This is a genomic window from Spirosoma arboris, assembly GCF_009754945.1.
Taxonomy (GTDB): domain Bacteria; phylum Bacteroidota; class Bacteroidia; order Cytophagales; family Spirosomataceae; genus Spirosoma; species Spirosoma arboris.
This window is the reverse complement of record NZ_WPIN01000001.1, coordinates 919393-1009911: the sequence shown is the minus strand read 5'-3', so window position 1 is coordinate 1009911 and position 90519 is coordinate 919393. Positions and strand designations below refer to the sequence as shown.

Here is a 90519-nt window from a genome sequence, read left to right as displayed (position 1 = left end):
TTCATTTCCCTGATTTGGGACTGCAAAGGTAGGGGTATTTCTCAGTCTTGTCAAGGCCCCCTCGCAAAATAAATGGGGGTCTCACCAAACAATCTTTGGTAAGACCCCCAGCCTCAGTCATTTACACACAAGAAAATTTCTATATTTTTTTCAATAAATGGTTTTTCTTGCCTTTCGAAACCAACACATAACGCCCTTGAAGCCATTCTAAGTCCGCAGAAGCGGCTGGATCGGCCACTTTTGTTTTGTTGATACTTACGGCATTTTGTGTGATTGCACGTCGGGCTTCGCCTTTCGAAGCATAGACTTCTCCCCTACTGGCAATAGATAATAAATCTGTAATATCTTTACTATCGGCTAATTCATCAGCCGATACCTCTGTTTGAGGTACGCCATCAAAAATAATATCGAACTCATCGACCTGAATTGACCGTAGTGTTTCGAGGGTGGCTTTTCCGAATAACACTTCAGATGCTTTAACGGCCAGATCATACCCAGCCTGCGAATGGATACGGCTTGTTACATCTTTAGCAATTGCCTTTTGTAAAATCCGTAAATGAGGAGCCTCATTATGTTCCCGCTCCAACGCTTCGATTTCTTCGCGTGACAACAGGGTGAAGACGCGAATCAGTCGTGGGCAATCGGCATCGGTGGTGTTTAACCAGAATTGATAGAACTGGTACGGCGACGTCAGACTCGGATCGAGCCAGACGTTACCGCTTTCTGATTTTCCGAATTTGGTGCCGTCCGCTTTTGTTACCAAAGGAGTAGTCAACGCAAAAGCCTGGTATTCTTCGCGCCCTTCCTTACGCCTGATCAGTTCGGTACCGGTTGTGATATTACCCCACTGATCGGAGCCGCCCATTTGTAATCGGACATTCTTATTCTTGTAGAGCCAATAGAAATCATAGCCCTGCAATAACTGATACGAAAACTCGGTAAAGGAAATTCCGGTTTCAAGACGCTTCTTGACCGAATCTTTCGCCATCATATAATTGACTGTAATATGCTTGCCTGCTTCACGCAGGAAACCCAGGAAGGAAATTTCCTTAAACCAGTCATAATTATTGACCATTTCGGCAGAATTAGCCCCGCTATCGAAGTCGAGGAATTTGGCCAACTGTTGCCGGATGCCATCCTGATTGCGTCTTAATGTCTCTTCAGAGAGAAATTCACGTTCGGCGGCTTTACCCGATGGATCGCCAATCATACCCGTAGCGCCCCCGACCAGTGCGAACGGCTTGTGGCCCGCCCGTTGCAAATGCACCAGCAACATAACAGTGGCAAGGTTACCAATATGGAGCGATGCGGCTGTAGGATCGAATCCAATATAACCCGCAGTTATTTCTTTCTGGAGTTGTTCTTCAGTGCCAGGGGTCATGTCGTTCAACATACCCCGCCAGCGGAGTTCTTCAATGAAGTTCATAAAGAGCGAAAGAGTGCAAGAGCGAAAGAGCGGTTTGAGAGGGCGCTTATTATTCGCTCTTTAAATTCTAATATTCGTTTGCAAAATTAATAGTTTACGGCAAAAGCAACGATGAGTCGCCATAACTCAGGAAGCGATAATCGTTTTCGAGGGCTTCCGTATATACTCGCTTCCAGTCATCACCAATCAGGGCGGAAATAAGTAGGATCAGGGTCGAGCCGGGTTGGTGGAAATTGGTAACGATGCCTTTACACAATTTGAATTGGTAACCCGGTGTAATATAAATACCGGTATGCGCTACAATCGATTCCTTATTCGTAGCAATCAACTCACTTAAGACAGCTCTTAATGACTCCTCTGCTGTTGGTTGCTCATGAATAGGTAACTGATAGGCATAATGCTGGTCGAGCCGGAACGGTTGGGCATCTTTGCGTATCAATTTCACCCCCATCCAATACAAACTTTCCAATGCCCGCATTGAGGTTGTGCCAACCGCTACTATATTATTTATATGGCCGAGTAAATTACGTAGGTTTTCCTGTGTATACACGACTTCCTCTGTATGCATATGATGCTGTCGAACATTCTCCGTTTTAATTGGCTGAAATGTTCCGGCCCCTACATGTAGCGTTAAATAGTCATGCTCAATTCCCTGTTTGGCCAATGCATCGAATACTGCGGGAGTAAAATGTAGTCCGGCGGTGGGCGCGGCTACAGCTCCCTCTTGCTTCGAATAAACGGTCTGGTACGTCTCTCGGTCGGCATCAGTGGCCTCACGTTTGAGATAAGGTGGCAATGGAATTTCGCCCGCGTACTGGATGAGCTGGGCAAAGGTTAATTCGGCAGGTTGCCAACTTAATTGAACGGCAGATTGCTCATAGTCATGCCAGCGAACCGACAAGTCAACATGTCCATCGGGAGTCGATAGGGTCGTGTATAATATTTCGTCGGGTTTCCAGCGTTTGCGGTTGCCAATCATTCCCTGCCAAATAGCTGCCCCTGTCGCTTCCATCGCCTGACTAATGGGCTGCGAATTCGGGAATGGGCTCAACAGAAACAGTTCAATAATGGCACCCGTTGGCTTGGTAAAATGTAGCCGTGCGGGAATGACCTTCGTATTATTAAAAACCAGAAAACTGCCTGAAGGAAGAAACTCGGGCAAACTAGTGAATCGTTCATGACGAATTTGCCCATGCTGGTAAACAAGCAATTTCGACGCATCGCGCTGAGGTAGCGGGAATCGGGCAATGCGCTCGTCAGGCAGATCGTATTGGAACTGACTCAATAACAGGTCATTTGTTTCAGTCATCGTCACCGGGTTTCATGAACAAACGAATCGGTAACCAGGCTAGTACCGCAATCAGAATAGCGGTAGTCAGTGGTAATAACCAGGCATACTCAATGTACCGAATCGGGCGATCGGACCGATTGAGAAACGAAAGTACTAATAAACCCAAGCCCAGTATCGTATTAATAGACGCGATAATCATGGTAAACCATTCCTTAAAAATCAGGTTCAGTTTAGGGCGATGATCCGCCCAGATAGTATGATTAGGAACTGGAAGCTGAGCCGTTGGAACCCGAAGAAAGAGTCGGGAAACGGCATTAACCAGTGTATTGTTAACTAGAAAAATGGCGATAGCGATGTAAAAAATCACTTCGCGATTGATCGTTTGAAGTGGATGATTCAGGTCGTCGAAACGAACGTTGACTTCATCGGGATACGAAATATAACTGCTAAAGAGCGCGAATAAGAATCCGGCAATGGACAAAATACGCCATACACGGACGAAAAAAGTACCTGCTTTCATTTAAATGAGTGAAAGAGTGAATGAAAGAGCGAAAACCCCTTCACAAGTCACCTTATGAACTTTACGGCTAATTTTTAAAATCAGGGCGCAAAGGTACGGCTGGAACAGGTGAAATCCGTTAGTTTCGCTTATTCGAATCGTATAACTATCTTATTAATGTTGGGGCCAATCAGTATCCCTTTCACCTATATGGGCCATTTCGCTCTATCACTCATTCATTCTTTCGCTCTTTAAATCACGATGAAGATTTACACAAAAACAGGCGATAAAGGCCAAACTGCGTTGATTGGTGGGCGTCGGGTCAGTAAAGCCGACTTACGAATTGATACGTACGGTACGGTCGATGAACTCAATTCGTGGATTGGTCTGGTACGTGACCAACCAGGCAATGAGGGACGCAAGGATGAATTAAAAGAAATCCAGGATCGGCTATTTACCATTGGGGCTGAACTCGCGACAGATCCAGAGAAAGCTCCGAAACGGGCGATACCCGTTATTATTCAGACAGATGTAGCGCTGCTTGAGCAGGCAATGGACACTATGGATACTGAATTACCTGAGTTACGTGCGTTTGTTCTACCGGGAGGAAATCAGTCGGTATCGTTTTGTCACCTCGCCCGAACAGTTTGCCGCCGGGCTGAGCGATTGGTGATTGCCTTAACCGAGGAATCTCCGGTTGATGAGTTAGTGATTCAGTACCTAAATCGCCTATCCGATTATCTATTTGTGCTCGGCCGAAAGATGGCACAGGAATTGAACGCAGAGGAAGTGGCATGGAAGCCTAGAACATAATCTAATTTTGTCATGCTGACGAAGGAAGCATCTTGAATTCTCCTGACAATTTAATAAGGAAACGTTAAGATGCTTCCTTCGTCAGCATGACAAAGAAAAAAAAGTTGTCTTGACAACTAAACTTAGTCAATCTATTTTTTTAGCTTTGCCGCAGCCTGACCATCAGCAGGCTAACTCATTAACCACAGCTGTTATGACGACGGACGTATTGCAAATTGAATTGCGGAAAGCGGAACGCTCCCGCCTTCAGGAGGTAGATTTTAATCATCTGCCTTTCGGAAAACATTTCTCGGATCACATGTTCGTGGCCGATTTCGTAGATGGTGAATGGCAGAATCAAATGATCGTGCCATTCGACAATTTTACCCTAAGCCCCGCTCTGTCGTCGCTGCATTATGGCCAGTCAATTTTTGAAGGCATGAAAGCGTTCAAGAACCAGGCTAATGAGGTGTTTATGTTCCGTCCGCTCGCCAACTTCGAGCGAATGAACGAGTCAGCCAAGCGAATGTGTATGGCTACGCTGCCCGAAGAAGTGTTCATGGGCGGACTGGAAGCGCTGCTACGCGTTGATGCGGATTGGGTACCCAATACCCCCGACAGTTCGTTGTACATCCGTCCGTATATGTTTGCTACCGATACATTTCTGGGCGTAGCTCCTTCAAAGACGTACCGTTTCTGTATTTTCACTTGCCCAGTTGGCGCGTATTATTCCAATCCGCCGAAACTAAAAGTCGAAACCGAGTTCATTCGTTCGGCCCCAGGAGGTGTGGGTTATGCCAAATGTGCTGGTAACTACGGTGGTTCCCTGTACCCAACGTTGATGGCTCAACAACAAGGTTATGATCAGTTGATCTGGACCGATGCCCGTGAGCATAAATACATCGAGGAATCGGGTACGATGAATATCATTTTTGTTATTGATGGAAAAATCGTGACTCCTGCTACGTCGGATTCAATCCTGAAAGGCGTAACCCGCGATTCGATTCTGAAAATTGCCCGTAGCTGGGGGATGGAAGTTGAAGAGCGCCTGGTTTCTATCGAAGAAGTAATCAGTGGTATCGAAACGGGCCGATTGACTGAAGCCTTTGGGGCCGGAACGGCAGTGGGTTCATCGCCTTATTCATTGATCGGCTATAATGGCAAAGACTATATGCTGCCCGAATTTTCACCAGAAGATTCTGTTGCAGTTCGGGTGAGAAACTACCTCAGCGATTTACGCACGGGTAAAATTGCCGACAGCTTTGGCTGGATGCATAGCGTGTAAATTCCTGACAAATAAATTTCCAATAATAAAAAGCCTCAACCAACCGGTTGGGGCTTTTTTCGTTTAGGCTTGCCTATAGATTCGTGAACTATCCGCTTAGTAAAGTCATATATTACAAATAGTCATTTTTAGATATATTTTATGATTTTATTGCCCTAATTAGCTTTTATTTGAGTGCTCAGATTTTATAACTCAATTGTGATCGACTAACTTATGATGATTCGGCTAATCCTGTTTGTATTTGTATCCTGTGCCTCTGTGGCAAAAATTCATGGCCAAATCACTGTTTATCAGGACGAAAAAGGGCAGATTTTAACAACCTCCGATTCGTATGCGACAGGCAGGCAAACGACGTCTACGGCCTCTTATATAAAAGTAACTTTTCTGGGAAATCCTTTTTTCACTTTTCCTGTATGGCAGGAAGGTAAAGTTCAACTGGATCGAGCAGGAAAGGAACTGGATTGCCAACTGGCTTACAACTTAGTCACGAGTGAAGTGTTGTGCCGTTTTGCCGGGGACTCGGCAGTGAAAGTCATTACGCCCGAGCTATTTACAATTAACAATACAACATTCGTTCGGCTGCAAAATAGCATCGCCGGATTAGAGTATCGAACGTATTTTTCACTTTTACACAATGGCCCCACGAAACTTTGGATGAGCTTAAGCAACCAGATAGAGCCAAGGAATAGCGCCGAAGAAATAAAGACTCGCTATTATAAGGATTTAAATATTCAGGGTATCTATCGTACCAAAACAAAGTATTATATCCAGAAAGGTGAGGCCGAACCCAAGCTGATTAACCTATCCAAAAAACTGCTTCTGGAAGCCTTGTCTGACCAGACAGAAGCGCTTGATTCGAAAATTCCTGCTCGCCAACTCACCACGAACGATTTAATCGACGCAGTTAATGTCTATGATTCGCTCACAGTTGAAGAACGGAAAAACCTCGCTCATTTAAGTAAGGAAGAACTATTCAAACGAACGCTTCAACCTAAAATTACGTATCCAGGCTGGGTTGGAAAACAGGGAATTTATGGGCGTGTATATGCAGGATTTGAGGTTGATTCGCAGGGGACAATCAAGAATGTTGTGATACTTAGTCCAGATAACGTTGGCTTTGGATTTACGGCGGAGGTCAAAAAAGCGTTGGAGACACTCGCTACTGTTGATCCATCTTTAAGCGGTAAATACGCATTACCAGTTGCTTTTACGTATACCAATAAAAAGGAGACTTCGGGGCCACATGTCCCCATCAATCGTTTACCCGACGATCGTCTCGATGGACGCCGTATGCTGGACGAGGTTGTTATCCCCTACATCGTTACAACTCCGATAACGACTAGTAGAGAGGTTTGGGGGTACTATAAATAGCTAGTGATTAATGGAAAACCTTAAGATTTCGACAGCCCAATTTGAAAATAGAAGTGGCGATAAAGTATATAACCTCTCCGTAATCGAGAACATTTCGCGGAAAGCCGCCCAGCAGGGAGCAAACGTGGTTGCCTTTCATGAATGCTCCATTACAGGTTATACATTCGCCCGGCATTTATCGAAAGAACAAATGCTTGATCTGGCAGAATTCATTCCAGATGGACCAAGCATTGCCAGACTAACCGAAATAGCCCAGACGTATAATATTGCCGTTCTAGCGGGGCTTTTTGAAAAAGACGAAGACGATAATTTATTTAAAGCGTATGTCTGCATCGATAAGAATGGGTTGGTTGCCAAATACCGAAAATTGCATCCCTTTATAAATCCTTACCTGACTCCAGGTGATCAATATTGCGTTTTTGACCTTTATGGCTGGACATTTGGCATTTTAATTTGCTACGATAACAACGTTATCGAAAATGTACGGGCAACCACACTACTAGGAGCCAACGTAATTTTTATGCCTCACGTAACGATGTGTACACCCTCCACTCGTCCAGGAGCAGGCTTTGTCGATTCGAATCTCTGGGAAAATCGGGAAACGGACCCGACTTCTCTTCGGCTCGAATTTGAGGGCATGAAAGGACGTGACTGGCTCATGAAGTGGCTTCCGGCAAGAGCCTATGACAATGGCATTTATGCTGTTTTCTCTAATCCAATCGGTATGGATGACGATCAGTTGAAAAACGGCTGTTCGATGATTATTGACCCCTTTGGCGATATCCTGGCCGAATGCCGAACATTGGGCGATGATTTTGTAACAGCCACGCTCAGTCCGGAAAAGCTTACACAGGCAGGCGGTTACCGATACATCAACGCAAGGCGTCCCGAACTCTATCGCGATATTATTGGTCAAGCCCACCAGTCTGAGCAAAAAGTTGTCTGGTTGACTGAAGAATGAATAGCGTGGGAGATCCAGAATAGCAATCCTTCGATTTTGGTACAAGATTTGCCCGTCATCGTAAATATGACAATTTTCAGTCTCGACCCAGTAAGCCAATGACTCTAGTCCGTTATCTATGGCTGTGCTGCTTTCCTCTATTTTGCTTAGGCCAGCAATCAGGCGTTGTCAAAACGCAGAAAACAGTATTTACCATTTCGGCGGTAGACGATAAGACATCAGCCGAAGTAGCTGCAAAGTTCACCATTCAGGCCAGACAGGCGAAGAAGGAATTTGCTGGCAAAAGTCAACTCAACGGCAAACCCTTTGTATTCATACTGACTCGTACCGACACACTGAGTGTACTAGCCAGCGCCCCAGGCTATTATGAGACAGAGGAATTGATGGTCGTTTCGTGCGACACCTGCACCGACTACGGCTATGTGGTTCGACTCGAAAAAGAAGAACCGAAGGCAGACAGTATCTTCCGAAACCTACAGGTCAATCAGGCATTCCGGCTCGATAATGTTTACTTCGACCAAAGTAGCTATGTACTTCGACCAGAGTCATATCCGCAGTTGAATAAGCTCGTAAAAACGTTAGTAGCAACCCCGAAACTGGTCATCGAAATAGCGGGGCATACCGATAATGTTGGCGATAGACGATTGAATCAGGCCCTTTCGGAGAACCGCGCCAAAGTAATTACTAGTTACCTGGTCCGCAACGGTATCGCCGAAAAGCGACTTCGCCACAATGGCTATGGCGACACTAAGCCAGCCGCTCCCAACGATTCAGAAGAAAATAAACGAAAGAACCGACGCGTTGAATTCGTTGTCTTAGCAATGTAAGATTTGTCAAGCAATAGTCAGGTTTTATCTGACTACTTATGACCACTTTCTGACCATCAATGACAACCTATTTCGTAAAACCCGGCTCCGTCGTTCGCCAGATTTGGGGAGATGCCGATGTGATTCTACTTGTTTTTGCTGGATCGGCGGCTGAATTTGCGTTGAATCGCGCTGTCGACTGGCTTTTTTATACAGGTAAACTACCCGCCGATCCTATTGGTCGCCTGTTTTCGACGGTTCGTTACGCACAGGAGATTGTATTTTTCCCCGACGATAAAGCCCGACAAGCTATTGGTCGAATGAGTGCTATTCACAAGGGAGTCGAGAATAAACGAGGTTACCAAATTCCAGATTGGGCTTATCGTGACGTGTTATACATGCTCATCGATTACTCTGAGCGAGCCTATCAAACGCTGAAACGGCCACTTACCAACTCTGAACGCGAAGAACTCTTTACTGTATTTAGGCAGGTTGGGGCAGGTATGGGCGTACCCGATTTGCCCACTACATATGCCGATTGGCAAATTGATCGGGAAGCCCATCTCAACCGTGATTTGGTTCGTAGTGAGTTTACCGATAAATTGTTCCGGCGATACCAGGAAGAGCTAGGCAATTGGCGTTATAATTTACTTCGACAGGTACAAGGTATACTCGTACCCAATCAGGTAAGTCAATTGCTGGGTCTTCCCAAGAAATCGTTACTCAATTATTCACTTGGTTTGTATAGCCTGTTGAATGCTATCGGCCTTCGATCGGTGGTACAGCGAGTGCTGCTGCCAACTGAATATCTGGAACAGATTCGAAGTTTGGACCGATAGTACAAGACCAGAGACTTGCGCTATCAGCCTGCAAAATCTTCTTCATCAACATGTCTACTATACCCATCACAACCTCTGTCTTTGATCTGTTTAAGGTCGGGCCGGGGCCATCGAGTTCGCATACCATCGGCCCTATGAAAGCTGCTTTCGATTTTCGGGAGCGACTGGCTCAACTGCCAACCGATATTCAGCAACAGGCCGATGCCATTCATGTTCATCTATATGGCTCTCTGAGCGCAACTGGCAAAGGGCACGGCACTGACCGGGCCATAGTGGCTGGTTTATTGGGTTGGCAACCCGAAACCACAGACCCTGACGCTTTACTAAAATTACTGCGGGATGCTTCTGTCACCTATTCGGTTCCCGTTGGGGATCGACTCATTGAGGTTGGCCCCCAGCAGATTCATTTTGAGCGCGTTCGCTACGATTCACCTTATCATAATACGATGGTGTTACGACTAGCGAGTGGAGATCAGACATTATATTCGGAAGAATATTATTCCATTGGTGGTGGATTCATTATTCGCAAAGGAGAACCAGAAATAGACCCCACAAGCCTGTCGGTCCCCTATCCATATGGGACAATGGGCGAGTTGAAAAATCACCTTAAAGCCAGTAAGATTTCTCTGGATGATTTATTAATGGCCAATGAAATGGCCCTGACAGGTCGGACTAAAGCTGAAGTAAGCCAGCGACTCGACCAGATTCTGGACTTTATGCATAAGGCCGTCCGACGTGGGCTTCGGCACAAGGGCATACTCCCCGGCTCTATTAAACTGAGCCGAAAAGCGCCCATTCTGTTCCAACAGGCCAAGGGTATGAGTCAGTCATCGGATAGTTTTTTGATCTTTCTGAATGCCTATTGCTTAGCCGCTTCAGAAGAGAATGCAGCCGGTGGTATTGTCGTAACAGCCCCAACATCAGGTGCTTCGGGCGTAATTCCGGGACTTACGTATTTAGCCAAACACCACTTTCATTACGACCGTCCAACCCTGCGCTCCGGAATGCTGGCGGCCGCAGCCATCGGCTTTTTAGTAAAACACAACGCCAGTATTTCAGGTGCCGAAATGGGCTGTATGGGCGAAATTGGTACAGCATCAGCCATGGGCGCTGCCTTTCTGACGCGCTGTGCTCAACCTGTTGGCGACATCGGCCCAATCGAAGCAGCAGCCGAAATCGGTATCGAACATCACCTGGGCATGACCTGCGACCCTATTGGCGGTTATGTCCAGATTCCGTGCATCGAACGCAACGCGATGGGTGCGGTAAAGGCCTATAATGCTTTTCTACTGGCCACCTCTGGGGCTGCCTCATTCCAGAAAATTTCGCTCGATGCAGTCATTAAGGTGATGAAAGCCACTGGTCGCGACATGTCTACGAAATACAAGGAAACGTCGGAGGCTGGGTTGGCATTGAGCGCCACGGAATGTTGAGTTAGTGGAATTAGTGGAGTGGGTGGAGTAAGTGTAGGAGGTGAAAACACATCTTGTAACTACACTTACTCCACCCATTCCACTAACTACTCCTCCTCTTTTATTCAAACAATTCAGGCTGTTTAATGCGTTTTTAATAAATGCGTATATTCAGCGCAGCACTTAGTTGATTTATGGCCAATATTTACACACCCCAGCAACAACGGTTTTTATTAATTGCGAGCCTGATTGTCATTGCAGGCTTCATCCTGTATGGACTCAGTGGCTATATATCGGCTTTTTTGGGAGCGGGCATTCTCTATGTCGTCTTTCGACCCTGGTTTACAGTGTTGGCCATCAAACGAAACTGGAATCGATCACTGGTGACGTCAATCTTGATTCTTTTCTCAGTGGTCGTTATTATCATGCCCTTTCTGACACTGAGTTTACTACTCATTGACCGAATTCAATACTATTCACAGCATACCCAGGACATTCTAAATTTAGTCAAGAAAGCCGAAGAACTGACAGGTTACAAGATTACCAGCCAACAGAATATTCAGGCTCTTCTTCGACAGGGTGGCACCTATGCCAGCCGATTACTTCCCTCACTGGCCGGTGGCGCACTGGATTTTATTGTTATACTTGGCCTTATGCTGTTTACCATGTATTTCATGTTTGTCCAGCAGGAAAGTTTTCAAAAAGGGCTTCAGAAATACCTGCCTTTCAAACGCGATACCCAAAAAGAGCTTGGGGAATCTCTCAAAAACAATGTCAATGCCAATGTTCTTGGGCAGGCGCTAGTCAGTTTGGTGCAGGGTGTACTAACGGGATTAACGCTGTGGATTTTTGGGGTACCAGATTCACTGTTCTGGGGTACGGTAGCCTTTTTTATGGCGTTTATTCCTGTCCTTGGTACGCCTATCGTTTGGGGGCCAGCCGGATTAATTCAACTCTCACAGGGTAATACAGGGCAGGGAGCCGGTATTTTGATTGTTGGTGCTGTGGTGATCATCAATATTGACAATCTACTCCGCATCATGTTGGCCAGACGAATGGGCGACATTCACCCCCTTATTACGCTGGCGGGTATTGTGTTAGGTGTGCCAATTTTCGGGATTCTAGGTCTGGTAGTTGGCCCGCTGCTCCTCTCCTACTTCATTGTATTGATCCAGGTTTTTGAACGCGAAAACAAAAAGCAGGAAAAAGAAGTGGCGGTGGCTGAGGAGAGAGTGGAAGAAGCGGCTGAACGGAAAAAGTAAGTGAAGTGGGTGGAGTAAGTGCAGTAGGTGAAAACGCACCTTGTAACTACACATACTCCACCCACTTCACTTATTATACTTACTTCACTTAATACAACCTACTGTCGCGTTACCTTGCTGGCACCTGAGGTTTGGGTTTCGATAGAGCCTACGTGGCCAAAATTAGCATGGCTGGCACCGCTGGCATCAACAGAAGCCTTGTCTACGTCCATGCTGTTGGCTTCAATTTTACTGGCGCCACTTAGGTCAGCTTCCAGATTATTAGCATGGCCGCGCAGAACTGCATTTGAGGCTCCCGACAATTCGAGATTTAGTTTCTCTACCGACCCGTCAAAAACCGTCCGGCAGGCACCACTCATATCGATGGTCAGGTCCTTGAAATTCCCGAATTCGACCAGACTCGCTTTTGATGCACCCGATAGTTTCAATTCGTCAATAGAAGGGACGGTGATGGTCAGACCAATACGTTTCCGATTACTCCAGTCGAACAGGCCGTTCCGGTCAACAGAAACTTCTAACCGATTACCTGTCACCTTAACGTTCACATCATCCAAATCTTTCTCGCGGCCATCGGCTACTACTTTATAGGCTATTCCTTTACGAAATCGCACTACAAATGCACCTCCAATGTTCACTTTCGAGAAATCACTAACATTAAATTGACGGGTATGATCGCCAATATGGTCGAAATCATCCCCTAATTCGCTGGCAACGGCGCTTTGTACATCATCAGTAAGATCGGTTACGTCGTTGTCCTCACTGTTATCGTCCTGATCTTTCTCACGTGGGTAGTTAATACAAACCAGTCCGTCATTTTTCGTGAACTTCCAGATACTCGACGCCATCCGGTCAAACTCTTTCTCACCAAATTCATTGCGAATAAAGCGAGCAAAATCACGGGTCATACGGAACGGCTTTTCATAGGGAATCATCAGATCCATGTCTAAATCCTGTCCCCGGAAGCGGGCATTCGGTGCCAATTCTATCGTTTCATTGAAACGTACCGTCGAATCTTTGATGGTATACGCATACTTGATTTGACGAGCATTCGTCTGAGCATCTGCCCGACTTCGCCCCTGCGACCGAAAGTACTGTACTAAGTTCAATGTCGCGCCGTCGTAGCCTTTCATGTCAATAGATGGCCGCCAGTTATCATCATTTTCCACCTCGTTCATAGCAAAGGTTGGGATAGCCGCTGGCACATTCAGGACTTTCGTTTCTTCAACGGTTCCACGGCGTTGGAAGCTAGAAATCACAGGAGTAGCTGTACCGGCAAAAATCACCAGACTAACGAGCCAGACGCCAGCCAGCGTGAGGGCTGTACGGCCACTGAATACACTCTTCATCGTGATGAGCATGATACCCAGAATCGCTAACCCAAAAGCAGGAATCAGGCCGACCAGAACACCAGCCAGTATCATCGGAGCAGAAATATCGTGACGGAACATTTCTATCGGGAAATCACTGCCTGTGAAGGCATTACCCGTGCTAACCCCGATAGCTGCACCCAGAAACGCCAGGCAAACAATCATACCGGCGAAGGCCAAAATCAGCATCATCACGCCAGCAAACACCCGAATCAGTGCTACAACACCATTTAACAGAGGCCCAAGTGCACTACCCAGTCCACCAATTATCGTAGCAATGGCCCGAAAAGGGAACAACAGTAAGCGTGTCAGTGTACTTTCGTTATGAACGGTTTCGTTGATGTTCAGATTCTGTTTGATGCTGTGCTCAATGTTGGAAAGCGTGATGGGTTGCCCCTGCATTTCCATTTTTTCGGTGAGTGTATTGGCTTGGGGCGCAATCATCCAAAGCACAATGTAGAGTAGGAAACCAACCCCGAAGAATACAATACCCAATACAAACAGTAACCGGATAATCCCTGTGTCGACGCCGAAGTAGGCGGCAATACCAGAGGCCACCCCCCCGAGTACTTTATCTTCTGGATTACGGAAAAACTTTTTAACCGTTTTATCATCTTCAATCGTGCCAACGCCAGGAAGCGAAATCCACATAGCGATGTAGATAATAAACGTAAAGCCCGATACGCCAGCGCCAAATTCATGGCCTAATGGTGGCAGGGCCAAAAACAGCGTAAGGAAAATTAACCGTACCCATACCACATCAATGTTGAAGTAGTGGGCTAAGCCAGCACATACACCACCAAGCGTTTTTCGACGCAGGTCACGTACCAGCCGCCGAGGTTCAAAGGAAGGGTTCGTAGCATGGGGTGAGGAGCCAGAATTAGGATTTTGCGCACCCGTACTCCGAGCGCCCTGTCCCGTGCTCTGTGCCGAATTGCGGCCACCGCTGGTTACCAGAACTTCTTCCTCCTCAACGGCTTCAAAGTCGGCAACGGATCCCATTGCTGCAATCAGTTCATTAACATCTTCCAGAGAAACGGCCTGTTTATCAGCCGACTTCAGTTTAGCCAGCAGCTTTTCGGCGATCCGATTCTCAATGTCCGTTACAATTTCCTGACTGTCTTCGTAGGTCGAAAAGTACTGTTGTACTGTGGTCAGGTAATTCTTCAGCTTGTCGTAGCCATCCTCTTCGATATGGAAGATGACGCCACTTATATTAATACTTATTGTCTTTTTCATGACGGTCCGACGATTCGGTTATATAGAAGAGAATAGGTTAAGCGTTGGCTGGGGGAATGGTTGGATCAGGCGAGGGAGATACAGAAACTGCGCCATTTGTGAGTTTTTTATGTTGCTCAACTTTCCCGACAATCGCATTAACGGACTCAGCAAGTTCCTGCCAGGTTTCGTTTAGGGCATCTAAGGAATTGCGACCAAGGTCGGTCAAAATGTAGTATTTGCGTGGTGGCCCGGAGGTGGACTCTACCCATTTATAATCGAGCAGACCGGCATTTTTCAAACGGGTTAACAGAGGGTACAATGTACCTTCCACAACCATGATTCGGGCGGAGGTCAGCTCGTCGAGCATATCGGAGGCATATATTTCGCCCCGAGATATGATGTGCAGAATGCAGAATTCCAGGATGCCCTTCCGCATTTGCACTTGAGCGTTTTCAATATTCATTCGTATCTACTGGTTTCGTGAATTTCATGAATCAAAGGTACAATAAGGTACTATGCGATGCAAGGTACCTGTTATTTTTAATTCACATTCTGGTATCAGTGGTAAAAAATGGCGGATGAATGGTTTGTGTGGCTTTTAGTATTAAATACAATTCTAACCTAGTAGATCCGATACTTTAGAGATTCGTATTCAAACTTGCGGAAGACCACTGACTCGTAAGCAAATTGACAAACAAGATAGTACTGAGATTGCTGACATGGAATGGTTAAACGACATATAAAATATCAAAACCAACCTCACATATGAAGAAATGAACTGTGTATGATAACGAAAACGAGCTTACTTAGTACTTAGGAATCTGAGTAAGTTGATTATGAAGCAGTTATTCTCTGATTTCTATATTGGCAAGCAGTATTGAATTTATCCTTCCAGTTAAAGCATTTCAGGATAAAAAATAGAAATACTAAAGCCCTAAGGTCTGAAGCACTAGAAAGATAAAGAGGATGAAATCCAAAGGCTGAATGTGTACCCGTAAATGCGTCAATGCTTTGTAAAGCGTATTGCGCACGGATTTCTCGGTGATGCCCATGATTGTAGCAATTTCCGATGTCTGGAAATTCTCATAGTAACGCAACAGGATAACATCCATCTGGCGCTGAGGTAAACTTTTTAGAACAGTGCTTAATTTCTCAACAAGCCACTGCTCATATTCCGCATCCTCATAGTTATCCTTCCCTTCTGTATACGCTAAATCTGGAGTCGTATCAATGTCGGATATGAATTCATCTTTTTTCGATTTCTGATGAATACCTCTCCGAAGTATGGTAAATAAATAGGCCTTACTATTCTTGACAATGGCCAGCTTCTGCCGGTTATTCCAGATGGTAATAAAGACATCCTGGATCGTATCTTCTACCAGGTCCGTATCGGAAATTAACCGGGTGCCATACCGGTATAAGAGCCGATAATAGCGTTCATACAATTCGCCTAATGACGCTTTGTCACCCTCTCGGATTGCATCCCAAAGTACATGATCTAACGGTAGGCTCTGTTCCAAAGTTATAGGTTTCAGCAATAACCAAAGTTACTAAATCGGGATTATAAAATCACAATTTAAAAGCAATATAATACAACGAAAAATAGTAAAACTTTAGTTAAACAATTGATTGTTAAGTAAAGAACGGAATAAGACAGAATCTTATCCCGTATCTGAAATCAACCTATGAAAAAACAATAAAAACTATTTTTTAGCCCCTGAAGTGTACTCAGTTGGCTTTAATCCGGTATATCGATAATCATCAAACCCGTTCAAAAGAGAACTCGATTGGAAAGTCGACTGGACATACCTTGTTCTAAGATCGCTTCCAGAAGCTGTTCATTGTGGGTAGTATGCTTCATGGCGACAACCGAATCAACCGAAAAGGCAGTTAGTGCGTCGACCACAGAAAGCGTACCTTCCGCCGAATCCTTGCGACCTGAAAACGGGAATGAGTCCGGACTTCGTTGACACTGGGCATTGATATTAATCCGGCCAACCTGTCCCGTCAGTCTGTCGATGATCAGGCTTAGCGTCGTTGGATCACTGCTGAATAGACTGACCTGCTGACCGTAAGGTGATTGGGTGATATAGTCAATCGCAACCTGTGGATTGTCAAACGGAACAATGGGAATGATTGGGCCAAACTGCTCTTCCCGATACACAATCATCTGCTCATTCACCGGAAAAAGCACAGTCGGCTTCACGAGTGAGCCAGTTGTCGTTTGTGAATCGTGACCATTATTCAGGATTGTTGCGCCATGCACCAGCGCATCCTGAATGCAGTTGACCAAATAAGCAGGCTTGTCTGGTTCCGCTAATGGCGTAATTGTCACCCCACTTTCCCAGGGCATACCCACAACTAGTTTATCAACTTCCTCCACCAGCCGCTCATTAAAGTTCTGGACAAGGCTCGAATGAACGAATAGTAGTTTAAGTGCGGTGCAACGTTGACCATTATACGTTAAGGCACCCGCTACGCATTCCTTCACAGCTAACGCTATATCCGCATCTGCACAGATAATAGCGGCATTTTTAGCATCCAGCCCTAAAATGGATTTGAGCCGATTCGACTTTGGATGCATTTTCTTCAAGCTGTTCGCCACCTTACTGGAGCCGATCAGCGCCAGCACATCAACGTCCCCCGATTGCATCAGGGTTGGCACAATATCCCGCCCCCGCCCGTACACGGTATTGACTACTCCTTTGGGAAAAGCCTCCGCGAAGCCTTCCAGAATTGGTTCAAATAATAGAGTTCCCTGTTTAGGCGGCTTAAATAAAACCGTGTTTCCCATGAGAAGCGCCGGGATCAAGGTCGTAAACGTTTCATTGAGCGGATAGTTAAAGGGCCCCATACACAGGACCACGCCATGAGGTACCTTTTTCACCTGCCCAATAAAGTTCTGCTGGACTATAAATTGCGATGACTCATTAGTTAGCTTTTTCAGCGCTTTAATGCTTTCGAGTATGTAGCCGATGGTACGCTCAAATTCAGTATCCGCATCCTGCACCGTTTTACCAATTTCCCAAACGATCAGCTTGACAATATCCTCCTTCCGGCGGATCATGTGCTGGATGAGCACCCAAATTCGTTTTATCCGTTCCTGAACGGACATGGATGGCCATTCGCCCTTCCCCGCATCAAATGCAGTTACGGCGGCTTGCAAGGCCAACTTAGCTTCATCTTCTCCACCTAACGGATAACTTCCGATCACGGCTGGCTTTAGCTCACCCGACGAATCCCGAATGTAAATGGGTGAATAGACTGCCTGGACGGAACCGCCCCAGGGTAGCAATTCCCCATTAATCAGGATGTGACGTTGATGAACCGGGGACGATAAACGAACCGTTGCAGGAATATCCTGAACGTCAGGAAAAAGATCAAGTAAGGATGTTTTGGGCTCCATAAGAGAAAGGTTTGTCAGTTGAAACAACTTGTTAAATGGCCCGAAAATCAGGGATGGGGAGTAATTGGCCACCTTTCAGGGCTGACTCGTGTGCTACTATGCCTACGCTCGTCCAATTGGCTGATTGAACCGCATTAGGAAATGGGTCGCGATCGTCAACAATTGCTGAGATAAACTCGTGGACCATGTGCGGATGGGAGCCACCATGACCTCCGCCCTGGGTAAACGACAAATGCTGTTGGTCATCCGCATCATAAACCCCCTTAGTCGTAAATCCGGCAATTTCTTTAGGTAGATAGTGGGCATAATCGGGTACCACCACCTCTTCTGGAATTTCGGGTTCAGTTTTTTTCGCCGTATGAATCACCGGCTTTTCATCTTCGATCAATGGCCATTCAAACGATTTTTTGCTGCCGTATACCTCAAAGCTTTCCCGATACTGACGAGCCACATCGAACAAGGAACGGTACACATACGCAGCTAAATCGCTGTCTTTAAATTTGATATGCGCCGATTCGACCGCAAAGGGTGAGTTATGAATCTTGGCCAGTTCCTCCCGAATGGTTCCTGAGCCAAAACAGGAGACGTATTCGGCTTCCAGTTTCAATAGACCAGCAACCGGGCCAACGCAGTGTGTGGCATAATGCATGGGGGGCAAACCCGGCCAGTAATCGGGCCAGCCGTCCATATCCTGTTGATGACTGGCCTTTAAAAACTGCACTTTACCCAGCTCTCCTTTCTCGTACAACTCTTTGACAAACAGAAACTCGCGGCTGTAAACAACCGTTTCCATCATCATGTATTTTTTCCCTGTCTCCATGGTAACCCGAACGATTTCGATACAATCTTCGACGGTTGTGGCCATGGGTACTGTACACGCCACATGCTTACCTGCCCGTAAGGCTTTCAAACTTTGTTCGGCATGATTGGGGATGGGGGAGTTAATATGCACGGCATCAACGTTGGGGTCAGCCAGTAGCTCGTCATAGTTATTATAGCGCTTGTCAATGCCGTAAGCCTCTCCAATTTCATTAAGTTTCTGAACATTTCGCTGACAGATCGCATACATGTTCGCGTTTGGATGACGCTGATAAATGGGAATGAATTCGGCCCCAAAACCTAATCCAACGATGGCAATATTCAATTTCCTGGACATAATGAGTGCATGCCTGCTTAACTCAGGCGCTTAAAACGTGAAGACGAATTGATTTTTTATAAAGGGTTAATAGTCAGTTGCAGCAACGACGTTCGTCGTTACCCGTACTTTTCGGTTCCGCATGACAAACCAGAGAATCGTAAAGGCAATAATCAGGATAATGGGGAATGTAGTCATTTTAGCAAGGGTGGCTTGTCCGGCGGCTAAGTCAAGACGTTCTCCCTGAATGTCCACCGAGGCTAATTCGGCCCGTGCCCCATCGATCCATCGGCCGATGATGGGCTGGAAAATAGCCGTTGAAAACATACCTATACCCCCTACGATGGACATGCCCAATGCCCCGCTTAAAGGAATATGATCAGCCACAAAGCCAATCATGGTGGGCCAGAAATAACAGACGCCAATAGCAAAAAAGATAGCCGCCACATAGGCTGCCGTTCCCGTTTGGGTACTGAACAGGTAAATACCCACTAACGCAAATACTGACGATCCAAGCAGGATGCTGGTCTGATCGAGTTTGTGAACCACAGGACCAGCAAAAAAGCGACCGATGGCCATCAGGCCCGTTACCAACGCTAAAATGAGCATGGGACTGGCTCCACTTTTACTCATGATGAGCCCCACCCATTGCTGCGGACCAAATTCAGTAATGGCCGTAACCGCCATACAGCAGAAAATAAATACGTACAAAGGGGTTAACAAAGCCCTGGCATTCTGAGCCAATGAAGTTGCCCCTTCTACTTTAGGTTGCGGAAAAGCTTGTCCAAAGAACAGGATCACATACAACACCGTCGGTATCATGATTACCCAAATCTGGGTCTGCCAGGACAAACCTGCATCGGTCATGAATTTGGAGATCAGGCTGCCGATCACAATGCCCCCCGGAAACCACATGTGAAATCGGTTCAGCATTTTATTCATCAGCGAACCTGAGTACATATCAGCAATCATTGGGTTACAGGCCGCTTCCGTGCAGCCATTGCCGAAACCGATGAAAAATGTCGAGATCAATAACCCCGTATACCCCTGTGCATAAATAGTCAACAGAATCCCGATCGTATGAGCCACAAACGCAACGCGCATAATGCGCTCTGGTCCGATGCTGTGATAAATTAACCCGCCAATAATCATCGAGATGGGAAATCCGAAAAAGAACATGGAGTTAATAAAGCCCAGTTGCTCAGCGGATAAGCCAAATTCTTTACCTAACTGGGGCAAGATGCCCGCGCGGATGCTGAAGGAAAAGGCCGTTGTAATCAGGGCAAAACAGCTGGCTTGAAAAAGCCGGGACCGGTTCACGGTTATATGTTCCATAGTAAAACCTAAATGTCGTTGTGTTAAAAACAGCTCTGTTTAATCGCTCTGAGGGTAATCGTGCAGTTATAATTAGTAGCGCTCATCTGCTCTTTGCTAAGGCTGAATAAATTAATGTGCGTACTGCTGTTGATAGGCTTTTGCTATTTCATGGATTTGCGGTTGATTGATCGGGCCCGTATAAATTAGAAGTCGGTACCGGATGGTTTCGGTTTCTCCGTTGGGTATACGCCAATCTTCCAGAATCTGGCGAGATGGCCCTACCCCGAATTCGCCGTCAACCCGCCAGGGCGTTGGGAACGCTTTATTTTTCGGGTTGTCAAACAGGGTGAAATGCGCCCAGTCCGACCGGCCTTTTCGTTGAATACCGACATCCAGCCATTCGCTCTTTTGGGCTTCAGCCTGCTTGTTGATCTGCCCAGAAGCATTGATGACTTCACCAGCTAACTCCTTGTTCCAGGGCATCCGGACAAATAAACCGCCCACGTAAAACTTGCCCATCGTAACGTCCGTCTGAGCCTTCCCTTTCCAGTCAAAGTCCAGCAGATAGTTCCCATCCACTTCCTGAAGGGTCCAGTTTTGCGTTTCCACTAACACCACATGGCCGGTTGAATCCAGTAGAGAATAGACCGTTTGCCAGGCAACTTGCTTCCCTTTCGCCGTGACAATTTTAGCCGAAACCCGCTTCCAGTAATCAGCCTTCCATTTCATGAAATAGTCGCGGCCATTTACCCGCTTCAACCCCCAGAATAAGCCTGTCTGATGAAGGTGATGGTTCGGGCGAAACTCAGTTACTGGTCCCTCTCCGTCAGGTGCCATAATGGGGTGAATGTAGGGCCGCTCGCCCGCTTTGGCTACCTGCGTCAGTACCAGTTGTCTGGCTTTGCCTTTGTAAATGGAAAACGACGTATCTGATTCGGTGACGATTTCAAGGCTGTTGCCGGTCAATTTTTGCCCAAAAACGGAACCGATACTGTACAGAAACAGCACAAAAATGGCGAGCGCTCTACCTAGTTGCATCAGCGTAATTCTTTGATTTTAATACTTCGATATGAAACAGATTGTCCATTGTTCTCCAGCATGATAAAGCCCTTTTCATGCGGCTTGCCTTTGTATTCCGCCATTTTGAATCCATTGATCCAGTGCTCGACCCGGTTGTCGGGATACACGCGGATCATCGCTGTGCTCCACTGCCCAATCCGCCGTTTCGAGAAAAGCGTTTGCTTCGATTCCGCTAGTCCCTTCACCGAACCCAGTGCGGTAAGATCCGTCCCCCTCGGCACATTGCCGGGCAGCATATCGTCCTGGATTTGAAATTCGAGACCCTCGGTCTTTTCCTCCGGGTTGGCCAACCCGTATTTTACGCCACTATCGGCTCCTTCCGCCAGTCTGAATTCAAATTTCAATTCAAAAGCCGCATACGGATTTTTCAAGAATACGCTTTTCTTGTCTTTCCGTTTCGACTCCTTAATCGTCAACGTACCCTGCTCAATCACCCAATCTGATTCGGGAAAGGTTGAATTTGCCGCTCCCGTTAGCCCCTGCGCCGTTTTCCCATCAAACAGCGCACTGTATCCCGCCCGTTTTTCCGCTGCTGATAAATCATTCGGGATCAGGTTCACGATGAAGATATCGTCGGGTGGGGAGGGCTTGATGTTGCTCGTTTTGATTTTGATGTTTTTAAATCGAATCTGGTGATTCCCCGGAGGAATCGGATCGTTGGGGTTATTGCTGTGCAGCTGTAAACCAATCATCCCCTTAAGTGTTTCATCATCAATCAAATGCGAAACCGGCACCCCGTTCACCCACGTACGGTTACTGGTGCCAAAGCATTCAATGCGGTAGTGGTTCCAGGCGTTGTTTTTAAAGGCCGTTTTCGACGGCAGGTTCAACTCAGTCGTATACAACCAGCCACGACGGGCTTCGTCGTAAATGCTTCCACTCCACCGCTGTGGCTTGGGGTCGACCTCCATCTGGTACCCGTGTAACCGATAATTCAGGTAATCAAGGTTACTCAAACTCCGAAACTGAATACCAGAATTATTCATCGTCGTATCGATCGACACGTCTAATTCCAGAATAAAATCACCGAACTCCTGTTCCGTACAGAGAAATCCGTTCGGCTCACCAGGAACCACCGTCCCGACAATCATGCCATCTTGCACTTCCACTTTGTGGTTGCCGTTCAGATGTTTCCAGCCCTTAAAATCGTTGCCGTTGAAAAGTATCTGCCAATCTCCTTCTGACTTCTGGGCGGTTGCAGACAACCCCAGCATAGTCAGGCCAAGCAGCATGAGTAGTTGATTTCGTATTTTTTTCATAATCAGATGATGCTCTTAGGATTGTCCCAACATTATTTCTTGGCTGTTGGTAAAGCGAACGCTACGTACTTATCACCCGACTTCGTGCGCTGTTTACCCCCACCTCCGCAGGCAATGACCACAAACTGTTTACCATTCACCTGGTAGACTGCGGGTGTTGCAATGCCGGCTGCGGGAATCTTTACTTCCCAAAGCAATTCGCCCGTCTTCTTATCGAATGCCCGAAACATTTCGTCGCGTGTAGCGGCAATGAAGACCAATCCCCCCGCTGTCACGACCGATCCTCCGAAGTTTTCACTACCTGAGTGGATGCCTTTGGCTTTCATTTCAGGATAATCACCGAGAGGCTGTTTCCAGAGTTCTTTGCCTGTATTCAGATCGACAGCGGACAAATGACCCCAGGGGGTCTTCACGGCGGGAAAACCTTCTTTGGTCAGGAATTTTCCAATGCCATACGGTCCCCCGGCAAAGCTGTAAGGCGTTCTGAAATGCTCTGGCTCTTCCTTCGTATTCAGATCTTTGAAGGGCTGATCTTTAATTTTGTCCAGATTCAAAATGAAGGAAGCCAGCGCGGTTTTCTGCTCGGCACTCAGGTGGCTAAATGGCGGCATATTGTTCCGTCCCGACGTAATCAGGCTTTTAAAAGATGCCTCATCATATTTCTGTCCGGGTCTCAAATTGCTGTTTTCGGCAATGCCTACCAGCGATGGATTAGCCGTTAACGCCTTGTTCGTTTCGCCTGCCCGTCTATCTTTCCCGTGGCAACCGCTGCAATTCTGTTGATACAGCATCTGGCCAGCCTCGAAGTTGGTTTGTTTGGCAATAGTTTCGCCTTTTTTGACCTCCTGCATTTTCATCACCCAGGGCGATTCATTGGCGTTGATGTACATGATGCCCGACGTTGGGTCAAAGGTTGGCCCGCCCCACTCCGCTCCGCCGTTCCAGCCCGGACTTTCAATCGTGCCTTGTAGCGACGGTGGATTCCACATGTTATCCGTCTTATACGACCGGAATTTTTTCAGAATATCCTGATAGGATGAATCGGGAATACCTTCTTTCAACAGATCGGCTTCGGTAAGTTGCTGCCGAACAAAAGGTTTGAAAAAAGAGGGTATGGGTTGCGTTGGCGAGGTCCATTCACCGGCCAGTTCCGATTTAGGAACCGGAATCTCGTTGATCGGGTGGATGGGTTCGCCCGTTTCCCGGTTGAACATAAAGATGAATCCCTGCTTGGTAATCTGAACAACGGCATCCACGGGTTTACCATCCTTTTTCACCGTCACCAGAATGGGGTGCGCGGCATGATCCCAGTCCCACAGATCATGGTGAACGGTCTGGAAATGCCATTTCAGTTTACCCGTAGCCGCATCCAGCGCCAAAACCGAATTAGCGTATAGGTTGTCTCCTTTGCGATTACCGCCGTAAAAATCAGGAGTTGCAGAACCGGTACCGGCAAAAACCAGCCCTCGTTTTTCGTCCAGACTAAAACCACCCCAGGCATTGGCCCCACCCACGTATTTGTAGGCACCTGGACTCTGCCACGTTTCATAGCCTGGCTCACCCGGATGCGGGATCGTATGAAAAATCCACTTCCGCTTACCCGTATGCACATCAAACGCCCGAATATGACCCGGTGCCGCTTCGGCGGCTTCGGCCAGCCGCGACCCCATGATGATCAGGTTCTTGTAAATAATGCCGGGACTGGTATTTGAAATATGTAGATCGTGTGCATTTTCCATGTCCAGATCGTCGTGCAAGTCAATATGCCCATTCGTACCAAAGGTTGGGATCACTTTGCCCGTCAGCGCATTGATGCAATACAGCATATGTCCCCCTCCTGGCGTATAGAGAATCCGCTGGTCATCCTTCCCACCGTTGTAATAGGTTACACCCCGGCAAATTTTCGTGGAAGGGCCAAAAGGGCCACGACCTGCATTCTTTCCTTTTTCGGGAATACTGCCCGGATCATATACCCATTTTACTTTTCCCGTTGCGGCATCCAAGGCAAACAGCTTCAACTGCGGGTTCAGGCCATACATGATCCCATTGACAATAATGGGATTGGTTTTCATATCGGTCGTATTGGTTGGGGAAGCTTCACCCGACGCATACTCCCAGGCTACCTGCAGATTTTTTACGTTGCTGGTATTAATCTGATCCAACGACGAGTATTTGATATTCTCACTTCCTCCCCCGTAAACCGTCCAGTCCGAATACGGTTTATCTACAGTTCGATTATCCCGGAAGGCCGCTGACCCGACCAGAAGACTCGTGGCTATGGACAGGGAAGCTATCCCAAAAAGCTTATTTCGGCGTCTACCTAGTTGCATTTTTTTCATGGTTGATTATTTTTTGACATGAGAAAAGCCGGGGCTACTTTTTTAAGTAGCCCTGGAAACGTGTATGTGTGCTGAATTAATAGCCTGGATTTTGGGTCAGTACCGACTTGCCATCTTTAACAGAAATGTCGATTTGACGCTGAGGAATTGGCCAAATCTCATGCTGGCCTACATTAAAGACTTTCCCCTTGTTATAAGGTAAAATCGTCCCTTCTACCGCGAGGTAATTGTTCATCACTGGGCCGACGATGCCCCAACGAACGAGTTCAAAAAAGCGAATGCCTTCCATCGCAAATTCAAGCCGACTTTCATACCGAATCGCATTGAGCGCGTAGTCTTTGGTCGGAAACGTTGTGGGATAAGGCTCGACTTTATAATTAGCCGCTGGGGTTCCATCCGCAAACCGAACTACATTCGAGTTTTTAGCCCGATTTCGGATCACATTGATTAGGGTTGTAGCGTTTTGCAACGAGCCGACCTCCGCTTCACATTCGGCGAGCCAAACGATCACGTTACTGAGCTTAAATAATCGGTAGTTATTAGCATTGGGAAATACCCGAACACCAGTCGTATTGGATAAGGCGCCCTGTTCCGATTTGAGGAACATGTTCTTCTTGTTGTTATAAGGACCAGCATTACTGGGGTCCCGAACCCAGGAGAGTCCCTGATGAATCCCCCAATCCAGAAAGGGTACGCCAGGTCTGCCTACGGTATGATCCAGGCGTGGATCAACTGGACCTTTGTACAATACGGATGATCCATTGGTGGCAAACGGTAGAATATCATCCGCCGAATAGGTATCATCCAGTAAGGGAAGACCATCTGCACTAACCCGATAGGCACTAACTAAGCTGTGAGTTGGTAAATAAAAGCCACTTGATCCAATAAAACTTGGGCCACAGATCGACTCGCCAAGACCAGCGTTTGGCGAGTTGGGAAAACCATCATTGACCGCGTATTGAATTTCAAAAATAGACTCCGCGTTATTGATGGTTTTGATCATATAATTCTGTTCATAGCTCGGCATTAAACTGAAGCCGCCATTGCTGTATACGTCCTGAAGCAGGTCTTTGGCTAACTGGAATTTCTTCTGAAACATATAGATCCGGGCCAGATAGGTTTTAGCCGCCCATTGAGTGGCCCTCCCTTTATCGGACCAACGGGACGGTAAGGCATTGGCCGCCATCTTAAAGTCGGCTTCCATCTCCGGCCACAGCACATGGTCGTTTGGTACAACCGTTGGATTCGTGGTGTTTTCATCGATATACGGGACTTTTCCGTGCACTTTGGTCAGCTCGAAATAGTAATGAGCCCGCAGGAATCGCGCCTGTCCCTCAACCAGTTTTTTTTCAGCATCGGTCATGTCGGTGGCCGACTTTAGTGCCTTCAATACGTCATTACAGCGCACCACGCCATCATAAAGGGGAGTCCAGTGCTGGGACACGTACAGATTCTGGGCGTCGGAGAAAAAACCTTCGACGGCATTGATCGCGTTTTGATCACCTGAGTTCGAGCCTTTGTAGGCATCGTCAGAAGAAACACCCCCAAATACCCAGTTGGTTACGGCGCTCGCCCAGCCATCGCCGACAGTCCCGTTGACCCCATCGATATCGGCATACGCACCCGTTAGCAACAGATTGACGCCCTGTTTGTTGGTCAGCGATTCATAAAACGTCTGGCCTTTGGGTTTAATCTCTAAAAAATCCCCCGTGCAGGCACCAAGCAGCACCGTCAGGATTATAAATAACTTATTTTTCATGGCTAGTTCGGTTTTAGGAATTAGAAATTCAGGTTCAGGCCCAACATAAAGATCTGAGGGGTTGGATATACCGTGGTATCGACGCCCTTGTTGCCGTCGTTTGGCTCGGTGATCTCGGGATTTAAACCTGAATACTTTGTGATCGTAAACAAATTGGTCGATTGGAAGTAGGCTCGCAGGCGATCCACTTTCAGTTTTTTAGTCAGTTCGGCGGGTAGTGTGTAGCCAATCTGAAAATCCTTCATGCGCAAATAGGCACCACTTTCCACGAAGAACGTCGACGGCTTTTGCATGTTTGCATCATCGGTCAGCGTCATCGGCAGCGTAATTTTATTCCCATTGGCGTAGCGTTCCGGCGTCCAGGACTCATACAACCGACGCTTCAGGTAGTTGCCTTCGTTTCGGGTAAAGAGCAGTTCCCGATTGAAGTAGTTAATAATCTTATTGCCGGTAACTCCCTGAAAAAACATCGTCATGTCGAAGTTCTTGTAATTGAGTGCCAGGTTCAGACCGTAGGTGAGCGTCGGGTGGGGCGAGCCGATAAAGGTGCGGTCAGCGGTGGTGATTTTTCCATCGCCGTTGATATCCCGGAACTTGAGTACACCGGGTCGGCTGTAGGTATCCCGACCATTGATATCTGGATTATACTTGGGTGCCGCACTCACTTCTTCCTGGGTATTGAAGATGCCGTCTACGATATAGCCATAAAAAGAAGAGATGGGTTGTCCTGCTGTCGTAGCGGTATATACGTCGTTCTGTAAGGTGTTGCCGTACCGAATTTCGTTGGGATTTCCATTCAAGCGAACGACCGTGTTTTTATAGTGCGACAGGTTGGCCCCGATGTTAAAATTGAGGTCTTTTCCGATCTTGTTTCGATAGCTTAAAATCACATCGATCCCGTTGTTGCGCATTTCACCGACATTGATGGACGGTAATACCACAGCTCCCCAGGTATCGGGCCGGGAGTCAGGATAGAGCATGTTCGTCGTCCGGCGATTGTAAATGTCGATGTTCGCTTCAAACTTGTTGTTCAAGAGCACCACGTCCAGCCCAAGGTTCGTGGTTGTAGACGACTCCCATTGGCCCGCTGGATTTCCGATTGAATAGAGGTGCAGGCCCGCATCCGACTTGGTACTGCTGGTTCCTGAAATGTTGTAGTAGGATTCAGCACCGGCCGCCCTGTAGGTCGTATACGAATTGTAGTTCCCTACGTTATCATTGCCATTCTGGCCCCAGCCCGCCCGGATTTTCAGATCACTCAGCCAGCTTACATTCTTTAAAAAGGGTTCTTCGACAATGCGCCAACCCGCTGAAAAAGCCGGGAAGGTTCCCCACCGATTGGCCGCTGCAAACCGGGAGGAGGCATCCCGCCGAGCAGTCGCTTCAAACAGGTATTTACCCTTATAGTCGTAGTTAACCCGGGCGAAGTAGGAAAAGAGCGCCCACTCATCAAACGTACCCGTATTGGAGACGTCCTTTTGACCAGCGTCGAGCACCATATAATCCAGATCGGTAAAGGGGAAGGTCGACCGGGTGGCGGTGAAAATCTGGTTATTATTTCGAATAGCCTCGACGCCTGCTAACACGTTAACCGTATGAACGTTCCGAAACGTTTTGTTAAAATTCAGGGTATTGGTCCAGTTGTATTGGAAGATATCCTGCTGTGATTCGGTGAGTACGTTGTTGTTGGTGGTCTGGGTCCATTCGGGATCAGCCAGCGTTCGGATTTTAGCTCTGGTGGTATTGTAATCGATACCGATTAAGCTCTTTACATACAAATTGGGCGTAAAATCAATCTGGGCGTATACACTTCCCATAAGCCGCATTTGCCGATTAATATTGTCTTTGGCCCGATACAGCAGCGCTACCGGATTTACGCCATTTCCCGTTCCGGCGGCTTTGGTGCCCGCGAAGTTGCCCCGAATATCATAAACGGGTATCAAGGGATTCTGGCGAATGGCATAAGCCACCGCAGAACCAGCATTACTCGTGCCCGTATTAATGTAGCCTAGTCGATCGGATAAGGTGGCTCCAATCGTTTGGCCAATTTTAAGCCACTTGGTGACGGTGAAATCTGAATTTGCCCGAAGCGAGTATCGATTGAAACCAGTATAATTGATAATCCCTTTTTGGTTCAAATAACCTGCAGAAACGGCAAAATTGCTTTTTTCCCCTCCACCCGAAACGGATAAATTATATTCCTGAATGGGGGCAACGGAGGTCGATTCCTTGAACCAGTTGGTGCCTTCTTTATTTGCTTTGGTAATCCCATTGTATGGGGTTGGGTACGAATAGGTGCTTTCATCCACCTGACTGGCCATTGCCCCTGCCGGGATAATGTAATCGGGAATAACCGGTGTTGGGCCATTGCCAAATTGAGCATCGGCCCAACCGGGCCCACCCACGGTTAATCCGTTGTTTCGTTTGCGCTGCCAGAGAAGCTCACCTAATTCCTGAGAATTCATCATGTCGAGATGATTGGCTGCCTGTTGCACACCGTAGCGAGCGTCGAAACTTAGCTTTAAGGTTCCCTTTTTGCCTCGTTTAGTCGTTACCACAATAACCCCATTGGCCCCTCGTGATCCGTAAATCGCAGCCGCTGATGCATCTTTAAGTACGGTCATCGACTCCACATCGTTGGGATTGATACCCATCAGCCCGGTGTTGGTTGGCACCCCATCGACAATATATAAAGGGTCATTGTTATTAATGGAACCAATACCCCGTACCCGAACGGTGGAATTCCCCCCTGGTTCACTGTTGGTAACCACCGTGACCCCCGCCACGCGTCCCTGAAGCCGGGCTGCGGCATCGCCAGTCGGTACGGCGCGAAGCTCTTTTTCACTAACCGCAGAAACAGCGCCCGTGAGCGTCTCCTTTTTCTGCACACCGTAGCCGACAACGACGACTTCGCTCAATGATTTACTTTCGGCAACCAGGCGGACAGCGAAGGACGTTTTATTCCCAATTTCGACTTCCTGCGCTATATAGCCCACAAAACTGAACACCAGAACACCCTTATTATCAGGCACGTTGAATGAAAACGCTCCATCAGCATTAGTAGTTGTTCCACGCTGCGTACCTTTAAGCACCACACTAACGCCAGGCAAAAGCTCACCTTTTTCATCGGCAACGGTACCGGTTAACGCCACATCGGCAAGGGCGGTTGCTTTCGATAAACGTGCCGCATCATTGTCGATGGTTCGATTGCTGTGTCCTGGTTCTCGTTTGAGAACAATAAACTCGCCATCGATCTCATAATTGATATTGAGCGGTTTAAGAATCCGATCTAAAACAGTCGACAGCTTTTCCTTGTTGGCCACCAGGGAGACCCGTTGATCCATGGCGATGAGTTTGGGAACATAGGTAAACCGGATCTTGGCCTCTTTCGAGATCTGATCCAGCACCAGCCCTAACTCCTTGTTTTTGATGTTCATTGACACCGGGCGGTTCAACAATTCCTGGGCAAAGCTGGGGCGAGCGACGCTGAAGTTGGTAAAGATCAAAATCAGCAAGACATGGGTGCCTGTGACCTTCATAACTTTGGTCAATAAGGGTAAGGAATTATAAAATAATTGCATAGATTTACTCCGTTTTGGTTCATGTATTGGAATTACTGGGCAAAACAATCCCCGACCTGCTGGAAACAGGTTTGTTAGCGGATAACACTAGGGGGAATTGCCGGTAATGCGGACACATTACCGGTATTTTTATTTTTAGGGGAGCTGGTTACGAATTACCCATAGGCAGCGAGGAGTTGGTTAGGGTTAAAAGGTTAGTAGGAATTATTCGGGTGAACAGCCTTTTCCGGTCACAACAATTTTTGTCCCCCACACTTCATAGGTCGCATCGATTGTCCGGCAGATAATATCTAATTTTTTAAATAAGGGCTCATCGCCTAGTTGAGCCGTCAGATTACAGTTTTCAACGGTCTGTTTGTTATAGACAATCGTGACCCCATACGATTGCTCCAAGGTGGAAAATACATCGTTGATAGCGGCACTGTGGAAATTGAAACCGGGGAACTTCTCGGGTTTATGCAGAATGTCCGGCTTAGCAACAATGCTCTTGGTCAGCTGTTCCTGTGCTGGATCATAGGTTGCCTGCTGATTGGCGGTGAGCACGATTGTTTCCGCTGCTTTTTGCGTTTCTGGTTTTTGGTACTGTTCAAGGGTAAATACTTTTACTTTTCCCGATTTGACAATAACGCTAATCCCAATGGCGCTCTGGGCGCTGTTGACCGTAAAGCGCGTACCAACAACCTGCGTCACTACGTTGTTGGCAAAGACCAGAAAGGGTTTCGAATCGTTTTTCACAACCTCAAAATAACCCTGTCCCGATAGGTAAACTTTCCGCTGCTGGCCGGTAAAGTCCTTTTCATAACTCAGTTTCGAATTCGGACTTAACAGGACGCTGCTCCCATCTGGTAACTGAACACGTTGCGGAGTTCTGGTTGGATTAGCTTTCTCCACGAGGGGAACGCTTACCTGAGCGACCTGCTTTTCGTAGGTGGGCGGTAAATTATTCGATCCACGACTCGCCATATACCACCAAACCATTCCGACCAGGGCTATGGTTGCAGCGATCGATAGCCAGTGGGTTGATACGTTCCGGTAAACGGTTTTAAATACCGATGGACTAGCAAGCTCAGTCTGTTCGATCTGATCAAAAATTGTGGCCTTCATCCGCTGCCCCTGCTCAAAACTGGGACTTTCACCTAACGATTCCATCGCCAACAGTAACGCTCGGGCCCTAGTTACATCCGTTTTTTTATCGGGGTAAATCGTGAGGAAATTAGTCCAGAACTGCCCCATTTCGTCATCGGGGGAGAGGACCCAACGGCGAAAATGATCGTCCTGGATGAAATCTTCCGGTGTATAGTGTAGATAGGCAGTCACTGGACTTTACTGGGAAAAAAGTAAATAATATTGCTTTTATATAGTAGTGGGGAAAAATCGAAAAGTGTCCCCTCCCAAAATCAATATTTTTTTATAAAATTCTATCATTTCAATATATCTCATTGATAATCAATACAATAAACTTAATTATTCACCTTTAGCTTTCGTTGAATCAGGAGTGGTCTTTACTCGGCTCAGCAACAGACGAGCCTGCGTACCCCAGGCACCGATAAACACATCGTCGATACCATCACCATTTAAGTCTCCCAACGCCATTCCCCAGTGACGGCCAACGGTTAAGCTGGGCACAACTTCGGTTGTCACATCCTTGAATTGGCCATTACCCTCATTTTGCCAGGCCCGAACCTGCAACGGAACAAAACCCGGAACCTGAATGGCCCCAACGAGAATATCTGGCCGACCATCCCGATTAAAGTCGACGATAGTACCTCCCCAACTGGAAAATCGATTTTCAGGTAAATGAGATTTTGTCTGATCGTTAAATCGACCGTTGCCGTCGTTGATGAGCAACCGAACCTGCGGGTCTTTATCCCATCCGTGATTGTTGCTGGTCAGGTTAAAAAATAATAGATCAGGTTTCTTATCGCCGTTCACATCAACAATCTGTACCATTCGCGTTTCCATCGGTACGAGCAACTCCAGCCGATCAGAGGCATCGGAGAAATGACCCTGGCCATCATTGAGCAGTAATCGGCTGGGGGGCGTTTCGTTCGCGATAATCATATCTAGATCACCATCCCCATCCAGATCAGCTAGTTTAATATCTTGCGTGTCGTCATTGTCTTTGGGCATGTGTGTGGTTGTCGCGTCGATAAAGTAACCTGGGCGTTTTGCATCATTGAGCCAAAGAAAATCCTGGCCCGAAGCCCGTTCTTTTTTACCCGGCCGTTCTTCCCCCGAATTACCGACGAGAATATCCGGCAGGCCATCGTTATTGACATCAGCAACCGCCAGGGCATTGCCCTCACTTTTAGCGGGAAGTCTATCGGTCACCTCGGTAAATGTACCGCCAGGACCACCATAAAATAGTTGATGCGCATGATCATCCTCGGCCACAAAAACTACATCGGCATAGCCATCCTTATTAAAATCAGCACTCAATACATGTTCACTGTCATGACGAACGGTACCGAAGGCTGCTTTTTTCCAGGTGAGTTTTCCTTTTCCATCATTCAGATAAAGCCTGTTTGCCCCCATTTCAACGGCAATAACTACGTCCAGATCACCGTCTTTATCGACGTCTACGAATGTGGCATCTAAAGCGTGTAGATCAGGGTCCTGCGGCACATGCGAAGAGGTAGCGTCCGCGTAGGTTGGGGTAGCATCCCCATAAACAAAGGCATAAAACGGATGTTGTGCATTCACGGCCTTTCCTGTCACTACGATGACAATAACAGAAAATGTGAATGTCTGAAGTACTCTTGCCCAATAGGCAGACAATGTTGAATTACGCTTCATAATGATCAATGTGATTAAAGGTAAACTTCTTTAACCCAGGTGTCCTCAAGCAACATTTTGCAGGTTTGGTAATCTTCCAGGAAGAAACGGAGCACTCTTCCTGGAAGCTAAACCGACTGTTGTAATGCCAATTGCCCTCCGCTGTCTAATTCGCCCGGAATTGGTTGCGTCTGCCAAGCTGTCCGACCTGACTTACCACGTTATCCTTAACAGTAATTCCCCCAAATGCCCACTTATTGACTGGGTGGTCAAATCTATCCGACGTGGCCGGATTCGTAAAGTGGCAATGAGTAGTTGACGGGTTTGATAAGTAGTTGTAGGACAATGGGACGATTTTTTATAAAAATGCCCCATTGTCGTGGGAAGAATAATTGAGGAGAAGAGCCTTTAGAAGTCGACATACACCTGCCTAAAAAACAAAATCCTTTTCACTTCGCGTTAAGGTCCTATAGGATTCAAAGCAAATCGGTGCGCTTTGATTTCATTAACTTTGGACTATGAATAAGGTAAAATCAATTAATCCCTCAGATTTCAATGCGGAACTGAAGTTAACGGGCTTCAAAGCCTACTCTGTAGACGACAAGTCGGCTGGCCACAGCTATAATCGCAAAGACTTTTACAAAATAAGCCTCAATACCGGGCAGTATAGTTTTCATTATGCCGACCGAAGCTTTGAAACTCAGGACACCATTTTGTTTTTTGGGAATCCGCGCATTCCCTATTCGTGTGAGGTCATTTCCCAAACCGACGGTTATGCCTGTCTATTCACTGAGGATTTTCTAAAATTGAGCGATCGCTCAGAAAGTTTACTCCACTCACCCCTATTTAAACTAGGTGGTACACCGATCTTACAATTAAATCCAGGTCAAAAAGCCTCGATTGCTGCGATCTATCAAAAAATGATTGCGGAGCAGGATGCCGACTATCTATATAAGGATGAGTTAATTCGAAACTACATTAGCCTACTCATTCACGAGGCATTAAAAATGCAGCCTTCGGAAAACACCCCAGAACATAAAAATGCCGCTGTGCGAATTACCTCGGTGTTTCTGGAGTTGCTGGAACGGCAATTTCCCATCGAAAACCCTGACCGTCCACTTCAATTAAAAACAGCACAGGATTTTGCTCAACAATTAGCCGTTCATGTCAATCACCTGAACAGCTCAGTGAAAGCGGTGACTGGCAAACCGACCACTGACCATATTGCTGATCGTATTATCAGCGAAGCCAAAGCCCTTCTGCAACATACCGATTGGAACATTGCCGATATTGCCTACGCGCTGGGCTTTGACTACCCTACCTATTTCAATAACTTCTTTAAAAAGAAAACAGGCCACACCCCTAAGTCGATTAGAACTGCCTCTCTTTGATTTTCTTAGTTTTTACGTTGATTTCCTTTATTTCTCTCTTGAGCTGGTAGTGACCTTTGTTTTCATAACTGAGGGCGAAATAGAAACTACCATGAATAACCAAAAAGTTTGGCTCATCACTGGCGCAGGGCGCGGTATGGGTGTCGATATTGCTAAGGCCGCCCTGAGAGCTGGTCATCGAGTTGTAGCCACTGGTCGCAACCCGGATCGGGTAAAGCAGGCACTAGGAGACTCCCAGGATTTGTTGGTTGTCAAACTTGACGTGACCAAGCTACCAGACGCAGAAGCTGCCGTTAAGGCTGGTATAGACCAATTTGGAACCATCGATGTACTGGTCAATAATGCAGCCAGTTTTTATGCTGGCTTCTTTGAAGAGTTGACCCCCGAGCAAATGGCCAACCAGCTACTGACTAGCCTGATTGGCCCCATGAATGTTACCCGAGCCGTACTTCCCGTCATGCGCAGCCAGCGCTCTGGTTTGGTGATCACGATATCATCGACGGCTGGTCTTACGGGCTTTTCATTCGGAACGGCTTATGCGGCTTCAAAGTTTGGTTTAGAGGGCTGGATGCAATCCTTGCAAGCCGAGATCGAGCCCTTTGGGATTCAGACGATCACTGTCAATCCAGGCTTTTTTCGTACAGAATTGCTTACAGAGGAATCAACCCAATTCGCTGAGCTGTCCATTGCCGATTATGATGAGCGCAGAATTCAACAAGTTCAATTCTGGAAAGAGTATCATGGCCAACAATCCGGCGATCCAGCCAAACTTGCCCAGGCATTGATTACCCTCACTAATTTAGAAGAACCACCCCGTCGCTTCCTGGCCGGAGCCGATGCCATAAAGACGGCCGAAGAAGTGGCAACAAAGCTTCAGCAGGATCTGGATGCTTACAGGGAATTATCGTCTTCTCTAGACTACTAGCAGCCTGGCTAGCTTTTTCCACCTTATTTATGGCTAAAGCTTTCACTTGGTGAGACATCAAATGAAAGCTTTACGTCAAAACAATCGAAGCAAGGCTTCCTTGCGACTACGGGATACGTTAACCACCGAACTATCACTCATGATTAGATACCCGCCTTCGCCCCGGACATATTTAGTCACTTCGTTAATATTGACAATATAAGAATGGTGAACGCGGACGAAATAGGGGAATTCCCGGAGCTGCTCTTCGATTGCTTTAAGGGTACGGGAGGCAATAACTTTCTGTTTATTTTTCAGTAGTAAGTAGGTGTAGTTATCATCGGCTTCGCAATAAACGATTTGGTCTACCGGGATAAATTCAAAGCCTTCGACGGTAGGAATGGCAATATTCCGGAAACCGCTGTTTTTCTGTTGAAGGCGATCAAAAAGCATCTCAAACTGCTCTGAGGAGGGTAATTTCTTTTGCCGTTTAACCTTGTCAACGGCCACCATCAATTCATTGGGGTCAATTGGTTTTAGAAGATAATCCAGTGCGCTAAGATGGATCGCTTTAATCGCATACTGGTCATAACTTGTAGTAAAAATTACCGAAAACGAAACTTCACCCAGTTGTTCCAGAAGCTGAAATCCAGTTGTTCCCGGCATCTGAATATCCAGAAAAATAACATCCGGCTTTGCCTGTTCAATGGCTACAATCGCTGTTTTGGCGGATCGACAGGTCTGAAGGATGGTCACGTCGGGGCAGTATTCTGATAACAGGATACTGAGTGTATCCAGGCAATGGGCTTCATCGTCGATCAATATCGCGTTAATCATAGATAACTGGTAATGTAAGGATGACCTCCGTACCACATGGAGCACCATTCATGTCAACAAGATCATTGATAACCACCGAAGGACTCTGTGAGGCAGACTCCAGTGCCAGCTCAATTCGTTTCGACGTAATCCCTAACCCCATTGGCTTATAGTTCGTATCTGCTTTCTCAGGAATCGTATTCGTTTTTTGACGGCCAATTCCATTATCGGTGATTTTGATACTGATGAACCCGTTTTCCCCAGACAAGTCAATCTCTAGTTGGCCTCTTTCCTCCTTGTGCATCAATCCATGCCAGATTGCATTTTCGACGTAAGGCTGGATAATCAGCGGGGGCACCTTCAACACTGAAACGTCAAGATCATCCGGCACTGTGATGGAATAAGTAAAATGATCGTCAAAACGCAGTACTTCCAGGCTCAGATAGAGTTTTAGCGATTCTAGTTCCTGCTCCAGCGTGATGAGCTTATTCTGCGAATTTTGCAGGATCATTCGCACGAGCCTCGAAAACTTAGTCAGGTAGAGCGAGGCTTGCGATTTGTTATTTTGTAGAATGAATCGGTTGATTGAATTCAGGGAATTGAACAGAAAATGGGGATTCATCTGCGTTCGAAGAACCTGCATTTCCAGTTCACCCAATTGCTTTTTTGTTTCGAGTTTTTGCATTTGGAGCTCCGTCTCGGCCAGTTCCCGAAGGTGCTTCTCCTCTCGTCTTTTCAATAATATATTTCGGATCAGTACGACACCGATGAGCGCGATTGCTAGCAGCCCGATAAACAGGAATTGGCGTTGCTGCGCCGTTTGCTTCAGTTCCTCCTGCTGCAACTGTTTCTGCTTATTTAACAGTGCAATGTTTAACTGTGCCTGCTCCCGTTCGTAGGAGGTTTTATAAAAAGCCAGTTTGCGGGCCGACAAATCAATCCCGATCTCATTGTTGAGCGTCGTATATTCTTTAAGGTGCCAATAAGCACGATCATTCTGCTTTAGCTGATCGAATAGCTGGAATAGCAATTGATGTGCGTCCCGAAGATATTGCCTGGCTCCCGACTCTTTTGCATACGTCAGAAGCTCATTTGTGGTTTTAATCGATTTGTTGACTTCGCCCGTCTCCTTATACGTTTTGCCTAATTCCAGCAAGACCCGCATGACCCAGTTGCGGTTGTTATCTTGTTTAAAATCGGTAAGCGCCAGGTTTAGATAAGCTAAAGCAGTATCGTATTTTTTCAATTTCAAGTATAATCCACCCAGAAGTGCGTACGCTTTAGTCAACGTTTTTTTTGGCAAATCACGACTCTCTTTTATGTGCAACTGGTAGTAATACTGGGCAGAATCATACCTCGCTTGTAGATAATAGGTTTCACCGATTTTAAGGTAGGTTCCTAGTTTAAGTCGTTGACTGATTTTTCGGTAATAATCTCGGGCAGTTTCATAATCGCCGACATCGGCATATAATTGGCCTAAGGAAAAATAAGCCTCATTGCGGTTGAATTTCAGGGCTTTTAAGCTGTATTGAAACGCTGGTTCGTAATTTCCCCGTTCTTCTTCTAGCAGCGCCAAGCGGCCGTATGTCCTGCCGAGTGCTGTTGAATCATTGAATCGGCTGAAATAAATAATTGCCTGATTAAAGGCTTCAATGGCCGGATCAAATTTGCTTTGTGCCCAAATCGACTGGCCAAGCAAAGAATAGGCTTTAGCGAGTCGTTTTTGGGCATGGACTTTCGTAAATAGAGAAATGGACGTCAGGCTCCTTTTTTCCATGTCAACGAAATTCCCAATTTCATAATCTATGGCAGCCAGGTTAGTTAAAGCGTCGCCTACACCTACTTCATAGTTACTTTTTGTGGACGCTTCGAAAGCCTGAAAAGCCCGAGCTTTTGATGAATCAAGGTTACGAACGTTCCAAAAAGCTTCACTTAGCCCATTAAGTGCATTAATATGAGCTGTGCCGTGAAGAGTCGGTAATATCTTTTTTAAGCTATCAGCTGATTGAGCAAATAGTAATCCTGGGCAGAAAAGGGCTGCCAGAAGGAAAAGAAACCGATAATAGAACTGTACGGCCATATGAATACGATAAATGAAATTACAGCTAATTTGATTTTAGATAATCAAACGTATAAGGTTTTCCCTCTATCATTGAGTTGGATGCAGTCCTGATGGGTAGCCTGCGGTTTTAAAAGGGTAGTTAGAAAGAAAGATGTCAGGTAAGTTCTAAATAAAAATGGATTACTTTCTGGCAGGAATAACGAGGTTTGTTATGATCAATTCAACATCAGGTTGATTCTTTAACAAAACACCGCTTAATGCGGCTCAATTAAATATGGCCAATTTCGCAAATGTCAAGTAAGTAACCCACGGGCAACTTTGCTCTAAAATTGATCAGAAATACTAGTTAAATTATGACCTTAGAAGTTATTATACAGCTGGTTATAAACGTATCATTTTAAACTAAACACTCGATTGGCGGTTAAATGTAGATGACATAGTTGCCGAAAATTCACCACCCTATGCAAACCAAGCTCGTTTCAAGACTACTCACATTCGCTCTGGTAGCTGGCTGTCTGCTTGCCTGCAATTCGGCCGAAAAATCAACCACTGAGTCACCAACCGATTCGACGACTAGCGTAACCAAATCAGATACGGTAATGAATACTGAGTCTGTTATGGAACACCCTAATCCACCACCGGCTAAGTAGTCCATTAGGATTTGACGACTCGCAGGCTGATCAACTGAAAGCCCAAGTGAAAACCACTGCTTGTTGAGCTGTAATTCAAAAGTTGATCTGAAAGCAAACGCTGTTCCCGCTCCGGCGGTGGTCTGGCATTCCGACCGGCCGGTGCGACCCAGTCAAACTAGGCGGTTGATTGGATCACGTTAATCGACGAAGTTTATAGCGTACTCAAAATCCTTGGTTAACGAATGTCAATACTTAGGGGTGGGCGTTAACCCAAACTTCACCGTCCGTAAAGATCTCTTTCTTCCAGATTGGAACCGTTTGTTTAATCGTGTCAATTATGTAGCGGCAGGCCTCGAACGCGTCGGCACGATGAGCAGAAGCAATCCCAATTAAAACGGCTAATTCACCAGTACGCAATGTACCGGTTCGATGGATAATCGTATAGCGAAGAATGGGCCATTGGCGATGCGCTTCATCGGCGATTTTCTGCATTTCACTTATGGCCATTCGGTCGTATGCTTCGTATTCAAGGCGATCAACAGGGCGTTTTTTTGTATTGTCACGCACAACGCCCAGGAAAAGATCGATTGCCCCTGCTTGCTCAGTTTGCAGGTTTTGCAAGGCGGAGGCAACATCAATTGGTTCAGTCGTAATCGCAATCATAGAACTGCTTTTAACGTAGTAAGTGAATAAGTCATCAGTAGCGTAGGTAAGCAAAAGGATACCTCGGCTACTCGGCAGCGGAACGCGATTTACCCACCACTAACCGGAGGGATAAGGGCAATTTCATCTTTGCTGGTAAGTAAGTGGTCTCTTTCTGCGTATTCGCCGTTAACAGCGACTAATAGTGACTTGATATCCGCCAATTTGGGATAGTGCTGATATAGTTGGTCTAGTAAATCCTGGACACGAGCCTCCTGATCAACAGACATTGAAAGTAATGACTGACCAGTGAGGTCACGGGTAATGCCAAACAAAAGCACTGAAACGGGGCTATTCATACGGATTCGTAAAAGAAAAAAGACGTTAACTGTATTAGCAGATAAGACTACCCACCAATGGTCGCCATTGATTCGCTAATCGAGCCGCCGAACCGCAGGCTTCGGTTTTGTTCGGCGTCAAAACCGTTTACGGGACGATGGGCGAAGGCGTGCAAAAAAGCGTCAGTTAGTATATCATCTGATGAACCACTTCGTAGCAACGCACGAACATCGAGAACTCCGTCGTCATACAGACAGGTTTTAAGTGTACCCTGAGCCGTTAGCCGAATACGATTACAGGTGCCACAGAACGTTCGGCTAAAAGCCGCAATCACCCCGATTGTGCCCTGATGGCCAGGGATCTGATACGTTGTCGACGTGGAGAAGGGTAAGCCAGGCTGTTTTTGCATACCTGGAAAGTGTTCCTGTAGCTCGTCCACAATTCGACGGTACGTCCAGTTCAGAACAGGGTAATGACTCCCTCCCCCATTGAAGGGCATTTCCTCGATAAATCGAACATCCACCGGTAAGGAGCGAGTCAGGTTAGCCAGCGGAATTAAATCCTGGGTGTTTTGTCCATCCATCACCACCGCATTGATCTTCGTTTCAATCCCAGCCTTTAGTAATAAGTCAAGGGTTTTTAAAACAGCTGGCAACTCATCCCGACGGGTAATTTTCTTAAATCGGTCCCGGTCCAACGTGTCCAGGCTCAAATTGACCGATCGGACGCCCAATGCGGCCAAATCTGCGACATGGGGGGCAGTTAACACCCCGTTGGTTGTGAGCGATAGCTCCTGTATTCCCTCAATCCCTGACAGCCGATGCAGAAAATCCATCAGGCCTGCCCGGACAAATGGCTCTCCACCCGTAATACGGACTTTAGAAACACCCAATCGAGCCAGTACCCGGACGACCCGCTCCATCTCCTCATACGACAGTACCTGCTGTTTGGGAAGATACTTAATACCCTCCGCGGGCATGCAGTAAAAACACCGAAGATTACACCGGTCCGTTACGGCCAGCCGAAGGTAGGATATGGGGCGGTTGTGATTATCAAAGATCATGTATGAGCGGTTGGTAACGAACAAACTAAAAAAGCAAAGAGCCGGAACTGATCAACCAGTTTCCGGCTCCAGTGCGTAAATAGTCACTAGGATTAGATCCGTTTATCCAATTGGGGCTTAAACGGCTGATTATATTGTCGTTTACCGGTCGTTTTATACAACGCATTGGCTACCGCGCCAAAGACAGGGGGGAAAGGCGGCTCCCCTAAGCCCGTTGGGTCGAGGTCATTTTCAACAAAGTGAACCTCAATTTTCTTGGGGGCTTCATTATGCCGAATAAGCCGATAGTTGTTAAAATTGCTTTGCTCAGCCGCTCCATTTTTGTGCGTTAACGCCCCGTAGAAGGCATTGCCGATTCCGTCGACCACCGCCCCTTGTACCATATTGGTAGCCGATTCAGGATTGACGACGATGCCACAGTCCATCGCACTAAAGACCCGCTCGACATAAGGGCTACCCTCTTTGGTCACCATATCGACCACGTGAGCCGCATATGAATTATGACAGAAATAAGCGGCCACGCCCCGATGGTACTTCTCATTGCCCGGCTTATTCCAACCCGACTTGTCGCGTACTAAATTGAGAACACCCGCATATCGATCGGCATCATACTCGTTGTTTTTGCCCACTGGATTTTCCTTGGCTCGTTTTAACAGCTCAAGCCTAAACTCGATCGGGTCTTTGCCCATGGCCTCCGCCACTTCATCTAAAAATGATTGCTCAGCGGCTGCGTTGAAGTTGGAACGGGGAGCCCGGAAAGCGCCAATGGTAATATTGGACGGTATCTCCCAGCCTTCGGCCAGGTAGTTATCCACCGCACCGGCCGGGAAGCGGTTCGCATGGATGGCATGCTCGGGTATTCCACCGCCTTTCACATGAAATCCGATCAGGTTTTTATTCGCATCTAACGCTGCCCGGTAGGTAGCCGTGTACATGGGCCGATAGATGCCATAGGTCATGTCATCTTCGCGGCTGTAAATTAGTTTGACCGGGGCTTTGACCTTTTGGGAGATCAGAGCTGCTTCCGTCATATAATGGCAATACGCCCGTCTGCCAAAGCCCCCACCCATCCGGGTCATCTGAATCTCAATTTTGTCGGCAGGCAGGCCAAGTCGTTTTGACAAGGCAGGTTCTGCCCAACCCGGTGCTTGTAAAGGACCAGCTACCAGGGCTTTTTCGGGGGTTACATGGGCGAAGAAATTCATCGGCTCCATGGTATTGTGTGCGAGGAAGGGCGCATTATACGTGCGCTCGATAATCTGAGCCGCATTTTTGAATGCGGTTTCCGGATCGCCGTCTTTTCGTAACTGTTGAGCTGGTTTTTTAGCCCATTCTGCCATTTTTTCCAGCTGAGCAGTGGTGGTTTCAAGGCCTCCGGGCACTGTAACTTCCCGTTTGCCGTTCCTACCCATCATAGTATCTTTGGTATCACCAGCAGGCTCCCACTCCACCTTTAGCTTTTTGCGGGCATTCATGACCTCCCAAGTGGTCTTGCCCACCACGACCAGCAAATCGTTGAACGTGCGGGTGTCGAAACCAGCTTGCTCGAACCCGTCTTCATATAGCTTTAGCGTGAAAACATCCTTGATACCCGGCATTTTGATCGTTTGTGAGGCATCAAACGATTTGAGTTTCATACCGAAAGCGGGTGGATGCTGAATCATAGCAATGAGCATTCCATCCACCCGATAATCCAGACCGAACAGTGGTTTGCCGGTGACTATTTTTTGCCCTTCGACATTTTTCTTGGGTTTTCGGATAATGGTAAAATCTTTCGGGTCTTTTAGTTTCATGCCTTTGGGCACCGGAAGTGTAGCGGCTTTACTGGCCATTTCACCATAGGTAGCCGATTTCCCGCTCGCGTGTTGTAATACACCCGCTTTGGTCGTCACTTCAGCTACCGGTACGCCCCAGGCTTGGGCGGCTGCTTCGCATAGCATCTGCCGGGCTGCTGCCCCGGCTTCCCGGAGTGGTTTCCAGTACATGCGAACCGAATTACTGCCCCCCGTAAACTGAGGTCCCAATTTCGCGTTGTCATGCGGCCCCATTTCAACCACTACATTCTTCCAATCCACATCCAATTCTTCGGCTACCATCATGGGTAGGGACGTCATGACGTTCTGACCAAATTCAGGATTAGGACAGATAAGTTTAATTCCATTGCCCGCTGTAATGTGTATATAACCATTGAGCTGAGCCCATTGCTCAGGCACGTTCAATGCCTGAAGTTTATCGGCGGCCTTCGCGCTGGATAACCAACTCACACTGAGCATCATGCCCCCGCCTGTTAGCAGCGAAGCCTTTAAGAAAGAACGCCGGTTATGGGTAATTTTAGGAGTGTTCATGGTCAGGGTTTATTTACGGGTAGACGAGCTAGTTCCTTCTTTGGCCGCCGATTTGATGGCCTCTTTGATGCGCAAATACGTACCACACCGGCAGATGTTGCCGCTCATCGCTAAATCGATGTCCTCATCGGTGGGCTTGGGATTAGTCTTCAAAAGCGAAGCAGCGCTCATCATTTGTCCGGATTGACAATACCCACACTGGGCCACGTCGTGTTCCAGCCACGCTTTTTGCACCGGATGATCACCGGTAGCCGACAATCCCTCGATGGTGGTGATCGCTTCTTTGCCGACAGCCGAAATGGGTAGCTGACAGGAGCGAACTGCCGTTCCATTTAGATGAACCGTGCAGGCGCCACACTGAGCGATACCACAGCCATATTTGGTACCGGGCATGTCCAGGTGATCGCGGAGTACCCAGAGCATCGGCGTTGCAGGATCAACGTCCAACTGCCTGATTTTGCCGTTAATTTTTATGCTAAATTTTGCCACAGTGGTAAGAAGTAAAGGGTTTACAACTGAAAATATAGGTTGATTATCAGGTTAAAGTTAGATTATAACTATTTCTTCGTCAAAGGTTACCCGTTCATGAATCGGCCCCGGTCGGTCGGTTAAAAATCCGCCGTTCCGCTGGCTGAAAAAGGCTTTAACTTCACTCAGTATGGAAAGCGCTATTTCGTCGGGTGTTTCAGCCCCCAAATCTAAACCAATCGGGGAGTGAACTCGACCCAAAATTGATGGGGAAAACGAATGGCCCATTCGTTCCCAATGGGCTTTCATTTTTTCGTAGCGCTTCCGGGGGCCAAGCACACCGATATAGGGAACATCCCTCGGCAGCAGTTTCGTTAACACCGCCAGATCGTAGTTGTAGTTATGCGACATCAGCACGGCGGCCGTCCGATCCGTGAAGACAAGTTTGTCGGTCACAGCATTGGCATCGGCATAGAGCAGGCAGGTTGCTTCAGGAAATCGTTTGGGGGCTAAGTGGGCAATGCAGTCTTCGGTTACCGTAACACGCCAGCCGATTTCGGTGGCCAGCCGAGTGAGGGGAATCGTATCATAGCCAGCGCCGAAAATCACGAGCTCGATACCGGGGTCCAGACGTTCAATAAAAACCTCAACCATCCCACCAATAAGGGGAATTATTGATGTCAGGGGTTTACCGACTTCCATGACCAGTTCCATATCCTGCTGAAGCCAGCCAGGGACCTGATCCGTTAGTTGCTCGGTTAGTACAAATCGACTACCTTCTTTAATAGTCAAGCCCGGTGTTTTTCGGCAAATGGTGGCGATGACGCGCCTGTCACGAAGCTGGCTGAATTCACCTAACAGAGCCACAGGATTCATTGGATCGGCGGGATCAATTGGCTCGATAAACACATCGATAATGCCGTTACACCCCAAGCCCACCCCTAAACTGTTAGCATCATCATCCATGGTATCGTAGCGCACGACCATTGGTTTACCGTCCAGCATGACTTGACGGGCTTTACGCAACGCATCCCCTTCCAGACAACCGCCACTGATGGCCCCTTCCCAGCGTCCATCGTCACTCACCAGCATCCGGGCACCGGGTCGTCGGTAGGCTGAACCCTCTACGTATACAACCGTTGCTAATGCTACTTTGCGTTGAGCATGATCTAGTTGATCATAAATGGTCAGTATACGATTGATTTCTTTCATGCCTTATGCTACGTTGGGATAGTCGCCAGAAAATGACAAGAGCCGGATTCTAGTGTATCAATATCAACTTGTACTAATCGAATGGAATCCAGACAAAGTTCTTATTAATCCTTGGGAGGAGTTGTATATGGATTACAGATGTTACTACCATTATTACTGATTTAGTTGAGCCAAACCACACCGAAACCCCACTAAGCCAACTTTCAGGATAACGTAACCTATTCGCTACTCAAGCAAGATAATGCATCATTTCCAGGTACCGGGAAACTTTTAGACCAACGACCTGTTGACTCCGACAAACAACCAAAAAACTAGAGAACCGTCTACAATCGTCCTATCGATCGCCAAAAGTTAAGTTCTTCATTAAATCGGTTGTCGATGATTTCGCAGGTAGAATCAATCCGCATGGTTGGTCGGGTTTTCAGATTATAGGCTGGCCAAGTCGGCACGTCTTTAGCAGCTGGTCTACCCGTTCGGGCGAAGGTGGCCCATAATTCAGCAAAGTGATGCGAGGCTGTAAACCGTTCGGGTCGGTTGCCTCCGAAGAAGCTCTCTTTCGGCGTTGATCCATCTCTGGGTGGCACTTCATTATTGAACTTGAAGGAAATATCCATGGCATGGGGCGTTCCCATTGGATAATCCGTACCGGGGATCGGTTTCTCGGACTTATAACCAAAATTGTATAGGAAGACCGGTGCTCCACCTTGTTTGGCTTTTTTTTCGGCGATGTCAACTGATCCCAGCCCCATCATGGCAATGGAAGAAATGGCAATATAGAGTTGCGGGGCCGTCGCGTTGGGGGTTGCTTTGCGGTAGGCCTCGATCAGCTTAAGCGTATCCTCGCCATACTGCGGTTCCAGTCGTTTCTGCACCCCTTCGAAATCCAGTTTGGCAAACTCAGTGTCTTTTCGTTCCCAGGCAAAAAAGGTAAATTCGTCCTCGTTCCAGCCCACCAGTAAGGGCTTATTTTTGGAGATGGCCGGTGCCGTAGGATCGAACGGGTTATGGGGTAGTGCATGGCCATCGACGACGGGACCAAATCCGCCAGCCCGACGGGGCGCAACTCCTTTACTAGTATTTTTTCCGAGAAACGGCGCAACAGAGGGTAGTTTACCCTGCATGGCCAGCAAGTCTGCCGCCGGTACATCCAATAATTTACGCCAGTCTTTAGGAGCAATGTTCAACTCTTTCAGTAGCAGGCTGGTTGTTTCGGCGGCTGTTTCTTTGAGCGTCATGCGCACCCCAGGCCCGCTTTCAATCGAGGCTTTGTTGAAATAAGGAGCCGCTGAAGGCATCGCGTATAAACAGGAGGTTTTGGCCCCGCCCCCCGATTCACCCCAGATCATCACATTATTCGGATCACCCCCAAACTGAGCAATGTTGTCATGGACCCACTTGAGGCCATCCACGATGTCGAGCATTCCCATGTTGCCCGAGCCAGCGTAATCGGAACCGGCCAGTTCATCCAGATACAGAAAGCCCAGCAGTCCCAGCCGATGGTTAGTTTCAACGACGACCACATCGAAGTTACGAGCCAGATTCGACCCATCCTGGCTCGCCGATGCTCCCGAACCAATCACAAATCCTCCACCATGATTATAAAACATCACTGGTCGTTTACGATTGTCATTAGCCGGTGTCCAGACATTTAGAAACAGGCAATCTTCTGCCGGAGCAGGTTCATTCCGGCGAGGGGCCTGGATAGCAGGAGCACCAACCTGCAACGCATCCCGCACGCCCGTCCAGGATTCGAGCGGTGCCGGTCGACGAAAGCGTCGATCTCCGGAGACCCTACCACCGTAAGGTATTCCCTTGAATACACTTACCCCTTCAGTTCGCATGCCTTTGATCCGGCCATAAGTGGTATCTACCTCAACGAATTCGTTGGCTTTATGAACCCACGAAAACCCGTACCGGGGAGTGGCCAATACAGCTGTGGCCAGTGATAAACCTGATAGAAAGTCGCGACGATTAATGGAATGCATGGGCGTTAGAAGGTGATTGTTTTGCAAGAAGAATCCTGTTTCGGCTTTAAAAAGTAGTATAACTTTTTTGACAATAAATATAGCCATTTCAACCTCCATATCTAGTTAGTTCAAGCTAAACCAGTAATAATGGTAGTAACATCTGTAATCCGTATACAACTCCTCCCAGGCATAAACAAGAACTTTGTCACGATTGATACGGTGCAAGCCAAACGCCTGGCAAACCAGTATTAATCCATTGATTTCCTGATAGCTATTAATCTTTACAACGAACCTGAACATGCTTAGCGGAAGATAGATACTATCACCTATATCAGCAAGCTATCTCCCTTCCATCTATCTACTAAACCTGTCATGTAATTAACTTTTTAAACAAGATCACCGTGAAAAAACTAGTATTGGGATTTGTCTTTCTGATTGCCTATACTGTACAAGCGCAGCAAACTGTGCCAAAGGTTCGTACGGCTTCTGGTGTTGTGCGCGGAGTGACCGAGGGAGATGTTACCAGCTTCAAAGGGATTCCTTATGCAGCTCCACCGGTCGGTGCTAATCGCTGGCGGCCACCACAACCCGTAGCTGCCTGGCAGGGAGAACGTGATGCCAGTCAATTTGGAGCGGAACCTCCACAACGAGGATTTGGTCCGGGTTCTCCCGCAATGTCGACCACCTCATCTGAAGATTGCCTGTTTCTCAATTTGTGGAAACCAGCTTCTGCTACCGAGAAGGCAAAGCTTCCGGTTATGGTGTGGATTTATGGAGGGGCGTTCGTATTCGGAAGTGGTTCTCAGCCGGGTTATAACGGTACTCAATTTGCCAAACAAGGCGTCATTTTAGTTACCTTCAATTACCGATTGGGTCGTCTTGGCTTTTTCGCATTCCCTGCCCTGAGCCGCGAGCACCCTGAGGAACCTAAGGGCTCTTACGCCTATATGGATCAGATTGCCGCGCTGAAGTGGGTTCAAACCAATATTGCAGCCTTTGGCGGAGATCCAAAAAACGTGACCATCTTCGGAGAGTCAGCAGGTGGGGTCTCGGTTCTCTCATTGCTGTCCATACCATCTGCGAAAGGCCTTTTTCAGAAGGCCATCAGTGAATCGGGTGGTGCTCGTGACGGCGTGCTTACCGGTCGGCCAATTAATAAAGAAAATGCCGATGTCAATTACCCCGTGTCAGCTGAAACCATTGGTGTAAACTTCGCCAAACGCTATGGCATCGAAGGGGTAGATGAAGCAGCGCTGGCTAAACTCCGCGCACTCAGTGCCGCCGAGATAGTTGATGGCGGACAGGAAACCGCAGGCCCAGGTGGCCCACCAACGTATTCAGGTCCGATTCTCGATGGAAAGCTCGTGGTAGAAACGGCAGAGAGCGCTTTTAAAGCAGGCAGGCAGGCGAGGGTTCCATTACTTATCGGATCGAATAGCGCTGAAGTACCAGCTGGTTTTGTCAATGCCCGATCGAAGGAAGAATTATTGGCTTTGTTTGAGCCTGTTAAAAGTGAAATGGCCACTGCCTATGATCCTGATGGTACAACTGATATCGCTAAAATGCTCACGCTGGTTAATACGGATAAGGTTTGGGCGGAGCCAGCCCGATTCTCAGCGAAGGCCTTCGTCGCCAATGGGATACCCTCATACTTATATATGTTTTCCTATGTCGACCCATCCATGCAGGAACGAATGAAATACGGGGCTGCCCACGCGTCTGAAATCGCCTACGTATTTGACAACCTGAGCAGTCGAAATGGAACCAGCATTGCCCCCAAGAGCCAGGAAGTGGCTCATTTGATGAACACCTACTGGACCAACTTTGCTAAGACCGGAAACCCTAATGGCAAAGGACTACCTACCTGGACCGCTTATGATCCAAAGAAGAATGAGGTATTTGAGTTTCGATCCGATGGAACGGCCGCGACCACACCTGATACACGGAAAGCGAGATTAGACGCTATTGAAAAAGCGGTAACGAACGGAAAAGCAAATTAAAACAGCCGAACAGGAGTAGAATCCCTACAATGAAACAACTAATTGTAAACCTCACCAATGTACTAGCATCGTTCCTACTGGTGGCCGCAGGGACGATATCTGTCCAGGCGCAGACAAGGGCAAAGCAGCAACCCCTAACTAATGGACAGCGTCTGTATGCCGTCAACTGCGCGAATTGTCATGGCGCCCGCGCTCAGGGAGCTGTAAAGGCGGGTGCTGAAATTTCTATCATTGCGGAGCAGGGGGGCAAGCAGCCGCCCGACCTCACCGATCAGGCCTGGGATCACGGTTCAACCGACGCCGAAATCTTCACCGTGATTAAGAAAGGCATTCCATCAACGATGATGCCATCCTTTGCAGGAAGCCTGTCGGATACGGAGATTCGCAACGTAGTCGCCTATGTCCGCTCGCTGGCTTCAACCCAGGCGTCGGCACCGACGGCGGCAGCCCCAACCGCAGCAGCACCGGTGGGGTCGACGCCAGAGCGCACGCTTGAACTAGCGGATTATATCGCTTTACCCATCACCGGCGACATGTCAGCAGATCGCGTTACGGGATTATTGGCGCGTGGCAGCATCCTGCGTGATGAACCGGGTAGTCAGCGATCCTTCATCAACGATCTGAACGGTCCGCTGTATATACTCGATAAGAAGACCAAGCAACTCATGCCCTTTCTGAACTTCAACGGCGGGGGCGATAAGACCGGACTATATCCCAGATTTGCCGCCAACATAGGCTACGCGTCAGGTCTGATGAACTTCGTCTTCGATCCAGACTACACGCACAATGGCATTTTCTATACCCTCCATATGGAGAATCCCGCAGAAACCCAAGTGAGCACAATGCCCAGGGCTGGCGTTGTAGCGGGCCTGGATCTGGCAGGCTACTCAACTACACCGGCGCTGACCAGGCCAATGTCTACTACAGATACGCCGACTTCACGTGAGCTGGTTATTGTAGAGTGGACAGATCGACAAATCGGAAACACAACGTTCGAAGGGACCGCCCGGGAAGTGTTACGTATGCATGCACCAGCGTATATGCATCCCCTCAACGAGATCACCTTCAATCCAGCAGCCCGGCCGGGTGACCCCGATTGGCGAATTATGTATTTGGGTGTTGGGGATTCGGGTACGGGCGAGCGGCAAGGTCCTATGCGATTGTATACACAACGGCTTGATACGCACCAGGGCAAAATACTTCGCATCATTCCATCGCTGAACGAGCACGTATCGACCAGCACTCTTAGTGAGAATGGCCGCTACCGGATACCTAATGACAACCCATTTGTCTCCGTCTTGGGTGCGCGCAAAGAAATATGGGCCTTAGGCCTGCGCAATCCGCACCGGCTGACCTGGTACATTGACCCGGCCCGGCCCCGCCAGCCTGTGTTACTGGCCTTCAACATCGGCTTGGTCAGTTGGGAAACTGTGATGATCATCAAGAAAGGAGCGAACTATGGCTATCCGTTACGCGAGGGCTCGCAGAGTATGTCATCGACGAACGGTATGGAGCCGATACCCACGGACGATGTGATTCCCATTCTGGTTTCAGACTCAGTGAAGCGTGGCACGATAAAGCCCACCTATGCGGTCATTGCGTATCCCCACAAGCCCGGCGGTGGCGACGCGATTGCCAATGGCTTTGTTTACCGGGGCAAACGAATAGCAGCCTTGAAGGGCACCCTAGTGTTCGGGGATATCACGACGGGCCGTATCTGGTATGCCAAACTAAAGGATTTGCTAGCCGCCGATGATGGTAACCCACTCACGATGGCTCCGATCCACGAACTAGGCACACAGATACGAACCTTGTCGGAAGAGACGTATCGAAAGCGTGGTGGCCCAAACCCAAACCTGCCGGGCAGAGCATTCATTGCGGGTGCGGGTCGTATAGACCTTCGGTTAGCCGAAGATAATGACGGAGAACTGTATGTGCTGACTAAAAGTGATGGTATGATCCGCTCTGTTATAAGCGTTAGGTAGTCCTGGAGAGGTAGCGTTTGATGCCAATCATTTAGTCACAAGATGAGCGTGCAACTTAGTCGAAAATGAGCGTTTGGATCAGTTAACTAAACGCTCATTTTACTGATTCGATTAGTAGTTTAGCAGTTAATTATTGTGCAACATTCGATATACGTTAGGCGATTGCCCAACTCGCTGTTTACATAAACGTATAAAATGTTGGGGGTACTTGAAGCCCAGTTCATAAGCGATTTGACTCACGGATTTGCTTGAGTCAAATATTCGTTCTTTCGCCACCTCAATAACCTTAGCCTGAATATACTCCTGAGCCGTTTCACCGATTTCTTTTTTGATCAAATCCCCAAAATAATTGACGGCTAATGCAGTTGATCAGCACAATAGTCAACCGTTGGCAGTCCCAGCGTACGTGGCTTATCGAATTGAAAATAACTCGAAAGCAACTCGTCGAACTGAACGATTAAGCTTTTGTGGACGTGGTCTCGGGCAACAAACTGCCGATCGTAATAACTGTATCAAATTTTTGAGTATCAGCCATATATCCATGAGATAAGCAGGGTATTAGACAAATTTATCATATCCAACCAGGGATACCCAGAGCTGTCCATCGAATCAGTGATTTTGGTATTGAAAACAGTAACTTATATACAATCCGATAGGGGAATCGTAGAGATCTTTGCAAAGACCTGTGCATCAAGCAATCTGTCGTACTCGATCGCAAGCATACAATTCACATGGCGGCTGACTAAAGCTGTTTTTCGATCAAAAAAAATCACTAATCGACCTCAACAAATGAATAAGGCACCAATTTTATTACTATCAATTTCGCTCATCATACCAATGACTTTTTGGGGAATTGGATCTATAATTCGTGACCAATCAGAACTGGAAAGAAAAGGCCTTGTCCAACTAAAAATAGACGAACCGCTTGACAGGTTGTCCTTAAAAATAACGGTGGGCACGAAAGAGGGGATAGCCACTTTTGTTGATAGCAAAACAACGAGAGATTTTATAAAACTCTTACCCCTAACCCTACTCATGGATGACCTGGGTAAACGGGAAAAATACAGTGGTATTTCGCAGTCTTTATCAAAAGAAGGTAGTATAAAAACTACGTATCAAAAGGGCGATATATCGTACTGGTTGGGCGGGGGTATTGCTACATTTTATAATCAGGATAATCACGAAGTAAAAGCGGGATTGATTGTTTTGGCAAGATTAGAAAAAGGCATTGACTTGTTCACAGGGCCGGATTCAATAAACGTGACGTTCGAGGTTATTAAAAAGAAATAAATCGGCGGGTCTAAACTTTTATTCTACGTACAAAACAAGAGGTAACTCAATATTCAATGAGATTTTTCCTCCTGCTTTGTACCTGCACTGATTGACTACTTAATTGTATATAACTACATGAATCAAAACAAGAACGCACTCCTTTTGCTAACTGGAATTTCCTTGTTTATGGCTGCCTGTGGAACCAGCAAAACAGGCTTAATCACGATACAGGAACAGGGAAGTTTTGCCGTTGGCGGAAAAGTGATTGCTAGCCCTGGGACATTTGACCCGTATAAGCCAACACCTGCCGGACAAACCTTCCATGGTGATCATGCCTATGTGTTCTATCAGATTCCCCCAAAAGCGCGTAAATACCCGCTGGTCATGTGGCATGGAATCGGTCAGTTTTCTAAAACCTGGGAAACGACGCCGGACGGGCGGGAGGGGTATCAGAACATATTCCTAAGACGAGGCTTCGGTGTTTATGTACTGGATCAACCCCGACGTGGCAACGCAGGCCGTAGCACCGCAGCAGGAACCATCAACCCTACACCTGACGAGCAGCAATGGTTTGGCACTTTTCGGGTCGGTATATGGCCTAACTACTTCGAGGGAGTACAGTTTGCACGCGACACGGCTACGCTGAATCAGTATTTCCGCTCTATGGTACCCAACGTGGGGCCAATTGATATTGGGGTAACGACGGACGCAGCGGCTGCGCTGTTTCAAAAAATTGGCCCAGGAGTTCTGGTCACCCACTCTCATTCAGGGGGTATGGGCTGGCTAACAGCGATAAAAAATCAGAATGTTAAGGGTATTGTTGCCTACGAACCGGGCAGTGGTTTTCTTTTTCCAGAAGGGGAAGTGCCCGCTCCTATTGAGATGGCCGGTGGACAAATGGCTGCCGTAGGTGTGCCTATGTCGCAATTTATGCAGCTTACCAAGATCCCAATCATTATTTATTACGGTGACTTCATCCCGGAAAAACCAAGCGACAATCCGGGGACGGACGGTTGGCGGGCTCGGATGGTGATGGCCCGGTTATGGCGCGATGCTGTCAATCGGCATGGAGGTGACGTCACCGTCGTTCACTTGCCCGAGGTTGGCCTCAAAGGCAATACGCATTTTCCTTTCTCCGATCTGAACAATTTACAAGTGGCGGATCTGATGAGCAAATTTTTGAAGGACAAAAAGCTGGATTAATTAATAAGGCAATTATATACTTGACAAAAATAATTATTCATGGCGACGCATCTGACGGTGTACCCATGAATAATTATTTTTTTAAAAGCGTTTAACTGTATCCGAACTCATGGATGTATTCAATTCTTTTACTAATTCGGCTTGGATCGCTTTCACATTTTGCGAATGGGCTTCCACTGCTTTATCGATCAATTGCGTGTGAGTGGTATTGGTAGTATTTAAAATAAGTTTACGACCTTGCCCACTTCGGCATGTTAGACCAACAAGCCCAAAAGTTTCCCAAGCATTTACCCAGTTGCCTACGGTATTATGATTGACATCTAAATAAGTAGCTATTTTCTTAAAACTCATTCCAGAGTAATTTAAGAGCAGGCCTTGACATTTTTCTCTAAACTCAGTTTTAGGATGATGCTTTGACCCTTCTCGCAAGGTCAGCCGCTCACTTTCGGTCAATTCAATATCCTTTTCTTTTCGGCTCATGAGGCCCAGGTAGTTAATATAATCTTATTTTGCTTAATTACTTAATTCCCCATTTACTATAGATAAATAATGCATAAAACTATGCCCATTTTCTATGTGAATTCACATAGAAAATGGGGAAATGAGAATTGCACTAAGTAGGTGAGAAAATCCTACTATCCAATACCCGCAAAACTTGACTGAGGCATCACAAATAAGGCCTGAAGTCCTCAATAGCCCTACCAAACCAGCACAGGCTAATTCGGTGACTGATAGGTTGGACTCCTAAATTGAATTCGATTCCTACACATCGCTGTCCCTTGATTTATCGCTAACCGCCATTTCCAGCCCAAAAGCGAGACACAGGTTTTCTCAATCAGGAGCCACAAATTGTACTTAACCGACAAAAATCATCCACTAACCACGAAAACCCGTCATTGATCAACATAAACTCGTCATTAGTCATCTTTTTATTTCGGTGCCGCTACCTGTTCATCAACTTCACGGCATTGTTCCCATTCAGCATTTTTTTGCGGAGACGAAGTAGTCACGTTGATCTTTAGATTTTGCTGATCCTTTGGATTCTATTACTCTGACTACTAATTGAATAGAATCAATAGAATCCGTATTAGTAGCTTCCTAACATCAAAACAAATTCCTAACAACGATGAACCTAAACCCTAACTTTTTATTGACTCTTTTAGTAGTCAGCTCATTATCGGTCACCGCCCAAAAAACGGCGTCGACCGGATCGCCCCTGGTGACGGGTAGCCAGACAGCTATTGTTAAAACGGAGTCTGGCTCCGTCAGAGGCTATATTCACAATAGCATTTACACCTACAAAGGGATTCCATATGCCAAAGCCAAACGGTTTATGGCTCCTTCCAAACCGGACTCCTGGACGGGTGTGCGCTCGTCGATGGCCTATGGTCCGGTTTGCCCCATTATGACGCCGACCAGTCAGGTAAACGACGAAAGTGAGTTTGTCTATCACCATGACTGGGGTTACGCCAACGAAGATTGCCTGCGGCTAAACGTCTGGTCGCCCCAGGTAGCTACCTCTGGGAGTGCCGTTACGCGCAAACGCCCGGTTATGGTCTGGCTGCACGGCGGTGGGTATTCGGCCGGTTCGTCGCAGGAATTACCGTCCTATGATGGCGAAAATTTGAGCCGTACGGGCGATGTGGTGCTGGTGTCGGTTAATCATCGGCTCAATATTCTGGGTTTTCTGGATTTGTCCGATTATGGTGATAAATACAAATCGTCGGCCAATGTGGGCATGATGGATTTGGTGGCGGCTCTACAATGGGTGAAGGCGAACATTGATCAGTTTGGGGGCGATCCATCCAATGTGACTATTTTCGGGCAATCTGGTGGAGGGGGTAAGGTATCGACGCTCATGTACACACCCTCGGCCAAAGGATTGATTCATAAAGCCATCGCCGAAAGTGGAACGGCCCCTCAATTCCAGGAACGCGATTTGACGCATCGGGTGGGTGAAGCCGTTCTGGCAGAGCTGGGTTTCAATGCCAGCCAGGTTGATTCACTTCAGACGGTTCCTTACGAAAAACTGGCGGCCGCTGGCAGTCGTGCCATACAGAAAGTCCGTCAGCAGTTGGTTGCTGAAGGTAAGCCGGTAACGGGCCTGGGCTGGGGTCCTTCCCGCGATGGCTCGTTTTTACCTTACCAACCTGTTCAGCCCGAAGCGCTGGCCATTTCCAGCTATGTACCGCTTCTGGTTGGTTCGACCAAAAACGAATTTATGGCCTCGCTGAGTGGCAACCTGCGGAATGCGACTCCCGAGCAGGCGAAAGCGCAACTGCAAAAACGCTTCGGTGATAAAACGGACGCCTATATCGAAGCGGTTAAAAAGGCCTACCCAACCGATACGAAAGCCAGTGATCTGATCGACATCGATGATCGGTTCCGAAGCAATACGCTCAAGCTGGCTAATTTAAAATCGGCTCATACTACGGCACCGGTGTACGTATATCTGTTCACCTGGCAATCGCCCGTGCTGGATGGGGCTTACAAGGCTGTTCACTGCATGGAGATTCCGTTTGTGTTCAACAATGTTGCCCGCTGTGAAGAAATGACGGGCGGTGGTAAAGATGCCTATGAGCTGGCCCGTAAAATGAGTCAATCGTGGGTTAGTTTCGCTCGCACGGGCAATCCGAACTACAAAGAATTACCCGCCTGGAAACCATATACGGAAGCCAGCGGAACGACGATGTTATTCGACAATCAGTGCGTGATCAAATCGCACCCCGACAAAGAGATTCAGGCGCTAGCCACCGCGTCTGTGACCCGTACGCCTTAAGAATATAGACAGCCCATTATACTGCCTGATATGACCCCTACAGGGTCAAATGTTTATAGCAAATTGGCCTTTCTATAAACATTTGACCCTGTAGGGGTCATACAAACTAAAGCATCATTTTATGCTGCTTGATTACTTATACCTTGTTGATTGTTCATGTCCTCCGTGTCGTAACGGCGAACCGCTCTGTGTTCAATAATTTTGCTTAATTACTTCGTGTTTTATATCAACAAGAATGGCAGAAATCGCCACTGACCGCCTAACGAATCGACAACGATGGCAACTGGCAACAACCGTTTTTGCTATTTACTGGCCCATTCGACTCTATGTCGCTGTTAACCAGTTTTCTCTGGGGCTGCTAGGGCGGATTTGGCCGTTGTGGATCATGGAGATTGTGGTTACCATCCTCTTCTTCGGCTTGTGGATCACTGTTTCCGATTGGTTTCATCAACGAATATTCAGCCTGTTTCCGAAGGGCTTCCGCACCGAATTCAATTTGCCCGTTCAATTGGCTACCTTACTCATCGCGGGTGGATTAGCCGTTTTATTTAACATGGGTTTCTATCGCCTGTGGGAGGGGATGAAAAGCCTGGAACTCATACAGGGCTCAACATCAACGCATTCGCCCACTCACCTTCGCCCATCCGACCGATTTACGCAGGGCAACAAACAGCAAAAAGTAGACAATGGGCTAACCATCCTGGCCATGTTAGCCGCGTTTTATTTAGCCGCTAATCGCAGGAGTTACAGGCAGTTGGAGGACATACGTGTCAAAGCAGAAAAACTACAGAAGGAGGCCGCTCAGGCTCAATTTGTCGCCTTAAAAAATCAGGTTAATCCGCATTTTTTGTTCAATAGCTTCAGCATTCTGTCGACGCTCATTGCGGTAAACCCTAAACTCTCCATCCAGTTTGTGGGGCAGTTGGCAAAGTCGTATCGCTATGTTTTAGAGCAATATGATGCTCAATCGGTCAAACTTCAGGAAGAATTGGTTTTCGTAAGTGCTTACACATTTTTGCTGCATATTCGCTTTGGCGATAAATTTCGAGTCATTACGGATATTCCCCCGGAAATAGCCGAACAATACCGCATTGCTCCCCTGACGCTTCAGTTGTTAATTGAGAACGCGGTAAAACATAATCAAATGTCAACCGATGTACCGCTGCTGGTCACCCTCGAAATTGTGCAGGATTATTTGCTCATCAGCAATTTGATTCGGCCTCGTCTCCAAACCGAGGAATCAACCGGGCTGGGTTTGCAAAATATTACCAAACGCTACCAACTTCTGACCAATCGACCTGTATTGATTGAGGATCTGACGAATGTATTCATCGTAAAAATTCCACTTTTAATGTAAAGAGCGAAAGAATGAAAGAGTGAATGAGCGAATGTGAACTTCTTTCGCTCATTCACTCTTTCACTCATTCATCCTTCAAGCGCATGAACGTAGTCATTATTGAAGACGAGCCCCTGACGGCCCAGGGCCTGGAACTACTCCTGCATGAATATGACCCTCAGATTCGTGTGCTGGCTAAACTGCCATCGGTCAGCAAGTCGATCCAGTGGTTTAGTACACCGCAACCGCTTCAGCCCGACTTAATTTTTCTGGATATTCACCTGGAAGATGGCCTGGGATTCAGCCTGATTCAAGAGTTGAACCTAACGATTCCGATCATCTTTACGACTGCTTTTGACCAATATACCTTACGGGCTTTCAAGGCCAATAGCATCGACTATTTACTAAAACCCCTTGAATTCGATGAGCTAGCGGCCGCTATCGATAAGTTCAAGTTGGTGCGCCAAACCCAGTCGACGGCTTTACTTGATACGACAGTTTTTGCCCAGTTGATGAAAAAACTGGACCCACCTTCTTACCGAGATCGGTTTATGGTGAGCATTGGGCCCAGACTTAAAAGTATTCGAACGGAGGAGATTGCCTACTTCTTTTTCGAGGATAAGGCAACTTATCTAACCCCTCATGTGGGTATTCCTGTGTCGATAGATTTTAGTTTGGACCGATTAGGGCAATTAGTCGATCCCGATCAGTTTTTTCGGGTCAATCGCTCGTTTCTGGTCAGCACATCGGCCATTAAATCGGTTTATGCCTATTCGGGTAGCAAACTCAAAGTAGAACTTTCGCCTTCACCCCGCCAGGAGGTATTTGTCAGCCTCGATCGAGTGACTAGTTTTAAAGAATGGATGGGTAAATAAAGTGTATAGGTATCGTTGCTTTTTAGCGGTCGATTTTAGGTATTTAACCACCGATATTGGCCTTCTACCGCTATTTTTTAGTACAGGTTCCTGATAGTACTTCTCTTTGTATCGATCAAACGCAACCTGTTAAACACATCGCTAATGCGACACATTTTTTACACACTTCTTAGTTTTCTCGTTACTGGCCACCTCATAGCGCAATCTGTCACTCCTTCTGCCGATCAACCTAAACCGGGCATCTCGGAGGTAACTCCGAAAGGGAACGCCAAAATTACGGGATATGCCATTGATTCAACCATGACCAAAGCGGTCGAATTTGCCAACGTGGCTTTGTATGAAATCAATTCAGGTAAATTGGTAGATGGAGCAGTGGCTGATGAAAAAGGAAAATTTACCCTCACCAAATTAGCGCCCGGCACCTACAGGCTACTGATTTCATTTTTGGGATATACGGCCAAGTCCGTTGACAATATTATTTTAAGCAAGGGCCAAACCAAAGATATTGGCGTCATTCGACTCAGCGCCAGTACACGTACATTGGGCGAAGTAACTGTAGCGGGCAAGAAAGCATTGGTGGAAGATAAAGTGGATCGGCTGATTTATAATGCCGACAATGATGTGGCGGCTAAAGGGGGCGATGCTACTGACATTCTGAAAAAAGTGCCGATGTTATCGGTCGATCCGACAGGGAACGTCTCACTACAAGGTAGTACCAGCGTGCGGGTGCTGATCAACAATAAACCCTCCTCCATTCTGGCTGGGAATCTGGCTGATGCGCTCCGGCAAATTCCGGCCGACTTGATCAAAACGGTGGAGGTCATTACCTCACCTTCAGCGAAATACGACGCCGAGGGGAGCGGGGGAATTATTAACATTATCACCAAGAAGAATACGCTTCAGGGCCTGCACCTCGACGTTGATGGTGGGACGGGTAACCGCAATTCAACGCTGGGCTTAAATGGCAGTTTCCGAAAAGGAAAATTGGGCCTGAATCTTAACGGGAATGGTCGAGTCATTTATAACCCGTCAGCCTCTGATCTGGATCAAACAACGTTTCTGGCATCAGGAGCAACACCGGTTCAGACCCATCAACGGATCGACGCCTTCGACAAAGGCACCTTTGCTCAATATGCGTTAGGACTGGATTATGATCTGGCGAAAAATCAATCGCTAACAGGGGGAGTTCGGCTGGGTATCCGGAATTTAAGCATGGATCAACATCAGCTAACCAACACGCTTTCCAGCGAACAGGTAGCTACTCCCTCTAAACGGGACGTGAACACGCAGAATCTATCCAATTCAATCGATGTCAACATTGACTACCTGCATACCTATGAGGGCTCATCTAAAGAGTTAAGCTTTTCAACGCAGTATAGCCGGAGTAATTTGACCAACAATTTCGAGGCTAATAACCTGGATACGCTGGGACTGATCAAGACCCGGCAACAAAACCTGAACGATGCCACCAACCAGGAATTTATTCTTCAGGCCGATTACCAAACTCCGGTCAGCAAACTGCTCCAGGTAGAGTTCGGCGCTAAAAATACGCTTCGGCGCGTAACCAGTGACTATAACTATCTGCTGGCAGGCCCCACATCCGACTATGCTGTTGATCCCAGCCGCCCGTCGGGTTTACTCAATTATGACCAGAACATTGCAGCAGCCTACCTGTCTACCACATTTACCTTGCCCGGTGGAGTCGTTATTAAGCCCGGTTTCCGTTATGAATACACCAGTATTCAGGCGCAGACTGGAGGGAGTACGGGCGTACCAACCGATATTTCGATTCCCAATTATGGTCGTTTATTGCCCAGCATCAATATAGGTAAAAAAGTTGGAGAGAGTAGCAGTCTTAAGTTTGGGTATACCCGCCGTATCCGCCGACCGTTTATCGACGACCTGAATCCTAACTTCAATACGGCCAACCCGCTTAATATCCGCGTCGGGAACCCGTATTTAAAGCCTGAAACCGTAGACCGGATTGAAATCGGGTATAGTACGCAGGTAAAGAAAACGTACCTGAACCTTTCGCTCTACACCCGACTAAATACCGATGATATTCAGTCGATTAGCCAGCGTTCGGATACATTAGTCGGTGCCGTTGTAACACGGGTGACTAACCTGGGTAAGGAATACAATTATGGCACGAATTTGTTTGCTACGATCAACATTACTCCCCGGTGGAGCGTGAATGCCAACCTCGATATTATGTACCGCTTTATTCAGGGGCTGGCGCTGGATATTAATGGTCTGTCGACCACGATCAGCAATCAGGGCTTTCGTTGGGGTGGGCGCATGGATACGCAAATGCAACTCGATAAAGGGTGGGTATTACAGGCCAACATCGGCTACCGGGGTAAAGATATTGCCCTGCAAGGCTACCGAATTGGCTTCGCGCAGTATTCGCTGGGAGCCCGGAAAAGTTTTACGAATAAACGGGGAAGCATCGGCATCGTGGCGGAGAACTTTCTTACGCGTGGCATGGGCTTTACATCGGTGCTGAACTCCGCCCAGTTTAATCAGGACTTTCACCAGTACATTTATAATTCCAGTGTCCGGGCCACATTCAGCTATAAATTTGGTAGCCTGAACGGAGCCAAGGTGAAGAAGAATAAATCCCTCAGCGAGGAAAATTGATTCCTTAACCTACTTAGGGCGATTGCTACACTTTTGCCCGTCGCCGTAATAACCGTTTCTGGATAAAACCATTGAAGCGGTTATTACGGTCTGATTCTATTTATTCCACTATATCACCTCTCTAGCGGCCAGCGTTTGGATACGTTTTTACGTCTTAGCCAGTAAACCTTACTTGACTAAGCATGAAAACGATCCAAGTTATTATCCGACTAACACTCATAGGGGTTGGCCTCAACTGGCTGAGCGCGGGCTGTGGCACCAAAAAGGATAACGAAGTGACTGTTGCCAATGGTTGCCGCATTCAGCATTCAGCGAGCACTTTCCACAGCCAGGGGAACGATGGGACTATTCAACTCGATTACGCCTACGATGCCCAGGGAAATCTGACCAACAAAACCAAGATTAGTCAGAGCAACTCCTCGACGGTCGCTAGCGACAAAACGACCACCACCGATACCTATACCTACGATGCCGCTGGTTTTCTGACCCGTTCTGTGACGGACCTCCATCAACAATACATGTTTGCCGGAAAGCCATCCGAGTATCATTACGTATCGACTAAAACCTATTCCTACGCCAATGAGCGGTTGACTAACTACATCCAGACGGACGTTATCTATGATTCCCATATCACCAGCGGTCCTCAGCAACAAACCAATGTCACGACTACTTCGTATACCTATGATGGCTCCGGCCAGCTTATCAAACAAACCAGCAGCAATGGGGAAAGTATTACCTATCAGAATGGTAAAGCCCTTGTACTGACCAGTGGCTATGTGTTCGAGCTACAAGATGGCCTGGTGGTCAAAGCGACTTTTCCAGGAACGGATGGTAGTGGAGCCGCCCGCACGCTGGTGCAAGTCAACGAGTACGATACGAACCGACGCCTAATCAAGCACCAGGAATACATCAATGATAGCCTGAGTACTTACTACACGCAGGAATGGCAAACGGGCCAGCCGGCCGAATCAAGCCTGCTGGCTTTTAAAGGGCATCCTACTGTGCTTTCTCTCTTCGGAGAGCCGGGTTTGTTGACGCGCTACCGCGCTTATTCGGCAAATAATCAACACCAAATGGTCCAGTATAGTGAGCAGACGTTCGAGAATCAACTCAACGCAGGGGGCTACATTTTGAGCACAAAACAAGCTAGTCAAACCTTAACCAACGGGGCGCAACAGCCTGACCTGACTACGATTAGCTATACCTACACGGGTTGTCAATAAAAGATAAGATCGTCACTAATACAGTAGTCAATTCGTTAAGAACCTTTTTAATTGTACAGCGGTACGAGTTCTTTAACGGAGGCCTCAGAGGGAGAAGCAAATTCCTTGATCCCGCCCAGGGACTCTGCTAACAGGATAACAGCCCTGGCCCGCATTTGGCCTTCATAAGCAGCAATAGCCGTTTGTAAATCAGCGAATTCACTATTGGTCAGGCACTCACTTAAATCCAACGCATCCAGCATGGCCGTATTGACGCCCTCACCGGATGGGGGCATTAAATGAGCCGCATCGCCAATCAGGGTGATAGTTGATTGAGTAGCCCAGGGTTGATCCAACGGGAAATAGGTTAAAGGCCGTGGCACAAAGTGGTTACAAGCTTTAAAAAGTGTATAAAATACCGGGTTCCAGCCTTCATAAAAATCAACTAGATAAGCATACACTTCGTCTTGGTTCGTAAAATCAATGCCACTGGTTTTAAGCCAGTCTTCGGCGTAAAGTGATGAAGCATAAAACGTAAGCCCCCCATCCCCTCTGGGTTGGGCAGCAATGGATTTGCCGACGCCGATGGCCACGAGATTGGCTTTATCAACCAACTTATATATCTCAGGGCAATCTTTTTCAGGATGATCGATTTCTCCCTGGATGATGGTTGCTCCTGAATACACGGCTTTCCCATCTGTCAAATACGGACGGATTTTTGACCGGTAACCGTCTGCCCCGATGACTAGATCGGCAACTGCTGTTGTGCCATTTTTAAATGTAAGGTGCCAGGTAGTAGCCACCTCTTCCAGGCTCGTCAACTGACTATCCCAAACCACAGTATCCGGCGAAAGAGCGTTTAATAGCACATTCCGAAGTGCCCCTCGGTCAATCTCTGGCCTGAAGTGTTCATCCTCAAAATCGGCAGCGGTACCTTGGCTAGCTTCTTCCACGCAAATGTTGGCGTGTTGATCAAGCGTACGGAATTTATCTGCCCCCGGCATATAAGCCGCTTTAAACGCATCCAGCAAACCGGCGGCCTTAATCACTTTCAAGCCTGAGTCAGCGTGCAGATCAACGATAGCGCCCTGGATACGTGTTTCTGGGCTATAGTCCCGTTCATATACGGTCACATCAGCCCCTTTACGTTGTAAAAGTAGGGCGAGTGTTAATCCACCGGGGCCACCTCCAACAATGGCTATCCGTTTGTTTTCTAGTAAATTCAATCCTTTCTGTGTGTCCATTTGTATATCCGTTTAGTGGCTACAAAGGAACAGACTAGTGAAAAGGCGCACAAGATTGATACGTGGTAAGTATAGGACTAATCGAGGTTTTTACTCCGAAACACTAAGGGTGTCACTCCAGCAGCTTTACTAAATAGCCTGACAAAATAAGAGTAATCTTCGTAGCCCAGATCAGCGGCTATCTCCTTAACCGATTTCTCGGAATGATGAAGCAGACGCTTTGCTTCTAATACAATACGCTGCTGGATATGATACGAAACCGAATGACCAGTCGTCATTTTGACACACTCATTCAAATACGGAGTCGATATGTTTAGGTGTTCAGCGTAGCTGGCTGGGCTTTTCACTGTTGTAAACTGCCGTTCCAGCTCGGATTTGAACGCTTTGGTTATCAGGTCAAATCGGGAGTAGTTGTGGGTTGGTTTTGCCTGGGCCAGATACTGCGAGGCCACTATGGCGACTAATAGATTGCAGCTTTCTTTCAGTAATTGGTAGTGTAGTTTCTCCTGCTTTCGTTCGGACAGTTGGATACAAAGCGAAGCGGTTTGTGAAAGAATGGCTAGCGCGTCTGTTTCCAGCGACAGGGGATTGACTGGTGAGATCTCTTCTAATACGTGCAGATATTCTGGTAGAAGATTTTCGTTGGTGATGATCCAGCTACTAATCGTTGCATTTTTAAACTCGACTACACGATGTACTTGGCTGGGATGCATGTACAGAACCGCTGGAGCTTCTACTTCATATAGTTGAAAGTCAACTTCGATATGAGTAACTCCTTTTTCCTGCAGAAAGAAGGAATGTCCACCGTCCCGGTGCGCTCGCGCTACTTCCTTGAAATCGGATGAACTATTAAACGATGCTCTGGCAATGATTATTCCTTCGCCAATTCCATCAGGCAACTTGATAACAGGGATATCTTTGTTTTTCTGGGACATCGTTTTGAGACACAAAGGTAACTTCAGTCGGCTTATGTGATATTCGGCTACAACAATCTGAGATTTGGTGATGAGGGCTTAGCTATTGCTCGAGACATTTGCCGTATCAAAACAATAGCACAAAAGCATTATGAAAATTATAATAACTGGCTCGTTAGGCAACATAAGCAAGCCGCTTGCGCAGGAGCTGATAGCCAAAGGCCATGAGGTAACTATCATCAGCAGCAAAGCTGATAAACAGCAGGAACTAGAAGCGTTAGGGGCAAAAGCAGCCATTGGATCGGTAGAGGATGTGGCGTTTCTGAAAACTGCATTTGCCGGTGCTGACGCCGTTTATGGGATGACACCACCCAATTTTGGCGCTACGGATATGATCGGCTATTATCGCAACGTGGCCAATGCTTATGCCGAAGCCGTAAAAAGCGCAGCTGTTAAACACATCGTTTACCTGAGCAGTTATGGCGCCGATCTGGAAAAGGGTTCAGGCATTATTGTAGGATCGCACCAGGCTGAGGATATTTTGAATGAACTGAATGGTGTTGCCGTTACCTGCCTCCGTCCTGGCTATTTTTACTATAACCTGTACAATTTTTTGGGTATGATAAAAAGGCAGGGGGTTATTGGGACCAACTTTGGTAGCGATGATAAACTGGTAATGGTTTCTCCACTGGATATTGCAGCCGTTGCAGCTGAGGAACTTACAGCGGCAAACCCTCAAAATAAAGTACGTTACATCGCCAGTGATGAACGCACTTGCAGCGAGGTAGCAAAATTAATTGGCGAAGCCATTGGCAAACCTGACCTGCAATGGGTAACGTTTACCGACGAGCAGGTAAGAAACAGCATGCTGGAGCAAGGCAGACCACCGGTCATTACCGATCTGCTGGTTGAACTAGGTGCTGCCATCCATACCGGTTTGTTACGCGCTGACTATGAAAAGCACAAGCCTGCGCTTGGCAAGGTAAAACTACCAGAGTTTATCACAGAATTTGCCGCAGCCTATAATCGTAATTAAGTACATTGCATTATGCAGCCCATACGCATTAAAACGATCAGCGAGTATCACCAGTTTATGGAACTGCCAAAGCCGGAGCATCCGCTGGTGAGTGTGACGAGGTTTGAGGATATTAAACGACAGTGCACTGCGCCGTTAAGCCGGATCATGGATTTCTATTCGATTGCCATTAAACGGAATTTTAATGTGAAGATGAAATACGGGCAGCAGGACTATGATTTCGATGAAGGCATCATGTTCTGCATGTCGCCGGGCCAAGTTCTGAGGGTGGAGACCGATCATACACAGGTACAGCAGCCTACGGGATGGCACTTGCTTATCCATCCCGATTTTCTCTGGAATACGTCGCTGGCCAAAACCATCAAAAAATACGCGTATTTCGATTACTCGGTAAATGAGGCTTTGTTTCTGTCGCCAAAAGAAGAAGAGCTCCTGATCGGCATTATGCAGCATATTGATCAGGAGTGCCGCTCCAATGTGGATACATTCAGCCAGGATGTCATCATCGCGCAACTAGAACTACTGCTTACATATACCGAGCGTTTTTATCACCGCCAGTTCATCACCCGTAAGATGGCGAATCACAAGGTGCTGGACCGTTTGGAACAGGTACTTTCCGACTATTTTAACAGTGACGATTTAGGCAAACATGGCTTACCAAGTGTAGTCTACATTGCCGAAAAGCTGAATATTTCGCCCAATTACCTGAGTGGATTGTTAAAAGTGCTCACTGGGCAAAGCACCCAGCAGCATATTCATGAAAAGCTGATCTCAACCGCGAAAGAAAAGCTGTCAACCAGTGCTTTGTCGGTCAGTGAGATCGCTTATGAGCTGGGTTTTGACCATCCGCAATCGTTCAGTAAGTTGTTCAAAACCAAGACTAATCTATCGCCGGTTGAGTTCAGGCAGGCGTTTACGTAAAAACAAGGTAGCCAGGAGTGGGCGTATCGCCTGCCAAATTCAGGAAGAACACTACCTAAAAGGTGTGCAGCCGTTTATTCAGACGGAGATTGGTGGTGAGGGCTCTATGTCGGAATAATTCCCACATTTTGTTTATGTTTATCCTTTTTGGATGGTCAAACATAGAGTCCTTCTCATGACGGAACAATTTTTTACTTACACAGATAGGTACGTCAAATTCACCCAGCCAGACAAAGATCTTCTGCTGGCTGCTTTGGGTAGTAAGCACCTGGAAGCCAAAACAGAATTGGTATCCTATGACAAACCGGTAGACGAACTTTATTTTATCCTAAAGGGATGCCTCCGAAAATACTTCGTCAAAGAGGGCCAGCAGATCACTGTTTACATTGCTACACCAAACTCGTTTATCGCTGCTTTTGACAGCTTTATGACGGGCACCAATAGCCAGGAGATCATTGAATGTCTGGAACCCTGTGAGTTACTTGTTCTTAAAAAAGCAGACTTAGAGCACTTGTATTGTCAAATTCCGTTGATGAACGAATTTATTCGAAAAGTCTTAGAACTAACCCTCATTCAAATTCAACAGACGTTAACAATGTATATCTTAGACAACCCAGAGGAGCGCTACGTCAAATTACTGTCGCAAAACCCTGACATCTTACAGCGAGTGCCTCAACATATGCTCGCCACGTATTTGGGCATCACCCCTACTTCCCTGAGCCGCATCCGTAAACGCATTATCACGAAACCTTAAGCGTTCTTGTCTTTTGTAAACGTTTTGTACCGGCTAGCCTTCCCAACTTTGGCTTTAAATGTAAGCCAGGTATGAAACAGGTATTTGTAACGGGAGGATCGGGTTTTGTGGGTCAAAACCTGATTCCCATGCTCATTGAGGAAGGCTATCAGGTAAAAGCGTTAGCCCGTTCACCCCAGGCCGTCCAAAAAGTAGAACAGCTTGGAGCTATTGCTGTTCGTGGCGACTTAACCGACGCCCAGCAATTGGCTCAGGGTCTAAAAGGCTGTGAGTCCGTTTTTCATCTAGCCGGTTCGGTGAATTTTTTTGCTTCCGAAGAAGAGCTGGAAAAAATTCATGTTCAGGCCACCAAACTGCTCTTGTCGGCGGCCAAAGAAGCAGGCGTAAAGAAGTTTATCGATTTGAGTGCCTCCTCAGTCATTATGAATGGTAAGCCAATCGAGAACGCTGATGAGACCTTCCAGTCTGATCATATCGTTGATGGTTATTCAAGAACCAAACTACGAGCCGAGCAACTGGTTCTGCAAGCCCATACCAACGACTTTCAAACCATCTCCATCCGGCCGCCCATGATTTGGGGAAAAGGTGATAACAACATCCTGCCAGCCGTTCTTGAGGCCATCAAAGAAGGACAAATGCAGTTGATTGGCGGTGGCAAGCATCATCTGTCTACCGCCCACGTTCTGAATGTTTGTCATGCGCTTATTTTAGCCGAAAGAGCCATACCCAGTGGTAAAGCCTATTTTATTACCGACGGAGAGTCGCCTGTTTTCAAAGACTTTATAAGTCAATATGTGGCGACCCAGGGTGTCACTCTCCCCGATAAATCCGTTTCTCTGGGCATGGCAAAAATTATAGCTACGATAATGGAATTCGTTTGGAAAACCTTTAAACTTAACGGTCACCCACCTCTCTACAAAGCCCTTGTTAATACTTTGGGCTTAGAATTCACCCTCAAAGACAGACGAGCCAGAGAGGAATTGGGCTATAAGCCCATTGTCACGATCCAGCAGGGAATGAAGTTAATGAACAGTTAATAAACGGGCCACCAGGCAGAGTCGGTGATTACACTTGACTTCTAATTAATCCAGCCTACCCTGTACTGGACCACCCCTAAAACCATTGTGAAGGCGCTTTGCCGAACTTTTGCTTAAACGAATGCGAGAAATGAGAAAGGCTTTCAAAGCCTAAGTCGAGGTAGATTTCAGATGATTTTTTGTTCTTTTTTTCCAGAAGGTGAAGGGCTTCTGTCAGCCGTCTCTCCTGTAACCAATGCCTGGGCGACGTACCAAATGTTCGTTTGAAGTCACGCTTAAATCCGGCGAGGCTTCTGCCAGTAAGCTGGGCAAATTTTTCAACCGGAACATTGAATTTAAAATTGCTGAGCATGAATTTTTCCAGATCGATCTTGTAAGGCTCCGAAAAATCGAACAAAAAAGAACGGAGCTCAGGCATCGTATGCAGCAACAACTTGACGACCTCCTTTACTTTCAAAATTCCCATAGCAGTCGGTATCATGTCTGCCGGATTGCGGGCATAAGGAATTACCGATTGAAAATAGCCCCGCAGAAAATCGTTGCCGGGAATAAGAATATTCGATGGGCCAACGTATTTCTGCGGTATGGCTACCTGTTCTTCCAGGGCAATTGTTCTGAGCAGATCTTCCTGTAAGGAAATGACAATTGTTTCGTAATCCTCACCCGGCAAAGGGGTTTTGGTTAGCTGCCCCAGTTGATTTTTGCCGATCAGCAACATCTCACCTTGCCGCATCGAGATTTTCTCACTGGACGTATCCAAGGTAAACTGCCCCGAAACCTGCAACACCAGCGTATTGTGCTGTAGAAATGCGACAGTATCTTTTCTCATGGTCGAGAGATACGAGTAAAAGATAACTCCGGGCAGTATTTCCGTTGGATTCGTCATGATGAAACTAGTTAAAACTGGCGCGTCCTTCTGGACAATCGCTCACTATCGCTGCAAATACGTACCACCCAATATCGCACCGGGCGCAAACTGCGTGTTCAGTGTATTCATCTCGTCGGGTGTGAAGACGATCTCCATGGCCTGCATATTTTCCGGTAACCGTGATCGCCGGCTCATGCTGACCAATGGCATGATATGATCACCCTGCGCATTCACCCAGGCAATGGCCAGTTGTGTAGGTGTGTATCCTTTATCGGTAGCCATTTGGATTAACACCTCGACTTTTTCCAGATTCTCGATCAGATTTTCGCCCTGAAAACGCGAGAAGTGATTACGGATATCATTTGCCGGAAGCGGTGCTTTCAGTTCACCAGTCAGTAATCCTTCGGCCGTATTGGCAAAGGCTACAACCCCTATTCCAAGTTCCTTAGCCGTAGGAAGGAGGTCACTTTCTATCTGTCGATCCGCCAATGAGTAGCCTATTTCCAAAGCGGTTACAGGATGTACACTATGGGCTTTGCGCAATTGATCGGCGGTGATTTCAGATACGCCCAGATAACGCACCTTTCCTTCTTTGATCAGGTCGGCGACCGTTCCAATTACATCTTCGATTGGAACCGAGTTATCAAGTCGGCATGGCTGATACAGATCGATTGTATCTATACCCAAACGAACCAACGAATAGTTGATGAAATTCTTGATGGCTATAGGACGCAGGTCTAATCCAAGCCATTGTCCCCCATAAAAGATGGCACCAAATTTAACGCTGATGAAGGCATCATCCCGTCGATCTTTGATGGCTTTGCCTACCAGCAGCTCGTTGTGGCCACTACCGTAAAAATCTCCGGTATTCAGAAAATTAATGCCACTATCTAACGCCTGCTGGATGGTCGCGATACTTTCATGTTCATCTTTTGCCGGAGCTCCCCAAACAGATGACATGCGCATACAGCCTAATCCAAGTTTAGAGACGAGTGGACCGTTGTTGCCTAAAGCTATCTTTGTTATCGTTGCCATTGTTATTGTTTAATGATTTGACGACACAAAGATGAGTGCTATTCTCCTCTCCTGATTTTCTTCTACGGCTCAAATTACTTGTCTGTATGGATCAGCAGCACATTCAACTTTAAACGTTCCTAGAATTCTGGCTACTCATTTTTTGAGCAGCTTAAGAGTTTTAGTTTGGCTGGCGGTACTTATTCGTAGCAGATACATGCCTGGTTCGTGTTGGCCTAAACTCATCGACTCCCGATACGGGCTCTGATCTACATTGACCTGCCGATCCACGATGGTACGACCTTGCCCATCGACCAGCCATAGGCGAACCTCCTGGTTCATAGCACCTTCAATGACAAGACTGAATTCTTCATCCACCGGATTCGGGTATGTCATTGCCTGCAAATTTACCTCTAATTTGGGCTCGACTGCAGCCAGCCGACTTTGAGCATCAGCACGTTGATTGATCAGATTTGACGAGCCAGGCGTATTGTTGGGGGATGTAAGAATGGTTCCCTGATTACCCACGGCGACAAACAGGCCATTTCCATACGCCAGGCCGTTTAGATGGTGCGTAGTATTGGCATTTGGGGATAACCACAAAACATTATTGGATGTAGTGAACACCTTTCCGTCGAGGCCGACCATTACAAATTGCCCATTGGCATAAGTGATATGATTGGCATGTAACTCAGAAGTCAATTGGGAACTTGACCAGTGAAGACCATCCGTTGAGTTAACAAACGTACTATTATAGCCAGCTGCAATCCACTTGCCATTTCCATAGGTCACGCTGTTCAACTGGTAGGTGGTGCCACTATTGCGGAAGGTCCAGGACATGGCATCTGTGGATGTGGCAATGACTCCCTGAGCCCCTACGGCCACAAATTGACCATTGGCATAGGTAATACCCATGTAATGGTAAGTTGCCGAAACACTGTTATTCTTGAGCCAGGTTTTCCCATCGGATGAAAAAAGAATAACGCCATTATAGCCTACAGCCACAAAAAGTCCTCCACCATAGGCGATTCCTTTGAGAGTACGTCCTAACAGGATTTTTTGGTTTTCCCATACCTTCCCATCAACAGAGGTTTGAATATTGGCATCCTCCCCGACAGCAACAAATAACCCTTTCCCAAAGGTGACATCGTAAAAACTTCGTGCCCCATTGCTATAGTGGTACGTGTTACCAATCGAAAAATTGATTCCATCGCCTGAGGTTATGGCAACGTTGACTGCGGGCGTAATGACAGGGCCATAATCGGGTCGATATGCACCCACAGCGACATACCTGCCATTGCCATAAGCCACAGCACTAAGCTGTATTTCGTTGGAGAATGTCAGTGGATTCCAGTCTGTTCCATTGTCTGACGAGAAAATTGACCGTCCTCCTGCCAGAAACTTACCGTTAAGAAAACGAAGTCCACACAATCCAGAGCCCAGACCAGTATTGGACGCTGGTTCGCTCCAGGTGATGCCATTTGGCGACGTAAGAACTTTGTTGTTCGTTGTTGTGAGCGCGACATAACTGCCCGTCGCTGTATTACGGGCCACCTTTAGAATGAGTGTTGTGCTATTGAGCGATGCAACTCGTTTAGTCCACACCACACCATCTGGCGAGGTAACAATGCTATTGTTCGTTCCTACCGCAACAAAATTTCCAATACTTTCTCCCGTGATTCCGTTCAGCGTATAAGGCACATTGGCTACTCTGGGCGTCCAGGTTACGCCTTTATCAGCCGAAGTCATAATCAGGCCCCCATCACCTACAACGACGAGTTTGCCACTACCATAAGCTACTCCATTAAAACGCTGAGTTGTCCCTGAGTTCCGCGGCACCCACGTCTGGCCATCTACAGACATGACGATGGCGCCGTTGAAACCGACTGCCACAAAACCGCTGTACGAATTATAGGTAATATCTCTCAAGTGCTGGTTTGTACCAGATTCGTGGGCATTCCACGTCAGGCCATCGGTTGATGTGATTATGTGGCCACTGTTGCCCACCGCTACAAACTGGCTATTGGCATAAACAATGGCATACATAGCGCCTGATGCGCCTACGTCCTGTGTTGTCCAGGTAAATCCCTGGTCAGTTGAGCGGATAACCTTATTATCATTCCCCACCACGGCTACGTATTTGCCATCTCCATAAGCAATATCGGCGAAAATCTGGCTTGTGACCTGGGGACGATTGGTCCAGTCGGTTTGTGCCCTGGCGGTCAACATGGTTAACCCGAATAGGCAGCTAAACAGGAAACGTCGTATCCAGGCCGACCAGCCAGATTGGGCAGCGCCCACGTCCTGCCGCTTTCGGTATTCGATCCACTGAGTTCCGAAAATAGCACTGAGTAGCCCCAACGCAGCTCCGATTAACTTGCTATTGGAAACCATATCCGCTCTGGAATGGATAACAATTGCCGACAGGCCACACAGGATCGTACTGATTTGGCATACAATTAGTTTGTTCATGAGTAATGTCTGATAAAGAAGGAAAGTGAATGTTGGTTGACTGGAGCATCCTCAGATCATTTGCTGAGTTGCTCGATGATACAAATGTGTGCAGTGAGGTGGCGGCCTTTCAAATGTTTCACCATGAGTGGCAACAATTCGCCGGTCGAATCGTGGTCAATTTGGCATCAGTCGTTTTCGCCCTTTCAGCCGTGCGGGTATTTATTTCTGCGCTAATCAGGCTGCCATTCCTTTTAATGAAGCTGTTTAAACTTTCCAGAATGGCACCGAAAAGTGTTGTAGTACCGCCCGTCCCGGTCGGGCGTGTATCCAACTGTCTCTCGCCCGACCGGGACGGGCGGTACTACGATTAAAAACACTTTTTAACTTAAAAAAGAAAGATTATACAGTCTCAATGAAAAATCCCTCCGGAGTTTACGTCGGAGGGATTTTCACTATACAAGATTCCTGAAACTAGTCGCAATTTAGCTGAGGTCGCGTATTAAGTCTAACGTAGATGCATATACGGGACAACGTTGTATGGCAGTCACTCCATGTAGAAGTCGAATAAAATCTCCGGCGGTTAAACCGATTAGGCTAATCTAACTTTCGCCCGTTTCGCATCAAATAGCCCCTTGAAAATCGCGTATTCTATACCTGCTTAAACATGAACAGAAACGCTATTGCGTATTCCTGGGGGAGGTAACCAAATACTCGTAGGGTGTTGATTGGATCAATTGCGCGTTCGAAATGGTATACGTATCTCGTTTTGTTACATAACCATCTGAGTTGATGAGGTATTGATAGTAGTAATTACTTTCTAAGCTGTACGGCGCAAAAGCCTCTATTTTTTTGGCCCGTGCCAGGTGATTGCTGTATTTGCCAAAAACCGTTGCGTAAGGATCTACCTGCAATTCCTCAGGATTGAATACAGTCCGGTCGTTGCGGATCGGATCGCCAAAGGCGGTGTATTCAAACGTAGATTCACGAATCTTGACCTTTTGGGGAGTATACTCGGTTGCTTTTAGTAAATCACCATTTGTATTGTAGGCAAAGTCGATAAAGTTGTCTGGCTCTGGCCAGTTACCCAAATACACCTTTGCAATTTGCCCCTTATCATTATAGGTATACAGACAATTCGTTTTTATGGTTTTATCTCCTAACGGGTAATGCATATAGCGTTCGGTCTCAACATAATAACACTGGTCAGGGTAATTTTCGTAGTAAGAACCTTTGGGCGGAACTGGAATGTAACCTGAAGAATTTGCTGCTTGTGCCCGGTGGATATAATAGGTTGTGGCTACATCCAGCTTGTTGTCATTATATTCTTTCGTGAAAACCCTCTTGTACTCTCCATCCTGGTAGGTATAGTCAATATAATGGGTTGGACTAAGGGTAACTTTCTTTAATCTGCCATCCGTATCATAGGATAGCACAGTAGTACCATGTTTTGTGAGCAGGTATTTGGTTGTGTTTACCACAATACCACCAGCAAGACTAACGGTTTGTTGCTCAGCCTCGGGCTGAACCAGCGATTCGGCAGTTTCACGCTCACAGGCCATCAGCCCAGTCAAAGCGGAAAAACACAGAAAAAAGGGGATAATTTTTACAGATTGTTTCATAGTTACTTTGTTGTTTTACCTACTCTGTTAGGTTTTCGGCGTTTCCTTTGGCAGTTTCGTTTTGCCGATACAAACGTGCGAATGAGAGCCTCGCTTCTCAAAAATTTCAAGTCCAATAGCAACTTTTTAGTAGTTCAACAGTAATGGATTAGCCATGAACCGTTTTACAAACGAATCAGGCTATTTTGGGCGCTAGGTCACTTTAGACGATGCAACTGGTTTACCCCGTCCGGTAGATCGACATTCAGAGTAAGGGCACTCCTACCAGAAAATGGGTGGCTGTTTCGGTTACCAGAACCGGCCGCTTACTCAGATAGCCGTAGAGGGATTTTAAGCTGGCCAGCCCCTGCTTGTTCGACGTTTCTACGAAGTCTTTCTTCTGCAAGGTGTTCACCACAAATAGGGTATCTTCTTCGGTATAAATCCGGATATAAAGGGGATTTTCGTCATCAAGGATGTTGTGCTTGATGGTATTTTCCAATAGATTCTGGATGGTAACGGGCACAATTTGAGTAGTTAAATACACCGAATCTATACTAACAGTAATCTGCAACGCCTTACCAAACCGGGTTGTCTGTAAATCAATGTAGTTCTGGGCAAAGCTCAGTTCGTCCTGTAGGCTGACGAGTTCCTTATTTTTATTTTGTAAAATATACCGATAAATCACAGATAATTTTCGTAGAAACACCGAGGCTTCTTTCGGTTTCGTGATGATCAGACTGTTGAGGGAAGTTAAGCTATTGAACAGAAAATGAGGGTTGAGGTGGTTGATGAGGTTTTGGTACTGAATCTGGGCTTTATCGCGCTCCAGACGCGTCGTCTGAATCTGAAAATGATGCAATCGGGCAGTTTGCCGGACCCGGTGTCGGTAAAACCAGTACATAAGTCCCAACACCAAAGTCAGAAGGGCGGCCCTAAACCAGCCGGTGTTGTAGACGGGCGTGTCAATATGGATGGGTAAATGGGTTTCGCCTGTTTCGGTTTCGCCAACCACCGCTTTGACTCTGAACGTATAATCACCGCCCCCTATCCTGGTGTAGCTGGCGCGTGTTTGTCCATTTGCTTCGTTCCAGTCTTCGTCGTAACCTTCCAGTTTGTACAAGTACCGGTGCTTTGTTGTGGCCGACAGGACGCTAAACTCAATCGAAAATGAATTTTCTTCGACGTTCAGGTGAACGGGAAGTGTATCGCCATAAAGTATCCGGGTTGTATCGGGCAGAAGTAAACGGTTGAGCAATACGGTTTGGCGTAAAGGCGACAAGCCCAGATTTTCGGGTTTAAACTCGACCAGGTGCCCTTTCTGAGCCGATAGAATATGCCCGTTACGCATAGGAAACAGGTACGATTCGTAGCGGGCGGTGTTTACGTTGATGGGTAGTGTAAAGTTGAGCACCTGTTTTTTTGCCTGGGTGATCACGGAAAAAACATTGAAATCGGCCACCCAGATATTACCGAAACGGTCGGGCAGCGCGGCTGTTGACTGGCTTAGGGTCATCGATTCATTTTCAGCCCGAACGGAATCCCGGCGACTGACGGGATCGTATTGCACCAGACCATGCATGGTGGTTGCCATCAAGAATGCACCGTTTGGATCTTCGGCCAGCGAACAAATTGTGGTTTCATAATCGGCCTGCCGGGTGTCGGTCACGACAAAGCCATGCTGCTGGGAATCAAAGCGCGCAAAACCTTCGGGATAGATGTCGAGCCACAACTGCCCATGCCGATCAAGCAGAGATTGGCGAACCAGAAAACGAGGGTCCTGGCTTATGGATTGAATCGGGTAGACCTGCCAGCGCGCACTGGGTATATCGTAGGCAAAGGCCCGTTTGCCGTCACCAAATACCCAATATCGATCACCCTGAAGTCGAAATGAGCGCAAATAAATCGATCTGGCTTCGGGGGGTAACGAAATTTCCCGAAATTGATGCGTTTGACTGTCAAAGCGATAAACCGCATGGTCAGAGCCTATAAACAGTTCGTTTCCCCGCCGACTCAACCCTGTAACCGGCATTCCCCAGGGATATTTAGCCGTGCGATTCGGCAGACGGTATACGTCGAGCTGGTTAGTCGCTGGCACATAGTGCAATAACCCCCGAATTGACGAGCCCAGCCACCACGAGCCGTCTGCGTCTTCGACAAAGCTGATCAGGCCTCGCTCATCAGGCAGGGCTGGAAACAGGGCCGCCAGATCATAGATGTCATACAGTGCCCGCTCTGGATTCGTATAGGCAATACCGTTTACGGTAGCCAGCCAAACGGAACTGTCGGGGTGCTGCCAGGCGCCCCAGATGATGTCGGCACCCAGGGCGGTAGGCTCCGATTTCGCATGACTCAAACTGGTAAACTGATCCGTTTGCGCATCAATGTAAAAAGATCGGGTATCCCATGTGCTCACCCACAGATTGTGCCGCCGGTCAACGAAGATACTGGCCACATAGAAGTCTTCGCGGTCCTTTGGATTAGTGGGTTTAATGCGCTTTAGAATCCGCTGGTGTTGCAGATCGTATAGCACAATGCATTGATCTGTATGATCGGCAATCAACAGGTGATTGCCGTCGATGGCCAGGGCGGAGACGTCATTCGGCGTAAAAATGGAGAGTTTTTCAGGGTTTTTCCGACAGGTCGTAAACTGTCGCCGGACCGTGTCGAAGTAGCGAATTCCATGAATCTCAGCCATCCAGAAACCAGGCTGAAAAGGATCTTCGACCAGGCCGTTGGGTAGCGTATGGACTCCCCCCGTTCTGTCGGCTGGGTAACAGGGGAAGTACTGCACGGTTCCGCTTTTCGTCTCATAGCAAAACAATCCCCGATGGCGACTCGTAAACCACACATTACCCGCCCTGTCGCACCGAATATTTTTGCAAATGCCCAGGAGTTGGTTTTGAACGGTAGTAATATGACGAAACTGGCCTGTAGCTTTATCAAAACAACTAACCCCATTCTCGAAAGCGGCCCAGATGTTCCCCTGTTTATCTTCACAGAGAGCATAAATCTGGTTATTAAGCAGGGAGTTTGGATTGTTTTGCTGGTGCCGGAACCTAACAATATGCGTACCGTCATAACGGTTGAGGCCGTTGTTGGTACCTACCCAAAGGAAGCCATCGCGGTCTTGCTGGAAACAGGTGATCGACTGCAACAAAATCCCATCCTGCTCTCGAATGTGCCCGAATTCAACATGAACGGGTCGCTGCTGGCCGGACAAGGGTCCAGCCAGGCAAATCAGCAGGCAGGCCAGCCAAAAACAGGTACGGATTATTGCTCCAGCCATTTCTTGAAGGAAGGAGCCTTGTCGCGGCTGATGTCGATAGCAACCTGATGATTGGGACTTTTCAGAACAAGAAGAAGTTTCAGATTTGCCAGCCCCTTCACACTCTGCACCGCGTTGATATTGACCAGGCAATGGCGGCTGGCGCGGTAAAACTGAGCGGGGTTGAGCAACGATTCAATTTCATCGAGTGTCGCGTAATCCAGAATATAACGCTCCCCGGCATTGGTGATCATAAAGTTTAGTTCATCGCGCAGAATGCAGGCAATATCAGTTACCCGGACAGGTACCCAGCTATTCCGGGCGTTTCCTAAAAAATGTTCCTTATAGGTAGGTTTGCTGATAGTGGGTATACTTAACGCATTCAGTAATTTCTGTACATCGATAGCTGTCTTATTCTGATTTTTGGTTAAGGATCGGGCTTTAGCAATGGCCTGCCGAAGCTCATCCCAGTCGACGGGTTTGAGCAGGTAGTCGATGCCATTTACTTTAAAGGCCTGAATAGCATACTCATTATAGGCTGTGGTAAAAATAATGGGGCAGGTTATCTTAAACTTATCGAAAATGGTAAAACTGATCCCATCAGAAAGTTGAATATCGGCAAAGATCACATCGGGCTCCGCGTTTTCGGCAAACCACCGCAGGGCCGTTTTTACGCTACCGACGGTGCCTACAATCTTAATGGTTGGATCGACTTCGGCAATACTGGCCGTCAGCTCAAGAGCAACTAGCTTTTCGTCTTCAATTAGGAGTGCATTCATGGCGGGAAGGTTCTAGCGGGAAATCTAGTCTAAATCTTTCGGTTTCAGTCGCCAATCGCAAGTTTTCGACAACGAACCGTAGTGAATACAAGTTTAATGACGCAAAATTCCGGACGAGTCATCTAGCAGTAATTGGTGGAGTGAGTGGAGTAGGCGGAGTAAGTGACCAGTATACTCATTCCACCTACTTCACTTACTCCACCAATTCCACTAGACTCTGGTTTCGTGCCACTGAACAGTCAATATCGACGAGTCGTGGGAGAAAAATTGGCGACAGACGTATTTATGTAGTCATTTACACTCAACCACTGTTAAATAACCTATTGAGAAGGTTTCCCATGACGAATCAACAACTTCAACTCGTTCAACAAACCTGGAAACTCCTGCGTGAGGTAGACCCAACTGTGCTGGGTGATGTCTTCTATGGACAATTATTCATCACCTACCCGGCACTGCGACCCATGTTTACTGGTTCGATGGAAAGTCAATATAAAAAGTTTGTTGACATGCTTAGTATCATCGTGGCTCGTCTGGATCGCCCCACTACCGTGGCACAGGAAATTGGTCAGTTAGCCCGGAGTCATAAAGGGTATGGTGTAAAGCCCGAGCACTATGTGGCAGTGAAAGAAGCCTTGTTATGGACACTCGAACGAGGCCTGGGCAATGACTGGAACAATGCCGTGCAACAGGCCTGGGTAGCGTGTTATGACAATCTGGCCCAATCCATGCGGGAAAATGACTAGAACGTTTATGTCAAGACTTTATGAAAAGCCTTCCGCCGTTCACGTCGGAGGGCTTTTTTGTGTTCCATGTATTGACAAGCTCAAGGCAAACGAGTAACTGATGACGCTAAAACAATTCATTGCGAATTGGCTACGATTCAATAGCCAGACAGGACCAATGGTGCTTAAATTTTTGATTAGCGACCTCTGTCAACCTCACCTTTGCTCAACAATAAACAACACACTACACATGAACGCATTATTTCAAAAAAATATGGCAATCGCCAGCCTGGTCGTCCTGATTGGGTTTACGTCCTGCCAGGAAAACAAGCTGGTTATTCCTGATCAGCCAGTAGTTACCTCGTCAGAATTAGCAAACAGTGCCCGCTTATCTGCGCTTCCTAAAGTATATAAACTTACCAGACATGGGGATGCAACACTGACCTATTACAATGATGGGCGATTGAAACGGGTAACCTCTGGAGCAGATGCCCGTGGCAACACAAAATACCGTCGGGAATACAGCTACGACGATGCCGACCATCGGATCGATGCGTACTCTTACATAGATAATCAGCCCGTTTTTTATGATGCATATTGGATCGATGATGCAACTGGGCGCTGTCACAGATCGACACAGATCGGCTATCTTATGATCGAAGAAAACGTGGCCTATTACAAGCAGCATGAATTAACGACCATGTGGTATTATACGTATACGACCAAAGGTCAACTCAAAACTTGCCAGCACTTGTATTGGGACAGCTCAAATCGGACCGAATACACCTATAATGCCGATGATGATCTAATTAAAACAATCACCTACGACCGTGTCGGGAAACAGGATGGTGTAGCTGTACACGAACTTACTCTCACCTACGACCAAAATCAATCATCTCGGAGCACAGTCCTGGCCGACAAAAACCCGCTAAACACCAGTTGGGCCCACCTTCCTGTTCCCCATTCGCAAAATGAAGGGCAACCAGTCCCTGAAGTTTATCTGCCAATTTTCGGCAAGCCCAGTAAGCATTTGGTAGCGAGTGTGACGCAAACTAAACTACCAACCAATCAGCATGTTAGCAGTTCATTCTTTACCTACACCCTCAACACGGATGGGTATGTAACCGAACGAAAAGAAGTAGATGCGCGTAAATCTTTGTTACTCGAGACCAAGCCATTCGGGTATTTGGTAACAGACCTCAACAAATGAGCTTGCCCAGTGTTGCGGACTTACTGTCTTTTACTGGACAATACGTTAAGATCGAAAAAGACGTGTCCAGTAAAAGGCAGCAAGTCCATCCGAAAGAGAACCAGACTTACTGGACAGGTTCCGGAGCATCCGCATACTTTTTGTACTTACCCAACAAGCTGCCGATGAATATCATAAAGGGAAAGAAGGTTGCCTGGACAAAAGCGGGTATCTCTAACATGTAAAATTCGGACTTATACCGTCTCATTAGATACGCGATATCAAATAGACTGGGCTTGCCATTACCGGCATTCACAGATTTATGGATCTCGGATAACAGGAAAATGAAACTATCTACAGGGGCAACCCAGCCTGTGCAGTGCAGCGTATCGGTACCAGCGTTCCAGAACTTGTGCGGCTGGCCGGCCTTCCATACTACAGTTTGGCCAACCGTGATATACCGTTCGGGCTGTCCTGGTTCTTTAATACCCATTGTCCCGGCTATCACGGTAAGGGATTCATCCTGCCGATAATGCACATGCATAGGTGGCCCACCTTTGGGAGGTATCGTATTTTCTACTTCTACGGCTTGCTGTCCTTTTTTATTTTTATAATACCGCTGGAAGATGATGACATCTCCAGGGCCGTTGACAATTGTTAACGGGAGTTGGATCTGGTTTTTTACTTGTTCCATACTTTTCTTATTTTTGACAGTGTCAAAATTATAGACAAAACTTGACAATGTCAAAATCTAAACAATCCACCCGAGAACTCATTGTCAATAAGGCAATCGAAATGTACAATGCACATGGGGTGGAGTATGTCGGGGTACGCGAACTGGCAAAAGAATTGAATGTGAAGGGCGGTCATATCACCTATTATTTTCCGACCAAGAATGACTTGTTAGCCGAGCTGGCTCACCGATTAACTGTATCTAATGGTGAGTTATTAGATCAACCGAAAGAGTCTGGCCTATACGGTTTCCTGGACATGAATAGACGAATGTATTTCAATCAATATCAATACCGGGCGTTTTTCCTAAGTCTTCCGTTGTGGCTCAAGCAGGATATTGCCTTTGCGCACCAATACCAGCAGGGGCAAGCTTCAAGGCGACAATCCTTTACACATGAGCTGAACGGACTGGTAAGCGAAGGTTACCTATCGCCACTTTCAGAAGCGAAAATGGAGACACTGTTTGGCACATTAGCCGCCACTGCCCGACTATGGCTATGCGAGGCAACACTTGACGGGCTGATTGACGATGAAACTACAGCCGTGCATACCTACCTGCGCCGACTGGCCGGTCTACTGGAGCTAGTTGCCTCCGAAAAGGGAAAGACCGACATCGAAAAATTCCTCAGGGAGTTGACATAAAAAATGGGGCAAACCCGACTGGAATGCCAGCCCAGTGGAGTGCCAGCCCAGTAAAATGCCAGCTCAGTGGAATGCCAACGGTCCCACAAAGATTGCCTGAATCAGACAGGCAAATACACCCAGAAGGTAGCCCCTTCGCCAGGCGCGCTGGTGGCTGTGATTCCACCACCATGATTGTTCGCCACTTGTTGGCAGATGGCCAAGCCGACACCCGTACCAGCATATGTCTGCTTTCCGTGCAACCGCTGAAAGACCTGAAAAATGCGATCCACATACCGGGGATCAAAGCCAATTCCTTCATCGCGCACACTAATGCAGTGAAACTGAGTCGCGGAGCTAGTTGGCCTGACGGCCAGAGGCAATTCACTCCGGGTCAGAAGAGCACTTCGTACTTCCACTCGTGGCGGTTGATTGGGCTCACGAAATTTCAACGCATTCGAGAGTAGATTCTGAAACAGTTGACCTAGTTGAGACGCATCACCGGTTACGATTGGCAAGGCGTCAACTTCGACCCTAGCCTTTTCCTGACTAATTGTCCAGTCGAGCGTGGTTAGTACGTCGGCTATTACGGTAGCCAGAGAAACGGGGCCGAAATCCTGCTGTTGGGCAGATATCCGCGAATACGCCAGCAAATCCTTAATTAGCGTAGACATACGGGCACCTGCATGGCTGATGCGCTGAAGGTAGTCGTGACTGGTTGGGGTTAACTGATCATCCAATTGACTGGCCAACAGGGAACTGAACGATTGAATTTTACGCAGCGGCTCCTGCAAATCATGACTGGCTATGTAGGCAAACTGCTGTAAATTAGCGTTGGAGCGGTTCAATTCGTCAATCTTACTTTCGAGCTGACTTTGTAATTGCCGCACACGGGTAAAATCGGTAAAGTGGATAACTACCTCATCATCCAGCTTGACCGTGCTCATGACATTATACAGATCGAGCCCATCTTTGTCATAGTGAATGTCAAAGGTAAGTGGTTGGCCCGTTTTATAGGTTTCAACCGGGTTGGTAAAGCTCACCGTTTCGAAATAGCCAGGAAAAACCTCCCCTACCCGCTTGCCCTGCAATTGTTCTGGCGTGGTGTTGGCATAGGCAGCATAGGCCTGATTGGTGAGCTTAAAGCAAAAGTCAATGATCTCGCCGTTTTCAACAACGGGTTGAAGCACCTGCATAGGTTCTTTAAACGAATTGATGATGGTTTGTAGATACCAGTTTGCCTGCGCGACCTCCATCAACTGCACCTCTGGCGTGATATCTTCCACCGTATGAATAATATAGGCCAGTTGCCCATCACTATCGATAACCGGCTTATTAACTGGACGCCAGGTACGCTCCACCAATGCACCCGTCTGGGCATTAGGCCACTGGTGGAGCTGATCGGCCATAATGTGCGTCTGTTTTGTTCGGATGACCTGGATCAGCGATTGCTGGAGTCGTGGGGCAATGGCCGCATTGATCTCATCCTTAAAGAACAGTTCGAACACGCCATACCCGACCAAGCCCTCACGCTGAAGGCCAAAGGCGGTTAGGTAATCATCTGAGACGGCCACAATGGGAAACGTCAACTCATCGGGCAACAGGATTAGATGCTTACCGGGCATCGCATTAAGAAGTAGCGAATTGGTGGCCAATCGATCGCTACTGGTTACGGGTATATTCATAATCAAGTAACTTCACCTTCTTTAACGTTATTGATTAGGATTTATGGGCTAGTAGAGCGAATATCAATCGCTAAATAGGGAGCTAATTTATAGACAAATCAGTTCGTTCGTTAACTACTCTTATCGCTGCTTAATTTTCAGTTAGTTATTTACGAGGGTTAAAGGCTGCGTCCAAGTTCTCGCCCACTACGAACGATGGGCTTATACGCATCTTCGGTGCAGGATTCGCCGAAGCGATCCCCTGGATGAGTTAGATGAACATTTTTACCAAAATGTCTATTATTAATTATTCCTTGCTGGTCTGTTTCTACATCTGTTCATTTAACATCAATGCCTGGCTTCGACAAGCAAACGCTCATTGAGCGATTAGACATAAACTTTGCCTTACAAGCGACCGGTCTGGGCGTTTGGGAAGCAGACCTAAAAACCAACCAGATCATCTGGGATGACCGATGCCGGGAACTATTCGGTTTCGGCCAAGATAATACGCTGCCGTTTGAGCAGGTTATCCAGTATATTCATCCCGAGGATGTAAGCCGGGTCAGGGAGGCTATGCAGTGGGCGAAAAATCCTCAATCGACTGGGCAATACGATCAAACCTTCCGCACCCTAGGCGCCGACGACGGCCAGCGACGGTGGGTGCGCTTCTACGGCAGAGCTTACTTTTCAGAAACCGGTGACCTCTACCGCTTTGCAGGTGTGGCTCAGGAGGTACCCCCGCAGATACTGGACCACCAACGGGAGGAAAAAGTCCGTCAGGCTGCCCAGCGCCAGCAGCGGATTTATGAAGCCATTACAGCCAGTACGCCTGACCTGGTCTATGCCTTTGATCTGAACTATCGGTTTACTTACGCGAATCAGGCGCTGCTGAATATGTGGGGCAGTAGCTGGGAAGAATCGATCGGTAAAGGACTACTGGAAAATGGGTACGAACCCTGGCACGCTCAGATGCACGAACGGGAAATCGACCAGGTGGTAGCGACTAAACAACCCATTCGGGGCGAGGTATCCTTTCCGCATGCCACTCTGGGTAAACGCATGTACGACTACGTATTTGCCCCTATTTTCAATGAGAAGGGAGAGGTAGAAGCCATAGCTGGCACGACTCGGGACATTACCGATAGTAAGCAGGCTGAAGCTGCTTTACAGGTTAGTGAAGAGCGTTTCCGTTTGTTTGTGACGGCCAGTTCAGACGTGGTTTACACCATGAGTGCCGACTGGCGGCAAATGAATCAACTGGACGGAAAAACGTTTTTGATGGATACCCAGGAGCCCAGCCGCGACTGGCTGCTGAAATATATTCCGGCAGAGGACCAGATTCAGGTAGAAAAAGCCATCGAAGCAGCTATTTCGGGCAAACGGGTGTTCGAATTGGAACACCAGGTTATTCAGGCAGATGGAAGTGTGGGCTGGACCTTCTCGCGGGCTGTCCCCATTCTGGATGAGCAGGGCAATATCCAGGAATGGTTTGGTACGGCCAGCGACGTGACCGAACGGAAGAGTGCCGAAGAAGCCCTTCGCCAGAGCGAAGAACGCTACCGGCATCTGTCCGCTGAGCTGGAAGAGCGGGTAAAAGCCCGTACCCATGATTTAAGTCAGGCCAACGCGGATCTGAAACGATCTAATGATAATTTGCAAACCTTTGCCTACGTGGCCAGCCACGATTTGCAGGAGCCGTTGCGCAAAATTCAATCGTTCAGTACGCTACTCACGCAACAACTGGATGAGCACCTGAATGCAGCGACCAAAGATCACTTACAACGCATCACGGCTGCTGGCGCCCGTATGTCCACACTCATTAAAGCGCTGCTGACCTACTCACGCATAACGACCCGCCAACAGACCTTCAGACTCATTTCGCTTGAGTCCATTATAACTGAAGTACTCACCACACTGGATTGGGAGATTAGCCAATCGGGTGCAAAACTTAGCGTAGATACGCTGCCGGTGATCCGAGGAGACGAGTCACAACTGGGCCAGCTGTTTCAGAACTTACTAACGAATGCCATCAAGTTTGTGATCCCTGGCCAATCCCCTCAGATCCGTATTGCGTATTCCCAGCGATCACGGAGCGAGTTACCACCTGGCGTGAGGCCTGATGTAGTAGCCTCGCTGTATCATCAAATCAATGTAGAAGATAACGGGATCGGGTTTGATGAAAAGTATACGGATCGCATTTTCCAGGTGTTCCAGCGCCTTCATGGCAAGAACGAGTATGCAGGCACTGGCATAGGATTAGCGATTTGTCAGCGGGTGGTGGAAAACCACGGTGGGGCCATTACGGCAAGTAGCCAGCCTGGCCAGGGAGCTACGTTTAGTGTGTATCTTCCGGTTTAGTAATTGCCTACTTATTACCACGCCAGAGACTAATCCGTATCATCGCACACAGCCCCACTTTGGGATAATTCTTCACTGATTTCAAAGAGAAATTTGCGTAGCCAAATAACTACATGTATATTTGTAGTCAAATGACTACACAATGAATTTAAGACGAGACGTATTCCAGGCCATAGCAGATCCTACACGAAGGGCTATTCTTCTATTGGTTGCTTCGCAAGCCATGACTGCCGGAGCCATAGCCGCAAATTTTGACACAGCCAGACCGACCGTTTCAAAACACCTGCAAATTCTTACCGAGTGCGAATTGCTCGAACAGGCGCAAAACGGCAGAGAAATTTACTATCACATCAATGCAAAAAAAATGAAAGAAGTAGCCGACTTCATTGAGCCATTCCGCCAAATGTGGGATGATCGATTTACTAAACTGGAAACAATAATGAAACAATACAAAAGCAGCTAATGGAACGAAAAACAAAAATCAATGCCGAGGATGGCAAACAGGAATTAGTGATTACAAGGGAATTCGATTTGCCATTGGAATTACTGTTCAAAGCGTATGTGGAGCCCGACATTGTTGAGCAATGGATGGGAACGAAAGTGCTGAAACTTGACAGTAAAAAGCATGGTAGTTATCAATTTGAAACGACCGATCCAAAAGGAAATAAATACGGGTTCAATGGGATAATCCATGCGTTTAGCCCAAACCAAAAAATCACCCGGACATTTGAAATGGAGAATACTCCTTTTGGCGTCCAGCTTGAGCTCCTGGAATTTGAACAACTTACTGATGACACCAGCAAACTCACCATGCACGTAATCTATGAATCGGTTGCGCAACGAGACCAGGTGATGCAACTACCCTTTGCTCAGGGCATCAACATGGCGCATAATCGATTGCAAAACATTGTAGGTAAATTAAACTAACATGCTATGACAAAGAGAGATAAAATCATTTATTGGATTGCCACAATCTGGCTTGCCTTAGGGATGCTATCAACTGGGGCAGTGCAGTTAGTCAAAGAGAAAACAGGGTCGGGAGGAGTAGATAGTATTACCCATTTGGGCTATCCTGTGTATTTTCTAACCCTATTGGGTGTTTGTAAAATTCTGGGTGTTGTGGCCTTACTGATCCCAAAATTTCCTTTAGTAAAAGAATGGGCTTATGCCGGCTTTTTCTTTACCATGTCGGGAGCAATGTTTTCGCATATCGCACTGGGTGATCCTATAAACGAAACAGCTCCCTCGTTACTATTGCTAGTTCTGACCGTAGTATCATGGTATTTCAGACCTGCCGATCGGAAAATTAGTTTAGTCAATCAATAAATAAAGCGCATGAATCCGAGGGTTGATTTTTATTTTACTAAAGCTAAAAAGTGGCAGGAAGAATTAGGACAATTGAGAACGATCGTTCTTGACTGTCAGTTGACCGAAGAATTGAAATGGGGCTGTCCCTGTTATACGTTTGAGAAACATAACATAGTTCTACTCCATGTATTCAAAGAGTACTGTGCGCTTTTGTTTTTCAAAGGTGCCCTGTTAAAAGATCCCAACGGTATTCTAGTCCAGCAAACGGAGAATGTGCAGGCCGCGCGTCAGATTCGATTCACTACTATTCAGGAAATAATTGAGCTGAAATCCATCCTACAAGCCTACATCTATGAAGCCGTTGAGGTAGAAGAGGCCGGTTTGACAGTAGAGTTAAAAAAGACGGCTGAGTTCGCCATCCCGGAGGAATTTCAACAGAAATTAGACGAAACCCCTGCTTTGAAAACCGCTTTTGAGGCATTGACACCGGGCTGGCAAAGAGGATACCTGCTTCATTTTTCGGCACCCAAACAAGCTAAAACCCGAGTATCCAGGATTGAAAAAAGTATGCAGGATATTCTCGATGGAAAGGGATTAACTGATTAGCGCATTCGATGAGAACATAAAGCGATTTGCGTGTATTACACAGCGTTAGTCCCTCTTTTCGACACCCCGCAGAACCGAAAAAAGCATTTCAATTAATCTATAAAATCTGAACCACATGAATAGCGATAAAAAAGAACTGTCATCAGAACAACGTGAAGAACTGATCAGCGTATTAAAAGCCCGTTTTGAGAAAAACAAAAACCGCCATCATGACCTCGAATGGACTAACGTACAAGCAAAGCTGGCGTCTGCTACAGATAAACTATGGTCGCTCCATGAAATGGAAAGAACTGGCGGTGAACCGGATGTTGTTGGTCATGATCAAAAGACGGACGAATACATCTTTTATGATTGTTCAGCGGAAAGTCCCAAAGGTCGCCGAAGTGCCTGTTACGACCGTAAAGCGCTGGAATCCAGAAAAGAGCACAAACCAGAGAATAACGTTATTGATATGGCCGCTGCCATAGGCGTTGAACTTTTAACGGAAGAAGAATATCGAGCGTTACAGCAACTTGGAAATTTCGATACGAAAACATCGAGCTGGATAATAACTCCGGCTGATATCAGACAACTTGGCGGTGCCCTGTTTTGTGACCGTCGCTATAACACTGTCTTTGTGTATCATAACGGTGCCGATTCTTACTATGGCAACAGGGGGTTCCGTGGCTCACTACGAATCTAAATGTTGCTATATTCCACAGCTCATTCCGTTCGTAAGCTTTTGACAGGATTCATCAGGGCGGCTTTAATAGCCTGGTAGCTGACAGTTAATATAGCCACGCCTATAGCCAGACCACCAGCCACGGCAAAGACCCACCACTCCACGTTAATTTTGTAGGCAAAGTCGCCCAACCACTGGCTCATGGTGTATCTGGCAATAGGCGAAGCAATCACCAGGGCGATTAGAATTAGCCTGAGATAATTGGCTAGTAACAGCGTGACAATGCTCGTAACGGATGCCCCCAGCACTTTTCGAACGCCAATTTCCTTGGTGCGCTGATGGGTCGTTAAAGCCGCCAGTCCGAATAGGCCCAGACATGAAATCAACACGGCCAAACCAGCGAAAACACCAAATAGTTGACCAATCCGCTGTTCAGACTGGTACAGGGTATTGAATCGTTCGTTTAAAAATGAGTACACAAACGGGTTACCCGTCTCAGCCTTCCATCGCTTTTCGATGGTGGTTAGGAGCCTGGGCACATCGTCGGTCTGGATGCGTAAGGCCAGTTGCGAATTGTCTCCCCCATAGAACATGACTAACGGAGCAATGCGCTGGTGCATGGATTCGAAATGGAAGTCCTTCACCACACCAACGACCGTGTATGTGCGTTTGCTCCCTTCAGAACCGTCGCCGGTTATGGAAAGCTGTTGGCCAATAGGCGTCTTAAAGCCATACGCCCGAACGGCAGCTTCGTTAATCAGTACAGCCGAACTATCAGAGGGAAAAGCCTTCGAAAAGTTGCGCCCCAGTGCCAGACTCATTCCTAATGTAGGCAGGTAATCTTCGTCGACGAAATAGCTTTTTGTCAGTTGCATGCCTGTTCGCGATCCATTCCGAAACAGAATACCATCCTGACTCTGTTTAGATGCTCCGGCGGGTAAAAAACCGGCCAGAACTACCCGATTGACGGATGACAACTTAGCCAGTTCGACTTTAAAGGCATTTAATTTAGCGCCCAGCACTTGCGTATCGTGTAAAACCAGTACCTGCTCTTTGTCGAAACCAACCTTCTTGTTTTGCATGAACCGTAACTGCTGGTTAGCAACGATCGTAGCGATAATGATACCGATCGACACAACAAACTGGCCTGTCACTAAGGTATTCCGTAACCAACCGCTCCGTAAGCTGGCTTGACCCTTGCCATTAAGAACCGTAATGGGTTTGAACGAAGACAACACAAAAGCCGGGTAGCTACCAGCCAGCAGGCCGATCACCAGGCAGGCCCCTAACGTACCGGAGAGCATCCGCCAGTTAGCAATTTCACCGGGGGTAAACTGTTTCCCGGACAATGCATTAAAGCCAGGCAATAGCAGGAAGACGAGCCCCAGCGCCAAACCTAGTGCCAGAAAGGTTAAAAGAATAGATTCTGTCAGAAACTGGCTGACCAACTGCGTTTTAACGGAGCCCATTACTTTTCGAACGCCTACCTCTTTGGCGCGCCCTGCTGATCCGGCAGTAGATAGGTTCATGAAATTGATACAGGCAAGCAGCAGGATAAACAGTGCAATCACCGAAAAAATATATACGTATTTGATATCGCCGTTGGCCTCCATCTCATCATCCAAATCGGAATGTAAATGAATAGCGGTAACTGGCTGGAAGCCAAAACCGATTCGATTGCCTTTTTGCAGGAATTCAGGCAGGGTAATTCCCAGAAACTCCTTGATTTCCGAGGTCATGTACTTACTAATAAACCCTTTGCTTTGGGCTTCTACCTGCTGAATTGAGTAGCCATCCCGAAGCAATAGGTAGACGTAAGCCCCGCTGGCTAGCCATTTGGTGCCCTGGTTAACCGACCGGAACGAGCCAAACATGTCGTAATGAAAGTGCGTGTTAGAAGGAACATCGGCACAGACGCCGGTCACCCGAAAAACGCCCAGATTACCCATCGAGAGCGTTTTCCCGATGGGATCTGCCGAGCCAAAATACTTCCGGGCAGTTGTTTGTGTGAGAACCAGCGTCTTAGGCTCAATGAGTACACTTGCCTTGTAGCCTTTTAGCAAGGGAATCGAAAAAAACGAGAAGAAGTTAGAATCAACAAAGGCCACATTTTCTTCTTTAAAGGTTTCCTGACCGTTTTTAACCAGCATCGCCCCGTCATCGCGCAGACGGGTAACAGCCTCCACACCAGGGCAATCATGCAATAGAGCTTGCCCGGCCGGTTCGCTTGTATAGGCAAAATTGTATTCTTTTTCGCCCATCCGATTATATAGGGTCATTCGATACATTCGGTCAGCGTTGGCGTAGTAGCGATCGTAGCTCAGTTCGTGTAGCACGAAAAGGACAATGAGCAGGCAGGTTGCCAGCCCCACGGCTAAGCCAATAATGTTGATAGCTGTAAACGCCTTGTGTCGCCACAGGTTCCGAAAAGCGATGGTCAGGTAGTTCGAGAGCA

72 protein-coding genes and 1 pseudogene (1 of these 73 only partly in view) are annotated in these 90519 nt (G+C 47.3%); 35 read left to right on the top strand and 38 right to left on the bottom strand.

Translation table 11 applies throughout. The features are described from left to right. Window positions 1-139 precede the first annotated feature (139 nt). The 3 genes from tyrS to GO755_RS04040 all read right to left on the bottom strand — a co-directional run bounded on the left by tyrS (window position 140) and on the right by GO755_RS04040 (window position 3237). Window positions 140-1426, bottom strand: coding sequence for a tyrosine--tRNA ligase (gene tyrS / locus GO755_RS04050; RefSeq protein WP_157583265.1), 1287 nt, complete (start codon window positions 1424-1426; stop codon window positions 140-142). Between the two features lie 94 nt (window positions 1427-1520). After that, window positions 1521-2735, bottom strand: coding sequence for an S-adenosylmethionine:tRNA ribosyltransferase-isomerase (locus GO755_RS04045; RefSeq protein ID WP_157583264.1), 1215 nt, complete (start codon window positions 2733-2735; stop codon window positions 1521-1523). Further along, entirely contained in the window at window positions 2728-3237 is a 510-nt protein-coding gene (locus GO755_RS04040) for a hypothetical protein (protein ID WP_157583263.1), read from the bottom strand. The genes GO755_RS04045 and GO755_RS04040 overlap by 8 nt, the downstream gene beginning before the upstream one ends. A 240-nt stretch (window positions 3238-3477) precedes the next feature. Here GO755_RS04040 and GO755_RS04035 point away from each other — a divergent pair, with 240 nt between their 5' ends. The 8 genes from GO755_RS04035 (at window position 3478) to GO755_RS04000 (ending at window position 11944) form a co-directional block, all read left to right on the top strand. Beyond that, window positions 3478-4029 (top strand): cob(I)yrinic acid a,c-diamide adenosyltransferase, encoded by a 552-nt coding sequence (locus tag GO755_RS04035; protein ID WP_157583262.1) that lies wholly within the window; start codon window positions 3478-3480, stop codon window positions 4027-4029. A gap of 193 nt (window positions 4030-4222) precedes the next feature. After that, the gene (locus GO755_RS04030) at window positions 4223-5293 is read left to right on the top strand and encodes a branched-chain amino acid aminotransferase (protein WP_157583261.1); all 1071 of its coding nucleotides are present in this window, start codon (window positions 4223-4225) and stop codon (window positions 5291-5293) included. A gap of 213 nt (window positions 5294-5506) precedes the next feature. Beyond that, window positions 5507-6664, top strand: a complete 1158-nt coding sequence (locus GO755_RS04025) for a hypothetical protein (protein WP_157583260.1) — start codon at window positions 5507-5509, stop codon at window positions 6662-6664. Window positions 6665-6674: 10 nt separating this feature from the next. Next, window positions 6675-7625 (top strand): nitrilase family protein, encoded by a 951-nt coding sequence (locus tag GO755_RS04020; RefSeq protein ID WP_157583259.1) that lies wholly within the window; start codon window positions 6675-6677, stop codon window positions 7623-7625. 98 nt (window positions 7626-7723) lie between these two features. Continuing rightward, entirely contained in the window at window positions 7724-8452 is a 729-nt protein-coding gene (locus GO755_RS04015) for an OmpA family protein (protein ID WP_157583258.1), read from the top strand. Window positions 8453-8511: 59 nt separating this feature from the next. Beyond that, the gene (locus GO755_RS04010) at window positions 8512-9270 is read left to right on the top strand and encodes an oxygenase MpaB family protein (protein WP_157583257.1); all 759 of its coding nucleotides are present in this window, start codon (window positions 8512-8514) and stop codon (window positions 9268-9270) included. A 50-nt stretch (window positions 9271-9320) separates the two neighbouring features. Beyond that, window positions 9321-10703: an L-serine ammonia-lyase gene (locus GO755_RS04005; RefSeq protein ID WP_157583256.1), complete on the top strand. Its 1383-nt coding sequence runs from the start codon at window positions 9321-9323 to the stop codon at window positions 10701-10703. Between the two features lie 173 nt (window positions 10704-10876). Then, the gene (locus tag GO755_RS04000) at window positions 10877-11944 is read left to right on the top strand and encodes an AI-2E family transporter (RefSeq protein WP_157583255.1); all 1068 of its coding nucleotides are present in this window, start codon (window positions 10877-10879) and stop codon (window positions 11942-11944) included. A 98-nt stretch (window positions 11945-12042) separates the two neighbouring features. On the opposite strand, the gene GO755_RS03995 is transcribed toward GO755_RS04000, so the two are convergent. The 13 genes from GO755_RS03995 to GO755_RS03935 all read right to left on the bottom strand — a co-directional run bounded on the left by GO755_RS03995 (window position 12043) and on the right by GO755_RS03935 (window position 33204). Next, window positions 12043-14550 carry a PspC domain-containing protein gene (locus tag GO755_RS03995; protein WP_157583254.1) on the bottom strand — a complete coding sequence of 836 codons (2508 nt, stop codon included), beginning with the start codon at window positions 14548-14550 and terminating at the stop codon, window positions 12043-12045. Window positions 14551-14587: 37 nt separating this feature from the next. After that, window positions 14588-14995, bottom strand: a complete 408-nt coding sequence (locus tag GO755_RS03990) for a PadR family transcriptional regulator (RefSeq protein ID WP_157583253.1) — start codon at window positions 14993-14995, stop codon at window positions 14588-14590. 463 nt (window positions 14996-15458) lie between these two features. Beyond that, window positions 15459-16052 carry an RNA polymerase sigma factor gene (locus GO755_RS03985; protein WP_198174744.1) on the bottom strand — a complete coding sequence of 198 codons (594 nt, stop codon included), beginning with the start codon at window positions 16050-16052 and terminating at the stop codon, window positions 15459-15461. Between the two features lie 251 nt (window positions 16053-16303). Continuing rightward, window positions 16304-17938, bottom strand: coding sequence for an NADP-dependent glyceraldehyde-3-phosphate dehydrogenase (locus GO755_RS03980; RefSeq protein WP_157583251.1), 1635 nt, complete (start codon window positions 17936-17938; stop codon window positions 16304-16306). 31 nt (window positions 17939-17969) lie between these two features. Further along, window positions 17970-19094 (bottom strand): Gfo/Idh/MocA family protein, encoded by a 1125-nt coding sequence (locus GO755_RS03975; protein WP_157583250.1) that lies wholly within the window; start codon window positions 19092-19094, stop codon window positions 17970-17972. A gap of 66 nt (window positions 19095-19160) precedes the next feature. Next, a complete protein-coding gene (locus GO755_RS03970) occupies window positions 19161-20408 on the bottom strand; it encodes an MFS transporter (RefSeq protein WP_157583249.1) in 1248 nt (415 codons plus the stop codon). A gap of 111 nt (window positions 20409-20519) precedes the next feature. After that, entirely contained in the window at window positions 20520-21428 is a 909-nt protein-coding gene (locus GO755_RS03965; protein ID WP_157583248.1) for a DUF6807 family protein, read from the bottom strand. Continuing rightward, a complete protein-coding gene (locus tag GO755_RS03960; protein WP_157583247.1) occupies window positions 21428-22729 on the bottom strand; it encodes a 3-keto-disaccharide hydrolase in 1302 nt (433 codons plus the stop codon). The genes GO755_RS03965 and GO755_RS03960 overlap by 1 nt, the downstream gene beginning before the upstream one ends. A 32-nt stretch (window positions 22730-22761) precedes the next feature. Then, complete coding sequence (locus GO755_RS03955) at window positions 22762-25068, bottom strand: outer membrane protein assembly factor BamB family protein (protein WP_157583246.1); 2307 nt, start codon at window positions 25066-25068, stop codon at window positions 22762-22764. Between the two features lie 76 nt (window positions 25069-25144). Further along, window positions 25145-26827 (bottom strand): RagB/SusD family nutrient uptake outer membrane protein, encoded by a 1683-nt coding sequence (locus GO755_RS03950; protein ID WP_157583245.1) that lies wholly within the window; start codon window positions 26825-26827, stop codon window positions 25145-25147. Window positions 26828-26847: 20 nt separating this feature from the next. Continuing rightward, entirely contained in the window at window positions 26848-30408 is a 3561-nt protein-coding gene (locus GO755_RS03945) for a SusC/RagA family TonB-linked outer membrane protein (protein ID WP_157583244.1), read from the bottom strand. A 204-nt stretch (window positions 30409-30612) separates the two neighbouring features. Then, window positions 30613-31725, bottom strand: coding sequence for a FecR family protein (locus GO755_RS03940; RefSeq protein ID WP_157583243.1), 1113 nt, complete (start codon window positions 31723-31725; stop codon window positions 30613-30615). A 147-nt stretch (window positions 31726-31872) separates the two neighbouring features. Further along, the gene (locus GO755_RS03935; protein ID WP_157583242.1) at window positions 31873-33204 is read right to left on the bottom strand and encodes an FG-GAP repeat domain-containing protein; all 1332 of its coding nucleotides are present in this window, start codon (window positions 33202-33204) and stop codon (window positions 31873-31875) included. Window positions 33205-33328: 124 nt separating this feature from the next. Here GO755_RS03935 and GO755_RS03930 point away from each other — a divergent pair, with 124 nt between their 5' ends. The 3 genes from GO755_RS03930 to GO755_RS03920 all read left to right on the top strand — a co-directional run bounded on the left by GO755_RS03930 (window position 33329) and on the right by GO755_RS03920 (window position 35499). Then, complete coding sequence (locus tag GO755_RS03930) at window positions 33329-33502, top strand: hypothetical protein (protein ID WP_157583241.1); 174 nt, start codon at window positions 33329-33331, stop codon at window positions 33500-33502. 199 nt (window positions 33503-33701) lie between these two features. Then, window positions 33702-34574 carry a helix-turn-helix domain-containing protein gene (locus GO755_RS03925; RefSeq protein WP_157583240.1) on the top strand — a complete coding sequence of 291 codons (873 nt, stop codon included), beginning with the start codon at window positions 33702-33704 and terminating at the stop codon, window positions 34572-34574. Between the two features lie 91 nt (window positions 34575-34665). Beyond that, entirely contained in the window at window positions 34666-35499 is an 834-nt protein-coding gene (locus GO755_RS03920; RefSeq protein WP_157583239.1) for an SDR family oxidoreductase, read from the top strand. A 75-nt stretch (window positions 35500-35574) separates the two neighbouring features. Here GO755_RS03920 and GO755_RS03915 read toward each other — a convergent pair whose 3' ends face one another. Both GO755_RS03915 and GO755_RS03910 read right to left on the bottom strand, forming a co-directional pair. Beyond that, a complete protein-coding gene (locus GO755_RS03915; RefSeq protein WP_157583238.1) occupies window positions 35575-36315 on the bottom strand; it encodes a LytR/AlgR family response regulator transcription factor in 741 nt (246 codons plus the stop codon). Then, complete coding sequence (locus GO755_RS03910; RefSeq protein ID WP_157583237.1) at window positions 36308-38374, bottom strand: tetratricopeptide repeat-containing sensor histidine kinase; 2067 nt, start codon at window positions 38372-38374, stop codon at window positions 36308-36310. Before GO755_RS03910 ends, GO755_RS03915 begins: the two co-directional genes overlap by 8 nt. A 443-nt stretch (window positions 38375-38817) precedes the next feature. Between GO755_RS03910 and GO755_RS03905 the strand changes: the two genes are divergently transcribed. Continuing rightward, complete coding sequence (locus tag GO755_RS03905) at window positions 38818-39006, top strand: hypothetical protein (protein ID WP_157583236.1); 189 nt, start codon at window positions 38818-38820, stop codon at window positions 39004-39006. Between the two features lie 234 nt (window positions 39007-39240). Here the strand turns inward: GO755_RS03905 and GO755_RS03900 are convergent, their stop codons facing one another. The 7 genes from GO755_RS03900 to GO755_RS03870 form a co-directional block, all read right to left on the bottom strand. Then, window positions 39241-39651 (bottom strand): molybdenum cofactor biosynthesis protein MoaE, encoded by a 411-nt coding sequence (locus tag GO755_RS03900; RefSeq protein WP_157583235.1) that lies wholly within the window; start codon window positions 39649-39651, stop codon window positions 39241-39243. Between the two features lie 89 nt (window positions 39652-39740). Further along, complete coding sequence (gene moaD, locus GO755_RS03895; RefSeq protein ID WP_157583234.1) at window positions 39741-39989, bottom strand: molybdopterin converting factor subunit 1; 249 nt, start codon at window positions 39987-39989, stop codon at window positions 39741-39743. Between the two features lie 47 nt (window positions 39990-40036). Then, entirely contained in the window at window positions 40037-41032 is a 996-nt protein-coding gene (gene moaA / locus GO755_RS03890) for a GTP 3',8-cyclase MoaA (protein ID WP_157583233.1), read from the bottom strand. A gap of 92 nt (window positions 41033-41124) precedes the next feature. Then, window positions 41125-43377, bottom strand: a complete 2253-nt coding sequence (locus GO755_RS03885) for a xanthine dehydrogenase family protein molybdopterin-binding subunit (RefSeq protein ID WP_157583232.1) — start codon at window positions 43375-43377, stop codon at window positions 41125-41127. A 9-nt stretch (window positions 43378-43386) separates the two neighbouring features. Next, window positions 43387-43866 carry a (2Fe-2S)-binding protein gene (locus tag GO755_RS03880; protein WP_317165788.1) on the bottom strand — a complete coding sequence of 160 codons (480 nt, stop codon included), beginning with the start codon at window positions 43864-43866 and terminating at the stop codon, window positions 43387-43389. 57 nt (window positions 43867-43923) lie between these two features. Next, window positions 43924-45057, bottom strand: a complete 1134-nt coding sequence (locus GO755_RS03875) for an XdhC family protein (RefSeq protein ID WP_157583231.1) — start codon at window positions 45055-45057, stop codon at window positions 43924-43926. A 323-nt stretch (window positions 45058-45380) separates the two neighbouring features. Next, window positions 45381-47042, bottom strand: coding sequence for a carboxylesterase/lipase family protein (locus GO755_RS03870; protein ID WP_157583230.1), 1662 nt, complete (start codon window positions 47040-47042; stop codon window positions 45381-45383). 383 nt (window positions 47043-47425) lie between these two features. Between GO755_RS03870 and GO755_RS03865 the strand changes: the two genes are divergently transcribed. Both GO755_RS03865 and GO755_RS03860 read left to right on the top strand, forming a co-directional pair. Then, a complete protein-coding gene (locus tag GO755_RS03865) occupies window positions 47426-49024 on the top strand; it encodes a carboxylesterase/lipase family protein (protein ID WP_317165787.1) in 1599 nt (532 codons plus the stop codon). 29 nt (window positions 49025-49053) lie between these two features. Further along, a complete protein-coding gene (locus GO755_RS03860; protein WP_157583229.1) occupies window positions 49054-51009 on the top strand; it encodes a PQQ-dependent sugar dehydrogenase in 1956 nt (651 codons plus the stop codon). 126 nt (window positions 51010-51135) lie between these two features. Here the strand turns inward: GO755_RS03860 and GO755_RS42135 are convergent. Continuing rightward, window positions 51136-51515: pseudogene (locus GO755_RS42135) on the bottom strand (helix-turn-helix domain-containing protein); the annotation flags it as partial. Window positions 51516-51798: 283 nt separating this feature from the next. Between GO755_RS42135 and GO755_RS03850 the strand changes: the two are divergent. Next, on the top strand, window positions 51799-52299 hold the full coding sequence (locus GO755_RS03850) for a cyclophilin-like fold protein (RefSeq protein WP_157583228.1): 501 nt from the start codon (window positions 51799-51801) through the stop codon (window positions 52297-52299). Window positions 52300-52416: 117 nt separating this feature from the next. Next, window positions 52417-53484 carry an alpha/beta hydrolase gene (locus GO755_RS03845; RefSeq protein ID WP_157583227.1) on the top strand — a complete coding sequence of 356 codons (1068 nt, stop codon included), beginning with the start codon at window positions 52417-52419 and terminating at the stop codon, window positions 53482-53484. A gap of 81 nt (window positions 53485-53565) precedes the next feature. Here the strand turns inward: GO755_RS03845 and GO755_RS03840 are convergent, their stop codons facing one another. Continuing rightward, window positions 53566-53964: a helix-turn-helix domain-containing protein gene (locus GO755_RS03840; protein ID WP_157583226.1), complete on the bottom strand. Its 399-nt coding sequence runs from the start codon at window positions 53962-53964 to the stop codon at window positions 53566-53568. 646 nt (window positions 53965-54610) lie between these two features. On the opposite strand from GO755_RS03840, the gene GO755_RS03835 reads away from it, so the two are divergent. From GO755_RS03835 to GO755_RS03815, 5 genes are all read left to right on the top strand, one after another. Continuing rightward, complete coding sequence (locus tag GO755_RS03835; RefSeq protein ID WP_157583225.1) at window positions 54611-56263, top strand: carboxylesterase/lipase family protein; 1653 nt, start codon at window positions 54611-54613, stop codon at window positions 56261-56263. A gap of 235 nt (window positions 56264-56498) precedes the next feature. Beyond that, window positions 56499-57620, top strand: coding sequence for a sensor histidine kinase (locus GO755_RS03830; protein WP_157583224.1), 1122 nt, complete (start codon window positions 56499-56501; stop codon window positions 57618-57620). An 83-nt stretch (window positions 57621-57703) separates the two neighbouring features. Then, on the top strand, window positions 57704-58474 hold the full coding sequence (locus tag GO755_RS03825) for a LytR/AlgR family response regulator transcription factor (RefSeq protein ID WP_157583223.1): 771 nt from the start codon (window positions 57704-57706) through the stop codon (window positions 58472-58474). 144 nt (window positions 58475-58618) lie between these two features. After that, entirely contained in the window at window positions 58619-61114 is a 2496-nt protein-coding gene (locus GO755_RS03820) for a TonB-dependent receptor domain-containing protein (protein WP_157583222.1), read from the top strand. 182 nt (window positions 61115-61296) lie between these two features. Further along, complete coding sequence (locus GO755_RS03815) at window positions 61297-62337, top strand: hypothetical protein (protein WP_157583221.1); 1041 nt, start codon at window positions 61297-61299, stop codon at window positions 62335-62337. A gap of 47 nt (window positions 62338-62384) precedes the next feature. Here the strand turns inward: GO755_RS03815 and GO755_RS03810 are convergent, their stop codons facing one another. Both GO755_RS03810 and GO755_RS03805 read right to left on the bottom strand, forming a co-directional pair. After that, complete coding sequence (locus GO755_RS03810) at window positions 62385-63560, bottom strand: FAD-dependent oxidoreductase (protein ID WP_157583220.1); 1176 nt, start codon at window positions 63558-63560, stop codon at window positions 62385-62387. A gap of 77 nt (window positions 63561-63637) precedes the next feature. After that, the gene (locus GO755_RS03805; RefSeq protein ID WP_157583219.1) at window positions 63638-64495 is read right to left on the bottom strand and encodes an AraC family transcriptional regulator; all 858 of its coding nucleotides are present in this window, start codon (window positions 64493-64495) and stop codon (window positions 63638-63640) included. A 130-nt stretch (window positions 64496-64625) separates the two neighbouring features. Between GO755_RS03805 and GO755_RS03800 the strand changes: the two genes are divergently transcribed. The 4 genes from GO755_RS03800 (at window position 64626) to GO755_RS03785 (ending at window position 68222) form a co-directional block, all read left to right on the top strand. Then, on the top strand, window positions 64626-65510 hold the full coding sequence (locus GO755_RS03800) for an NAD(P)H-binding protein (protein ID WP_157583218.1): 885 nt from the start codon (window positions 64626-64628) through the stop codon (window positions 65508-65510). A 12-nt stretch (window positions 65511-65522) separates the two neighbouring features. Next, window positions 65523-66431 carry a helix-turn-helix domain-containing protein gene (locus GO755_RS03795; protein WP_157583217.1) on the top strand — a complete coding sequence of 303 codons (909 nt, stop codon included), beginning with the start codon at window positions 65523-65525 and terminating at the stop codon, window positions 66429-66431. Between the two features lie 175 nt (window positions 66432-66606). Beyond that, window positions 66607-67185: a Crp/Fnr family transcriptional regulator gene (locus GO755_RS03790; protein ID WP_198174743.1), complete on the top strand. Its 579-nt coding sequence runs from the start codon at window positions 66607-66609 to the stop codon at window positions 67183-67185. 71 nt (window positions 67186-67256) lie between these two features. Continuing rightward, a complete protein-coding gene (locus GO755_RS03785) occupies window positions 67257-68222 on the top strand; it encodes an NAD-dependent epimerase/dehydratase family protein (RefSeq protein WP_157583215.1) in 966 nt (321 codons plus the stop codon). Between the two features lie 76 nt (window positions 68223-68298). Here GO755_RS03785 and GO755_RS03780 read toward each other — a convergent pair whose 3' ends face one another. The 3 genes from GO755_RS03780 to GO755_RS03770 form a co-directional block, all read right to left on the bottom strand. Next, window positions 68299-69051 (bottom strand): helix-turn-helix domain-containing protein, encoded by a 753-nt coding sequence (locus tag GO755_RS03780; RefSeq protein WP_227686846.1) that lies wholly within the window; start codon window positions 69049-69051, stop codon window positions 68299-68301. A 102-nt stretch (window positions 69052-69153) separates the two neighbouring features. After that, a complete protein-coding gene (locus GO755_RS03775) occupies window positions 69154-70125 on the bottom strand; it encodes an aldo/keto reductase (RefSeq protein WP_157583213.1) in 972 nt (323 codons plus the stop codon). Between the two features lie 135 nt (window positions 70126-70260). Next, window positions 70261-72576, bottom strand: coding sequence for a YCF48-related protein (locus GO755_RS03770; RefSeq protein ID WP_157583212.1), 2316 nt, complete (start codon window positions 72574-72576; stop codon window positions 70261-70263). 127 nt (window positions 72577-72703) lie between these two features. Between GO755_RS03770 and GO755_RS41775 the strand changes: the two genes are divergently transcribed. Beyond that, window positions 72704-72826 (top strand): hypothetical protein, encoded by a 123-nt coding sequence (locus tag GO755_RS41775; RefSeq protein ID WP_262886978.1) that lies wholly within the window; start codon window positions 72704-72706, stop codon window positions 72824-72826. A gap of 409 nt (window positions 72827-73235) precedes the next feature. Here the strand turns inward: GO755_RS41775 and GO755_RS03765 are convergent, their stop codons facing one another. From GO755_RS03765 to GO755_RS03755, 3 genes are all read right to left on the bottom strand, one after another. Continuing rightward, complete coding sequence (locus tag GO755_RS03765; RefSeq protein ID WP_157583211.1) at window positions 73236-74177, bottom strand: hypothetical protein; 942 nt, start codon at window positions 74175-74177, stop codon at window positions 73236-73238. A gap of 244 nt (window positions 74178-74421) precedes the next feature. Continuing rightward, complete coding sequence (locus GO755_RS03760; RefSeq protein ID WP_157583210.1) at window positions 74422-77445, bottom strand: ligand-binding sensor domain-containing protein; 3024 nt, start codon at window positions 77443-77445, stop codon at window positions 74422-74424. Continuing rightward, window positions 77430-78203, bottom strand: a complete 774-nt coding sequence (locus tag GO755_RS03755) for a LytR/AlgR family response regulator transcription factor (RefSeq protein ID WP_157583209.1) — start codon at window positions 78201-78203, stop codon at window positions 77430-77432. The genes GO755_RS03760 and GO755_RS03755 overlap by 16 nt, the downstream gene beginning before the upstream one ends. Window positions 78204-78541: 338 nt before the next feature. Between GO755_RS03755 and GO755_RS03750 the strand changes: the two genes are divergently transcribed. Both GO755_RS03750 and GO755_RS03745 read left to right on the top strand, forming a co-directional pair. After that, complete coding sequence (locus GO755_RS03750; RefSeq protein ID WP_157583208.1) at window positions 78542-78946, top strand: globin domain-containing protein; 405 nt, start codon at window positions 78542-78544, stop codon at window positions 78944-78946. Window positions 78947-79175: 229 nt separating this feature from the next. Further along, window positions 79176-80135 (top strand): DUF4595 domain-containing protein, encoded by a 960-nt coding sequence (locus GO755_RS03745; RefSeq protein WP_198174742.1) that lies wholly within the window; start codon window positions 79176-79178, stop codon window positions 80133-80135. 106 nt (window positions 80136-80241) lie between these two features. On the opposite strand, the gene GO755_RS03740 is transcribed toward GO755_RS03745, so the two are convergent. Then, window positions 80242-80808 (bottom strand): cupin domain-containing protein, encoded by a 567-nt coding sequence (locus GO755_RS03740; protein WP_157583206.1) that lies wholly within the window; start codon window positions 80806-80808, stop codon window positions 80242-80244. A gap of 47 nt (window positions 80809-80855) precedes the next feature. Here GO755_RS03740 and GO755_RS03735 point away from each other — a divergent pair, with 47 nt between their 5' ends. Then, complete coding sequence (locus GO755_RS03735; protein ID WP_157583205.1) at window positions 80856-81488, top strand: TetR/AcrR family transcriptional regulator; 633 nt, start codon at window positions 80856-80858, stop codon at window positions 81486-81488. Window positions 81489-81589: 101 nt separating this feature from the next. Here GO755_RS03735 and GO755_RS03730 read toward each other — a convergent pair whose 3' ends face one another. Next, the gene (locus tag GO755_RS03730) at window positions 81590-83152 is read right to left on the bottom strand and encodes a sensor histidine kinase (RefSeq protein WP_157583204.1); all 1563 of its coding nucleotides are present in this window, start codon (window positions 83150-83152) and stop codon (window positions 81590-81592) included. Between the two features lie 330 nt (window positions 83153-83482). Here GO755_RS03730 and GO755_RS03725 point away from each other — a divergent pair, with 330 nt between their 5' ends. The 6 genes from GO755_RS03725 to GO755_RS03700 all read left to right on the top strand — a co-directional run bounded on the left by GO755_RS03725 (window position 83483) and on the right by GO755_RS03700 (window position 88085). Further along, window positions 83483-85489: a sensor histidine kinase gene (locus tag GO755_RS03725; protein ID WP_157583203.1), complete on the top strand. Its 2007-nt coding sequence runs from the start codon at window positions 83483-83485 to the stop codon at window positions 85487-85489. 142 nt (window positions 85490-85631) lie between these two features. Beyond that, complete coding sequence (locus GO755_RS03720) at window positions 85632-85952, top strand: ArsR/SmtB family transcription factor (protein WP_157583202.1); 321 nt, start codon at window positions 85632-85634, stop codon at window positions 85950-85952. Further along, window positions 85952-86416, top strand: coding sequence for an SRPBCC family protein (locus GO755_RS03715; protein ID WP_157583201.1), 465 nt, complete (start codon window positions 85952-85954; stop codon window positions 86414-86416). The genes GO755_RS03720 and GO755_RS03715 overlap by 1 nt, the downstream gene beginning before the upstream one ends. Window positions 86417-86422: 6 nt before the next feature. Continuing rightward, window positions 86423-86815, top strand: a complete 393-nt coding sequence (locus GO755_RS03710) for a DoxX family protein (protein WP_157583200.1) — start codon at window positions 86423-86425, stop codon at window positions 86813-86815. Window positions 86816-86824: 9 nt separating this feature from the next. Next, on the top strand, window positions 86825-87403 hold the full coding sequence (locus tag GO755_RS03705; RefSeq protein ID WP_157583199.1) for a YdeI/OmpD-associated family protein: 579 nt from the start codon (window positions 86825-86827) through the stop codon (window positions 87401-87403). A gap of 115 nt (window positions 87404-87518) precedes the next feature. Next, window positions 87519-88085, top strand: coding sequence for a DUF4256 domain-containing protein (locus GO755_RS03700; protein WP_157583198.1), 567 nt, complete (start codon window positions 87519-87521; stop codon window positions 88083-88085). A 20-nt stretch (window positions 88086-88105) separates the two neighbouring features. On the opposite strand, the gene GO755_RS03695 is transcribed toward GO755_RS03700, so the two are convergent. Beyond that, window positions 88106-90519: the 3' portion of an ABC transporter permease gene (locus GO755_RS03695; protein ID WP_157583197.1), read on the bottom strand. It continues 259 nt past the right edge of the window; only the last 2414 of its 2673 coding nucleotides appear in the window; its start codon lies beyond the right edge, outside the window; it ends in the stop codon at window positions 88106-88108.

Coding starts and splice junctions, on each gene's coding strand:
- tyrS (WP_157583265.1), bottom strand. CDS start 1,426: ATGAACTTCATTGAAGAACTCCGCTGGCGGGGTATGTTGAACGACATG.
- GO755_RS04045 (WP_157583264.1), bottom strand. CDS start 2,735: ATGACTGAAACAAATGACCTGTTATTGAGTCAGTTCCAATACGATCTG.
- GO755_RS04040 (WP_157583263.1), bottom strand. CDS start 3,237: ATGAAAGCAGGTACTTTTTTCGTCCGTGTATGGCGTATTTTGTCCATT.
- GO755_RS04035 (WP_157583262.1), top strand. CDS start 3,478: ATGAAGATTTACACAAAAACAGGCGATAAAGGCCAAACTGCGTTGATT.
- GO755_RS04030 (WP_157583261.1), top strand. CDS start 4,223: ATGACGACGGACGTATTGCAAATTGAATTGCGGAAAGCGGAACGCTCC.
- GO755_RS04025 (WP_157583260.1), top strand. CDS start 5,507: ATGATGATTCGGCTAATCCTGTTTGTATTTGTATCCTGTGCCTCTGTG.
- GO755_RS04020 (WP_157583259.1), top strand. CDS start 6,675: ATGGAAAACCTTAAGATTTCGACAGCCCAATTTGAAAATAGAAGTGGC.
- GO755_RS04015 (WP_157583258.1), top strand. CDS start 7,724: ATGACTCTAGTCCGTTATCTATGGCTGTGCTGCTTTCCTCTATTTTGC.
- GO755_RS04010 (WP_157583257.1), top strand. CDS start 8,512: ATGACAACCTATTTCGTAAAACCCGGCTCCGTCGTTCGCCAGATTTGG.
- GO755_RS04005 (WP_157583256.1), top strand. CDS start 9,321: ATGTCTACTATACCCATCACAACCTCTGTCTTTGATCTGTTTAAGGTC.
- GO755_RS04000 (WP_157583255.1), top strand. CDS start 10,877: ATGGCCAATATTTACACACCCCAGCAACAACGGTTTTTATTAATTGCG.
- GO755_RS03995 (WP_157583254.1), bottom strand. CDS start 14,550: ATGAAAAAGACAATAAGTATTAATATAAGTGGCGTCATCTTCCATATC.
- GO755_RS03990 (WP_157583253.1), bottom strand. CDS start 14,995: ATGAATATTGAAAACGCTCAAGTGCAAATGCGGAAGGGCATCCTGGAA.
- GO755_RS03980 (WP_157583251.1), bottom strand. CDS start 17,938: ATGGAGCCCAAAACATCCTTACTTGATCTTTTTCCTGACGTTCAGGAT.
- GO755_RS03975 (WP_157583250.1), bottom strand. CDS start 19,094: ATGTCCAGGAAATTGAATATTGCCATCGTTGGATTAGGTTTTGGGGCC.
- GO755_RS03970 (WP_157583249.1), bottom strand. CDS start 20,408: ATGGAACATATAACCGTGAACCGGTCCCGGCTTTTTCAAGCCAGCTGT.
- GO755_RS03965 (WP_157583248.1), bottom strand. CDS start 21,428: ATGCAACTAGGTAGAGCGCTCGCCATTTTTGTGCTGTTTCTGTACAGT.
- GO755_RS03960 (WP_157583247.1), bottom strand. CDS start 22,729: ATGAAAAAAATACGAAATCAACTACTCATGCTGCTTGGCCTGACTATG.
- GO755_RS03955 (WP_157583246.1), bottom strand. CDS start 25,068: ATGAAAAAAATGCAACTAGGTAGACGCCGAAATAAGCTTTTTGGGATA.
- GO755_RS03950 (WP_157583245.1), bottom strand. CDS start 26,827: ATGAAAAATAAGTTATTTATAATCCTGACGGTGCTGCTTGGTGCCTGC.
- GO755_RS03945 (WP_157583244.1), bottom strand. CDS start 30,408: ATGCAATTATTTTATAATTCCTTACCCTTATTGACCAAAGTTATGAAG.
- GO755_RS03935 (WP_157583242.1), bottom strand. CDS start 33,204: ATGAAGCGTAATTCAACATTGTCTGCCTATTGGGCAAGAGTACTTCAG.
- GO755_RS03930 (WP_157583241.1), top strand. CDS start 33,329: ATGCCAATTGCCCTCCGCTGTCTAATTCGCCCGGAATTGGTTGCGTCT.
- GO755_RS03925 (WP_157583240.1), top strand. CDS start 33,702: ATGAATAAGGTAAAATCAATTAATCCCTCAGATTTCAATGCGGAACTG.
- GO755_RS03920 (WP_157583239.1), top strand. CDS start 34,666: ATGAATAACCAAAAAGTTTGGCTCATCACTGGCGCAGGGCGCGGTATG.
- GO755_RS03915 (WP_157583238.1), bottom strand. CDS start 36,315: ATGATTAACGCGATATTGATCGACGATGAAGCCCATTGCCTGGATACA.
- GO755_RS03910 (WP_157583237.1), bottom strand. CDS start 38,374: ATGGCCGTACAGTTCTATTATCGGTTTCTTTTCCTTCTGGCAGCCCTT.
- GO755_RS03905 (WP_157583236.1), top strand. CDS start 38,818: ATGCAAACCAAGCTCGTTTCAAGACTACTCACATTCGCTCTGGTAGCT.
- GO755_RS03900 (WP_157583235.1), bottom strand. CDS start 39,651: ATGATTGCGATTACGACTGAACCAATTGATGTTGCCTCCGCCTTGCAA.
- moaD (WP_157583234.1), bottom strand. CDS start 39,989: ATGAATAGCCCCGTTTCAGTGCTTTTGTTTGGCATTACCCGTGACCTC.
- moaA (WP_157583233.1), bottom strand. CDS start 41,032: ATGATCTTTGATAATCACAACCGCCCCATATCCTACCTTCGGCTGGCC.
- GO755_RS03885 (WP_157583232.1), bottom strand. CDS start 43,377: ATGAACACTCCTAAAATTACCCATAACCGGCGTTCTTTCTTAAAGGCT.
- GO755_RS03875 (WP_157583231.1), bottom strand. CDS start 45,057: ATGAAAGAAATCAATCGTATACTGACCATTTATGATCAACTAGATCAT.
- GO755_RS03870 (WP_157583230.1), bottom strand. CDS start 47,042: ATGCATTCCATTAATCGTCGCGACTTTCTATCAGGTTTATCACTGGCC.
- GO755_RS03860 (WP_157583229.1), top strand. CDS start 49,054: ATGAAACAACTAATTGTAAACCTCACCAATGTACTAGCATCGTTCCTA.
- GO755_RS03850 (WP_157583228.1), top strand. CDS start 51,799: ATGAATAAGGCACCAATTTTATTACTATCAATTTCGCTCATCATACCA.
- GO755_RS03845 (WP_157583227.1), top strand. CDS start 52,417: ATGAATCAAAACAAGAACGCACTCCTTTTGCTAACTGGAATTTCCTTG.
- GO755_RS03840 (WP_157583226.1), bottom strand. CDS start 53,964: ATGAGCCGAAAAGAAAAGGATATTGAATTGACCGAAAGTGAGCGGCTG.
- GO755_RS03835 (WP_157583225.1), top strand. CDS start 54,611: ATGAACCTAAACCCTAACTTTTTATTGACTCTTTTAGTAGTCAGCTCA.
- GO755_RS03830 (WP_157583224.1), top strand. CDS start 56,499: ATGGCAGAAATCGCCACTGACCGCCTAACGAATCGACAACGATGGCAA.
- GO755_RS03825 (WP_157583223.1), top strand. CDS start 57,704: ATGAACGTAGTCATTATTGAAGACGAGCCCCTGACGGCCCAGGGCCTG.
- GO755_RS03820 (WP_157583222.1), top strand. CDS start 58,619: ATGCGACACATTTTTTACACACTTCTTAGTTTTCTCGTTACTGGCCAC.
- GO755_RS03815 (WP_157583221.1), top strand. CDS start 61,297: ATGAAAACGATCCAAGTTATTATCCGACTAACACTCATAGGGGTTGGC.
- GO755_RS03810 (WP_157583220.1), bottom strand. CDS start 63,560: ATGGACACACAGAAAGGATTGAATTTACTAGAAAACAAACGGATAGCC.
- GO755_RS03805 (WP_157583219.1), bottom strand. CDS start 64,495: ATGTCCCAGAAAAACAAAGATATCCCTGTTATCAAGTTGCCTGATGGA.
- GO755_RS03800 (WP_157583218.1), top strand. CDS start 64,626: ATGAAAATTATAATAACTGGCTCGTTAGGCAACATAAGCAAGCCGCTT.
- GO755_RS03795 (WP_157583217.1), top strand. CDS start 65,523: ATGCAGCCCATACGCATTAAAACGATCAGCGAGTATCACCAGTTTATG.
- GO755_RS03790 (WP_198174743.1), top strand. CDS start 66,607: ATGACGGAACAATTTTTTACTTACACAGATAGGTACGTCAAATTCACC.
- GO755_RS03785 (WP_157583215.1), top strand. CDS start 67,257: ATGAAACAGGTATTTGTAACGGGAGGATCGGGTTTTGTGGGTCAAAAC.
- GO755_RS03780 (WP_227686846.1), bottom strand. CDS start 69,051: ATGAGAAAAGATACTGTCGCATTTCTACAGCACAATACGCTGGTGTTG.
- GO755_RS03775 (WP_157583213.1), bottom strand. CDS start 70,125: ATGGCAACGATAACAAAGATAGCTTTAGGCAACAACGGTCCACTCGTC.
- GO755_RS03770 (WP_157583212.1), bottom strand. CDS start 72,576: ATGAACAAACTAATTGTATGCCAAATCAGTACGATCCTGTGTGGCCTG.
- GO755_RS03765 (WP_157583211.1), bottom strand. CDS start 74,177: ATGAAACAATCTGTAAAAATTATCCCCTTTTTTCTGTGTTTTTCCGCT.
- GO755_RS03760 (WP_157583210.1), bottom strand. CDS start 77,445: ATGGCTGGAGCAATAATCCGTACCTGTTTTTGGCTGGCCTGCCTGCTG.
- GO755_RS03755 (WP_157583209.1), bottom strand. CDS start 78,203: ATGAATGCACTCCTAATTGAAGACGAAAAGCTAGTTGCTCTTGAGCTG.
- GO755_RS03750 (WP_157583208.1), top strand. CDS start 78,542: ATGACGAATCAACAACTTCAACTCGTTCAACAAACCTGGAAACTCCTG.
- GO755_RS03745 (WP_198174742.1), top strand. CDS start 79,176: ATGAACGCATTATTTCAAAAAAATATGGCAATCGCCAGCCTGGTCGTC.
- GO755_RS03740 (WP_157583206.1), bottom strand. CDS start 80,808: ATGGAACAAGTAAAAAACCAGATCCAACTCCCGTTAACAATTGTCAAC.
- GO755_RS03735 (WP_157583205.1), top strand. CDS start 80,856: ATGTCAAAATCTAAACAATCCACCCGAGAACTCATTGTCAATAAGGCA.
- GO755_RS03730 (WP_157583204.1), bottom strand. CDS start 83,152: ATGAATATACCCGTAACCAGTAGCGATCGATTGGCCACCAATTCGCTA.
- GO755_RS03725 (WP_157583203.1), top strand. CDS start 83,483: ATGCCTGGCTTCGACAAGCAAACGCTCATTGAGCGATTAGACATAAAC.
- GO755_RS03720 (WP_157583202.1), top strand. CDS start 85,632: ATGAATTTAAGACGAGACGTATTCCAGGCCATAGCAGATCCTACACGA.
- GO755_RS03715 (WP_157583201.1), top strand. CDS start 85,952: ATGGAACGAAAAACAAAAATCAATGCCGAGGATGGCAAACAGGAATTA.
- GO755_RS03710 (WP_157583200.1), top strand. CDS start 86,423: ATGACAAAGAGAGATAAAATCATTTATTGGATTGCCACAATCTGGCTT.
- GO755_RS03705 (WP_157583199.1), top strand. CDS start 86,825: ATGAATCCGAGGGTTGATTTTTATTTTACTAAAGCTAAAAAGTGGCAG.
- GO755_RS03700 (WP_157583198.1), top strand. CDS start 87,519: ATGAATAGCGATAAAAAAGAACTGTCATCAGAACAACGTGAAGAACTG.